At 66.3% G+C, this 89,096-nt stretch carries 81 protein-coding genes and 1 tRNA gene (1 of these 82 only partly in view); 57 read left to right on the plus strand and 25 right to left on the minus strand.

All coding sequences use genetic code 11. The features are described 5' to 3' along the window. The 6 genes from L8K25_RS09565 to L8K25_RS09590 form a co-directional block, all read left to right on the plus strand. Positions 1-1,632, plus strand: partial view of a ribonuclease E/G gene (locus tag L8K25_RS09565; protein WP_242138632.1) — the 3' portion only. It extends 1,263 nt beyond the left edge of the window; 1,632 of the gene's 2,895 nt are visible here — the last part of the coding sequence; its start codon lies beyond the left edge, outside the window; it ends in the stop codon at positions 1,630-1,632. 196 nt (positions 1,633-1,828) lie between these two features. Next, on the plus strand, positions 1,829-3,184 hold the full coding sequence (locus L8K25_RS09570) for a M48 family metalloprotease (RefSeq protein WP_242138633.1): 1,356 nt from the start codon (positions 1,829-1,831) through the stop codon (positions 3,182-3,184). After that, positions 3,184-3,909, plus strand: a complete 726-nt coding sequence (locus L8K25_RS09575) for a DsbA family protein (RefSeq protein ID WP_242138634.1) — start codon at positions 3,184-3,186, stop codon at positions 3,907-3,909. Before L8K25_RS09570 ends, L8K25_RS09575 begins: the two co-directional genes overlap by 1 nt. A 404-nt stretch (positions 3,910-4,313) precedes the next feature. Further along, entirely contained in the window at positions 4,314-5,018 is a 705-nt protein-coding gene (locus L8K25_RS09580) for a dihydrofolate reductase family protein (RefSeq protein WP_242138635.1), read from the plus strand. A 201-nt stretch (positions 5,019-5,219) separates the two neighbouring features. Further along, positions 5,220-6,152, plus strand: coding sequence for an ABC transporter ATP-binding protein (locus L8K25_RS09585; protein ID WP_242138636.1), 933 nt, complete (start codon positions 5,220-5,222; stop codon positions 6,150-6,152). After that, the gene (locus tag L8K25_RS09590) at positions 6,149-6,937 is read left to right on the plus strand and encodes an ABC transporter permease (RefSeq protein ID WP_242138637.1); all 789 of its coding nucleotides are present in this window, start codon (positions 6,149-6,151) and stop codon (positions 6,935-6,937) included. Before L8K25_RS09585 ends, L8K25_RS09590 begins: the two co-directional genes overlap by 4 nt. 263 nt (positions 6,938-7,200) lie before the next feature. On the opposite strand, the gene L8K25_RS09595 is transcribed toward L8K25_RS09590, so the two are convergent. Next, on the minus strand, positions 7,201-7,860 hold the full coding sequence (locus tag L8K25_RS09595) for an opacity protein (protein WP_242138638.1): 660 nt from the start codon (positions 7,858-7,860) through the stop codon (positions 7,201-7,203). A gap of 315 nt (positions 7,861-8,175) precedes the next feature. Then, entirely contained in the window at positions 8,176-8,805 is a 630-nt protein-coding gene (locus L8K25_RS09600) for a flavin reductase family protein (RefSeq protein WP_242138639.1), read from the minus strand. Positions 8,806-8,899: 94 nt separating this feature from the next. Here L8K25_RS09600 and L8K25_RS09605 point away from each other — a divergent pair, with 94 nt between their 5' ends. Genes L8K25_RS09605 through L8K25_RS09620 form a run of 4 tightly spaced genes read left to right on the plus strand, consistent with a single transcriptional unit; the run spans position 8,900 to position 12,938 of the window. Next, entirely contained in the window at positions 8,900-9,658 is a 759-nt protein-coding gene (locus L8K25_RS09605; protein WP_242138640.1) for a cytochrome b/b6 domain-containing protein, read from the plus strand. Next, the gene (locus L8K25_RS09610; protein WP_242138641.1) at positions 9,655-10,416 is read left to right on the plus strand and encodes a molybdopterin-dependent oxidoreductase; all 762 of its coding nucleotides are present in this window, start codon (positions 9,655-9,657) and stop codon (positions 10,414-10,416) included. Before L8K25_RS09605 ends, L8K25_RS09610 begins: the two co-directional genes overlap by 4 nt. A gap of 18 nt (positions 10,417-10,434) precedes the next feature. After that, positions 10,435-11,661 carry a cyclopropane-fatty-acyl-phospholipid synthase family protein gene (locus L8K25_RS09615; protein WP_242138642.1) on the plus strand — a complete coding sequence of 409 codons (1,227 nt, stop codon included), beginning with the start codon at positions 10,435-10,437 and terminating at the stop codon, positions 11,659-11,661. A gap of 59 nt (positions 11,662-11,720) precedes the next feature. Continuing rightward, positions 11,721-12,938 carry an argininosuccinate synthase gene (locus L8K25_RS09620; RefSeq protein ID WP_242138643.1) on the plus strand — a complete coding sequence of 406 codons (1,218 nt, stop codon included), beginning with the start codon at positions 11,721-11,723 and terminating at the stop codon, positions 12,936-12,938. A gap of 220 nt (positions 12,939-13,158) precedes the next feature. Here L8K25_RS09620 and L8K25_RS09625 read toward each other — a convergent pair whose 3' ends face one another. Further along, complete coding sequence (locus L8K25_RS09625) at positions 13,159-13,578, minus strand: glycine zipper 2TM domain-containing protein (RefSeq protein WP_242138644.1); 420 nt, start codon at positions 13,576-13,578, stop codon at positions 13,159-13,161. A gap of 69 nt (positions 13,579-13,647) precedes the next feature. On the opposite strand from L8K25_RS09625, the gene L8K25_RS09630 reads away from it, so the two are divergent. Then, positions 13,648-14,712: an esterase-like activity of phytase family protein gene (locus tag L8K25_RS09630; protein ID WP_242138645.1), complete on the plus strand. Its 1,065-nt coding sequence runs from the start codon at positions 13,648-13,650 to the stop codon at positions 14,710-14,712. Positions 14,713-14,715: 3 nt separating this feature from the next. Here the strand turns inward: L8K25_RS09630 and rpmB are convergent, their stop codons facing one another. After that, on the minus strand, positions 14,716-15,018 hold the full coding sequence (rpmB, locus tag L8K25_RS09635) for a 50S ribosomal protein L28 (protein WP_010215119.1): 303 nt from the start codon (positions 15,016-15,018) through the stop codon (positions 14,716-14,718). Positions 15,019-15,233: 215 nt separating this feature from the next. On the opposite strand from rpmB, the gene L8K25_RS09640 reads away from it, so the two are divergent. The 3 genes from L8K25_RS09640 to L8K25_RS09650 all read left to right on the plus strand — a co-directional run bounded on the left by L8K25_RS09640 (position 15,234) and on the right by L8K25_RS09650 (position 17,418). Continuing rightward, on the plus strand, positions 15,234-15,521 hold the full coding sequence (locus L8K25_RS09640) for a hypothetical protein (protein WP_242138646.1): 288 nt from the start codon (positions 15,234-15,236) through the stop codon (positions 15,519-15,521). 76 nt (positions 15,522-15,597) lie between these two features. Further along, complete coding sequence (locus L8K25_RS09645; RefSeq protein WP_242138763.1) at positions 15,598-16,026, plus strand: nucleoside deaminase; 429 nt, start codon at positions 15,598-15,600, stop codon at positions 16,024-16,026. 87 nt (positions 16,027-16,113) lie between these two features. Next, on the plus strand, positions 16,114-17,418 hold the full coding sequence (locus tag L8K25_RS09650) for a hemolysin family protein (protein WP_242138647.1): 1,305 nt from the start codon (positions 16,114-16,116) through the stop codon (positions 17,416-17,418). Positions 17,419-17,794: 376 nt separating this feature from the next. On the opposite strand, the gene L8K25_RS09655 is transcribed toward L8K25_RS09650, so the two are convergent. Together L8K25_RS09655 and purD are read right to left on the minus strand one after the other, a co-directional pair. Next, positions 17,795-18,475 carry a helix-hairpin-helix domain-containing protein gene (locus L8K25_RS09655; RefSeq protein ID WP_242138648.1) on the minus strand — a complete coding sequence of 227 codons (681 nt, stop codon included), beginning with the start codon at positions 18,473-18,475 and terminating at the stop codon, positions 17,795-17,797. A 62-nt stretch (positions 18,476-18,537) separates the two neighbouring features. Beyond that, on the minus strand, positions 18,538-19,809 hold the full coding sequence (gene purD / locus L8K25_RS09660; protein WP_242138649.1) for a phosphoribosylamine--glycine ligase: 1,272 nt from the start codon (positions 19,807-19,809) through the stop codon (positions 18,538-18,540). Here purD and xseA point away from each other — a divergent pair. From xseA to L8K25_RS09680, 4 genes are all read left to right on the plus strand, one after another. Next, positions 19,808-21,208 (plus strand): exodeoxyribonuclease VII large subunit, encoded by a 1,401-nt coding sequence (gene xseA, locus L8K25_RS09665; RefSeq protein ID WP_242138650.1) that lies wholly within the window; start codon positions 19,808-19,810, stop codon positions 21,206-21,208. The genes purD and xseA overlap by 2 nt on opposite strands. A 30-nt stretch (positions 21,209-21,238) precedes the next feature. Then, positions 21,239-21,448 (plus strand): DUF2093 domain-containing protein, encoded by a 210-nt coding sequence (locus tag L8K25_RS09670; protein ID WP_242138651.1) that lies wholly within the window; start codon positions 21,239-21,241, stop codon positions 21,446-21,448. Between the two features lie 49 nt (positions 21,449-21,497). Further along, complete coding sequence (locus L8K25_RS09675; RefSeq protein WP_242138652.1) at positions 21,498-22,358, plus strand: M23 family metallopeptidase; 861 nt, start codon at positions 21,498-21,500, stop codon at positions 22,356-22,358. A gap of 169 nt (positions 22,359-22,527) precedes the next feature. Continuing rightward, a complete protein-coding gene (locus tag L8K25_RS09680; protein WP_242138653.1) occupies positions 22,528-25,521 on the plus strand; it encodes a TonB-dependent receptor in 2,994 nt (997 codons plus the stop codon). A gap of 149 nt (positions 25,522-25,670) precedes the next feature. On the opposite strand, the gene L8K25_RS09685 is transcribed toward L8K25_RS09680, so the two are convergent. Next, entirely contained in the window at positions 25,671-26,198 is a 528-nt protein-coding gene (locus L8K25_RS09685) for a hypothetical protein (RefSeq protein WP_242138654.1), read from the minus strand. Positions 26,199-26,462: 264 nt separating this feature from the next. Here L8K25_RS09685 and L8K25_RS09690 point away from each other — a divergent pair, with 264 nt between their 5' ends. Together L8K25_RS09690 and L8K25_RS09695 are read left to right on the plus strand one after the other, a co-directional pair. Next, positions 26,463-29,615, plus strand: a complete 3,153-nt coding sequence (locus L8K25_RS09690; protein WP_242138655.1) for a TonB-dependent receptor — start codon at positions 26,463-26,465, stop codon at positions 29,613-29,615. Positions 29,616-30,097: 482 nt separating this feature from the next. Then, a complete protein-coding gene (locus L8K25_RS09695) occupies positions 30,098-33,037 on the plus strand; it encodes a TonB-dependent receptor (RefSeq protein ID WP_242138656.1) in 2,940 nt (979 codons plus the stop codon). Between the two features lie 78 nt (positions 33,038-33,115). Here L8K25_RS09695 and clpB read toward each other — a convergent pair whose 3' ends face one another. After that, on the minus strand, positions 33,116-35,695 hold the full coding sequence (gene clpB / locus L8K25_RS09700; protein ID WP_242138657.1) for an ATP-dependent chaperone ClpB: 2,580 nt from the start codon (positions 35,693-35,695) through the stop codon (positions 33,116-33,118). A 145-nt stretch (positions 35,696-35,840) separates the two neighbouring features. On the opposite strand from clpB, the gene L8K25_RS09705 reads away from it, so the two are divergent. Both L8K25_RS09705 and L8K25_RS09710 read left to right on the plus strand, forming a co-directional pair. Next, complete coding sequence (locus L8K25_RS09705) at positions 35,841-37,976, plus strand: penicillin acylase family protein (RefSeq protein ID WP_242138658.1); 2,136 nt, start codon at positions 35,841-35,843, stop codon at positions 37,974-37,976. 137 nt (positions 37,977-38,113) lie between these two features. Beyond that, a complete protein-coding gene (locus L8K25_RS09710; protein WP_242138659.1) occupies positions 38,114-38,281 on the plus strand; it encodes a hypothetical protein in 168 nt (55 codons plus the stop codon). A 28-nt stretch (positions 38,282-38,309) separates the two neighbouring features. Here the strand turns inward: L8K25_RS09710 and L8K25_RS09715 are convergent, their stop codons facing one another. Both L8K25_RS09715 and L8K25_RS09720 read right to left on the minus strand, forming a co-directional pair. Further along, positions 38,310-38,687, minus strand: coding sequence for a VOC family protein (locus L8K25_RS09715; RefSeq protein WP_242138660.1), 378 nt, complete (start codon positions 38,685-38,687; stop codon positions 38,310-38,312). A gap of 73 nt (positions 38,688-38,760) precedes the next feature. After that, complete coding sequence (locus L8K25_RS09720) at positions 38,761-39,294, minus strand: DedA family protein (protein WP_242138661.1); 534 nt, start codon at positions 39,292-39,294, stop codon at positions 38,761-38,763. Between the two features lie 322 nt (positions 39,295-39,616). Between L8K25_RS09720 and L8K25_RS09725 the strand changes: the two genes are divergently transcribed. Further along, on the plus strand, positions 39,617-39,808 hold the full coding sequence (locus tag L8K25_RS09725; RefSeq protein WP_242138662.1) for a DUF6771 family protein: 192 nt from the start codon (positions 39,617-39,619) through the stop codon (positions 39,806-39,808). A 389-nt stretch (positions 39,809-40,197) separates the two neighbouring features. Here L8K25_RS09725 and L8K25_RS09730 read toward each other — a convergent pair whose 3' ends face one another. Next, complete coding sequence (locus L8K25_RS09730; protein ID WP_242138663.1) at positions 40,198-40,689, minus strand: hypothetical protein; 492 nt, start codon at positions 40,687-40,689, stop codon at positions 40,198-40,200. Between the two features lie 169 nt (positions 40,690-40,858). Here L8K25_RS09730 and L8K25_RS09735 point away from each other — a divergent pair, with 169 nt between their 5' ends. From L8K25_RS09735 to L8K25_RS09750, 4 genes are all read left to right on the plus strand, one after another. Further along, positions 40,859-41,224 carry a hypothetical protein gene (locus tag L8K25_RS09735; protein ID WP_242138664.1) on the plus strand — a complete coding sequence of 122 codons (366 nt, stop codon included), beginning with the start codon at positions 40,859-40,861 and terminating at the stop codon, positions 41,222-41,224. A gap of 376 nt (positions 41,225-41,600) precedes the next feature. After that, on the plus strand, positions 41,601-44,426 hold the full coding sequence (locus tag L8K25_RS09740; protein ID WP_242138665.1) for a pitrilysin family protein: 2,826 nt from the start codon (positions 41,601-41,603) through the stop codon (positions 44,424-44,426). A gap of 20 nt (positions 44,427-44,446) precedes the next feature. Next, entirely contained in the window at positions 44,447-44,749 is a 303-nt protein-coding gene (locus L8K25_RS09745; protein WP_242138666.1) for a hypothetical protein, read from the plus strand. A gap of 178 nt (positions 44,750-44,927) precedes the next feature. Next, positions 44,928-46,820 (plus strand): CocE/NonD family hydrolase, encoded by a 1,893-nt coding sequence (locus L8K25_RS09750; protein WP_242138667.1) that lies wholly within the window; start codon positions 44,928-44,930, stop codon positions 46,818-46,820. Positions 46,821-46,965: 145 nt separating this feature from the next. Here L8K25_RS09750 and L8K25_RS09755 read toward each other — a convergent pair whose 3' ends face one another. Continuing rightward, on the minus strand, positions 46,966-47,583 hold the full coding sequence (locus tag L8K25_RS09755) for an HAD family phosphatase (protein WP_242138668.1): 618 nt from the start codon (positions 47,581-47,583) through the stop codon (positions 46,966-46,968). A gap of 7 nt (positions 47,584-47,590) precedes the next feature. Further along, positions 47,591-47,716, minus strand: coding sequence for a type B 50S ribosomal protein L36 (gene ykgO, locus L8K25_RS09760; protein WP_010160916.1), 126 nt, complete (start codon positions 47,714-47,716; stop codon positions 47,591-47,593). 151 nt (positions 47,717-47,867) lie between these two features. Here ykgO and L8K25_RS09765 point away from each other — a divergent pair, with 151 nt between their 5' ends. The 3 genes from L8K25_RS09765 to gpmA all read left to right on the plus strand — a co-directional run bounded on the left by L8K25_RS09765 (position 47,868) and on the right by gpmA (position 50,528). Then, positions 47,868-48,590, plus strand: a complete 723-nt coding sequence (locus L8K25_RS09765; RefSeq protein ID WP_242138669.1) for a DUF4136 domain-containing protein — start codon at positions 47,868-47,870, stop codon at positions 48,588-48,590. Continuing rightward, positions 48,587-49,735, plus strand: coding sequence for a M14-type cytosolic carboxypeptidase (locus tag L8K25_RS09770; protein ID WP_242138670.1), 1,149 nt, complete (start codon positions 48,587-48,589; stop codon positions 49,733-49,735). The genes L8K25_RS09765 and L8K25_RS09770 overlap by 4 nt, the downstream gene beginning before the upstream one ends. Positions 49,736-49,841: 106 nt before the next feature. Continuing rightward, positions 49,842-50,528, plus strand: a complete 687-nt coding sequence (gene gpmA / locus L8K25_RS09775; protein WP_242138671.1) for a 2,3-diphosphoglycerate-dependent phosphoglycerate mutase — start codon at positions 49,842-49,844, stop codon at positions 50,526-50,528. A 285-nt stretch (positions 50,529-50,813) separates the two neighbouring features. On the opposite strand, the gene L8K25_RS09780 is transcribed toward gpmA, so the two are convergent. Next, positions 50,814-51,467: a hypothetical protein gene (locus tag L8K25_RS09780; protein ID WP_242138672.1), complete on the minus strand. Its 654-nt coding sequence runs from the start codon at positions 51,465-51,467 to the stop codon at positions 50,814-50,816. 154 nt (positions 51,468-51,621) lie between these two features. Between L8K25_RS09780 and purE the strand changes: the two genes are divergently transcribed. After that, entirely contained in the window at positions 51,622-52,077 is a 456-nt protein-coding gene (purE, locus tag L8K25_RS09785) for a 5-(carboxyamino)imidazole ribonucleotide mutase (protein ID WP_242138673.1), read from the plus strand. Further along, positions 52,074-53,141: a 5-(carboxyamino)imidazole ribonucleotide synthase gene (locus tag L8K25_RS09790; RefSeq protein WP_242138674.1), complete on the plus strand. Its 1,068-nt coding sequence runs from the start codon at positions 52,074-52,076 to the stop codon at positions 53,139-53,141. Before purE ends, L8K25_RS09790 begins: the two co-directional genes overlap by 4 nt. A 144-nt stretch (positions 53,142-53,285) precedes the next feature. On the opposite strand, the gene pyk is transcribed toward L8K25_RS09790, so the two are convergent. Continuing rightward, positions 53,286-54,740 (minus strand): pyruvate kinase, encoded by a 1,455-nt coding sequence (gene pyk / locus L8K25_RS09795; RefSeq protein WP_242138675.1) that lies wholly within the window; start codon positions 54,738-54,740, stop codon positions 53,286-53,288. Between the two features lie 83 nt (positions 54,741-54,823). Between pyk and L8K25_RS09800 the strand changes: the two genes are divergently transcribed. The 7 genes from L8K25_RS09800 (at position 54,824) to L8K25_RS09830 (ending at position 58,462) form a co-directional block, all read left to right on the plus strand. Then, positions 54,824-55,120 (plus strand): DUF1244 domain-containing protein, encoded by a 297-nt coding sequence (locus L8K25_RS09800; protein WP_242138676.1) that lies wholly within the window; start codon positions 54,824-54,826, stop codon positions 55,118-55,120. A gap of 207 nt (positions 55,121-55,327) precedes the next feature. Continuing rightward, on the plus strand, positions 55,328-55,567 hold the full coding sequence (locus tag L8K25_RS09805) for a DUF2312 domain-containing protein (protein WP_010160912.1): 240 nt from the start codon (positions 55,328-55,330) through the stop codon (positions 55,565-55,567). A gap of 137 nt (positions 55,568-55,704) precedes the next feature. Next, positions 55,705-56,448 (plus strand): YebC/PmpR family DNA-binding transcriptional regulator, encoded by a 744-nt coding sequence (locus tag L8K25_RS09810; protein WP_242138677.1) that lies wholly within the window; start codon positions 55,705-55,707, stop codon positions 56,446-56,448. 323 nt (positions 56,449-56,771) lie between these two features. Next, complete coding sequence (gene ruvC / locus L8K25_RS09815) at positions 56,772-57,257, plus strand: crossover junction endodeoxyribonuclease RuvC (RefSeq protein WP_242138678.1); 486 nt, start codon at positions 56,772-56,774, stop codon at positions 57,255-57,257. Positions 57,258-57,369: 112 nt separating this feature from the next. Further along, positions 57,370-57,966, plus strand: a complete 597-nt coding sequence (gene ruvA / locus L8K25_RS09820) for a Holliday junction branch migration protein RuvA (RefSeq protein WP_242138679.1) — start codon at positions 57,370-57,372, stop codon at positions 57,964-57,966. 38 nt (positions 57,967-58,004) lie between these two features. Next, positions 58,005-58,184 carry a DUF5397 family protein gene (locus tag L8K25_RS09825; RefSeq protein ID WP_242138764.1) on the plus strand — a complete coding sequence of 60 codons (180 nt, stop codon included), beginning with the start codon at positions 58,005-58,007 and terminating at the stop codon, positions 58,182-58,184. Continuing rightward, on the plus strand, positions 58,184-58,462 hold the full coding sequence (locus L8K25_RS09830; RefSeq protein WP_242138680.1) for a virulence factor: 279 nt from the start codon (positions 58,184-58,186) through the stop codon (positions 58,460-58,462). The genes L8K25_RS09825 and L8K25_RS09830 overlap by 1 nt, the downstream gene beginning before the upstream one ends. A 3-nt stretch (positions 58,463-58,465) precedes the next feature. Here L8K25_RS09830 and L8K25_RS09835 read toward each other — a convergent pair whose 3' ends face one another. Continuing rightward, entirely contained in the window at positions 58,466-59,365 is a 900-nt protein-coding gene (locus tag L8K25_RS09835) for a 2-hydroxyacid dehydrogenase (protein ID WP_242138681.1), read from the minus strand. A 59-nt stretch (positions 59,366-59,424) separates the two neighbouring features. Here L8K25_RS09835 and ruvB point away from each other — a divergent pair, with 59 nt between their 5' ends. The 7 genes from ruvB (at position 59,425) to L8K25_RS09870 (ending at position 68,535) form a co-directional block, all read left to right on the plus strand. Beyond that, positions 59,425-60,447, plus strand: a complete 1,023-nt coding sequence (gene ruvB / locus L8K25_RS09840; protein ID WP_242138682.1) for a Holliday junction branch migration DNA helicase RuvB — start codon at positions 59,425-59,427, stop codon at positions 60,445-60,447. Positions 60,448-60,536: 89 nt separating this feature from the next. Next, a complete protein-coding gene (ptsP, locus tag L8K25_RS09845) occupies positions 60,537-62,807 on the plus strand; it encodes a phosphoenolpyruvate--protein phosphotransferase (protein WP_242138683.1) in 2,271 nt (756 codons plus the stop codon). Positions 62,808-62,916: 109 nt separating this feature from the next. Beyond that, positions 62,917-63,864 (plus strand): helix-turn-helix domain-containing protein, encoded by a 948-nt coding sequence (locus tag L8K25_RS09850; RefSeq protein WP_242138684.1) that lies wholly within the window; start codon positions 62,917-62,919, stop codon positions 63,862-63,864. A 52-nt stretch (positions 63,865-63,916) separates the two neighbouring features. Beyond that, on the plus strand, positions 63,917-64,930 hold the full coding sequence (locus L8K25_RS09855; protein ID WP_242138765.1) for a hypothetical protein: 1,014 nt from the start codon (positions 63,917-63,919) through the stop codon (positions 64,928-64,930). 1 nt (position 64,931) lies between these two features. Further along, positions 64,932-65,966: a tRNA lysidine(34) synthetase TilS gene (gene tilS, locus L8K25_RS09860; protein ID WP_242138685.1), complete on the plus strand. Its 1,035-nt coding sequence runs from the start codon at positions 64,932-64,934 to the stop codon at positions 65,964-65,966. A gap of 81 nt (positions 65,967-66,047) precedes the next feature. Continuing rightward, complete coding sequence (gene ftsH / locus L8K25_RS09865) at positions 66,048-68,000, plus strand: ATP-dependent zinc metalloprotease FtsH (RefSeq protein WP_242138686.1); 1,953 nt, start codon at positions 66,048-66,050, stop codon at positions 67,998-68,000. Between the two features lie 187 nt (positions 68,001-68,187). Next, positions 68,188-68,535: a hypothetical protein gene (locus L8K25_RS09870; RefSeq protein ID WP_242138687.1), complete on the plus strand. Its 348-nt coding sequence runs from the start codon at positions 68,188-68,190 to the stop codon at positions 68,533-68,535. Positions 68,536-68,539: 4 nt separating this feature from the next. Here L8K25_RS09870 and L8K25_RS09875 read toward each other — a convergent pair whose 3' ends face one another. After that, a complete protein-coding gene (locus L8K25_RS09875; protein ID WP_242138688.1) occupies positions 68,540-69,619 on the minus strand; it encodes a DUF3667 domain-containing protein in 1,080 nt (359 codons plus the stop codon). 70 nt (positions 69,620-69,689) lie between these two features. Between L8K25_RS09875 and L8K25_RS09880 the strand changes: the two genes are divergently transcribed. The 10 genes from L8K25_RS09880 (at position 69,690) to L8K25_RS09925 (ending at position 78,159) form a co-directional block, all read left to right on the plus strand. Next, on the plus strand, positions 69,690-70,958 hold the full coding sequence (locus L8K25_RS09880; RefSeq protein ID WP_242138689.1) for a glutamate-5-semialdehyde dehydrogenase: 1,269 nt from the start codon (positions 69,690-69,692) through the stop codon (positions 70,956-70,958). A gap of 82 nt (positions 70,959-71,040) precedes the next feature. Beyond that, positions 71,041-71,652 (plus strand): nicotinate-nucleotide adenylyltransferase, encoded by a 612-nt coding sequence (locus L8K25_RS09885; protein WP_242138766.1) that lies wholly within the window; start codon positions 71,041-71,043, stop codon positions 71,650-71,652. A gap of 26 nt (positions 71,653-71,678) precedes the next feature. After that, positions 71,679-72,071, plus strand: a complete 393-nt coding sequence (gene rsfS, locus L8K25_RS09890) for a ribosome silencing factor (protein WP_242138767.1) — start codon at positions 71,679-71,681, stop codon at positions 72,069-72,071. Between the two features lie 48 nt (positions 72,072-72,119). Further along, positions 72,120-72,542 carry a 23S rRNA (pseudouridine(1915)-N(3))-methyltransferase RlmH gene (locus L8K25_RS09895; RefSeq protein WP_242138690.1) on the plus strand — a complete coding sequence of 141 codons (423 nt, stop codon included), beginning with the start codon at positions 72,120-72,122 and terminating at the stop codon, positions 72,540-72,542. A 2-nt stretch (positions 72,543-72,544) separates the two neighbouring features. Then, positions 72,545-73,726, plus strand: a complete 1,182-nt coding sequence (locus tag L8K25_RS09900) for a peptidoglycan DD-metalloendopeptidase family protein (protein ID WP_242138691.1) — start codon at positions 72,545-72,547, stop codon at positions 73,724-73,726. Positions 73,727-73,832: 106 nt separating this feature from the next. Further along, positions 73,833-75,176, plus strand: a complete 1,344-nt coding sequence (locus tag L8K25_RS09905; RefSeq protein WP_242138692.1) for a S41 family peptidase — start codon at positions 73,833-73,835, stop codon at positions 75,174-75,176. Between the two features lies 1 nt (position 75,177). After that, positions 75,178-75,651, plus strand: coding sequence for a disulfide bond formation protein B (locus L8K25_RS09910; protein WP_242138693.1), 474 nt, complete (start codon positions 75,178-75,180; stop codon positions 75,649-75,651). Further along, a complete protein-coding gene (locus tag L8K25_RS09915) occupies positions 75,648-76,184 on the plus strand; it encodes a demethoxyubiquinone hydroxylase family protein (RefSeq protein WP_242138694.1) in 537 nt (178 codons plus the stop codon). The genes L8K25_RS09910 and L8K25_RS09915 overlap by 4 nt, the downstream gene beginning before the upstream one ends. 11 nt (positions 76,185-76,195) lie before the next feature. Then, a complete protein-coding gene (locus L8K25_RS09920; RefSeq protein WP_242138695.1) occupies positions 76,196-76,624 on the plus strand; it encodes a hypothetical protein in 429 nt (142 codons plus the stop codon). Positions 76,625-76,659: 35 nt separating this feature from the next. After that, a complete protein-coding gene (locus L8K25_RS09925; RefSeq protein ID WP_242138696.1) occupies positions 76,660-78,159 on the plus strand; it encodes a hypothetical protein in 1,500 nt (499 codons plus the stop codon). On the opposite strand, the gene L8K25_RS09930 is transcribed toward L8K25_RS09925, so the two are convergent. The 8 genes from L8K25_RS09930 to L8K25_RS09965 form a co-directional block, all read right to left on the minus strand. Further along, a complete protein-coding gene (locus L8K25_RS09930) occupies positions 78,151-78,522 on the minus strand; it encodes a tRNA-binding protein (RefSeq protein WP_347341144.1) in 372 nt (123 codons plus the stop codon). The genes L8K25_RS09925 and L8K25_RS09930 overlap by 9 nt on opposite strands. Further along, a complete protein-coding gene (locus tag L8K25_RS09935; protein WP_242138698.1) occupies positions 78,509-79,180 on the minus strand; it encodes a glutathione S-transferase family protein in 672 nt (223 codons plus the stop codon). Before L8K25_RS09935 ends, L8K25_RS09930 begins: the two co-directional genes overlap by 14 nt. A gap of 329 nt (positions 79,181-79,509) precedes the next feature. Then, positions 79,510-79,947, minus strand: a complete 438-nt coding sequence (locus L8K25_RS09940; protein ID WP_242138699.1) for a hypothetical protein — start codon at positions 79,945-79,947, stop codon at positions 79,510-79,512. Positions 79,948-80,241: 294 nt separating this feature from the next. After that, positions 80,242-84,762, minus strand: a complete 4,521-nt coding sequence (gltB, locus tag L8K25_RS09945; RefSeq protein ID WP_242138700.1) for a glutamate synthase large subunit — start codon at positions 84,760-84,762, stop codon at positions 80,242-80,244. Further along, positions 84,759-85,502: a hypothetical protein gene (locus tag L8K25_RS09950; protein WP_242138701.1), complete on the minus strand. Its 744-nt coding sequence runs from the start codon at positions 85,500-85,502 to the stop codon at positions 84,759-84,761. The genes gltB and L8K25_RS09950 overlap by 4 nt, the downstream gene beginning before the upstream one ends. Beyond that, on the minus strand, positions 85,499-86,941 hold the full coding sequence (locus tag L8K25_RS09955) for an NAD(P)-dependent oxidoreductase (protein ID WP_242138702.1): 1,443 nt from the start codon (positions 86,939-86,941) through the stop codon (positions 85,499-85,501). The genes L8K25_RS09950 and L8K25_RS09955 overlap by 4 nt, the downstream gene beginning before the upstream one ends. 159 nt (positions 86,942-87,100) lie before the next feature. Next, entirely contained in the window at positions 87,101-87,910 is an 810-nt protein-coding gene (locus tag L8K25_RS09960; RefSeq protein WP_242138703.1) for an undecaprenyl-diphosphate phosphatase, read from the minus strand. Positions 87,911-87,970: 60 nt separating this feature from the next. Then, the gene (locus L8K25_RS09965) at positions 87,971-88,906 is read right to left on the minus strand and encodes a complex I NDUFA9 subunit family protein (RefSeq protein ID WP_242138704.1); all 936 of its coding nucleotides are present in this window, start codon (positions 88,904-88,906) and stop codon (positions 87,971-87,973) included. Positions 88,907-89,003: 97 nt separating this feature from the next. Between L8K25_RS09965 and L8K25_RS09970 the strand changes: the two genes are divergently transcribed. Continuing rightward, positions 89,004-89,090: transfer RNA gene (locus L8K25_RS09970), tRNA-Leu, on the plus strand. The last annotated feature ends 6 nt before the right edge of the window (positions 89,091-89,096 follow it).

Below are 89,096 nucleotides of genomic sequence, written 5' to 3' on the forward strand. Positions count from 1 at the left end.
CTCGAGGCCGCTGCCGAGATCGCGCGCCAGTTGCGCCTGCGCGACATGGCGGGTCTCGTCGTGATCGACTTCATCGACATGGATAACGGCTCGAACGTCCGCAAGGTCGAGAAGGCGATGAAGGAAGCGCTCAAGAACGATCGCGCGCGGATCCAGATCGGGCGCATCTCGTCGTTCGGCCTGATGGAAATGAGCCGCCAGCGCTTGCGTACCGGCGTGCTCGAGGCATCGACCCGGCCGTGCCCGCATTGCGAAGGCTCGGGCTTCGTCCGTACCGCCTCGTCGTCGGGGCTGTCGGCGCTGCGTCTGCTCGAGGACGAAGCCGCCCAGGGTCGCGGATCGCAGTTGTTGCTGCGCGCGAGCCAGGAAGCGGCGTTCTACCTGCTCAACCGCAAGCGCGCCGAGCTCGCCGAGATCGAGGAACGCTACGGCGTGATGATCGAAGTCTCGCCCGACGGCGAGCAGGAAGGCGCGCGCATGTCGGTCGAGGTCTCCGGACCGCCGCCCGCCTACACGCCGCGCTTCGACGCGCCGATCGAGGAAATCGAGGAGGACATCCCCGAGGAGGAATTCGAAGAGGAGGTCGACGACTTCGTCGAGGAAGAGGAAGAGCCCAAGGCAGCCCGCGAACCGCGCGAGCGTCCCGAGCGGACCGAGCGTGCGGGCGACGACGAGGGTGGTTCGCGCCGCCGCCGTCGCCGTCGCGGACGGCGTGGTCGCAATCGTCCCGAGGGTGAGGGCGAGGGTTCGTCCGAGGGCGAGACCAACGACGAAGTGATCGCGGACATGGACGACGATCGCGGCGACGCGGTTTCGGAAGCATCCGATGTTGCCGAGTTGCTCGGTGCCGATGCCATGGTCGAATCCGATGGCGACGATATGGGTGCAAGCGCCGAAGGCGATGCGGCAGCGGGCGAGGGCGGCAAGCGCCGTCGCGGGCGTCGCGGTCGTCGTGGCGGTCGTCGTGCCGAGGGCGAGACGGCGGTGACCGACTCGTCGGCGGATGCGGCTTCGGACGACGCCCAGCCGGTCGAGGCCGCTGCGGAACTCCCCGCGGTCGACGTCGAGACGATGGTTGCGCTGACCGAGGCGGATGCTCCGGCCGAGGCTCCGGTCGAGGCCGTGGTCGAGGAAGAAGCGCCCAAGAAGGGCCGTCGTCGTCCCAAGGCACGCAAGCCCGAGACGGATGCCAAGCCTGCGGCAAAGGTGGCCACGGTCGAAGCGCCGGTCGCCGAGACCCCGGCGGTCGAGGCTCCGGCCCTCGACGCCGAGGCGGACGCCAAGCCCAAGCGCCGTCGCACCAAGAAGGCTGCGGTCGCCGAGGCTCCGGCCGATGCCGTCGTCGAAGCGCCGGTCGTGCCCGTCGCCGAGGAAGCGCCCGCCAAGCCCAAGCGCACGCGCCGGCCCAAGGCCAAGGCAGATGCCCCGGTTGCGGACGGCAGCCCGGCGCTCGACCCGGTCGTCGCGGTCGAATCGACCCCGACGATCACGCCTGCCCCGGAAGCGGCACCCGCGGTCGAGCCGACGAGCGAGCGCGAGGCGCCTGCGCCCGCACCGACCGCGATCGATCCCGATCCGGGCGAAGCCGGCACGCCGCGTCGCGGCTGGTGGCAGCGCACCTTCGGCGCATGATGCGCACCGCGTCCCACGGCTGCGTGCCGGGGGACGCGGGTTCGTTTCTGGCGCTCGTGCCCTCACGAACGGCAGGATGGGGATCGCCCACGGCATCCCCCTCTTCGCTAAACCCCCGGCTTCATCCGCCATTCAGCCCCCCGCGCCCATCGCCGCCACGGTTGCCCGCACGCGCAAACTCGGGGATAGAAGCACCATGAAGCGGTACATCGCGGGACTCGCGGCCTCCCTCCTGCTCTGCGCGCAACCCGCGGCGGCACAGTCGATTTTGCGTGATGCCGAGACCGAGGCGATGTTCAACGACATGTCGCTGCCGCTGATCAAGGCGGCGGGGCTGTCGCCAGCGGCGGTCAAGGTCGTCCTCATCAACGACGATTCGATCAACGCCTTCACCGCGGGCGGCCAGACGATCTATGTCCACTCGGGGCTGATCCAGGCCGCCGACAATGCCAACCAGGTCCAGGGCGTGATCGCGCACGAGCTCGGCCACGTCGCCGACGGGCATGTCGTGCTGATGGACGGCGGTGCGCGCCCCGCGATGGGAATCTCGATCCTCAGCATGGTGCTCGGCGTCGCGGCGATCGCGGCGGGGGCGCCCGAGGCGGGGGCGGGCATCCTGTCGGCGGGCACCAGCGCCGCGCAGGGCAAGTTCCTCGCCTATACCCGCGTCCAGGAATCGACCGCGGATGCGACGGGGGCCAAGTTCCTGCGCGAGTCCGGCGTGTCCGGGAAGGGCATGCTGACCTTCTTCAAGAAGCTGCAGAACGAGGAATATGCCTATGGGCTCAACAACATCGACCCGTTCGCGCAAAGCCATCCCTTGTCCGGCGAGCGCATCGCCAACCTGACCGCCGACGTCCAGGCCTCGCCTGCCTATAACACCAAACCCGACCCCGGCCTCGAGGAGCGGTTCAAGCGGGTCAAGGCCAAGCTGATGGGCTATGTCGCCGACCCCAAGGCGACGCTCAACACCTATCCCGAGCAGGATCAGAGCGTCTACGCGCATTATGCGCGCGCTTATGCATGGCACAAATCGGGCTATCCCGAAAAGGCGGACGCCGAGGCGACCGCGCTGATCAAGGCCGCCCCGCACGACCCGTATTTTCTCGAAATCCAGGGCCAGATCCTGCTCGAGGCGGGCAAGCCGCGGGAGGCACTGGCACCGCTCCGCGAGGCGACCGACCTGTCGCGCAACAGCCCGCTGATCGCGACCACCTTCGGCCACGCGCTGATCGCGACCGAGGACAAGGCGAATTACCCCGAGGCAATCAAGGTGCTGCGCCAGTCGGTGGCGCGCGATGACGACAATCCGTTCGCCTGGTATCAGCTCGGCACGGTCTATGAGGCGTCGGGCGACCAGACCCGCGCGTTGCTCGCCACCGCCGAGCAGGCGAGCCTCACCGGCGACCAGCGTACCGCCGCCTATAGCGCGCGCGGCGCGATGCAGGGCTTGCCGCCCAATTCGACCGACTGGATCCGCGCGCAGGACATCGCCTTGGCCGCCCAGAACGAAATGTCCGACAACCCCAAGAAATACAAGAAAAGACGCTGATGCGCCCTTATGCAGGTTCCTTCGCGGTGGCGTTCGTCGCCGCCATTCTCGGCGCGGCGCTGTTCTGGGCGGCCGAACGGCTGGTCCCCGCCAGCGCACCGGACGCAGCGCGGACCGAACAGGTCGTCCACGATTACCTGCTCGCGCACCCCGAGATCATCCCGCAGGCGATGGACGCGCTGCGCGACCGCGCGCATGCCGACGTGATTTCGGCGAACCGCGACGCGATCCTCAAGCCGTTCGGCAGCGCATGGCAAGGGAGTGCCAACCCCGACGTCACGCTGGTCGAATATTACGACTATAATTGCGGCTATTGCCGTGCCAGCCTGCCGACCATCGCGGCCCTGCTCAAGAGCGACCCGAAGCTCCGCGTGGTGTTCCGTGAATTCCCCGTGTTGAGCGATGCGAGCGTCGATGCCGCGCGGATGAGCCTCGCGGCGGCGCAGCAGGGCAAGTTCAAGGCGTTCCACGACGCGCTCTATGCGGCGGGCCCGGTGTCGGTCGCGACGATTGCGGCGTCGGCACGGACTGCGGGCGTCGACCTCGCCAAGGCTGCTGCATTCACCCCGCAGGCCGAAGCCGAGATCGCGTCCAACATGGGTGTCGCGCGGCAATTGGGGCTGACCGGCACGCCTAGCTGGGTGATCGGCAACACGGTGGTGTCTTCGGCGCTGACGCTTGACGCCCTGCAGAAGGCGGTCGCCGCGGCGCGCGCGGCGAAATAGGCCCTGCTTTATGAGGTTTTATGACAGGCGGTGAGGAACGTCGCGTCAAGCACCGTCACCCCGGCGAAGGCCGGGGCCCCAATGTCGGGGCAGGGTGACTTGGCGCCAGGAGCTGCCAGTTGGCGGGCGTTTGTCGAAGGGTCCCCGCGATAACCTGGCGGCCCCGGCCTCCGTAAGACCGCTGCGAAAGTCGGTTTACGGACCCTTCGTCTGGTGTTTTCCCGCGAAGGCGGGAATCCAGAGTTACGCAAAACAACGGCTTACAGTTATCGCAACTCCTGGACTCCCGCCTTCGCGGGAGAACACCTATGGTTTCGCAGAGGTCTCGCCTCCGCCGGGGTTACGGGTGAACCCGATCTGCAGCATGCGGCGTTAGGGCATCACCCTCCAGCACGAGACGCCTCATGCCCACCGACCGCCCAAAAATCATCTGCCACATGACGTCCTCGCTCGACGGTGGCCTCCACCCGAGCCGCTACACGACGAGCCCCGATGGGACCGCGAAGGACTGGACCGCGCTCTACGAGCAGCTCCACGACAGCATGGACGCCGACGGCTGGATCGTCGGCCGCGTGACGATGGCGGAAATGGCGAAGGGCGACCCCGCGACGCCGGACGCGGGCGCGAGGGTCGAACGCCCGGTCCACATCGCGAACACGGCCGCGGAAAGCTACGCGGTGACGGTCGATCGCTCGGCCAAGCTCCATTTCGGCAAGGGGGACGTCGGGGGCGATCATGTCGTGGTGCTGCTGGGCGGTGATGTCGCGGACGCGCATCTGGCCGAACTCGCGGCAAGCGGGGTTTCCTATGTCGTCTCCGACGGGGCCGGGATCGCTCTTCCCGCCGCGCTCGCTACGCTGAAGCACGATTTCGGGATCGAGACGCTGTTGCTCGAAGGTGGGGGCGGGATCAACGGGACGTTCCTTGCCGCGGGGCTGGTGGACGAACTGAGCGTCGTAATGACATCCGCGCTCGACGGCGGGACCGGGGCGGAGCGCATCGTCAAGTTCGATGACGGGCTGAAGGGCAAGGTGACGCTGTCGCTCACCGGCTGCGAGCAACTGGCGCATGGCGTCGTCCACCTTCGCTACGCGGTGGCGGCGGCCTGAACGGTCCCTATCCGTACACCTCCCCGGCGAAGGCCGGGGCCCAAGAGCGATGGCGGGGGTAACGGAGCGCAGCCGCCCGCACTCTTCTGTTCCGCTCCTGGGCCCCGGCCTTCGCCGGGGAAGCGGTTCAGCAGGCAAGCCCCCCAACCTTGTTGCGACGCAACAGCAACCCTATCTCCCGGTTCAGGAAACGGGGGCTTGATGGACAGCATACTTTCGGTCGCGGGGGTCTCGAAGACCTACGCATCAGGCCATCACGCGCTCCAGCCGATCGATCTGTCGATCAACCGTGGCGAGATCTTCGCGCTGCTTGGCCCCAATGGCGCGGGCAAGACCACGCTTATTTCGATCATCTGCGGGATCGTCACGCCGACCACCGGGAGCGTGACGGTGCTCGGCCACGATGCGCTCACCGATTTCCGCAGCGCACGCCGCGCGATCGGGCTGGTGCCGCAGGAACTGTCGGTCGACATGTTCGAGACCGTGATCGCCACCGTCCGCTTCAGTCGTCGCCTGTTCGGGCGCGGGGCGAACGAGGCGCATCTCGAACAGGTGCTCCGCGATCTTTCCTTGTGGGACAAGCGCGACGCCAAGATCATGACGCTGTCGGGCGGGATGAAGCGCCGCGTGCTGATCGCCAAGGCGCTTGCGCATGAACCCGACATCCTGTTCCTCGACGAACCGACCGCCGGCGTCGACGTCGCGCTGCGGCGCGACATGTGGAAGCTCGTCCACCGCCTGCGCGAGAAGGGGACGACGATCATCCTGACGACGCATTATATCGAGGAGGCCGAGGAGATGGCCGACCGGGTCGGCGTCATCAACAAGGGGCAGCTGATCCTGGTCGAGGGCAAGGCCGAGCTGATGAAAAAGCTCGGCAAGCGGCAGATGCTGATTTCGCTGCAGGAACCGCTGTCCACGCTTCCCGCCGACCTGTCCGACTGGGACGTCGCGCTCGAGAATGACGACCGGACGCTGCGCTATATCTTCGATGCGCAGGCCGAGCATACCGGCATCCCTTCGCTGCTGCGCAAGCTCGGCGAACTGGGGATCGGGTTCAAGGATCTCGAGACCTCGAAATCGAGCCTCGAGGATATTTTCGTCGACCTGGTCGAGAAGAAGGACGCGGCATGAGCGGCACGAACAAAGCCCCCGCGATCAACTTCAACGGGATCTGGGCGATCTATCGGTTCGAGATGGCGCGCGCTTTGCGCACCCTGTGGCAGAGCCTCGTCACGCCGGTGATCACGACGTCGCTCTATTTCGTCGTGTTCGGCGGCGCGATCGGGTCGCGGATCAGCACGGTCGGCGGGGTCGGGTACGGCAGCTTCATCGTGCCGGGCCTCATCATGCTGTCGCTGCTGACGCAGAGCATCGCCAATGCCTCGATCGGCATCTATTTCCCCAAATTCACCGGCACGATGTTCGAGCTGCTGTCCGCGCCCGTTTCGGCGATGGAGATGGTGGTCGGTTATGTGGGGGCGGCCGCGACCAAGTCGGTGGTGATCGGGCTGATCATCCTCGCGACCGCGGCGCTGTTCGTGCCGCTCCAGATCGTCCACCCGCTCGCGGTGATTGCGTTCCTGATCCTGACCAGCGTGACGTTCAGTCTGTTCGGCTTCATCATCGGGATCTGGGCGAAGGGGTTCGAACAGCTCAACTTCATCCCCGCCCTGCTGATTACCCCCCTGACCTTCCTGGGCGGCGCGTTCTATTCGATCGACATGCTGCCGCAGCCGTGGCGGACGGTCAGCCTGTTCAACCCGGTGGTGTATCTCGTCAGCGGGTTCCGCTGGGCGTTCTTCGACAAGGGCGACGTGTCCGTCGGGCTGAGCCTTGGCGTGACCGCGCTGTTCCTGGTCGCGTGCCTCGGCGTGGTGGGATGGATCTTCAAGTCCGGGTGGCGGCTCAAGAACTGAGACTTCGCCGGCCGCCGGGACATCCCGCGCCGGCCTGACCGACGGCCGGACGTTCGGGGCCAGCGACGTCTGCCCCACGTTGCCGCCGGAATCCCTCGAACCTTGCGCCTTGCCGGTTGAACGGATCGGCGATGCGGGCAGGCCGGCGGCGGTCCATGGCCGTCCGGCGCGAACGGTCGCGGCGCTGCCCCCGGGCCATCCACGCAAAAAGGGCGGGGAATGCTGCCATCCCCGCCCCTCAAGGACTTGCCGAGACCGAAGTCTTAGAAGTGCGTGATCACGCCCATCATCGGGCGGAAGCTGTGGAAATCGCCGAACGTGTTGACTTCTGCGCGGATGCGGAAGCCGGCGTTGCCGGTGATGCCCTTCAGGCCGATGTCCTTGGGGCCGAACTCGGTGCCGATCCCGTAGGTGATGCCGTCATGCTTCTTGTCGTTGCGGTTGCCGGTCGAGAACGTCGAATAGTGGTCGAAATCGATCCACTGGTAGCCGACCTTGCCGTAGAACATGCCGCTGTCGCCTGCGCGGACGCCGAAGCGGCCTGCTGCGCCATATTCCCAGTTGATGTTGCCCGAAACGCCCTTGGCAACGTTGCCTTCTGCGCCGACGAAGACCGGCCCGAGCGGAACGTTGACGCCGACGACGCCCTGAACCAGCGCGCCTGCGAGGCGGTAGTTGTTACGCAGCGTGCCGTTCGAGTTCAGCGCCTGCGGGATACCGTGGTTGCGCTCGTTGTCGAACTGCTCCCAGCCGCCCATGACGCCGACATACGGCTCGATGCCGAATGCCTTGCTGCCGTCGGGTGCCTTGGGACCGGTGTCGGTCTGCGCTGCTGGCGTGGTGTCCTGCGACATGTCCTGCGCGAGGGCAGGTGCTGCTGCGAAAACGGCCAGGGCGGCCGCGGCAAGGGTGATGTTACGCATATGATGTGACCTATCTTTTGGCGTTTTGGTTGGCGCCGGGTGTTCGTCCCGAGCTCCGTAGTCGTCTGAACTACGTTGGCCATCGCTTGTTGCAGTGCGGTCGAGAGATTTTTGAGGAAGGTTCCCGAATGTCACATTTGTGCAACGGTTTCTTGCGGCAGCATGAACGGAAATCGACCGTATTCCGGTGATTTGCCAAATCCGTCATATGCCGGACTGGCCTTGCGCAGCGCGCTACGACCGATTCTGGACGCGCCTTTCCCCGGACGGATTCAGCGTGCGCTGCAATAGAGGGGGCGTCCGGACGCCCGTTCATCAGCCCGGCCGCTGCATCTTGAACAGGGAATCCTCGCGGATCTCGAAATAGTCCCCCGGGCCGCCGCCGCGCAGGATCGGGTGCGCCGCGGTCGTCTTATAGGCCCCCTCCGCGATCAGCTCGGGCGCGATATGGATCCCGACCACTTCGCCGAGGATCATCCACTGGTCGAGCGCGCGGCCTTCCCTGGTTTCCAGTCGCAGCGTCTGGGTATGGCGGCATTCGAACGCGACCGGGCTCGCCGCGACCCGTGGCGGCTTGACCAGGCGGGAGGGGAGGGTGGCGATCCCCGCCAGGGCGAATTCGTCGACCTCGGGCCCGACCGTCGCGGCGCTGCGGTTCATAACGTCGGCGAGATCGCGCGTCACGAGGTTCCAGACGAACTCGCCGGTCGCGGCGATGTTGGCGGCGCTGTCCTTCCAGCCCATCGAGGCGAACCCGATGATCGGCGGGCGATAGTTGAACAGATTGAAGAAGCTGTAGGGCGCCAGATTGCGCGTGCCGTCTTCCGAGAGCGTGCTGATCCAGCCGATCGGGCGCGGCGCGACGATCGAATTGAGCGGATCGTGGTCCAGCCCCGGAATGCCCGCAGGACCATCCTTGGGCTCGTAGAAATGATGATTCGACATGGGGATGGTCCTCGCGGCGCGGTTTACGGTGGGCGAACGTCGGGAATGCGGTTAGGTGTAACCATCTCCGGCGACGGCTCGAATAGGCACCTGTATGACCGACGCAACCCGCTCCCCCGCAACGACCCCGCCGCCCGGTGCTGGCACGCCGATCTACCGGCACCGGCTGACAACGCGGATCTGGCACTGGGTGTCCGTGATCACGATTTTCATCATGATCGGCAGCGGGCTGACGATCCTCAATGCGCATCCGCATCTCTACTGGGGGCAGTTCGGCGCGAATTCCGACCATGCCTGGCTCGATACGCCGCGCGCGCCGCCCTGGCTGACGATTCCCGCAGGTTATAATCTCGCGGTCGCGCGGCGCTGGCATCTGCTGTTCGCGCTGGTGCTCGGCTTCGGGCTGCTGGCCTTCATGGCGGCGAGCTTGATCAACCGGCATTTCCAGCGCGACCTGGCGATCCGCGCGCGCGAGCTGGCGCCGGCGCACCTGTGGTATGATGCCAAGGAGCATATCGCGCTGCGCTTCCACGATCCGAAGCAGCCCAATGCGCGCAACATCTTCCAGAAGCTGGCCTATGTGCTGGCGATCTTCATCCTGCTGCCCGCGATGATCGTCACGGGGCTGGCCCTGTCGCCCGGAATGGATGCGGCATGGCCGTGGCTGCTCGACATCGTCGGCGGGCGTGCCTCGGCGCGCTCGGTGCATTTCATCGCGGCATCGGGCCTGGTGCTGTTCATCATCGTCCACCTCGTGCTCGTGATCCTGGCGGGCGCCTGGCCCGAGACGAAGTCGATGATCACCGGCTGGTGGCGCATTCCCGGCCACGACAAACGCGAGGATGCGGCATGAGCAGCCTGATCACACGACGCGCGCTGGTCACGACCGCGGCGCTGGGCACCGGCGCGTTGCTCGCCGGATGCGACCGGGTCGCGGACATTCCGGCGGCGCGGAAAATCCTGTTCTCGGGCGAGAAGCTCAACCTGGGGCTGCAACGCGCGCTGTCGAACCGGCACAGTCTCGCGCCCGAATATCGTGCCGACCAGATGTCGCCGTTCTTCCGCACCAACGGGACGAGCAATCCCGGCACGCCCGATTATGCCGCGATGGTCGCGGACAAGTTCGCGAGCTGGCGGCTCAAGGTCGGTGGCCTCGTCGCCCGGCCGCTGGCGATCTCGCACCAGCAGCTGATGGCGATGCCGGCGCGGACCCAGATCACCCGGCACGACTGCGTCGAGGGCTGGAGCGCGATCGGCAAATGGCACGGGCCGATGCTCGGCAGCGTGCTCAAGGCGGCAGGAGTGAAGGACAGCGCACGCTACATCGTCTTCACCTGCGCCGACCTTTATTCGGGCGCAAACTATTACGAATCGATCGACCTGATCGACGCCTTCCACCCGCAGACGATCCTTGCCTGGGGCATGAACGACCAGCTGCTCGACGTCGGCCACGGCGCGCCGGTGCGGCTGCGGCTCGAGCGGCAGCTCGGCTACAAGCACGCCAAATACGTCATGGCGATCGATGCGGTGCCCACGCTCGCGGGCATCGGGCGCGGCAAGGGCGGCTATTGGGAGGACAATGTCGATTACGATTGGTATGCGGGCATTTGAGGCGTTAATGGGCCGCACATGGCTCTTATCGATTTGTTTCTCGCCAAGCGCGTTCAGCGTGGCACCCTCACCGTACACCACGCCGATGGCAAGACCGTCCGCTTCGGAACGCCCGATGCGCGGTTTCCCGACGTAACCATCCGCTTTACCGACCCCGGCGCCGCCGCCGCGATCGTGCGCGACCCCGGGCTTGGCGCGGGCGAGGCCTATATGAACGGCCGGCTGCTCGTCGAGCAGGGCGACGTGCGCGATCTCGTCCGGTTGCTGACCGCGAACGACCCGTGGGAAGCGGGCGCGAACGGCCTCGCCGCCTCGCCGATGCGCCGCGCGATCCAGGCGGTGACGCATCGCTTCGGCCGCATCAACATGGCGCGCCGCTCGAAGCGCAACGTCGCGCATCACTACGACCTGTCCGATCGCCTCTACGACCTCTTCCTCGACATCGACCGCCAATATAGCTGCGCCTATTACACCACCCCCGGCAACACGCTGGAACAGGCGCAGAGTGACAAGAAGGCGCATATCGCCGCCAAGCTAGCGCTCGCGCCGGGAATGACCGTCCTCGACATCGGTTGCGGCTGGGGCGGGATGGCGCTGTACCTGCATCAGCATACCGGCGCGGACGTGCTCGGTGTCACGCTGTCGGAGGAACAGCTCAAGGTCGCGCGGCGGCGCGCGCAGGAGGCGGGGGTCGCGGACCGCGTCAAGTTCGAGCTGATCGATTATCGCCACCTGACCGGCACGTTCGACCGGATCGTCTCGGTCGGCATGTTCGAGCATGTCGGCCCGGCGCATTACAAGACCTTCTTCCGCCAGTGCCGCGACCTGCTGACCGAGGACGGCGTGATGCTGCTCCATACGATCGGGCGCGCCGGCGGGCCGGGCGTCACCGACAAGTGGACGACCAAGTACATCTTCCCGGGCGGCTACAACCCCGCGCTGTCGGAGATCATCGCGGCGAACGAGGGCCTGCGCTTCATGGTCACCGACGTCGAGGTGCTGCGGCTGCATTACGGCTATACGCTCGACGACTGGTACGACCGCACCGTCGCCGCGCGCGAGCAGATCATCGCCTTGTATGACGAGCGCTTCTACCGGATGTGGCAGTTCTACCTCGCGGGTGCGGGCGCGGCGTTCCACTTCGGCGGGATGGTCAATTACCAGATCCAGTTCGCGCGCAACCGGCACGTCCTGCCGATCACGCGCGACTACATGGTCGAGACCGAGCGCGCTTTTCGGGGCTAGCCCGTTGCACCCTGTCGCCCCCTCGCATAGGGGGCAGCCGAACACGAAGGATCCTGCCCGTGACCGATAAGATCAACCGCGTAGTCCTCGCCTATTCGGGCGGCCTCGATACCAGCGTCATCCTCAAGTGGCTCCAGCAGACCTATCAATGCGAGGTCGTCACCTTCACCGCCGATCTCGGGCAAGGCGAGGAGCTCGAGCCTGCGCGGCGCAAGGCGCAGCAGGCGGGCGTCAAGCCCGAGCATATCTTCATCGACGATCTGCGCGAGGAATTCGTGCGCGATTACGTCTTCCCGATGATGCGAGCGAACGCACTGTACGAGGGGCTGTACCTGCTCGGCACGTCGATCGCGCGGCCGCTGATCGCCAAGCGCCAGATCGAGATCGCGCGGATGGTTGGCGCGGATGCGGTCAGCCACGGCGCGACCGGCAAGGGCAATGATCAGGTCCGCTTCGAGCTCGGCTATTATGCGCTCGCGCCCGACATCAAGGTCATCGCGCCGTGGCGCGAGTGGGATCTCACCAGCCGCACCCGGCTGATCGAATGGGCCGAGCAGCACCAGATCGAGATCCCGCACAACAAGCGCGGCGAGGCACCGTTCTCGACCGACGCCAACATGCTCCACACCTCGTCGGAAGGGCTCGTGCTCGAGAACCCGTGGGACGAGGTTCCGGACTATGTCTATTCGCGCACCGTCAACCCCGAGGACGCGCCCGATCAGCCGGAGACGATCACGATCGATTTCGAGCGGGGCGACGGTGTCGCGCTCAACGGCGTCGGTATGTCGCCCGCGACGCTGCTGGAAGCGCTCAACGAGCTTGGCCGCAAGCATGGCATCGGGCGGCTCGACCTGGTCGAGAATCGCTTCGTCGGCATGAAGTCGCGCGGGATGTACGAGACGCCGGGCGGCACGATCTATCACCTCGCGCATCGCGGGATCGAGCAGATCACGCTGGATCGCGGTGCCGCGCATCTCAAGGACGAGCTGATGCCGCGCTATGCGGAGCTGCTCTACAACGGCTTCTGGTTCTCGCCCGAGCGCGAGATGCTCCAGGCCGCGATCGACCACAGCCAGGCGAAGGTCGAGGGGACCGTCCGGCTCAAGTTGTACAAGGGGTCGGTCAACGTCACCGGCCGCAAGTCGCCGCAGTCGCTCTATTCGGAGAAGGTCGTCACGTTCGAGGACGACCAGGGCGCATACGACCAGCGCGATGCCGCCGGGTTCATCAAGCTCAACGCGTTGCGCTTGCGGCTCTTGGGTCGGCGGGACCGGTAACGCACCGATGCCGCCACCCCGGCGAAGGCCGGGGCCCAGTAGTGACGGCCAATGTCAGCTAGGCGCAACGCCCGCTCACGACCGGCTCGCTACTGGGCCTCGGCCTTCGCCGGGGAAGTGCAGAAACTAAGAAGACGTAGAAAATGACGGGGCCAGCCCCTCTAGGGCAGAGCCGGCCCCGTTCCCCCGCTACGCAACCCGGGGGAAACCGAGAAACCCGTTAGCGGCAGTAGCCGGGACGCCCGTCGCGATCGATCGCGCGGCCGGCCAGCGCGCCGCCGCCCGCACCGAGCACGGTGCCCAGCGTGCGGTCGCCCCGCCCCGCCACGACGTTGCCGAGCAGACCGCCGGCAATCGCGCCGATGATCGTCCCGCTGTCGCCGCTGCGGCAGCCGTTGCGCGCATTATTATAGTAGCGCCGGTCGTTATACCCGCGGTCGTCGTAGCCGCGGCGGTCGTCGCGATAGCCGCCACGGTATCCGCCGCGATAGCCGTCGTCGCGATTGTAGCCGTCGCGATACGCCTGGTCATAGGCATAGCCATCGCCACGGTCGTAGCGCTGTGCGCTGGCGGGGGTTGCAGCCAGACCGGAGGCGGTAACGGCCATCGCAGTCGCGGCGAGCATGAGCGTCTTGAACATCGTCGTCTCCTCTCGGTGGGTGTGTCCCGATGCTCCGGTTATGACCGAGTCGTACTGAGACGAGCCTGAATGTGCTTGTTAGCGGGCGTTCATGCGCGAATGCCGGTTGCGCGGCGCGGCCGGCTCCCGCAGGGGCTGTCGGTGCGATTCCTGACCTGCGCCCTGTTGTTCGTGCTGTTCGTGCCCGATTGGAGCGGCCCGGCCCGCATCACCCTGCTCGGGCCGGACCCGGCCTTCACGGTCGAACCGGTCGCGCTCGATCCCGCGCATCCCGCGCGAAAACGCGTTGGCGACCTGGTCTATCTGGGCGGCGTCCAACTGCGCAGCGACGATCCGCAGTTCGGCGGCTTTTCCTCGCTGGCGATTGCCGGCGATCGGTTCACCCTGCTCAGCGACAGCGGCGATATCGTCCGCTTCGTGCTCGATCGCCGCTGGAAGGTGCATGACCGCACCTATGCGGAACTGCCCGATGGCCCCGGCACCGGTTGGGAGAAGCGCGACCGCGACAGCGAATCGATGAGCGTCGATCGCCACACCGGGGCGATCTGGGTCGGGTTCGAGAACAGCAATGCGCTTTGGCGCTACGATCCGACCTTCACCCGCGCGCAGGCGCATGTGGTGCCGCCGGTGATGAAGAACTGGCCCGAGAACAAGGGACCCGAGGCGATGACGTTGCTGCCCGGCGGCGGGATGGTCTCGATCGCCGAGCAGACCCCCTGGCCCGGCAGGAAGGGGCGGGCAGGCGTCGTCTTTTCCGGCGATCCGACGCGGCATCCGCGCGCGGGCTTCCGCTTCGACTATGTGCCGCCCAAGGGCTACAGCCCGAGCGACATGACCGTGCTGCCCGACGGGCGCTGGCTGATCCTCAACCGCGGTTTTGCCTGGTTCCGATTCTCGAACGTGCTGACGATCGTCGATCCGGCACAGGTCCGGCGTGGCGCGACCGTCCACGGAAGCGACATCGCGACGCTCGCGAGCCCGCTCACCCACGACAACTTCGAGGGAGTCACGGCAACGCAAGAAGGCCGCGCCACCATGCTCTGGCTCGTCTCGGACGATAACCAGTTGCCGGTGCAGCGCAGCCTGCTGCTGAAGTTCAGACTGGATCCGGTCGCACGCGGCGACCGGAACTGAGGCTTACGCCGCAGGCGCCTGTGCAGCGACGAGCTTCTTGGCGACGTCGCGCTTGAGGCGACGGCAGCGCAACGACAGCTTGTCGTTGGTCGTCTTGACCAGCCAGTTGTCGAGACCGCCGACATGCTCGACCGAGCGCAGGCCGTGCGCCGAGACGCGCAGCTTGATGCTGGTGCCCAGCGCGTCCGACATGAGCGTCACGTTCTGCAGGTTCGGCAGAAACGTCCGCTTGGTCTTGTTGTTCGCGTGGGAAACGTTGTTACCCACCATCCGGCCCTTGCCGGTCAGTTCGCAAATGCGCGACATCGTGAATTCCTGAATGTCCGGTGGGGCCCGTGACGAACCCCTAGAAGGGGGCGCGCTTACCCAAAGCATCCGGCCCCGTCAACCGATTCAGCCTTAAAGCTGTAATGATTGGGTGGCACGGCGGGCCTCGACAGGCGGTCAATGCAACCTTCCGCAACGACGCCGCGTTTGATTACGGTAACGAATTGAACGCAACGATAAAGGGATGACGGACGATGCGCTTTCTATTGGCTCTGGTGGGGATCGCAGCCCTGGTCGTGGTAGCGCTGGTGTCGCTGGGCATGCTCAAGCTCGACACGCGCGCCGGCGCGCTGCCGTCGGTCAGCGTCAACGGCGGCAAGGCGCCCGCGGTCGATGCCAAGATGGCGACGGTCGAATTCGGCACCGCGAACAAGTCGGTCGAAGTCCCGACGGTCGGCACCACGACCAAGACGATCTCGGTCCCGACGCTCCACGTCAACAAGCCGGTCGACGCCGACGGCAACACCGTCACCACGCAGTAACGTGCGCTGGCCCGGGGCCGCGGCTTCGGGCATGACGCCGGACATGTCGATCGCGTCGCTCCTGCTCCCGCCCGCAATGCGCGCCGCGCTCGCTGCGGCGGCGTCCGCCGCGGTCGCGGGTGAAGTGCCGGTCGGTGCGGTGGTGGTGCGGAACGGCGAAGTGATCGCCACCGCCGCCAATGCACCGCGCACGCTGCATGATCCCACCGCGCATGCCGAGATGCTGGCGATTCGCGCGGCAGCGGCAGCGCTCGGTGACGATCGACTCGGGGAGTGCGACCTGTGGGTCACGCTCGAACCGTGCGCCATGTGTGCGGGTGCGATCGCGCACGCGCGAATCGCGCGGCTCTATTATGGCGCGAGCGATCCCAAGGGAGGCGCGGTCGAGCACGGACCCCGGTTGTTCACGCAGCCGACCATCCATCATCGACCCGAGGTTTTCCCGGGAATCGGCGAAAGCGAGGCGGCGGCCTTGCTGCGCGCTTTCTTTGCCGAACGGCGCTGATCCCGATGGACCGATCCGTCGAATCCCGTCCGCCGACAGCAGGGCGGTTGTGAAATTCGCCGAATCGCGCAAAGGACGTGTGGCGCCATGCACCCAACCCCATCCTTTCCCTGGATCGACGTCGCGATCATCTTCGCGCTCATCCTGCTCAACGGCGTTTTCGCCATGTCGGAACTCGCAATCGTGTCCGCGCGCAAGGCGCGGCTGGAGGCGATGGCGCGCAGCGGCAAGCGCGGCGCGCGCGCCGCGATCGCGCTGGCGGCCGATCCCGGCAAGTTCCTGTCGACAACCCAGATCGGCATCACGCTGATCGGCATTCTGGCGGGTGCCTATTCGGGCGCGAGTCTCGGCGGGCCGGTCGCGGCGCGGTTGCAGTTTCTCGGGCTCAGCGCCGAGCTGACGCAATCGGTCGGCTTCGCGTTGGTCATCGGCATCACGACCTATGCCTCGCTGGTGATCGGCGAGCTGGTCCCCAAGCAGATTGCGCTCCGCGCGCCCGAGCCGATCGCGGCGACCATGGCGGGGCCGCTGATGGGGCTCGCCTGGGCGACCGCGCCGGTGGTGTGGCTGCTCGATTCGTCCTCGGGGCTGCTGTTCCGGCTGATGCGGCTGAAGCGCGAGACCGAGGAGCATGTCACCGCCGAGGAACTGCACCTGATCGTCGCCGAGGCTTCCAAGTCGGGTGTGATCGAGGAGCACGAACGATCGATCATCTCGGGCGTGGTGCGGCTGGCGGATCGTCCGGTGCGCGAGGTGATGACGCCACGCACGGACATCGAATGGATCGACGCGACGCTCGACGAGGCGGGCATTCGCGCCGCGCTGATGACCGCGTCGCACAGCCGGCTGCCGGTGACCGAGGGATCGGTCGATACGGTGATCGGCGTGGTGCAGGCGCGCGACATCGCGGTCGCGCTGTTCAAGGGGCAGCCGCTCGACGTGCGCGCACTGATGCGACAGGCGCCGGTGGTGCTCGATCAGATCGACGCGATGGACGCGCTCGACGCGCTCCGCCAGGCCGAGGTGCCGATGGCGCTGATCCATGACGAATACGGGCATTTCGAGGGAATCGTGACGCCGGCGGATTTGCTCGCGGCGATCGCGGGCGAGTTTGCGTCGGATACCGATCCCGAGGAAGCGCCTTCGGTGGTGACGCGCGACGACGGGTCGCTGCTGGTGGCGGGGCAGATGGCGGTCGACGCGCTTGCCGAGCGGCTCGGGATCGACCTGCCCGAGGACCGCGACTATGCGACCGTTGCAGGCCTGGCGCTTGCGGTGTTTCGGCATCTGCCGGGCGAGGGCGAAAGTTTCGTCGAGCAGGGCTGGAAGTTCGAGGTGGTCGATCTCGACGGGCGACGGATCGACAAGCTGCTGGTGAGCGAAGCGCGGTAGCTTGGTAGATTAGGGTAGCTTCGTAGCTTCAAAGGCATCTCGCTTCCCCGGCGAAGGCCGGGGTCCAGTCGCGACACGGTCCTGGCGAATGCCGTGCCGGATGCCACAGACCACTCCTACTTGGCCCGGGCCTTCGCGAGACCTCTGCAAAAAGTTGGTTTGCCGACCGGTCCTTTGCTGTTTTCCCGCGAAGGCGGGAATCCAGGGCCAAGCAAAACAACAGCTTACAGTTCTTGTGACTCCTGGACTCCCGCTTTCGCGGGAGAACAATTGTGGTTTCGCAGAGGTCTCGCCTTCGCCGGGGCAGGGTGCCAGCCACAAGACACCTGCAGCACGCCCGCGACGGAGGATACCGGGGCACGCTCGGAATAACGCCTTATCCGCCCAGCTTCCCGAACTGCGCCTCATAGCCTGCACGGTCGCCAGCGCTGAGCAATTTGGCCTGTTCGATCCAACGGTCGCGCGTCATCCGCCCGCGGAAAGCGCCGAGCTTCGCGTCGAGCGCTTCGGCGTCGGATGGGCTGAGGGCGGCGATCTGGTCGACCCGCGTGATTCCCTGTTCGGCGAGCGTCGCGGCGAGCTTGGGGCCGAGGCCCTTGATCTGCGTGAGGCCCCCGGTTGCGGCAAGCGGTGCGGCAGCGGAGGCCGCGGCAGGCGCGGGTGTGGGCGCGGCGATCGCGACCGGCGCCGGGGTAGGGCTCGGCGCAGGACTTGGGACCGCGCGCGGGGGCGGCGCATCTTCCGGGGTGCGCGCCGCGACTGGCGCTTGACGATCAGTATCTTGCGAAGAACGCTCGGGCACGTCCGAGGATAGCGTCGCGACTTCGGTCCCGTCCGCCGAGACCGTTGGCTCGTGCGTCGCACCGTGCGCCTCGGCGACCTCGAAATTCTCCTGGACCTGCTTGCGCGCATTCCTGCGGCGGCGGGCGAGCATGCTGCCCCACACGATCGTCGCCACCGCCAGCACGGCGAGCACCACCATCAACGCGACGTGGACGGTGGTGATCGGCACCATGAAGTCGATCGCCTGGTTCGGATTGTCGGGCGTGGCGGCCATCGGATACTCCTACATCGGTCGCGCGGTCCTAGCGCAGGCCGTCCATCGCCGTCGCGTGGAAATTAAGCGCGATCGTCCGCGCGCGCGATCTCGCGCCAGCCGATGTCGCGGCGCCAGAAGCCGGTCGGGAAATCGATCGCGTCGACACCACGATAGGCGGCGTCGCGCGCCGCGCCGATCGTCTCGCCGAGCGCGGTCACCGCCAGCACGCGGCCGCCCGACGCGACGATGCCGCTTTCGGTCTGGCGGGTCCCCGCCTGGAAGACGATCGTGCCGGTCAATTCGGCGTCGGCAATGCCGTGGATCGCACCGCCCGCCTCGGGCGTGCCGGGATAGCCGTTCGCGGCGAGCACCACCGTCAGCGCAACCGCATCGCGCCACTGCGCCCCGCCGTGTTCGGCAAGCGTGCCCTGCGCGACCGCGAGCAGGATCGGCACCAGATCGGACTCGAGCCGCATCATCAGCACCTGGCATTCGGGATCGCCGAAGCGCGCATTATATTCGATCAGCTTGGGGCCATCGGCGGTGAGCATCAGCCCGGCATAGAGCACGCCCGAAAACGGCGTCCCCGCCGCCGCCATCGCCGCCACCGTCGGCGCCACGATCTCGTCGAGCGCGCGGGCCTCCAGTTCGGGGGTCAGCACGCGTGCGGGGCTGTAGGCGCCCATGCCGCCGGTATTGGGGCCGCTGTCGCCCTCGCCGACGCGCTTGTGGTCCTGCGCGGAGCCGAACGGGAGGATCGCGGTGCCGTCGGTCAGGACGAACAGGCTGGCTTCCTCGCCGTCGAGGAATTCCTCGATCACCGCTTCGCCGCCGGGTTCGGCGAACAGGTCGCCCAGCGCCGCCTCGGCCTCGCCGAGCGTCGCTGCGACCGTCACACCCTTGCCCGCCGCGAGACCGTCCGCCTTGACCACCACCGGCAGCAGGAAGCCGCCGAGCGATGCCAGACCCTCGTCGAGCGTCTTTACATGGACATAGCGCGCGGTCGGGATATGCGCGGCGTCGCACAGCGCCTTGGTGAACGCCTTCGATCCCTCGAGTTGCGCGGCGGCCTTGTCCGGCCCGAACACCGCGAATCCCGCCGCCCGCAGCGAATCGCCGAGCCCGTCGACCAGCGGCGCTTCCGGCCCGATCACAACCAGTTCGATCGCGTTGGTCGTGCAAAACGCAGTGGTCGTTGCATGATCGCGGACGTCGAGCCCGACGAGCGTCGCATGTTCCGCAATCCCCGGGTTGCCCGGCGCGGCAAAGAGCGTATCGCACAGCGGCGACATCGCGAGCTTCCAGGCCAGCGCGTGTTCGCGACCACCCGATCCGATCAGTAGGATATTCATGTCGGACCCTCTTTTTGACGCCGCGGCCCGCCTCCTAGCCCTGGATGCCGCCGCCGACAACGCCACTCCGGCGGCTGCCTCCCCGGGCAATTCGGTGATGAGCGTTGGCGAGTTCGCGGGCAAGCTGAAGCGCACGGTCGAAAGCGAGTTCGGCAGCGTGCGGCTGCGTGGCGAAATCTCGGGCTATAAGCGCGTCGCGTCGGGCCATGCCTATCTGAGCCTCAAGGACGACAGCGCGGTGCTCGACGGCGTGATCTGGAAGGGCCAGGTCGCCGCCCTCGGGTTCCAGCCGCAGGACGGCGCGGAGGTGATCGTCAGCGGGCGGATCACGACCTATCCGGGCCGCTCGAAATACCAGATCATCATCGACCGGATGGAACTGGCGGGCGAGGGCGCGCTGATGGCGCTGCTCGAGAAGTTGAAGGCGAAGCTCGCCGCCGAGGGGCTGTTCTCCGCCGAGCGCAAGCAATTGCTGCCGTTCATGCCGCGGACGATCGGCGTCGTCACGTCACCGACCGGCGCGGTGATCCGTGACATCCTTCACCGGCTCGAGGATCGCTGCCCGACGCATGTGCTGGTGTGGCCGGTCAAGGTGCAGGGCGCGGGCGCGGCGGAGGAAGTCGCCAGGGCGATCCGCGGGTTCGACGCGATGCCGCCCGAGACGCGGCCCGACCTCGTCATCGTCGCGCGCGGCGGCGGGTCTATCGAGGATCTGTGGGCGTTCAACGAGGAAGTCGTCGTCCGTGCGCTCGCGGCGTGCAGCATCCCGACGATCTCCGCGATCGGGCATGAGACCGACACTACGCTCGCCGACTTCGCCGCCGACCGGCGCGCGCCAACGCCGACCGCCGCAGCCGAGATCGCGGTCCCGGTGCTCGAAGACCTGCGCCTGACGATCGCGGGCTATGGCCAGCGCACCGGCAAATGCGCGCGGCGCTATCACGACCGCGGACGCGAGCAACTGACAGCGCTGGTCCGCGTGCTGCCCAAGCGCGACGCGCTGCTCGGCCCGCAGCGCCAGCGCGCGGACGACGTCGGCGCGCGGCTCGACCGCGGGCTCGAACGCCGCGTGACGCTCGCGCGCGGGCAGCTCGACCGCTCGGCGGGGGCGCTGCGGCTCGCGACGCTCGAACGCCAGCTCGAGCGCGCGCGCGATCGCACCGCGGCGGCGTGGCGGCTGGTCCAGTCGCTCGGGCCGAACAGCATTCTCGACCGGGGGTATGCGTTCGTCTCGACCCGCGCGGCGGTGGGCGGGGAGGTCGTCGGATCGGCGGCGGCGGCGCGCGCGGCGGGGTCCGTGACGCTCCATTTCCGCGATGGCGAGGTCGATGCCAAGGTTGAGCGCGGCGGCGGCAAGGCGTATGCTGGTCCATCCGGCGACCAGCCGACGCTGCTCTAGCCTGTTCTCCTGTTCGAAAGCGCCGCTCCGATGCTCATGTCCAATACCGATCGCCCGGCGCGGCTCCATTTCATGGCGAACGGTTTTCGGGTGCTGAACCCGGGCGATCATGTCGTCTGCGCGGTGTCGGGGACGCGGATCGCGCTCGACGACCTGCGCTACTGGAACGTCGCGCGGCAGGAGGCCTATGCCACCGCGGCGCTGGCCACCCAGGCGATGGGTGACGGCGCTGCCGCATAAGCGGCGCGCGCGGGGGGCGTCGACCCGCCGTGCCGTGTACGCGGTCGCCATGATCCTGGCGGCCGCCCCGTTCGTTCCGGCCCGGGCGCAGGATCGTCGCGCGACGGCGCCTGTGCCGCGCGCGGACGGCGTCGCCGGCGCGGGGTTTCGCTATGCGGGGAGCATGATCCAGGGCGGGCTGGTGCGCGCGACCGCGCCCGAGCGGACGACGCAGGTCCTGTTCGACGGCGTGGCGGTTCCGGTCGCACCCGATGGCCGGTTCGTCATCGCGTTCGATCGCGACGCCGGGCCGAGCGCGTCGCTCGTCGCCATGCGTGACGACGGCAGCATCGTCCGCGACACGCTGACCGTCGCGCCACGCGCGTGGGATATCTCGCGGCTGGCAACACTCCCCAAGATCCCCGTGCCGCAACCCGAGTTCGACCGGTTGCGCCCCGCCGAACTCGCGCAGATCGCGGCCGCGCGCCGGATCCAGACCGATGCGCAGGGGTGGCGACAGGCGTTCGTCTGGCCGACGACCGGGCGGATCTCGACGCTGTTCGGGTCGCAGCGGATCTACCAGAATGGCGAGGCGGGGTCGTATCACTCCGGGCTCGACGTCGCCAAGCCGACCGGCTCGGTGATCGTCGCGCCGGCGGACGGGGTGGTGATCCTGGCGGCGGACCATCCCTTCACGCTCGAGGGCAACCTGCTGATGATCGACCACGGCATGGGGGTGAACACGGCCTTCCTGCATCTGTCGCGAATCGACGTGCGGGTCGGCGACCATGTCCGGCGTGGCCAGCCGGTCGCGCTGTCCGGCGCCACCGGCCGCGCGACCGGGCCGCACCTGCATTGGAGCCTGCGCTGGCGCGATGCGAAGATCGATCCGCTGCTGGTGGCGGGGCCGATGCCCAAGGTGGAAAAGTAGCGTTTTGTGTGCGTTGCAGCACAAGTGTTGCGCAATTGTAACAGCGCGACGCAATTAATATTGATCTGTTTACAATGTGACCGGTTCGGGACAATTTACCTCATCGCGTCAGGCCTATCGGCCTGGGGGCATACGCAGCGCCACAGCGCGCAAATGGGGAAACTATCAGATGCAATCGACGCATAGCCGATCCTTGTCTCGCCTTCGTCAGGGCGCCGCGCCGTTGGCGCTGTTCATTGCACTCTCGACCTCTTCGGCGTTCGCGCAAACCGCGCCGGCGACTGCGCCCGGACAGGATGCACCGGCCGCGGTACAGGCACCGCTGCCCACCGACACGTCGACGACCAGTTCGGCACCGGACCAGGATATCGTCGTCACCGGGTCGCTGTTCCGTCGCACCAATACCGAAACGCCGTCGCCGGTGACCGTGCTGACCGGAGAGACGCTGACGCGCGCCGGCATCACCAACATCAACGACGCCGTGCGATCGATCTCGGCCGATGGCGCCGGCTCGATTTCCACGGGCTTCACCAACGGGTTCTCGGCGGGCGGGGCTGCCGTATCGCTGCGCGGACTTGGCGTTTCCTCGACGCTGGTGCTGATCGACGGCCTGCGGAGCACGAACTTCCCGCTCAACGATGACGGCCACAACGCCTATGTCGATCTCAACTCGATCCCGTTCAGCGCGGTGGAGCGGATCGAGGTGCTGAAGGACGGCGCGTCGTCCAGCTACGGCGCGGATGCGATCGGTGGCGTCGTCAACATCATCATGAAAAAGCATTACACCGGTCTGGCCGGGACGGTCGAGGGTGGTGTCAGCGAGAAGGGCGACGGTGCCCGCTATCGCGCCAACCTGACCGCAGGCTACGGCGACTATGATGCCAAGGGATGGAACGTCTACGTCAACGCGGAATATCAGCGCGATCAGGCGATTTCGGCGACGTCGCGTGGCTTTCCGTTCAACACGCTCGACCTGAAGACGAACGGTCTGCCGGGCGGTCTGGACAATAATACCGCTGACAGTTCGCTGACGACGGCAACGACGGATGCGATCGTCCGACGCGCGCCGCAAACCAATCTCAACGATCCCTACGCAGGCGGTGTCGCCTTCGGCAATTCGCAGCTGCTCACCTCGGCAGCGAATTGCGTCAACGGAACCTTCACCGTCGCAGGAACCAGCAACAATGGGACGGCGTGCAAGCACGACATCGCGAAGGAATACGGATCCCGCTACAATGACATCCAGCCGCAGCAGGAGCGGTACAACTTCTCCGGTCGGCTCAGTTTCCGCGTCAGCGATGCGATCTCTGGCTACCTTACGGGGAGCTACTCGCACAGCCAGGTGACCATCGGCCGCGCGCCTGGCGCGATTCGCCAGACGCAGCCTTACGGCGCGTCGCCGGCGCTCGCGTCGAACAACCCGGGTATCGTCCTGCCGGTCTATGTCTGCGCCGCAGGCGTGAACTGCTCGATCGACGCCAATCGGCAACTCAACCCCAACAACCCGTTCGCGGCGGAAGGCAATGCCGCGCGGATCTACTATTTGTTCGGTGACATTCCGGTCGGTACCAACCGCAAGAACGAGGTCCTGCGGGCCGCGGGTGGCCTGACGGGCGATTTCGAGGGCGGCTATCATTGGAAGATCGACGCGGTTGCGGCCCGCGACAATTTCTCGATCACCTCCTACGGCGTGATCAACATCGCGGGCCTGAAGCAGGCGATCAACACCGGCGCCTATAATTTCGTCAATCCATCGGCCAATAGCCAGGCGGTCCGGGACCTGATCGCGCCGACGTATACGGTGCCGTCGCATACCTCGATGCTATCGCTCGATGCGTCGATCGCCAAGGACGTGTTCGAGCTCCCGGGTGGCATGCTGCAGTTTGCCGTGGGTGGGCAGGTCCGCCGCGAAACCCAGGAAAACAACAGCATCAACGCGAATCTGGATCGCTATGCCAACACGTCGGCGGCATTCGGCAAGCATACCGTTGCTGCAGGGTATTTCGAGGTCAACGCGCCGATCCTGACCACGCTGGAGGTCAACGGATCGGGTCGCTACGACCATTATTCGGAAGGCTTCAGCCACTTCTCGCCCAAGATCGGTGCCAAGTGGACGCCGATCAAGCAGCTTGCGATCCGCGGGACCTATTCGAACGGGTTCCGGGCGCCGACCTTCGCTGAAAACAACCCGCGGTCCAGCTATGCCGGCTTCGTCTCGATCACGCCGCCGACAAGCTTCCAGCTGGCGCACGGTGGGCTCATCACGGGTGCCAACCCGAACACCAACCCCTATGCGCAAGCGTACAACATCGGTTCCGGCTTTTCGGGCAACCCGAACCTGAAGCCCGAGAAGTCGCGCAGCTTCACGGCCGGCGCGGTATTCGAGCCGATCCATAACGTCAGCTTCACGGTCGATTACTATAACATCAAGAAGACTGATGTGATCGTTACGGGACCTGACGCACTGGTTGCGCGCAGCGCGTATTTCGCCGGAACGGCATTGCCGGCCGGCTATACGGTTGCGGCGGTCGACGCGCCCGATCCGTTGTTCCCGAACGCCCTGCCGCGCGTGCTGATCATCAACGCGCCCTACGTCAACGCGGGCTCCGCCAAGGTGTCCGGCGTCGACTTCGGGGCCAATGTCAGCGTTCCGGTCAAGGACGGCGTACGCTTCGTCAGCCGCCTCGATCTGACCTATCTGATCCAATATGATCTGAACCCGGGCAACGGGTCGCCGGTCCAGAAATATGCCGGTACGCTTGGACCATATGAACTGTCGTCCGGCGCCGGTACCCCGCGGGTTCGCGGTAACTGGCAGAACACGCTCGAGCTCGGCGATTTCTCGCTGTCGGCGACGACCTATTACGTGTCGCGGATCAAGGAAGTCGCTGCGGACGAAGGTGCGGACACGAGCTGCGCAGGCGGCAACCTGTACGGCACCGGTCAGAGCTTCTGCTACATCCGACGCTTTATCTACGCCGACGTGAGTGCCCAGCTGAAGGTCAACGACAGCTTCAATCTCAACCTGTTTGTCGGCAACATCACGGGCGAGCGTGCCCCGGTCGCTCCTGCATCCTACTCCGGCACCAACTATCTGCCGACCTGGCATATCGCTGGTGTCGTCGGGCGGACGTTCCGTGCGGGTGCGTCGTTCAAGTTCTGATCGGCCCGAACCCGCTTCGGCCAGGCTGAAGTCACCTCAGGAAACGGGGCGGAACGCAGGTTCCGCCCCGTTTTCCATGTCCGCCAGGTCGCGCCGGCATGCCGCCTTGATCCACGTGACCGGCGGTCCGTTCCGTCAAAGCTACGTCCTCAATTCACGCGACGCGCCTTCACCGCTGGCTGGCCGCCCACGCTCATCTGAAAGCTGCCGAGCGCCGCGCGTTTGATGTGGATCCTGTCGCCTATTCTGGGGCGACGTCCGATCACATTGTCGTCGGTCTGTGCCCAGCGCGCGCCGTCCGCCATCCGCAGCGTCCATCGGCCAGCCGAGTCGACCTGCGCGTCGGTCACGCTGGTGTCGATAAAGTCGATCTCCGGAGATCCGCTGAAGATCGAAAGGCCGGGAACGCCGATCCCGAACAGCGACCGCCGCGCCTGCCGAACCTGTTGCGAATCGACGATCACGACATCCCGGCGCGCTTCGGCCGTATCGAGGGTCGCAACGGAGGCATCGAAGCATGCCAGGCGCGCGGTCGCATCGTGAATCGGACGGCATCGCACGACATCGGCCAATGCCTTCGAACGGGGTTCCCCGGTTCGGTCAGCCGCGGCGATGCCAACCGGGGTGGCGCCCAGGGCAAGCGTCGTCGCGACCGCGACGGCGGTCGCCAGTGTCATTCTTGCGCGCACATCGTGTCCTCGGTTGGGGATTTGCACCGCGCGATACGACCCGGTGCGTTGGTCAGCAAGCGCCCCGCCGGTGGTGTGTCAGATTTGCTACATCAATGATGCAATATGATGCCACTGCGCAATGTTGGTACTTTTATACTTTTGTAACACGATCTCGGCAGTAAAGAACCGTCGCAAGCACAGTCGGCTACCGACCGTCGCTGTCATGCTACCGCTCGAGGCGGTACCATACCAATAGGAACCAATCCACCAATGCAAAACCGAGTTTTGCGCGACTCCTTGCTCGCGTCCACGATGATTGCCGGCGTGCTCGGCGCGCTTCCGGCCCTGGCACAGGTCGCTGCGGCACCTGCACCGGCGCCCGCTCCTGCTTCGACGCCCACCGTCGCAGCGCCCCAGCAGCAGGCCGAAACCACGACCACCCCTGGAGACGACAGCGTCGCCAGCACGACTCCCGCCGCGTCGAACACCCCGGGTGCGGATGCCGGCGATATCGTCGTCACCGGCTCGCGCATCTCCAATCCCAACCTGACGTCGGCCAGCCCGATCACGGTCGTCAACGCGGCAGAGATCAAGCTGCAGGGCGCGACGCGTATCGAGGACGTGCTCAACAGCCTCCCGCAGGCATTCGCGACGCAGAGCTCGTCGGTGTCGAACGGGTCGAACGGTACCGCGACCGCCAACCTGCGCAACCTCGGCGAATCGCGCACGCTCGTCCTCGTCAACGGCCGTCGCCTGATGCCGGGCAACCCCTCGTCGAGCAGCACCGCATCGGCGGCTGCCGATCTCAACGTCATCCCGCAGGCGTTGATCAAGCGCGTCGACGTGCTCACCGGTGGCGCCGGTTCGGTCTATGGGTCGGATGCGGTCGGCGGTGTCGTCAACTTCGTGCTCGATACCAATTACCAGGGCATCAGCATCGATTCGTCGGGCGGCATCTACGACCATAACAACGGCAACCAGCGCCTGCAGAACATCGCGACGGCCGCGGGCTATCCGACCCGCAGCGGGCAGTCGTTCGACGGCACGCAGTTTGACGTCAACCTGAAGATGGGCGTCGGCACCAGCGACGGTCGTGGTCATGTCGTCGGTTACATGGGCTATCGCAAGATCGGCGCGATCCTGCAGGGCGATCGCGATTATGCGGCGTGCGGCCTCGGCACGCGGTCGACCAGCGCGGACTATGTCTGCACGGGCTCGCCCACGGCATTTCCCGCCAACTTCACGCTGGGCGACGCGGTCGTCAACAATTTGCCAAGCGGCCTCCAGCAGCAATACACGCTCAACGGTGCAGGTCAGCTGACCCCCGGCCAGACGCTCTACAACGCGAACCCGCTCAATTATTACCAGCGTCCGGACACGCGCTACACGGCTGGCTTCCTTGCGCATTATGACGTGAGCGACAGCTTCAAGCCCTATGCCGAGTTCATGTTCATGGACGATCGCTCGGTCGCACAGATCGCGCCGTCGGGCGATTTCAGCAACACCACGGTGCTGAACAGCAACAACCCGTATCTGTCGGATGCGCAACGGGCGACGTTCTTCCGGCCGACCAACCTGGTGCGCGACGCGAACGGTAACGTCATCAACCTGACCAACCCGGACGGCTCGCAATATCAGCAGGCCAACGTCCAGATCGGGCGTCGCAACGTCGAGGGCGGCGGTCGCCAGGCCGATCTTCGCCACACGGCCTACCGCTTCGTCGCGGGTGCCCGCGGCGACATCGCGGATGGCGTTTCGTACGACGTCTACGGCCAGTACGGCACGACGATCTTCAGCCAGGTCTATCGCAACGAATTCTCGGTCTCGCGCACGCAGCGCGCGCTCGATGCGATCACCGACACGCGTCCGGGGTCTGCGACGCTCGGCCAGGCGGTCTGCCGCTCGGTCGTCGACGGTACCGATCCGAACTGCGTCCCGCTCAACATCTTCGGTGCGGGCAACATCTCGCAGGGCGCGCTGAACTACGTCCAGACCCCGGGCTTCCAGTCGGGCAGCACCGCGGAAAAGGTCGTCAGCGGCTCGGTCACCTTCGAGGGCGGCAAGTACGGCTTGCAGTCGCCGTTTTCGACCCAGGGCATCGGCATCAACGTCGGTGGCGAGTATCGTGAGGAATCGCTGACGCTCGAGGTCGACAACGGCTTCCTGAGCGGCGATCTCGCCGGCCAGGGCGGCGCGACGCTGCCGATCAACGGCTCGTTCAACGTCAAGGAAGTGTTCGGCGAAATCCAGGTTCCGCTGGTCACCGATCATCGCTTCTTCAAGGAACTGACGGTCAACGGTGGCTATCGCTACTCGGACTACAGCACGTCGGGCGGCGTCTCGTCGTACAAGGGCGAAATCGTCTGGGCACCGGTTTCGGACATCCGCTTCCGTGGGGGCTACAACCGGGCGGTTCGTGCACCGAACACGCAGGAACTGTTCGCACAGCAGTCGGTCCAGCTGGACGGTGCGACCGATCCGTGTGCGGGACCGGCCGTCAACGGTCTGGTCAACGGCAACACCGCCGCAGCCTGCGCGCGCGCCGGCGTTCCGGCCAACCGGTTCGGCCTGATCGCGGCCAACGCGTCGGAACAGTATAACGGCCTGCTCGGCGGCAACCCGAACCTGAAGCCCGAAAAGGCGGACACGTTCACGGTTGGCGTCCTGCTCCAGCCGAGCTTCCTGCGCGGCTTCAACCTCTCGGTCGACGCCTTCTCGATCAAGCTGCAGGACCGGATCGGCGTCATCGGCGCCGATACGATCATCTCGCAGTGCATCGCGACCGGGGATCCGGCACTGTGTGGCGCGATCAAGCGCGATGCCAACGGTACGCTGTTCCAGGGCAACACGGGCTACATCGTCGACACCAACGTCAACGCGGGCTCGCTCAAGACGCGCGGGATCGACGTGTCGGCCGGCTACACGCTGCGCACCGCATCGATCGGCACGTTCGGCCTGTCGTTCAGCGGGACCTATGTTGACGAGTTCAGCTACGACAAGGTCGGCGCGCAGTTCAATTGCGCCGGTCTCTATGGCGCACAGTGCGGTTACCCGCAGTCGAAGTGGCGGCATTCGGCCCGCGTGACCTACACCACGCCGCAGGGCGTTGGTCTGTCGGCTCGCTGGCGGTATCTGTCGGGAACCAAATATGAGCGCGCCAGCAGCGATGTGGATCTTGCGGGTTCGTACTCGTCGCTCGACGCCCGTATCCCGGCGCAGAACTATTTCGATCTGGCCGCGACCGTGCGGGCAGCCGACAAGTTCACCTTCCGCCTGGGTGCGAACAACCTGTTCGACAAGCAGCCGCCGGTCTTGAGCCAGGCTGCATCGCCGATCGGTTCCTATGGTAACGGAAATACTTACCCGGGGATCTTCGAAGCGAACGGTCGTTACTTGTTCATCGGTGTGACCGTCGACATGTAAATCGTTCTCCTTGAACGACAGCTATAGGGCGGCGGATCGATATGATCCGCCGCCCTTTTTTATTCTATACTGTAGATATCTTCGTACCACTTCGATGGAAGTCATGTTGTTCTTAGAACAACTCTGTAAGAACCAAATACGATCGTAACAAAGCGGCCGGTATGGCCGTAAAAAACCGTAGCATACTGTAATAGATAGCAACAAAGGCGATACTCTATAGGTCCGCAGCGGCCATTACGCTTGCTACCGATACCTGCCGCACGCCATGTTGTTGCATTTATGCTACGCTATGACGGGAATCTGGTCGAACGTTGCTTGGGCTGCTTTACACATGCCATCGTCGCGTGATCTTTAGCGCCATCGAGCGGAGGCAATCCGCTTAGACACCCTCTCCATGGTTTCGCGGCGCATCGTGATGCGCGCGGTCGTTTAAGGAACAAGAAGTGATGCGGTCCTCCTCGTTCGTCTCAAAGCCCTGGCTGATGACTACATCGGCTGCGCTGTCGCTGCTCGCCGTCCCCGCGTTCGCGCAGGACCAGGCCGCACCGGCCGCGACCACGGCACCCGCCGCCGCCGCGCAAGACCAGACCCCCGCCGATCAGGGTGGGAAGGACATCGTGGTCACCGGTTCGCTGTTCCGCCAGGCGGTTACGCCGTCGCCCGTGACGACGCTGTCGGTGGAAAACCTCGACCAGCGCGGTATCCAGACGGTTCAGGACGGTATCCAGCGTCTGTCGTCGAACAACGGTCCGGCGCTGACCAACTCGTTCACCGCGAACGGCGCCTTCGCCGGCGGCGCTTCGGCCGTGTCGCTGCGCGGCCTGTCGAGCAGCTCGACGCTTGTCCTGATCGACGGCCTGCGCGCCGCTTATTATCCGCTGGCGGATGACGCGACGCGCAACTTCGTCGATCTCAACACCATTCCGGACGACATCGTCGACCGGATCGAAGTGCTCAAGGACGGCGCATCGTCGAGCTACGGCGCCGACGCGATCGCGGGCGTGGTCAACATCATCACCAAGCGCAGCATCGAAGGCGTTTCGGGTCGCGCCGAAGCCGGCATCTCGCAGGACGGCACCGCACCGAGCCAGCGTATCTCGCTGACCGCGGGCCACGGCAATCTCGACCGGGACGGCTATAACGCCTATATCAGCGGCTTCTACTATCGCAGCGGCGCGGTGCGGAACAGCGACCTGCGCGCGCCGTTCAACTCGGACAACCAGACCGGCGTCGGTGGCCCGAACAACATCATCAGCGCGAGCAATTTCGGCGCGACCACGGCTGGCGCGAACACCTACGTCCGTCCCACCGGCGGCACGCAATATGCGTTGCTGAACAATGGTTGTGCGAACGGGAGCCCGGTCGCGGGGTCGACCGATCCGACGAGCATCATCCCCTCGACGATCTGTTCGCAGGATCAGACCAACCAGTACGGCATCGTCGCGCCGAACATCGAACGCTTCGGCGGCTCGGCGAAGTTCACCGCCAAGATCGGTGGCTCCTCGGAAGCCTATGCCGAGTTCAACTTCCTGCAGACCAACACCAACTATACCGGCAGCCCGTCGGTGATCTACGCCAACGCACCGGCCGGTATCTACAACCAGCCGTTCTCGACGCGCGGAAACTCCGCTGCCTATGCGGCCGGGTCGGGCGCGCTCACGCTTCCGGTGTACGTCTGCGCCGCACGCGTGAACTGCACCGCCGCGAATGGCACGCTCAACCCGAACAATCCCTATGCCGGCGCGAACCAGACGGCGCAGATCATCGGCGGCCTGCCGAATTCGGTCACGAGCGACGCCACGCGCTATCGTGTGTTCCGCGCGGCGGCCGGCATGCATGGCACGGTGTTCGGCGATTGGGACTATCGCGTCGACTTCACGGGCATGCACACCGACCTGCGCCGGACGCAGAACGGCTATGTGTACATCCAGCATCTGCTCGATGTGATCGCCGACGGTACCTACAATTTCGTCAATCCGTCTGCGAACAGCCAGGCCGTGATGAACTATCTCGAGCCGACCAACACGACCGACTCAACCTCGGATCTGTATCAGGCGCAGGCGAGCATCAGCCATGAGTTCTTCCAGCTGCCCGGCGGTCCGCTGCAGGTCGCGGCCGGCGGATCGGTCTATTACGAAGCGGTCGACTCGCCGACTGCCAATTCGGACATCAATGGCCCGACCCAGCGCTACTTCACGATCAATGCGTTCGGTACCAATGGGCATCGTACCGTCAGCTCGGCCTTCGGCGAAATCAACGCACCGATCTTCGATCAGCTGCTGTTGAACGCATCGGGTCGTTACGATCATTACTCGACCGGGCAGGGCGCCTTCTCGCCCAAGCTCGGCTTCAAGCTGACGCCGATCAAGCAGGTGACGATCCGCGGCACGTGGTCGCGCGGTTTCCGCATCCCGAGCTTTGCGGAGGCCAACGCGCTGCCGACCACCGGCTATGTCAACAACAACGCGGCCATCTTCAACGATGCCTACCTTGCCTCCTATGGCTGCAACACCGCGAACTTCAGCACCGCTTGCCCGACCTATCTGCGCTCGGGCAGCTATGGCGCGACGACGCTCGCATCGCCGAACCTGAAGCCTGAGCGGTCGCGCAGCTTCACCGGCGGCATCGTGTTCGAGCCGATCCGCAACGTGTCGTTCACGGTCGATTACTTCAACATCAAGAAGACCAACGCGATCACCTCGCTGACGGCCGGCGATGCCCTGTCGGCCTATTATTCGGGTCAGGCGGTCCCGGCGGGCTTCACGATCACGACCGATGCGGCCGATCCCGCGCACCCCAATGCCCTGCCGCGCGTGCTGTATGTCACGTCGGCGCTGGTCAATGCCAACACGGTCCAGTCGTCGGGCATCGACTTCGGCATCAACAGCCGAGTCAACATCCGTGGCGTCACCTGGACGAGCAACCTCGATGCGACGATGCAGATCGAGCTGAGCACGACCTTCCCGGATGGGCACAAGGAAAACTACGTCGACACGATCGGCAACTACAACCTGACTGCCGGGTCGGGCACGTTCCGCTGGCATGGCAACTGGCAGAACACCTTCCAGAAGGGCCCGATCTCGCTGACCGGCACCGTCAACTACTCGTCGGGGTACAATTTCTCGGCGCAGGATCAGGAAGGTTCGACCAAGGTCGTCAACGGTCAGACGGTCAGCACGTACGGCGATTGCGGCCTCGCAAGCTACAGCGGTTGCCGCCTCAAGAGCTACATCACGTTCGACATGAACACGAGCATCGACGTCAACCGGAAGCTCACCTTCTACGTCAACGTGCAGAACCTGTTCGACCGCCTGCCCGCGATCGATCCGGTCACGTACGGCGCGTATCTGTACAATCCGGTCCAGGCTGGCGAGGGCATCTACGGTCGCCGGTTCCTGGCGGGCGCGAAGTTCAAGCTGTAAGAGCGCGCTCGGCGACAACGGAAAAGGGGCGGCCTCGCGGTCGCCCCTTTTTTGCTGGGATCAGTCCGGGCGGGAGGCTTACTCCACCACCAGCTCCAGCTTGCCGTCGCCCTCGTCGACCCGAACCGTCGCGCCATCCTTGACGCTCCCGCGCAGGATCAGGTCGGCGAGCGGATCCTGCAGATAGCGCTGTACCGCACGTTTCAACGGCCGCGCGCCATAGACCGGATCATAACCGACCCGCCCGAGCCACAGCCGCGCCGCGTCGGTCAGGTCGAGCGTCACCTTGCGTTCGGCCAGCAACGTCGCGATCCGCTTGACCTGGATGTCGACGATCGGTGCCATTTCCGCCTGGCCGAGCCGGTGGAACAGCACGATCTCGTCGAGCCGGTTGAGGAATTCCGGCCGGAAATGCGCGCGGACGATCTCCATCACCTGCGGCTCGACCGAAGCAACGTCCTCGCCTTCGCCCAGCGTCGTCAGCACCTGGCTGCCGAGGTTCGAGGTCAGCACGATGATCGTGTTGGTGAAGTCGACCGTGCGGCCCTGGCCGTCGGTCAGCCGCCCGTCGTCGAGCACCTGCAACAGGATGTTGAACACGTCGCCGTGCGCCTTTTCGACCTCGTCGAACAACACGACCTGATACGGACGTCGCCGCACCGCCTCGGTCAGCACGCCGCCTTCCTCATAGCCGACATAGCCCGGAGGCGCGCCGATCAGCCGCGCGACCGCGTGCTTTTCCATGAACTCGCTCATGTCGATGCGGACCATCGCGGTCGGGTCATCGAACAGGAATTCGGCGAGCGCCTTGGTCAGCTCGGTCTTGCCGACGCCGGTTGGCCCCAGGAACAGGAACGAGCCTAGCGGCCGGTTGGGATCCTGCAGCCCCGCGCGCGCACGCCGCACCGCAGTCGACACCGCACGGATCGCATTCTGCTGGCCGATCACGCGTTTGCCGATCGTCGCTTCCATCTGGAGCAGCTTGTCGCGCTCGCCCTCGAGCATCCGCTCGACCGGAATCCCGGTCCAGCGCGCGACCACGCCCGCGATATCCTCGCCGGTCACTTCCTCGCGCAGCATCGCGCCCTTGGTCGCGCCCGCCGCGGCATCCAACTGCCGTTGCAGCTCGGGGATGCGCCCGTAGGACAGCTCGCCCGCCTTGCCGAGATCCCCCGCACGCTGCGCCTGCTCGAGTTCGAGCCGCGCGGCGTCGATCTGCTCCTTGAGCTTCGCCTCGGCCGAGATCTTGTCCTTCTCGCCCTGCCAGCGCGTGGTCAGCTCCGCCGACTGCTGCTCGAGATTGGCGAGTTCGCCCTCCAGCGTGCCGAGCCGGTCGCGCGATGCCGCGTCGGTCTCGCGCTTCAGCGCCTCGCGCTCGATCTTGAGCTGGATGATCCGGCGGTCGAGGATCTCGATCTCCTCGGGTTTGCTCTCGACCTCCATGCGGATGCGCGACGCCGCCTCGTCCATCAAATCGATCGCCTTGTCGGGCAGGAAGCGGTCGGTGATGTAGCGGTTCGACAGCGTCGCCGCCGCGACGATCGCCGCATCGGTGATCCGCACGCCGTGGTGGAGCTCGTACTTTTCCTTGAGCCCGCGCAGGATCGAGATCGTGTCGGGCACGGTCGGCTCGCCGACGAACACCGGCTGGAAACGGCGCTGGAGTGCCGCGTCCTTCTCGACATATTTGCGATATTCATCGAGCGTGGTCGCGCCGACACAGTGCAGTTCACCGCGCGCCAGCGCCGGCTTCAGCAGGTTTCCCGCATCCATCGCGCCTTCGGATTTCCCCGCGCCGATCAGCTGGTGCATCTCGTCGATGAACAGGACGATGTCGCCCTCGGCGGCCTTCACCTCGTCGAGCACACCCTTCAACCGCTCCTCGAACTCGCCGCGATATTTCGCGCCCGCGATCAGCGAGCCCATGTCGAGCGACATCAGCTTGCGGTCCTTGAGCGTGTCGGGAACGTCGCCATTCGCGATCCGCAACGCGAGCCCCTCGGCGATCGCGGTCTTGCCGACGCCGGGTTCGCCGATCAGCACCGGGTTGTTCTTGGTTCGGCGCGCGAGAATCTGGATCGTGCGGCGGATTTCCTCGTCGCGGCCGATCACGGGGTCGAGCTTGCCGTCGCGCGCCGCCTGCGTCAGGTCGCGCGCGAACTTCTTGAGCGCATCGAACTTGTCCTCGGCGCCCGCGCTGTCGGCGACGCGACCGTTGCGCACCTTCTCAATCGCCGCGTTGAGCGCCTCGGGCGCGACGCCCGCGGTCTTGAGCGCCTTGGCCGCCGCGGTGTTGAGCGACAGCGCGAGCGCGACCAGCAGCCGCTCGACCGTGACGAAACTGTCGCCCGACTTGGTCGCGATTTGCTCCGCCTGATCGAGCACGCGCACCGCGTCATTGTCGAGCCCCGGCGTCGCTTGCGCGCCGCTCCCCGATACCGCCGGAATTTTCGCCAGCAGCAAGTCGGTCTCGCTCGCCGCGCGCTTCGCATCGCCGCCCGCCGCGCTGATCAGCCCGGACGCCATGCCCTGCTCGTCCTCGAGCAGCGCTTTCAGGATATGCTCGGGCGCGATCCGCTGATGGCTCATGCGGATCGCGACGGTCTGGGCCGATTGCAAGAAGCCTTTGGCACGATCGGTAAATTTCTCGATGTTCATCCACCACCCTCACAGTTGCTTTTGCGCCGATATGGTGTTGTAAATATACAACACAAGGCGTGAGACTACGGATTGCGTGACAAATCCGCCTTGTTCGCCAAGATAGCGCGAGAGCTGGCCGAGACCAGAGCGACAGGGGGAATGGATGCTGCGAACACTCGGGATCGGCTTGGCCGGCGTATTGATCGTCACTGCCGCCGGTCTGGCAATCTGGGAGCCGATCGCGGCGACCAGCGCGACCCCGCCGCCTGCGCGCCGCTACGACAGCGTGATCGCGCGCGACCGCTTCGGCGTGCCGCACATCTTCGGCAAGACCGACCCCGACGTCGCGTATGGCGTCGCCTATGCCCATGCCGAGGACGATTTCGCGACGCTGCAGGAAGCGGTGGCGATGGCGCGCGGGCGGCTCGGCGCGATGACCGGGGCGGACGGCGCGAAGGTCGATTACACGCTCGCGCTGCTCGGCGCGCGCGAGACCGCGCACCGCGATTATCTCAAGCAACCCGCCGATGTCCGTGCGTTGCTCGATGCCTATGCGACCGGGCTCAACGCCTATGCGCGGCGGCACCCGGGGGAGGTGCGGCTCGCCAAGCTGTTCCCCGCGAATGGTGAGGACATCGCGACTGGCTTCGTCCTGCGCACGCCGTTCTTCTTCGGGCTCGACCAGGTGCTCGGCGCGCTGTCGGGCGACACGCCGCTGCCGCGCGAAAGCGCAGGCGCTTCGCCCGATGCGCCCGATCCCGCCGCACTTCCGCCGACGGGGGAGGGCAATCAGAACGGCTCCAACGCCTTCGTCGTCGCGCCGAAGCGATCGGCGGACGGCTTCACCCGCGTCCTCTCCAATTCGCACCAGCCGTGGAAGGCGCCGGTCGCCTGGTACGAACTGTCGGTGCAATCGGGGACCGGCTGGCACTTCTCGGGCGCGACCTTCCCCGGCGTGCCGTTCCCGGTGATGGGGCATAACGAGCATCTCGGCTGGACCAACACCGTCAACCGGCCAGACCTGACCGACGTCTACACACTCGACACCGATGCCGCGCATACGCGCTATCGCTTCGATGGTGCGTGGCGGTCGTTGCAGGCGCGGCGCGTGTGGTTGGGGGTGCGGGTCGGGCCGTTCGTGCTGCCGATCCCCAAGATGGTTTACCGCGCGGTGCAGGGGCCGGTGATCGTCAACAAGAGCGGCGCCTATGCGATCCGCTATGCCGGCGCGGACCAGTTGCGCATGGTCGAGGAATATTACCGCCTGACGCGTGCGCGCAATTTCGGCGAATGGCAGCAGGCGCTCGCGCTCCAGGGCGTTCCCGCGACCAACTTCCTCTACGGCGATGCGCGCGGCAACATCGCCTATGTCTATAACGCGAGCTTCCCCAACCGGCGGCCGGGCTATGATTACCAGCATCTGCTCCCCGGCGACACGTCGCGCGACCTGATGCCGGGGACGGTGCCGTTCGCGGCCGTGCCGCGCAACGTGAACCCCGCGTCGGGCTTCCTGATCAACGCCAACAACACGCCCTATCAGGCGGCAGGGCAGGGGTCGGAGCTGCGCCCGCAGGATTACAGCCCGCTGCTCGGGATCGAGACCGACACCACCAACCGCGGCACCCGTGCGGTCGAGCTGATGGGCCAGACCCCGCGGATCAGCGAGGCGGACCTGCTGAGGATCAAGTTCGACACCGGAGTCAGCCGCTACAGCTGGGCGGCGAAATGGTATCGCGACATTGCCGCGATCGACCCGCGCGGCGATTCGCAGCTCCGCGCCGCGCTCGGCGTGCTGCAACGCTGGAACCGCAATTTCGACGGGCAGCACAGCGGGCAGGCGCTCGCTGCGATCCTGCTGCGGACCGGGCAGAAATGGCATTACCAGCGCCGCCCCGAACTCGACCCGCGCGATGCGCTGGCGAAGGCGGCGGCGTATCTCCAGACGCATTTCGGCACGCTCGATCCGCCGCTCGGCACCGTGCTGCGGCTACGGCAGGGCAAGGTCGACCTCCCGCTCGACGGCGCGCCCGACGTGCTGCGCGCAGCGTCGACATGGGACGAAGCCCCCGACGGTCGGCTGGTGGTCAAGCATGGCGACAGCTTCATCATGCTGATGGCGTGGGACAAGGCGGGGCGCGTGGAGTCGCGCTCGATCCAGCCGTTCGGCGCCGCGACGACCCGGCCGGATTCCCCGCATTATGCCGACCAGGCCCCCTTGTTCGCCGCGCATCGCTTCAAGCCGGTGCTGTTCTGGCGCGAGGACCTGCGGCGCAACGTGGAGCGGGTGTATCGGCCGTAAGAGGGCTCGGGCGGGGAACTATCCGGAGCCGCCGGTGAGCGGAGGGGCGGCTGCCAGATTGGGCCATCAATGCAGGAGACGTAGACTCCGGCAACGGGTCGGCTTAGGTTCGAGACCTAACGACGAGGAACCGATCGATGTTTCCGACTTGGATGTATGTCGCCGTCGCTTTTTCGATCGCGTTGGTCGCCTTCGGCATTGGACAGATCGTCCCCGGGCTCGGCGTTGCGTTCGTCGCCTTGGCGTCGACCCTGTGGACCGCTTACGCGGTCAGCCGACGACAGCAGCCGAAGCAGAACCGCTGATCGGCGGCGGTTTGCGGTTCGCGGACGGTCACTTCATCAAGGCAGACGGCCATCCGATGCGAACGAGAAGGCCGTCTGGGCCTGCGATGCCGACCTCGTAGAGCCCCCATGCGCGGTGCCGGAGAATGCCACCTGGCCGAATGACGAGATCGTCCACCCGCGCGGCGATTGCCGCAACGTCCGGCGTGCGAATGAAGACGCCGAACGGGTTATGGGCTTCTGGAACCCGCCATTCGCCCTGACCCGCTTGGGTCAGGTGCAATTCGCAACCCCATCCTTGCATGATGAGATAGTCTTCGCTGCCGCCAGCACGCTCGAACCCCAGCCGCTGCCAGAATGGCACTGCGGCCGCCAGGTCGTTACTCGGAACGATCGCGAAGGCTCCGACCGCAGGTTCTTGTGTCATCCGACGCCTCTTGCGTTGCGCAGCGAGGATGCCTCTGATGGGCGATGTCCGCAACTATGCGCGATCCGCCAGGTCATCCCCCCCGCCCGCGACGGAGCGCCAGGACCAGCACGAGCACCGATACGACGACCGTGGCGACCGCGATGCCGGAGCCATAGCGCGCCTCCGCCGCTTCGAATTGTGGCCCGATCCAATAGCCCAGCGCCGTGAACAGGCTGCCCCACACGATCGCGGCGACGACGTTCAGCGGAACGAACAGGCGGCTCGACAGGCGCGAGGCGCCGATCGCGACCGGCGCCACCGCGCGCAGGCCATAGGCGAAGCGGAACAGCAGGACGAACCACACCGGATGACGCTCGATCAGGACGAGCGAGCGCGCGAACGCAGGCCGCTGCGCCACGCGCTGGACGAGCCGGCTCTGCCGATAATGCCGAGCGAGATGGAACCACAGCTGGTCGACGAAACACGATCCGCCGATCGACGCCACCGTCGCGGCAAGCGGCGAAAGCCAGTGCCGGTGCGCGAGCACGCCGCCGGCCAGCGCGAACGGTTCGCCTTCGATACCCGCCCCCAGGAAGATGGCGATCACACCATAGCGCAAAATCACGTGTTCCAGGGCAATGGTCCCCGCAGGCGGCTTGGGAAGGGCGAAACCCGAAGGCTCCAGTCCCCGCGCTACCGAGCCTTGGCGTCCAGGTCGAGCGGCTTGAGCGCGCGGCTGGAAGCGCTTGGGGGTGGAGCAAACGGGAGAGCACGCCAAACGAACGTCCGCTCCCGGTCCCTCGGTCTGCACACCTGGACGTCCGCAACGGGCGAAAGCGGGCGCGCGGCCCCCACCGTAAAAATCCGACTGCTTTACAAGTCACAGCCGGACGCTCCGGACAAAAATCGCGCTGGACGAATCGGAACAGATGTAGAACATAAGAGTCATGACCCAGCCCGATTCTGACCTGATCGCCCATGCCCTCCTCACCAGCAGCGGCTTTGCCCGCGTCGGACTGACCGCGCCGAGCGAACGCATACGGGAAGCCGCCGCCGCCGAATTGGCGCGAACGATCGTCTGTGCGCTGGAGGGATTCCCCAGCGATCGCGACCCGCGCCAGATGGCGCTTCCGCTTTGATGTGGGCACCGTAAAATTCCGAACGCTGTTCGATTTCACCCGTCATCAGGTCAACGTGGGCTGCGTCTGCGGCTCCTGCGCGCACAGGGGAGTGGTACACCGCGACCGGCTCGCGCGCTGGTGTTTCCTCAAACGGGTGAATGGGGCGGTCGACAACCTGCCGGGCGTTCTGCGCTGCTCGCAGTGCGGCGCGCGACCCGTTGATATCCGACCCACACCCCTGCCACCGACCTTTCCCGAATGGGGCGCGGACGAGCGCGCGTGGAAGCGCCTGCAACGCCGCTTGCGGGGGTGATCCGCAGGAAGGAGGGTGGGCGCCGTCCGGCACGGGCGCGCGACGTTCGACGTCGGCCATGTCCAGCGAGCCGTCCGTCGCCACCGCGGCGCCATTATCGCTCGCTTGCTGACGGGCGGCTTCCGGGTCGGGACCTTTCCCGGGCTGCCAGCGGATCATTCTTGCAGGTCGCAAACCCCGCCGGAACCTGCCTGGCGGTCCACGCGCCGCGCGGCGACTTGGAGACGAGGAGCGCCGAGGTCGCGTTGTAGCTGGGTGTGGCCGCTTCACCCGTTCGGGCCAGGCCGCGATCATGAAAGCAAAGGCGCAGGGAATGCGGTCCCGCTGACAGGATACGGAAGCGCATCACCCAGCTCTTGTCCTGTTGAAAAAGACTCGCCCCTGCGCCGTGCTCGACGACAGTGACGAAGCCATAGTCGGCGAACGTCGTCTTGCCGGACAGACGTCGCGGGCCAACCGAGTTTGGGAAGCGCGTCAGGTCCAAGTTTTTGACGACTTCCCTTATCGTTACCGAATGTCGCGGCGTGGCATGGGATGCGCCGCTCACGACGAGCGCGGTGAAGGCAAGCAGAATACAGCGTTTCATGCGTTCCGCCATGGTTTCGATTTGCGACGCTGACGACAATGGGTGCAGATCGCCCGCTTTCTAGCGTATCAAAGTGCCGCATCAACGTCCGCAATCCGGCTGTCTGGTCCGTCCGCTCTTCCGCGAAGGAAGACTTGTGACGCGCGCTTCGGCGTGAGACGTAGACCAAATGCTCTTTCGCTCGGCCTTTCTGATAGCAATTTCCGCCTTCGCGTTGCTCTACTGGCAAATGGTCTGCGACGTGACCGGTGCCAACGAGCCTTGGGATGCTGCGGACTTCTTGACCAAATGGTATCCTGTCGCGTTAGCGGCTTCCGCCGCAAGCGGCTTCTGGCTGCGGTTGTGGGGATGGTCCGCCGGTGTAATCATCATATTCGCACAGCTTCCGGTGATGCTGCTGAATTCGGGGGCCGGCCCGCTCTTGGTCGTCGGTCTGTTCTTTCTCGTCGGACTCGCCTTTCCCGCTGCACTACTTTCGGCCGCTGCCGGTCAGATAGCCACGTTGGTTGCGCCGACCAATAAGGAAGCGTCGTAGGGTCCGCTGTCGGGAGGAAGCCGATCTGCAGACGAGCGTTGATTAGCCCTGTACCCGCCACAGAGCTGTCACGACTACGCCTGCCATCGCCAACATGATTACGCCGCCGACCCCGGCCTGTCCTACAGCGATGGCCTCTGCTATACTCGCCGAACGCTTTCCGAACCTCCCCCCAACGCTCCTTGCACTCGCTGGCCCCGCTTCCCCACGCCGCGCGAAACGCGAGGCGCTCGCAAACGCATTCCGCCTGATTTTCGCCTAACCTTCCGCCCGCGCGCCGCGCTGCGGCGGCCCGATTGCCACGCCGGATCGCCCCGCTATACCTGTGCCATACAGGGTCTCGTCAACGACCTGACATCCGGGGGAACCATCCGTCATGACCGTCAAGCTCCTTGCGCTGACCGGTGTCGCGCTCGCCGCGATCGCCGCGCCCGTCCTTGCACAGGGCACTGCCCCCGCCGCGACCCCCAAGCCCGCTCCGGTCGCGGATCTCGTCCGTCAGGTCGACATCCCCTATAGCGAATTCCGCCTGCCCAACGGTCTGCGCGTCATCGTCAACACCGATCGCAAGGCGCCCGTCGTCGCGGTCAGCGTCTGGTACAACGTCGGGTCCAAGTTCGAGCCCAAGGGCAAGACCGGCTTTGCGCATCTGTTCGAGCATCTGATGTTCAACGGCAGCGAGAATGCTCCGGGCGAGTATTTCGACTATACCAAGGCGATCGGCGCGACCGATCTCAACGGCACGACCTATTTCGACCGTACCAATTATTTCGAGACCGTTCCTGCCGCCGCACTGGAACGCACCCTGTTCCTCGAGAGCGACCGGATGGGCTATCTGCTCGGCGCGCTGACGCCGGCGGTGGTCGACGAGCAGCGCGGGGTCGTCCAGAACGAGAAGCGGCAGGGCGACAACCAGCCGTATGGCCTGGTCGAATACAAGCAGGTCGAGAACCTCTTCCCGGCGACGCACCCCTATGGCCACACCACGATCGGCTCGATGGCGGATCTCGATTCCGCCAGCGTCGAGGACGTCAAGAGCTGGTTCCGCGGGCATTATGCGCCGAACAATGCGGTGCTGGTGCTGTCGGGCGATATCGACGCGGCCCGGGCGAAGACGCTGGTCGCCAAATATTTCGGGGCGATCCCGCGGGGGCCCGACAGCGTCGTGCCGGCCGCATCGGTGCCGACGCTGCCCGCCGCCCGATATGAGGTGATGAAGGACCGCGTCGCCAACACCCGCATCTACCGCATGTGGGCGGTGCCCGGGCTCAACGACACGGACTCGGTCGCGCTCGACGTGGCGGCCGGCGCGCTCGGCGGGCTGTCGAGCAGCCGGCTGGACAATGCGCTGGTCCGCAAGGAAAAGCTCGCGGTCAGCGTATCGGCGGACAATGAGACGTTCGCGCAGGTCGGCATGTTCTCGATCAGCGCGGATGTCCGCCCCGGGGTCGATCCGGCGCTGGTCGCCGGGCGGCTGGACGCGATCGTCACCGAGTTCCTCGCGAACGGGCCGAGCGCGGACGAGGTCCAGCGCGTGGCCACGCGCGACGCCGCGCGGACGATCGCAGGGCTGGAATCGACCGGCGGGTTCGGCGGCAAGGCGGTCGCGCTGGCGCAGGGCGCGCTCTTTTCGAACGATCCGGGCTTCTACAAGAAACAGCTCGCCACGCTGGCTGGCGAGACGCCGGCGCAGGTCAAGGCGGCGACCGCCAAATGGCTGTCGCGCCCGGTGTACGGCCTTACCGTCGTGCCCGGTCCGCGCGACGCCTATGTCGAGGCGACCCCGCCCGCCAAGGTCGTCACCGCCCCCGAACCCGCGGTTAAGGGCACGCGCGGCGCGCTGCCGCCGGTCGGCACGCTGACCGACCTGGTCTATCCCCGGATCGAGCGCGCCCGGCTCCGCAACGGGATCGAGATCGTCTATGCGCACCGCGATGCCGTGCCGATCACCCAGGCGGTGATCAGCTTCGACGCGGGCGTCGCGGCGGACGTGCCGGGGAAGCTCGGTACGCAGCAGCTGACGCTCGCGATGCTGAGCGAGGGCACGCTGACCCGCGATTCGATCACGCTCGCCGAAGCCAAGGAACGCCTCGGCGCGAGCGTATCGGCCGGGTCGAGCGCGGACCGCACGACGTTGACCCTGTTCACGCCGAGCGCCAATCTCGCGGCATCGACCGAGCTGTTCGCGGACATCGTGCGCAACCCGAAGTTCGATCCCGCCGAGGTCGCGCGGCTCAAGAACCAGCAATTGTCGCGCATCGCCGCGGAGCTCACCAGTCCGCAGGGGCTCGCGACGCGGGTGTATCCCAAGCTGATCTACGGTGCGGCCTCGCCTTATGCCAAGGGGACGGGCAGCGGGGATGCCAAGGCGGTCGCCACGCTCGGCCGCGACGACCTGATCGCGTTCCAGCACGGCTGGATCCGGCCGGATACCGCCACGATCTTCGTCGTCAGCGATCGCCCGCTGTCCGAGGTCCGGGCGACGCTCGACGCCCGCTTCGGCGACTGGACCCCGACGGGCGCGCGCGGCACCAAGGACTTCACCGTCGCCACGACCCCGGCGACGCCGCGCATCGTGCTGGTCGATCGGCCGGATTCGCCGCAGTCGCTGATCCTCGGTGGCGCGCCCACCGCGTTGGTGGGGACCGATGACCTGCTCGCGGTCAGCACCGCCAACGATTCACTCGGCGGCAGCTTCGTGTCGCGGGTCAATCTCGATCTGCGCGAGGGGCGCCACTGGTCGTACGGCGTGTCGGGATCGTTCCGCCGTGCGCAATTCCAGACGCCGTATCTGCTCTATGCCCCGGTCCAGGCGGACAAGACCGGGGAATCGATCATCGCGCTGCAGGGCGACGTAAAGGACTTCCTCACCACCAAGGGGATCAGCCAGCCCGAATTCGACCGGACGATCACCGATGCGATTCGCTCGCTGCCAGGGAATTTCGAGACGTCCGGCGCAGTGCTCAGCGCGATGCAGTCAAACGCACTGTATCGCCGCCCGGACGATTACTACGCGACGCTCCCGCAAAAATATCGCGCGATGACCGCAGCCGAGCTTGACGCTGCGGCACGCAAGGCGCTCGACCCGGCGAAGTTCATCTGGGTCGTGGTGGGCGATGCGAGCAAGGTCCGCGGCCAGCTTGACAGCATCGGGCTACCGGTCGAGGTGATCCCGGCGGCGTCCGTAGCGGACGCGCGCTGAGCTGATTCAGGAGAGATACGATGGCTGCTGTCGATGGAAGCTGGGATACGATCGTCAAGTCGCCGCTGGGCGACCAGAAGGCAGTGCTGACCGTCAAGACCGACGGCGACAGCTGGACCGGAAGCCAGGTCGGCGCGATGGGCGCGGTCGACATCACCGATGGCAAGGTCGAGGGTGACACGATCAAGTGGACGATGTCGATCACCGTGCCGATGCCGATGAGCCTCGATTGCAGCGCGACCGCCGAGGGCGACACGCTGACGGGCACCGTTGGTGCGGGCGCGTTCGGCAGCTTCCCGATGACGGGCACGCGCCAGGCGTAACGTCTGCGCAACCGCGCTGAAAGACGGCCTGCTCTCGATATCGGGAGCGGGCCGTTTTTTTGTGTGCTTCGCCATCGCCGCGGGCTTGTCGCATGGTCCGCCGTGGCACACACTCGCTTCATCGGGACAACGGGCCCGGTGGCGTCGGCATCGGGCCGGGGTGACATGGGGGATTGGCATGATGGTCAAATGGCTCGTCGGCGCTGCATTGTGCGCGCTTCTTCCGATCCCCACGCAGGCGCAGACATACGACGAGCGCCCCGCTACGCTCGTGCCCCCGACCGAGGGGTTCAACTATGAGCGCCGCACGGTCGAGATCCCGATGCGCGACGGGGTCAAGCTCCACACCATCATCCTGATTCCAAAGGGCGCGCACGACGCGGGCATCGTGATGACCCGCACGCCGTACAGCGCCGACGGGATGACGGGCAAGGGCGGCAACAACGCCGATCTCGCCTCGAGCATCACCGGCTATGACAATGCCACCGACGTGATCGTCGATGGCGGCTACATCCGCGTCGTGCAGGACGTCCGCGGCAAATACGGGTCGCAGGGCATCGCGATGATGAACCCGCCGCTCCACGACACCGCGCTCAACCCGACCCACACCGACGACTCGACCGACACCTACGACACGATCGACTGGCTGGTGAAGCACCTGCCCGAATCGAACGGGAAGGTCGGGATCCTCGGCATTTCCTACGATGGCTTCCTGTCGCTGATGCCGCTGATCGACCCGCACCCCGCGCTCGTGGTGGCGGTGCCGGAGAATCCGATGGTCGACGGCTGGCGCGGGGACGACTGGTTCCACAACGGCGCGTTCCGGCTCGGGATCGATTACATCTGGGAGCAGATCGCGACCCGCGACAATTCGTCGCCTTATGCCCGCACGACCTACGATGAATATGATTCCGCGATGCGCGCCGGGTCGGCGGGCGCGCTTGCGAAGGCGCATGGGCTCGACCAGATCGGTTTCTGGAGAAAGCTCTCTGCGCATCCGGCCTATGACGCCTTCTGGCAGGCGCAGGCGATGGACCAGGTGCTCGCGCGCTATCCGCTCAAGGTGCCGGTGATGCTCGTCCACGGCTTGTGGGACCAGGAAGACATTTACGGCGCGACTGCGGTGTACCGTGCGCTCAAGCCCAAGGATAGCGCCGGGAACATGGTCTATCTGACGATGGGCCCATGGTATCACGGCCAGCAGATCGACGATGGCAAGGCGCTCGGCGACATTCAGTGGGACCAGGACACCGCCAAATGGTGGCGTCGCACTGTGCTTGGCCCGTTCCTCGCGCATTACCTCAAGGGCACGCCGATGGACGTCGCGCCCGTCACCGCGTTCCAGAGCGGCACCAACCAGTGGCAGCGCCTCCCCGGCTGGCCCGCGCAGCCCGAAATGACCAAGCTGTTCCTCCAGCCGGGCGACGCGGTCGGCTTCGCGCCCGCGACCGGGCGAGTGCAGACCGCCGACTATGTCTCCGATCCCGCGCATCCGGTGACCAACGTTGCGCGCCCGGTGCGGCCGGTGAGCTATGAGGACAATCACTGGAAGGCGTGGCTGGTCGGCGACCAGCGGATCGTGTCGAGCCGCCCCGACGTGCTGACCTTCACCGGCCCGGCGCTGACGCAGGCGGTGACGATCGCGGGGCAACCGGTCGTCCATCTCACCGCCGCGACGAGCGGGACGGACAGCGACTGGGTGGTCAAGCTGATCGACGTCTATCCCGACCAGGTCCCGAGCGACCCCAAGATGGGGGGCTATCAGCTCGCGGTCGGGATGGACATCTTCCGCGGGCGCTACCGCGAGGGGCTCGACCATGCGGTGGCGCTCAAGCCCGGCGTGCCGCTGGCGTATAGCTGGGCGTTGCCGCAGGCGAACCACGTGTTCCTGCCCGGGCACCGCATCATGGTGCAGGTCCAGTCAAGCTGGTTCCCGCTCTACGACCGTAACCCGCAGCGCTTCGTCCCCAACATCTTCTTCGCCAAGCCCGCGGATTACGTGAAGGCGACGCAGAAGGTGGTGGTTAGCGGCCCGGACCAGAGCTACATCGCGTTGCCGGTCGTGCGCTGACACGGCGGAGACCGGGCGGGCGCGCCCGTCACCCCGGCGCAGGCCGGGGCCGTCAGGTTGAACGCAGGACGCCTGTTGCGCGCCACCACCCAACGGCCCCGGCCTTCGCCGGGGTGACGGCACGGCGCTTGGCGGTCGATCGTCGTCAGGGCAGGAAGTCGTGCTCGACCAGGTCTGCGCGCAGCGTTTGCGCATCGGTGAACAGCACGGCGTTCATCCCGACGGCCTGCGCCCCGGCGACATTGTCCGCGCGGTCGTCGATGAACAGCGTGTCCTGCGCCTCCACACCGAATCGGTCGAGCGCGAGGCGGTAGATGGCGGCATCGGGCTTGGTCAGCCGTTCGTCCCCCGACACGACGATATCGCGGAATCGTTCGAACAGATCGGCTTCGCGCGCGCGGAAGGGCGGCCAGAATTCGCCGGAGAAGTTCGTGATCGCGTACAGGGGCACGCCGGCCGCCTCCAGGTCGAGAACGAGCGCGTGCATTCCCGGAAGCATGCCCCCGAGCTGCTCGACGAACCGCGGCCCCCAGGCGGCGATCAGCGCGGCATGTTCCGGATACGCGGATGCGAGTTCCGCCGAGGTCTCGGCGAAAGGACGGCCAGCGTCATGCTGGAAGTGCCAGTCCTTGGTCGCGACGTCCCGCAGAAACGCATCGAGCGCCCGATCATCATCGATCAGGCGCTCATAGAGGAACCGCGGGTTCCAGTCGTACAGGACGTTGCCGATGTCGAAGACGACGGCACGCGTCCCGGGACGCATCGGGGAATTAACCCTGGCGCGCCTTGAAGCGACGGTTGGTCTTGTTGATGATGTACGTCCGCCCACGACGACGAATCACGCGGTTATCGCGATGACGGCCCTTGAGCGACTTCAGGGAATTGCGGATCTTCATGATCGATTCGCTTTGCAAATTCTGGAATGTGGAAAAGAGGCGCTCGCATATGGGGCCATTGCAGCTTAGTCAAGATCGGGTTGCCGCGGAACCCCAACCGGGCGTCGATGCGTTATCCCATCGCAACAAGCTCACGTAAAGGCGCAAGCGCATGAAGATCGGTTTCGGATTGGCATTGGTCGCGGCGACCGCACTCACCGGTTGTACGACGACGATGCGCAGCAGCCCGGTGGAAGTCACGCGCTTCCACCTCGGCGCACCGCTCGAAACGGGCACGCTCGCGGTCGAGCCGATGCAGCGCGGCGCGGTCGGGCGGTACGGCACCTATGGCAGCGGCGACGTCCGCCGCGACATGGGCAGCGACAGGGGCGGCGACAGGGGCGGCGCTGGCAGCAGCGGTGTCCGTGAACCGATCGATTCGGGCCTGGAATTCCGCAATTATGCCAATGCGGTGCAGGACGAGGCGTTGCGCCACGGCTTTACCCCCGCCGCGACCGGAGCGGCCTCGCAATATATCGCGGTCGTCGGCTTCAACCAGCAATTGCGCGAAGGCGCACCGCGTAGCAGCGGACTGCAGATCGGCCTGGGCGGCGCGACGGGCGGCGGTGGCTATCGCGGCGGCGGCGGGGTCGGGCTCGGCGGCGGCGTGTCCTTCCCGATCGGGCGGCCGAAGTATCGCACGATCGCGCTGACCGACATGCAGGTACAGATTCGCCGCCGCAGCGACCAGACGATCATCTGGGAAGGCCGCGCGCAGACCAGCGCGGACGGGGCCGCACGCGATGCGCAGCCCGATGCGGTCGCGCGGAAATTGGCTGCAGCGCTGTTCCAGGGCTTCCCCGGGGATTCGGGCCGCACTATCACGGTCAAATGAGCCTCATCCAGAACACCATCGCCGTTACCGCCGCCTTTGACAGCGGCAACATCCAGCTGGTCGGGATCGATTCGGGGGGCAGCCATGCCGCCCGGATCGATCTCAACATCGCGCATGATCGCCAGTCGGATTTCTACCAGTGGTTCCACTTCCGCGTCTCGGGCGTGCAGGGGACGAGCTGCACCTTCCGGATCCTCAATGCGGGCGGATCGGCCTATCCGTTCGGCTGGCCGGGCTACAAGGTCCGCGTCAGCACCGACCGGATTCACTGGCGGATGATCCCGACGCGCTATGTCGACGGGGTGCTCGAGTTCGAATGGACCGGGACGGGCGACCTCGCCTGGTTCGCCTATTTCCAGCCGTATACGATGGAACGGCATGACGATCTCGTCGCACGGATCGCGCTCGCGCCGGGCGTGACGCACCACGAGCTCGGCCAGACGCTCGACGGGCGGTCGATCGATTGCCTCGAACTCGGCACTGGCCCCAAGCCGATATGGTTCTACGCGCGGCAACATCCGGGCGAAAGCATGGCCGAATGGTTCATGGAGGGCCTGCTCGAGCGGCTGACCGACACCGCCAATCCCGCAACCGCCGCGCTGCTGGAGCAGGCGACGTTTTATTGCGTGCCCAACATGAACCCCGATGGATCCTTCCGCGGACATCTGCGCACCAATGCGGCGGGGGTGAACCTCAACCGCGAATGGCTTACCCCGACGCCCGAGAAGAGCCCGGAAGTGCTGTGCGTGCTGGCTGCGATGGACCGGACCGGCGTGGATTTCGCGATGGACGTCCATGGCGACGAGGCGATCCCCGCCAACTTCTTCGCAGGGTTCGAGGGGATTCCGTCATGGACCGAGGCGCAGGGCGCGAAATATACCGAGTTCGGACGACGGCTGGAGGCAGTAACGCCCGATTTCCAGACCGCCAAGGGTTATGACAAGGCGGCTCCTGGCCGCGCGAACCTGTCGATGTCGACCAATCAGGTGGCGGAGCGGTTCGGCGCTGTATCGATGACGCTGGAAATGCCGTTCAAGGATCACGATCCGAACCCCGATGCCGAATTCGGCTGGTCGGGCGAACGCTCGAAGACACTCGCGCACGCCTGCCTCGACGTACTGGCGGAGATGATCGACGGGATCTAGCTGTCGTCCCGGCGAAGTCTGGGGCCGTTGCTTTCCCGTCCCACCCTTGCCCGAAATACCTGACGGCCCCGCCTATGCCGGGGTGCCGTGAAATTGGAGAACCCTGATGCCAACGCTCGTCCTGATCCGCCACGGCCAGTCCAGCTGGAACCTCGAGAACCGCTTCACCGGCTGGTGGGACGTCGACGTCACCGAAAAGGGTGCCGAGGAAGCGCGCGCGGCGGGGCGGTTGATGGCGGAGAAGGGCCTCGACTTCGACCAGTGCTTCACCTCGCTGCAGACCCGCGCGATCAAGACGCTCAACCTCGCGCTCGAGGAAATGCACCGGCTGTGGCTGCCGGTCGAGAAGGACTGGCGGCTCAACGAGCGACATTACGGCGGGCTGACCGGGCTCAACAAGGCCGAGACCGCGGAGAAGCATGGCGAGGCGCAGGTGCATATCTGGCGCCGCAGCTTCGACGTACCGCCGCCGCCGATGGAAGCGGGCAGCGCCTATGACCTGTCGGAGGACCGGCGCTATGCGGGAATCGCGATCCCCTCGACCGAGAGCCTCAAGGACACGATCGCGCGTGTGCTGCCCTATTGGGAGGCGCGGATCGTGCCGGCGCTGAAGGACGGGCAGCGCGTGCTGATCTCGGCGCACGGCAATTCGCTGCGGGCATTGGTCAAGCACCTGTCGGGGATCCCGGACGACGAGATCACCACGCTGGAGATCCCGACCGGGCAGCCGATCGTCTATGAACTGGATGACTCGCTGGCGGCGACGGATCGCTATTATCTGAGCGAGCGGTAGCGGCGGGCGGCATAATGAAAGGCGTCACCCCGGCGCAGGCCGGGGCCGTTCGGGTAGGGCGCGGAACAGATGTTGCGCATCCTGCCTGGCGGTCCCGGCCTGCGCCGGGGCGACGGTACGCTTTACGCTATGCCGTACAAACACATCAGTTGACGCGGTACAAACTCATCCGCGTCGCCCCGGCCCTGTGCCGGGGTCCACCGACCCACAATACGCGTTTACGCTACAGACAGGTGGGTCGATGAATGCCGGGATGCGCCCGGCACGACGGAATTTCTGAAAGGGTCAGTTGGCCTCGGTCTTCACCGTGGTCGTGGTCTTCTCGACCGTGCGCGGTGCGGGGCGCGCGGCGGTGTGACGCACGGTCCGCTTGACGACGCGGCGCGCCGCCGGGCGCGCGGCGGGCGTGGCGACCTTCTCGGTCTCGGTCGTCACCGTGGTCGTCGGCGCGGGCGGGGCAGCCGGCGCTGCGACCACGACCGGCGTCGAACGCGCGGCGGCGGCATCGGCCGCGGCGGAGGCCGCCGCCTGCTCGGCGGCCGCTGCGCGCTGATTGGCGGCGGCAGCGTCGGCCTGGGCGTTTGCGGCGGCATCGCGCGCCTCGCCATTGGCGGCACGCGCTGCCTGGGTCCGCGCGCGCTGCGCTTCACCGATGGCGGTGTCGGCGAGCTCGGAGGCATGGTTCGCTGCAGCGATCGCCTGCTCCTTGTCGCCGCGGGCGAGATCTTCCTGCGCGGTGCGCAGCGCGGCCTGGGCGGCAGCCTGCATCCGGGGGACCTCGCCGGTCGCGCCGACCTTGTTGGCGGCATCGATCTTGGCCTGTGCCGCAGCGATCGCGACGCGCGCACGGTCGGCCTTGCCTTCGGCGAACGCGGGCGTTGCGAAGACGAGCACGGCCGACATCGCGGCGCAGGAAATGGCGGAGATCTTGCGGTTCATTGGAGCAGCACCCTGTACTGTGAGACTGATCCGCTTAACTCGTGCTGGCCCAACTTGGTTCCGCAACCGTTATGGTTAAGCGGGCCACGCAGATGTTGCTCTTGGCGCGGGTGCCCGCTAACCCCAGCCGATGGAACCCTCTGTCGGCATCATCATGGGCAGCACCTCCGATTGGGAGACGATGCGGCACGCTGCGGATCTCCTCGGCGAGCTCGGCATTGCGCACGAGGCGAACGTCGTGTCCGCGCATCGCACCCCGCAGCGGCTGTACGATTACGCGGGCAGCGCGGCGGCACGCGGCCTGAAGGTCATCATCGCGGGCGCGGGGGGTGCCGCGCACCTGCCGGGCATGGCAGCGGCGCTGACGCATCTGCCGGTGCTCGGCGTGCCGGTCGAGAGCAAGGCGCTCAAGGGCGTCGACAGCCTGTATTCGATCGTCCAGATGCCCGCGGGCATTCCGGTGGGCACGCTCGCGATCGGCAAGGCGGGCGCGAAGAATGCGGCGTTGCTCGCCGCCGCTATCCTTGCCCTCGCGGATCCCGACCTGTCCGCGCGGCTGCAGGCATGGCGTGCGGCGCAGACCGACGGCGTCGCCAACGATCCGGCATGACGATGCTTCCTCCGGGTTCGACGATCGGCATTCTGGGTGGCGGGCAACTCGGGCGGATGCTCGCGGTGGCTGCTGCGCAACTCGGCTATCACACGCGCATCCTGGCGCCCGACGAAGAAGCGGTCGCGGCGCAGACCGCCTCCAGCTTTACGCGTGCGGATTATCACAGTCGGATCGTGCTCGACGCGTTCGCGGCCGAGGCGGATGTCGTGACGTACGAGTTCGAGAATATCGCGCTGGACCCGGTCCAGTATCTCGCGGCCAAGGTGCCGGTCTACCCGTCGCCCGCGGCGCTCGGCATTGCGCAGGATCGCGCGGCGGAAAAGGCCTTCGTCGGGGAGATCGGCGGGCGCACCGCGCCATGGGCCAAGGTCGAGAGCCTTGCCGAGCTGGAAGCGGCGGTCGCGCGGATCGGGACGCCCGCGATCCTCAAGACGCTTCGCATGGGCTATGACGGCAAGGGTCAGGTGCGGATCATGGCGCCCGGCGAGGTCGCCGCTGCATGGGAGGCGATCGGCCAGCGCCCCGCGATCCTCGAGGGGTTCGTGACGTTCAGCCATGAATTCTCGATCCTGCTGGTCCGCCGCAAGGACGGCCAGATGGTGAGCTACCCACCGCCGTGGAACGAGCATGAAGACGGTATCCTCGCCCGCTCGACGCTACCGGCACCCGCCGAGATCGCGTCGCAATGGGGCGAGGCTGCTGCGCTCGCCGGGCGGATCGCGGACCGGCTCGACTATGTCGGGGTGCTCGCGTGCGAGTTCTTCGCCGGCGCGCACGGCCCTGTGTTCAACGAAATGGCGCCGCGCGTGCACAATTCGGGGCATTGGACGATCGAGGGCGCGGCCTGCTCGCAATTCGAGAACCACATTCGCGCGATTTGCGGCCTGCCGCTCGGCGACACCGCGCTGACCGCGCCGAGCGTGGCCATGGAAAATCTGATCGGGCATGACGCCGATCGCTGGGCGGACATCCTCGCCGAACCGGGCGCGCACCTGCACCTCTACGGCAAGGAAACGCGTCCCGGGCGGAAGATGGGGCACGTTACCCGGCTGGGATGCTAGCGCTCCCCGCCGCGTGACACCCCTGTCGCCTGACCGCATATCCCTGCTGCCGGAGCCGCCATCGCGGCGGTCATCGGCAACGCTGTTCCAAGCGGGAGGGCTCGAGGGCAGGGCAATGCGTCGCCATACCCTCGAGACAGTGGTTCAGGCGTAGTCCTTCAATTCGTCCCCGATGATCCGCACCACGTGGAGCACGTTGGTCGACCCGGGCGTCTTGAACGGCACGCCCGCGATGATGATCACGCGGTCGCCCGCCTTCGCCAGCGTGTGCCGCAGCGCCATGCGCTTGGCCTTCGCGACCATCGCCTCGAACGAATCGACGTCCTTGGTGTAAACCGCATAGGCGCCCCACAGCAGTCCCGCGCGCCGCGCGGTCTCGATGTTCGGGGTCAGCACCATCAGCGGCACGCCCGGCCGCTCGCGCGCGACGCGACGCGCGGTCGAGCCCGAGGCGGTGAAGCAGATGATCGCCGCCGCATCCACCGTGTGCGCAATGTTCTTGGCCGCTTCCGCCAAAGCGTCGGCGGTGGTCGGGTCGGAATGGATCTGGGTGAAGTGGATCCGCTCGCCATAGGTCGAATCCTTTTCGACCGCCTCGCCGATCGCGTTCATCATCGCGACCGATTCCTTCGGCCATGCGCCGGCAGCACTTTCCGCCGACAGCATGATCGCATCCGCGCCGTCATAGATCGCGGTCGCCACGTCGGAGACTTCGGCGCGGGTCGGCGAGGGCGAGGAGATCATCGATTCGAGCATCTGCGTCGCGACCACGACCGGACGGCCCAGCCGGCGCGAGACTTCGATGATCCGCTTCTGCAACGGCGGCACGCTCTCCGGCGGCAATTCGACGCCGAGATCGCCGCGCGCGACCATCACGCCGTCGCACGCCTCGACGATTTCCTCGAGCCGCTCGATTGCCGAAGGCTTCTCGATCTTGGCGAGCAATGCGGTCTTGCCGCCGATCAGCTTGCGCGCCTCCGCGAGATCCTCGGGCCGCTGGACGAAGGAGAGCGCGATCCAGTCGACCCCCTGGTCGACCGCGAAGGCGAGATCGCTCCGGTCCTTCTCGGTCAGCGCCGCCATCGGCAGCACGACGTCGGGGACGTTGAGCCCCTTGTTGTTCGACAGCGCGCCGCCGACGACGATCTCGGTGACGATCGTCGTCTCGGTGTGGCTGGTCACGCGCAGCACGAGCTTGCCGTCGTCGAGCAGCAGCCGCGCGCCGGGCTCGATCGCCTCGAAGATCTCGCGGTGCGGCAGCTCGACCCGAGTCGCATCGCCCGGGGTCGAATCGCGGTCGAGCGTGAAGGTCTGGCCGGTGACGAGCTCGACCCGCCCGCCTTCGAACTTGCCGACGCGCAGCTTCGGCCCCTGCAGATCGGCAAGGATGGTCGAGGGACGATTGTAGGTCTTCTCGAGCGCGCGGATCGCCTGGATCACCGCGACCTTCGACTGCTGGTCGCCGTGGCTCATGTTGACGCGGAACGCATCGGCCCCCGCCTCGAACAGCGTGGCGATCATTTCCGGGGAATTGCTTGCGGGTCCGAGCGTCGCGAGAATGCGGACTTTACGCGCGCGGGGGCTGATAGCCTTCGTCATGGAGTGTCCTTGCCCTGGGGAGTGGCGTTGCGCGTGCCGCTCTAACCCCTATCTCCGCACGATCAACCTTTGGAGCGTGTGCGATGAGCGATTTGAACCAACTCGACGATTCGGTGGCGGCGGCGGCCTTCCGGCGGCTGGTGGAGCATCTGCGCCACCGCGACGACGCGCAGAATGTCGATCTGATGGGGCTGGCGGGGTTCTGCCGCAACTGCCTGTCGGATTGGGTGCAGGAAGCATCGCATGGCAGCCTCGACAAGGATGCGGCGCGCGAGACGATCTACGGCATGCCGTACAGCGAGTGGAAGGCGCATCACCAGGCCGATGCGACGCCTGAGCAATTGCAGCGGATGAAGGACAGCGTCGCCAAGAATGCATGAGCCGTGGCGGGGAGGGGGGTGACGCGGGGGCCGCGGATGGGTAAGGCCCGCGTCCACCGCCGTTCGCGCTGAACCGCCACCGAGCGTGTCGACCCGGCGTATCGCCAAGCGCCCCGCCCGATCCGTGCGGGGCCACCGATACGCCCCGACGCTGCCCGGCCCCTGTTCCGCGCGGAGGGTCCACGATCTGTTTTCAGGGGACTTATCATGAGCGAGACCATCGCCGCCGACCAGCTACGCCTTCTCATCGAGCGCATCGAGCGGCTCGAGGAAGAGAAAAAGGGCATCGCGGACGACATCAAGGACGTCTACGGCGAAGCCAAGTCGACCGGGTTCGACGTCAAGACGATCCGCACCATCGTGCGCCTGCGCAAGATGGAAAAGCACCACCGCGACGAGGCGGAAATGCTGCTAGAGACGTACAAGCAGGCGCTCGGCCTGGCGTAAGCGCCGACCGACCTACACTCTTGCCGTCATGCCGGACTTGTTCCAGCATCCACTTCGCCCCGGACGATATGCGACGGGGCACAGGATGGATCCCGGCCCCGGCGCCGGGATGACGCGCAGGCAAAGCAGAGAGACCCATGGCAGGCCATTCCAAATACAAGAACATCATGTACCGCAAGGGCGCGCAGGATAAGAAGCGCTCGGGCATGTTCTCCAAGCTCAGCCGCGAAATCACCGTGGCTGCAAAGATGGGCCTGCCCGATCCGGACATGAACCCGCGCCTGCGCATGGCGATCAACGCCGCCAAGGCGCAGTCGATGCCCAAGGACAACATTCAACGCGCGGTCGACAAGGCCTCGAAGGGCGATACCGAGAATTACGAGGAAATCCGCTACGAGGGCTTCGGTCCCGGCGGTGTCTCGCTGATCATCGAGGCGCTCACCGACAACCGCAACCGCACCGCAACCAACGTCCGCACCGGCATGGCCAAGAACGGCGGCAATTTGGGCGCGTCGGGCTCGGTCAGCCATGCGTTCGACCGGATGGGGCTGATTTCCTATCCAGCGTCGGTGGGCGATGCCGAGAAGGTGTTCGAGGCGGCGCTGGAAGCCGGTGCCGAGGACGTGCAGTCGAGCGACGAGGGTCATGAGATCTGGACCTCGAACGAATCGCTCCACGAAGTCGTGACGGCACTGACCCCGGTGCTCGGCGAGCCCGAGGGTGCCAAGCTCGCGTGGCGTCCGCAGACGATGGTCGAAGTCGGCGAGGACGATGCCGCGACGCTGTTCAAGCTGATCGACGTGCTCGACGACGATGACGACGTGCAAACGGTCTGGGGCAATTACGAAGTGTCCGACGCGATCCTAGAGAAGCTCGGCTGACGTTTACTAAAAGCCCCTCCCCTTCAGGGGAGGGGTTGGGGTGGGGCAGTGTCTCACCGAGAGCAGCGTCCGGCCTCAGCGGGCCCAAGTAAGGATTTATCACGCAAAGCCGCAAAGCCGCAAAGCCACGAAGAGAAGAAGTTTATGTCTCCCGGCACGCCGGGCAAATCGTTTCCCTGCCTTCAATCTTCGTGCCTTTGTGGCTTTGTGCGAGACCCCTTCCTTGACCCGGCCAAATCCATGACGCTTCACAAGCCATTCCCTTCCCCCTTCGCGGCTTTGCGCCTTTGCGTGAAATCCCCTTCTTTCAACCCCAACCCAAAATGCTGATCCTAGGCCTGGACCCGGGCCTCGGCACCACCGGCTGGGGCCTGATCCGCGCCGAGGGCAACCGCCTGAGCCACGTCGCCAACGGCCGCCTCAAGACGGATACCGCCGCCCCGCTCCCGCGCCGGCTAGCGCATCTCGACGCCATGCTCGCCGCACTCATCATCGATCACCAGCCCGACGCCTGTGCGGTCGAGGAAGTGTTCGTCAATTCCAACCCGCAAAGCACGCTCAAGCTCGGCCAGGCGCGCGGCGTCGTGCTGTGCGCGGGCGCGCGAGTCGGGCTGGAAGTGGGAGAATATGCCGCAACCCTGGTCAAAAAGGCGGTCGTCGGTGTCGGAAGCGCGGACAAAGCGCAGGTTCATGCGATGGTTTTGCGGCTCCTTCCGGGCGTGAAGATCCACGGCGCGGATGCGGCGGATGCGCTCGCGGTCGCGATCTGCCATGCGCACCACATGGCCAGTGCGCGGCGTATTCCCTGATTTAGCTTTCCCGCGCCGCGCCCTTCCGGGTAGCTGTTGGCACCCAAGCAATACAGAATGGATCGCCCGTGACGTCTGCGCCTGATGCAACCCCGCCCAGCGTGGCCTCGCGATGATCGCGCACCTGCGCGGCGTCCTCAGTGCGACCGACCTCGACCATGCGGTGATCGACGTCGGCGGGGTCGGCTATCTGGTCGGCGCGTCGTCGCGGACATTGTCGGCGATCGGCCCGGTTGGCGAGCCGGTGATGCTCCACACCGAGATGCTGGTGGCGGAGGACTTCATCCGCCTCGTCGGCTTCGCAAGCGCCTCTGAACGCGACTGGTTCCGCTTGCTCACCGGCGTGCAGGGCGTCGGCGCGCGTGTCGCGCTCGCGATCCTGTCGGCGCTCGAACCGACCGATCTCGTCCGCGCGATCGCCGCGCAGGACAAGGCGATGGTCGCGCGCGCCAACGGCGTCGGCCCCAAGCTCGCCGAACGGATCGTGCGCGAACTCAAGGACAAGACCGGCGGCATCGCGCTCGGCAGCGGCGGCAGCGGCATGGTCGCCCCGGTCGGCGCGGGCGCGGATGCGGTGTCGGCGCTGCTCAACCTCGGCTTCCGCCCAGCCGAAGCGAGCAGCGCGGTCGCGGCGGCGGAGGAAGAATTGGGCACGGGTGCCACGCTGGATGCACTGGTGCGGCTGGCGCTACGCAAGGCGGCGCGGTAAAACAGGGGCCATAGAGAACGGAGGTCGCCGTGGTTGATATGGGTTCGCTCATCGGGTCTGTCCGCCGCTTCGGCCTCGACGGCCCTCCGTACGAGGTCACCGGAATCGCTGACGCTGGTCCAGCAGGGGAGGCGCGGATGCGGATCCATTTGCTCGAAAGCAACGAGGATGCCGACTATCCGGTGGAGGATATCCTGACCGACCCGACGGACGGCTGATGTTTGCGATCGGCTTCGATCTGTTGCTCAACCAAACGCGCGAGACCCATCCGAAAGGGGTGAGTCAGGCCTATGCTGACATCGGCGCTGTCCTGAACCGCTACGGGTTCATCCGCGTACAGGGCAGCGTTTACGTGTCGCAGGGGGATAGTCTGGTCAACGTCACACTGGCCATGAACGCCCTAAAGGCTCTCGCCTGGTTTCCTGTCTGCGTGCGCGACATCCGCGCATTCAAGGTCGAGCATTGGAGCGACTTCACCGATTTCATGAAAACGTGAACGTCAAACCACCGCGCTCGGCAGCGGCGCTCCCGCCAGCTGCGCGTCGAGGTTGGCGAGCACCAACGCCGCCATCGCCCTGCGCGTTTCGACCGTGGCACTCCCTTGGTGCGGTGACAGCACCACGTTCGGCATCGTCCTGAGCGCGTCCGGTACGTCCGGCTCGTCCGCGAAGACGTCAATCCCGGCCCCCGCGATCCCGCGCGTTTCCAGCGCCGCGACTAACGCCGCCTGATCGACCAGGCTGCCGCGCGCTACATTGACCAGCACGCCCTCGCTGCCGAGCTTCGCCAGCACCGCCGCATCGACGATGCGCTGCGTCCCTGCTCCACCCGGCGCGGCGAGGATCAGCACGTCGCACGCTGCGGCCAGCGCGGTAATGTCGGGCACGAAACGCCACGCCACCGGTTTCTCGCTGCGCGCGGTGTACAGGATCTCGCCGCCGAACGGCTCGGCGCGTCGCGCGATGGCGTGCCCGATCCGCCCGAGCCCGAAAATGCCGATCCGCCGCCCGCTCGCGCGCCGCGCCAGCGGGACGTTCCAGCCCCCGTCGCGCACCGCTGCGTCATTGGCCGCGATCCGCCGTTCGACCGCGAGCCACAAGCCGATCGCCAGGTCGGCGACGTCATCGGTCAGTACGTCGGGAGTGTTGGTCACGCGAACCCCGCGCGCCTTCGCGGCAGCTAGGTCGATCCCGTCGTAGCCCACGCCGTTGATCGCGATGATCTCCAGCGCGGGGAGCCGGTCGATCAGCGCGGCGTCGACCACGCTGCTCCCGCCGCCGCAGATCGCGCGGGTCGTCGCGGGCGGGTCGGTGCGGTGCACCGTGAAGCGCTGCTCCAGCGCGTCCACGAGATCGGGAGCCATGTCGGCGATGAGATACAGATCGGGAAGGTCAGCCATTGTCACGCCTTACCCGCTGCGCCTTGCCCCGCCCAGCCACCGCGCGCTATCGCGTGGCGATGACCGAAGACCGCATCCTCACCGCTGCCCGCACGCCCGAGGACGTCGATGCTGCGCTGCGCCCCAAGTCGCTCGACGATTTCGTCGGGCAGAAGGCCGCGCGCGAGAATCTGCGCGTCTTCATCGCGGCGGCGCGCGCGCGGGGCGATGCGCTCGATCACGTGCTGTTCTTCGGGCCGCCGGGGCTCGGCAAGACCACGCTCGCGCAGATCATCGCGCGCGAAATGGGGGTCGGGTTCCGCGCGACCTCGGGGCCGGTGATTGCCAAGTCGGGCGATCTCGCGGCGCTGCTGACCAATCTCGAGGATGGCGACGTGCTGTTCATCGATGAGATCCACCGGCTGCAACCCGCGGTCGAGGAAGTGCTCTATCCCGCGATGGAAGACCGCGCGCTCGACCTGATGATCGGCGAGGGGCCGAGCGCGCGCAGCGTGCGGATTGACCTGCCGCGATTCACCCTGGTCGGTGCCACGACCCGGCAAGGGCTGCTCACTACGCCGCTGCGCGATCGCTTCGGCATCCCGGTGCGGCTGTCCTTCTACACGGTCGAGGAACTCACCCGGGTCGTAACGCGCGCGGCCGGGCTGCTCGGCCTTGCGATCACCCCCGAAGGCGCGACCGAAGTCGCGCGGCGTTCGCGCGGGACGCCGCGGATCGCGGGGCGGCTGCTTCGCCGCGTTCGCGATTTCGCCCATGCCGCCGGGCAGGACAGCGTCGATGCGACCGCCGCCGACCGCGCGCTCAACCGGCTCGAGGTCGACAAGCTCGGGCTCGACGCGATGGATCGGCGCTATCTGATGATGATCGCGGACATCTATCGCGGCGGTCCGGTTGGCGTCGAGACGCTCGCAGCGGGCCTCAGCGAACCGCGCGACACGGTCGAGGAAGTGATCGAGCCGTACCTCATCCAGCTCGGCCTGATCGCACGGACCGCGCGCGGGCGGTGCCTCAATGCCGGCGGATGGAAGCATCTCGGGCTCAACCCTCCGGCCGGAAGCCAGGAAAGCCTGTTCGAGAGCTGATGGCCGCAAAGCGGAACGCGCAATTGCAGCAACATTATGTTGTGCGGCGCAAGATGGAACGCATCGAAGCAATCTGTTAGCGCCTCGCTATGCCAACTGCTGCCGCCTCCGCCCGAGAAATTCTCGTCCGCCTCCACGACGTGATGGCGTCGCGCACGCCTGCACAAGCGAAGCTCAATTCGGTCGTCGGGATCGTCGGCGAAGCGATGGCGAGCGAGGTCTGCTCGATCTATCTGCTTCGGGAAGGCGTGCTCGAACTGTTCGCGACCCGCGGCCTCGCGCAGGAGGCGGTCCATGTCACCAAGATGGCGCTGGGCGAGGGGCTCGTCGGCACGATCGCCGAACAGGTCGAGACGCTCAACCTGGACGAGGCCGCGTCGCATCCCGATTTCGCCTATCGCCCCGAAACCGGCGAGGATCGCTTCCACAGTTTCGCCGGCGTCCCGATTATCCGCCGCGAACGTGCGGTGGGGGTGCTGTGCGTCCAGCACGTCGAGTCGCGCCGCTATGACGATGTGGAGATCGAGGCGTTGCAGACCGTTGCGATGGTGCTTAGCGAACTCATCGCCAATGCCGAACTGGTCGATGCGAGCGGTGCTGCGACGATGCGCCCGCAGTCGACCGCGCCAATGCGGATCGCGGGGTTGCGCCTCGTCGACGGCATGGCGAGCGGCTATGCCGTGTTCCACCAGCCGCGCGTCCATGTCGAACATACCGTCGCCGAAGATGCCGAGGCCGAGCGCCACCGCGTCTATGCCGCGTTCGACAAGATGCGCGACCAGATCGAGCGGCTCGCCAGCCAGGCCGAATTCGGCGGCGGCGGTGAACATGAGGAAGTGCTCGAGACCTACAAGATGTTCGCCTATGACGAGGGCTGGAGCCGGCGCATCAACGAGGCGATCGACAGCGGCCTTACCGCCGAGGCGGCGATCGAGCGCGTCCAGCAGCGCACCCGGATGCGGATGCGGCAGATCGACGATCCGTTGCTCGCGGACCGGATGCACGATCTCGAGGATCTGTCGAACCGGTTGCTCAGGATCGTATCGGGGCAGATGGGGACCGCGGCACAGATGGGGCTGCGGCAGGATACGATCCTGATCGCGCGCAACCTCGGGCCCGCCGAGCTGCTCGAATATGACCGGCGTCGCCTCAAGGGCGTGATCCTCGAGGAAGGCTCGCTCACCGCGCACGTCACGATCGTCGCGCGCGCGATGGGGGTGCCGGTGCTCGGCCGCGTACGCGACGTGCGGCGGCTGGTCGGCGAGGGCGATCTGCTGCTGCTCGACGTCACCGCGGGCAATGTGTTCGCGCGACCATCGTCGGCAATGGAGGAGGCGTTCGATACCGCGCTGCAGCTGCGCCAGAAGCGTCGCGCGGTATTCGCCGCGCTCAAGACCGAGGCGCCGATCACCAAGGACGGGCACCGCCTGACGGTAATGGTCAACGCGGGCCTGCGCGACGACGTCGCCGCGCTCGACATGACCGGGGCGGACGGGATCGGGCTGTTCCGTACCGAATTCCAGTTCCTCGTCTCCGCAACGCTGCCGTCGCGCGAGCGCCAGCAGCGGTTGTACCGCGACGTGCTCGATGCCGCCGGCGATCGCCCGGTCGTGTTCCGCACGGTCGACATCGGCGGCGACAAGGCGCTGCCGTATCTCAACAAGGCAGACGCCGATGAAGAGAATCCGGCGATGGGCTGGCGCGCGCTGCGGCTGGCGCTCGAGCGCGGCGGACTGATGAAGGTGCAGGCGCGCGCGCTGCTGGAGGCGGCGGCGGGGCGCACGCTCAACGTTATGTTCCCGATGGTCAGCGAACCGTGGGAATTCGATGAAGCGCGCGCGTTGTTCGAAGCGCAGCGCGACTGGCTGTCGACGCGCAACAAGAAGCTGCCCACCGACATCCGCTACGGCGCCATGCTGGAAGTCCCCGCGCTGGCGGAACAGCTCGACCTGCTCTTGCCCAACGTCGCGTTCCTCTCGGTCGGTACCAACGACCTGACCCAGTTCCTCTTCGCGGCGGACCGGGCCAACCCGAAGCTGGCCGAGCGCTATGACTGGCTGAGCGCGGCGATCCTGCGCTTCCTCGCCAGGCTGGTCGAGCCGACTCGTGCGGCCGGGGTCCAGCTCACCGTCTGTGGGGAGATGGGGGGGCGCCCGCTGGAAGCGATGGCGCTGATCGGGCTCGGCATCGAACGCCTGTCGATCACTCCGGCGGCGGTCGGGCCGATCAAGGCGATGGTGCGCACGCTCGATCGTGCAGCGCTGTCCGCGCATATGGCGACGTTGCTCAAGGCGCCCCCGCGCGACATGCGTGGCGCGTTGACCGACTGGGCGCGGCAACACGGCGTCGAACTCGCATGAACCGTGGCAGCATGGACTTGCAAGGCGTTGACTTGTTCGGCGCGCTTTGTGAGACACATTGGCTAGGGCCGGGCGCATCCGGGGCGCAACCGTCCGGCCGGAGGACTGCATGACCGATCCGTTACCGCCTGAAGAGGCGACGCTGTTCCCCAAGACGGCAGGCGAACGGCTGCGCGAGGCGCGCGAAGCGTTGGGATTGTCGTTGGCCGAAGTGGCCGCGCGTACCCGTATTCCGGTCCGACAGCTGGAAGCGATCGAGGAGTCGAACTTCGCGGCGCTGCCGTCAATCACCTATTCGGTTGGCTTTGCGAAGGCGTATGCCCGCGCCGTCGGCGTCGACGAGGTGGCGATCGGTCGCGACATTCGTGGCACGGTCGACAAGCCCAGCACACCCCGCCGGACCGAATATCAGACCTACGAGATCGTCGAGCCCTCCCGGGGGCCGACGCGAGGCTTGGCTTTCGGTGCGTTGATCGCCGCGGTAATCCTGCTGATCGGCGCCGGGCTGTGGTACGGCACGGCACTGTTCCGCTCCGAGGAAAGCGCGCCTGCCGTATCCACGCCGGTCGCGAATACCGTTCCCGTCGCCGCGCCCCCGACCGCGCCGATCCCGACGTCGCGGAACGGTCCGGTCGTGCTGACCGCGACCGATGAGGTTTGGCTGAAGGTCTATGATGCTGCGGGCAAGACGCTCTACATCGGCACGTTGAAATCCGGCGAAGCCTATACCGTGCCAGGCGATGCGGTAGGCCCGATGATCAACGTCGGCCGGCCGGACAAGCTGCGCGTGACGGTGGGCGGCCAGCCGATCGCGCCGCTCGGAGACGGCAAGCGGGCGATCAAAGACGTGAAGGTTGACCCCGCCGCGTTGATCGCGCGCGGCGTGGCGACACCGGGGAGTACCGCTCCGGCCATCGGCAATGCCGCGGATTCGCCCCAACGGAGCGCTTCGCAACACGCCGTATCGTCGACGGGCGCGGCGCTGAATATTGCCGCTCCCGCCGCCGTGGCGCCTGAACCCTCGACGCCGTCGACCGGCGCTACCCCTGCTCCGTGACATCGACGGTTTGCGCGATGTCTTGTCCTTTTCTCGCACCGGGGGGTGTATGATGCGCCGTTTTCCAGTTGTTTCGTTCATGGTCGTTGCATCCGCACTGAGCGGTACCCCGGCGGTTGCGCAGTCCAACGTCGAAGGACGGGTCGGACGTCTCGAGAGTGAAATGCGCGCGGTGCAGCGCAAGGTCTTTCCGGGCGGAGCGGGTGCTTATGTCCAGCCCGACAACACGCCCGCGCAGGCGCAGACCGTCATTCCCGGGACGCCGGCGGCAAGTCCGGTGGCCGATCTTACCGCACGCGTCGATTCCCTGGAATCGCAGCTTCGCCAGATGACGGGTCAGGTCGAGACCAATCAGCACCGGATCGATGTGCTCGAGGGACGGCTCAAGACGATCGAAGCCGATGCGGCCGCCGCGCGCGCCGCCGCGCCGCCAGCCGCCGCGAGCCCGGGCGGCTTTGGCGATACGTCCGCAGCGCCTTCGACGATGGAGCAGTCTGCCGCCAGTCGCCCCGCGTCGGGGCGATCGCAGTCCGGTTCGGGCGCGTCGTCCCGTCCGGCGCCCGGCGATGCGAGCGCGCCGACGATGGGAAATCCGACGCGAGGGACGACGGCGGCAACCGCCGATCGTAGCGGGCAGGTGGCAGCGATCGAGCGGCCGGAAACCGGCGACACGGTCGAGGACACCTATCTCTACGGCTATCGCCTGTGGGCGGCCAAGCTCTACCCGGAGGCCGAGGCGCAGTTCAAAACGGTGGTCAACAAATACCCCAAGCACAAGCGCGCCAGCTACGCCCAGAACCTGCTCGGCCGTTCGTATCTGGAGGACGGGAAGCCGTCGCTCGCCAGCCTGGCCTTCTATGATAGCTACAAGACCTGGCCCGATGGCGATCGCGCTCCGGAAAGCCTCTATTATCTCGCGCAGTCGCTGGTGAAGCTCGACAAACCCGCCGCGCAGGTTTGCAAGGTCTATACCGAGCTGCAGCGCACCTATGGTGCCAAGGTCGATGCCGACCCCAAGATGAAGGCAGGAGTGGCCAAGGGGCGCGCGGCATCGAACTGTTCGTGAGATGACCGGCCCCGCGGGGCTCGATCCGACGCAGGTCGCGCGGTTCGCCGCGGATCTGATGCGAACCCTCGGCGCGCCGCTCGCGGACCGTGCAACCATCGGCCTGGCGGTGTCGGGCGGCGCCGACAGCATGGCGATGCTGGCGCTGGCGAATAGGGCCTTTCCCGGTCGCATCTCAGCCGCCACCGTGGATCACGGGTTACGCCAGGCTGCCGTGGAGGAGGCGGCGATGGTGGCGCACTGGTGCGCCACGGCCGCGGTGCCGCATCGCACGCTCATTCTGCGGGATGCGATCGGGTCCACCGCGATCCAGGCCACGGCGCGGGCGCTCCGTTATCAGCTGCTGGGGCGTTGGGTGGGGGAAACCGGGGCACGCGCCCTCGCGACGGCGCACCATATCGATGATCAGGCCGAGACGTTCCTGATGCGCGCGGTGCGGGGGAGTGGGCCGGCCGGACTTGCCGGCGTCCGACCGGACCGCCCGCACACGCTGGTCGACGGACCCGCGGGGGCGCCCGATCCGAGTTTTCTGGTCATCCGCCCGTTGCTTGGATGGCGGCGGGCGGAGTTGCGCGCGATCGTGATGGAGGCGGGAATTCCGTTCGCGGATGATCCGAGCAATGATGACGACCACTTCGAACGGGTGCGCGTGCGCCGCCTGATCGCAGATACGCCGTGGCTCGACCCCGTCGGAATGGCGCGCGCGGCGAGCCATGCGCGGGAGGCGCAAGACGCGCTGGACGAGACCGCGCAGTGGCTCTGGGGCGATCGCCGCGTTGCGGAGGGGGGCGACGGTGTGGCTCTGCGGATTGGCGACGTGCCGCGCGCCCTCCAGCGCCTGCTGGTTCGCCGCGCGATCCTGCACGTCCGCCGATCATGCCGAATCACCCGCCCGGAGTTCGGTCTGTCCACTAATATAGAGCCGTTGCTCGAGTCGCTGGCGGCGGGCGTTTCGGCGACCCAAGGCGGGGTGATGGGATCAACACGCGGAGGTATCTGGCGATTTCGTCCTGAACCGCCGCGTCGATCGCCCTGATCGACGATTCCACCCGGGCGTTCCATTGCCATTAATCCTTCTGTGCTTATCTTCTGAGTTCGAGAAAGGTACGATCAACCCATGAACGATAACGAAAAGCCGCCCGAAGGGCCGAACCCCTGGATGAAGTCGCTGCTCATCTGGGTCGGCATCCTCGTGGCGTTGGCGCTGTTCGTGACGCTGATCGACACCCGTACCGCGACGACGGGCTCGAACCAGATCGCCTATTCGACGTTCCTCGACAAGGTCGAGAGCGGCTCGGTGCATGACGTCAACATCGCGGGCGAGGTCGTCACCGGCACCTATTCCGACAACACCAAGTTCCGCACCTTCGCCCCGCAGGACCCGCGCCTGACCGACCGCCTGCGCGAGAAGGGCGTCGTGATCAGTGCCAAGCCCGAAGAGGGCGCACCGATCTGGCAGATCCTGCTGATGCAGTCGCTGCCGTTCTTCCTGTTCCTTGGCCTCGGCTATTTCGTGCTGCGCCAGATGCAGAAGAACTCGGGCTCGGGCGCGATGGGCTTCGGCAAGAGCCGCGCGAAGATGCTGACGCAGAAGGAAGGTCGCGTGACCTTCGACGACGTCGCCGGCATCGACGAGGCGCGCGAGGAGCTTCAGGAAATCGTCGAGTTCCTCAAGGACCCGACCAAGTTCGCCCGCCTCGGCGGCAAGATCCCCAAGGGTGCGCTGCTGGTCGGTTCGCCGGGTACCGGCAAGACCTTGCTCGCGCGCGCGATCGCGGGTGAGGCGGGCGTCCCCTTCTTCACCATCTCGGGTTCGGATTTCGTCGAGATGTTCGTCGGCGTCGGCGCCAGCCGTGTCCGCGACATGTTCGAGCAAGCCAAGAAGTCCGCGCCGTGCATCGTCTTCATCGACGAAATCGATGCGGTCGGTCGTCATCGCGGGGCCGGGCTCGGCAACGGCAATGACGAGCGCGAGCAGACGCTCAACCAGCTGCTGGTCGAGATGGACGGGTTCGAGGCGAACGAAGGCATCATCATCATCGCGGCGACCAACCGTCCCGACGTGCTCGACCCTGCGCTGCTGCGTCCGGGCCGCTTCGATCGCCAGGTCGTCGTGCCGCGGCCGGATATCGAGGGCCGGATCAAGATCCTCGAAGTCCACATGAAGAAGGTGCCGTTGGCACCCGACGTCGACGCCCGCGTCATCGCGCGCGGTACGCCAGGCTTCTCGGGCGCGGATCTCGCCAACCTCGTCAACGAGGCGGCGCTGACCGCAGCGCGCAAGGGCAAGCGGCTTGTCGCGATGGCCGAATTCGAGGAAGCCAAGGACAAGGTCATGATGGGCGCCGAGCGCCGCTCGATGGTCATGACCGAGGACGAGAAGCGGATGACCGCCTATCACGAAGCCGGTCACGCGATCGTGTCGATCCACGAGGCCGCATCCGATCCGATCCACAAGGCGACGATCATCCCGCGCGGTCGTGCGCTGGGCATGGTGATGCGCCTGCCGGAGCGCGACTCGTACAGCTATCACCGCGACAAGATGTACGCGAACCTCGCGGTCGCGATGGGCGGTCGTGTCGCCGAGGAAGTGATCTTCGGCTATGACAAGGTCTCGTCGGGGGCGTCGTCGGACATCCAATATGCGACGGGTCTTGCCCGCGACATGGTCACCAAATGGGGCATGTCGGACAAGGTCGGTCCGGTCGAATATTCGCAGCCTGAGGGCGAGTCGTTCCTCGGCTATTCGAGCTCTCAGCCGGTCCGTATGTCGAACCAGACGGCACAGTTGATCGACGACGAGATCAAGTCGATCGTCCAGGGTGGTCTCGATCGCGCCAAGCATCTGCTGACGCATCATATCGACCAGCTTCATCTGCTCGCCGGCGCGCTGCTCGAATATGAGACGCTGTCGGGTGACGAGATCAAGGCGCTGATCGCCGACGGCAGCATGTCGCGCGATGATGGGCCGAAGAGCCCGTCGGTTCCGGGTGCTGGCACCTCGATCCCGAAGACCCGCCGTCCCAAGGGTGGGGGCCCCTTCGGCAGCCCGGCGCCCGCTGGCGCCTGACCATCCGTGAGCCATTAGGGGCGTCATTCCGGCATCGGGATGGCGCCCCTTTTTTACGTCTGGCGAAGGCTGAAGGCGCTTGGACGCAAAGCACCGGCGCGCGGTATTTCGTTCGGTCCCGGCGCATGCCACCAGGTTGCGGATGGGCAATCGGTTTTTCGGACGAAGCGTTCTTTACGGGGCGATTTTGGCAACGACCGCCTGCGTGCCGGTCGCCGCCATGGCGATGACGGTCGAGGCGTTTCTCGCCGAGGCGAAGGCCCTGCCAGCCAAAGGCGCGCGAGCGACCCGCGCGCCCAATTTCTCGACGATCCGGGCCGAGATCAAGGCGGCCGCGCAATCGTACCGCGACCAGGTCGAGGCGGATCGCGTTGCCGGACGTCCTCCGCGCAGCTGTCCGCCGCCGCTGGGCAAGGCTAGGATCGACGCGCGGGCGTTGGTGGCGGATCTCGAAGCGATCCCGCTTGCACGTCGGTCACAGGACGTCGCAACGGCCTTTGCAGCGATCATGCAACGCCGGTATCCGTGCGGATGATCGGTTATTCCGCGATCAGCCCGAGGATCGCGACGAAAAACAGCAGGCCAGCCAAATAGGCAGAGAGGACGAGCGCAACCGTCCGCCACAGGGCCCCCAGCCGCCCAAGCCCGTACGCGCCCTTGAGCTGGCGATACATGTGGAAAGGCGGCCCGAACACGAAAACCGTGCCGATCAGGCCCCCGGGAACCCCGATCGCGCTCAGGATCGTCAGGACGACCGTGCCCATCGTCATCGCCGACAGCGAATAGATCGCGAAGATGGCGTGATCATAAGGGCCGACATCGCGCCGGAACGCAAAGAGCAGCCAGATGAAGGGTAGCGAGATGGGGATCAGCGCCCAGCTGAACTTATAGGCGGTGGACTGCAGCTTGTAGAGGAACAGCTTTGGTTCCTTCAGCGCATGCGTCACGCGTTCGTCGAGCACGGCGTTTCCGCTGTGCACGCTTGTATTCAGGAGGGGTTGTGAAAAATCGCCTTGGGTCAGCGCCTTGGCCGATTGCAGGCCGCGCTGTGTATCGCGGAGCGCGTTCAGCTTGATGTCGAGCTTTGCCGTGCTCTGGCCGGTGGCTGCCAGCACCGCCCGCTCGGTCTCGAGCGCCGTGATCTTGCTCGTGGTATCGGCGATATCCCGTTCCAGCCTGGCCGGGGTCAGCGACGCAGCCTTGCGCTCGGCGCTGCTGTTGCCGCCGATCGGGCCGCCGACGGTCTCGAACGTCGCCACCATCAGGAACACCGAAAACAGGAACAACGCGAGCGGCGACACGAAGCGCGCGCGCTCGCCCGCGATATAGCGTCGCGTCAGCGCGCCGGGACGCGTGAAGAGCATGGGCAACGTCCGCCAGATCTTCCCTTCGAAATGGAAGACGCCGTGGAGCAGATCGTGGCCGATCGAAGCAAGGGTGCGGTGGATATGCTGGGTCTGCCTGCACCGATGGCAGAATTCGCCGGCAAGGCGGGTTCCGCAATTGAGGCACAACGGCTGGACCGCCGCAGCGGGAACGGCACTCGTTTTGGGGTCGATCGCGTGGGCGACCAGCATTCCTGTCGCCACGTCGCCTGCCGCCGCAAGGTCTCCCGTCATGCTTCGTCCCCGTCTGCGCGGCGCAAATTGGCTTTGCCGCGGTCCCCGATCCCATGATAGCGAGACCGTAATGACCGATGCAACCGCTCTCGTCGCAGACCTCGCCCAGCGTGCGCGCGCGGCCGCCCGGATCCTCGCCAGCCTGCCGACCGCCATCAAGGCCGCGGCGCTGCGGCAGGCAGCCCAAGCGCTGCGGGATGCCGAGGCGAGTATCCTGGCGGCCAATGCCCATGACATGGCGACCGCCGCGGCCACGGGCCTGTCGGCAGCGATGCTCGATCGTTTGCGCCTCGATTCCGCCCGGGTTCGCGCCATGGCCGACGGGGTCGCCGCGGTCGCTGGGCTGACAGACCCGGTCGGTACGGCAATCGACGAGACGACGCGCCCGAACGGGCTGGTTCTGCGCCGGGTCCGCGTGCCGATCGGCGTCATCGGGATCATTTTCGAAAGTCGACCGAACGTGACCGCCGATGCGGCGGCGCTGGCGGTAATGGCGGGTAACGCGGTGATCCTGCGCGGGGGATCCGAAGCGATCGGGAGCAACCGTGCGATCCACGCGGCGATCGTTGCCGGCCTTGAAGGCCAGGGCGTACCTGCGGATGCGGTCCAGCTCGTGCAGACGACCGATCGGGCGGCCGTCGGCGCGCTGTTGCAGGCCGACGGATCCGCAGGCGGGGCGGCAATCGATCTGATCGTTCCGCGTGGTGGCAAGGGGCTCGTCGCGCGGGTTCGGGCCGAGGCGCGGGTGCCGGTGCTCGCGCATCTCGACGGGATCAACCACGTCTATGTCGATGCCTCGGCGGACCCGCTGATGGCCGAGGCGATCGTCCGGGATGCCAAGCTTCGGCGCACCGGCGTGTGTGGCGCAATGGAGACGTTGCTGATCGACCGGGCGTACGGCGATGCCGCCGGGCTGGTTGCCGCACTGTCCGGTGCGGGGTGCGAAGTGCGGCTTGACGACGGCCTGGCACGGCTACACCCGGACTTTCCGCGGGCGACCGACGCGGATTGGGACACGGAATATCTCGAAGCGATCGCGTCGGCTGGCCTGGTCGATGGAGTGGACGGTGCGATCGCCCATATCCAGCGCCACGGATCGAATCATACGGATGCGATCGTCGCTTCCGATGCGTCCATTGCCGAGCGCTTTCTCGCGGAAGTGGACAGCGCGATCGTGCTGTGGAACGCCTCGACCCAATTCGCCGACGGTGCCGAATTCGGTCTGGGAGCCGAAATCGGCATCTCGACCGGACGGCTGCATGCCCGGGGCCCCGTCGCACTGGAAGGCCTGACGACCTACAAATGGGTCGGCTATGGCACCGGGCAGGTGCGCGGTTGATTGCGAGCAGCGGGTATTGCCCTGCACGACTGGAGATCAGCGCGGCGGGTTCGACGCGCCGTTCGTCGGCAGTGGGCGTACGGTGACCCGCGTCGGTATTCTCGGTGGATCGTTCAATCCCGCGCATGCAGGACATCGCGCGATCAGTCTTGCCGCGCTTGCCGCATTGGGACTGGACGAAGTGTGGTGGCTGGTGTCGCCCGGCAATCCGCTCAAGGAAGCGCGCGGGGACATGGCGCCCTTTGCGGCCCGCTTCGCCTCGGCGACACGGATGGCACGGCATGCGCCGATCCGGGTGAGCGCGATCGAGCAACGGATCGGCACGCGCTACACCGTGGATACGGTCGCGAAACTGCGGCGGCTGTACCCGAAGACTCGGTTCATCTGGCTGATGGGTTCGGACAATCTGGCGCAGTTCGATCAATGGAAAGGATGGCGCGACATCGCCCGTCAGGTTCCGATTGCGGTCATCGCGCGTCCGGGGTATGACAGGGATGCTCTCGCGGCCCCCGCGATGGGTTGGTTGCGGCGCGCTCGTCGGCCCGCACACCAGGCGAAGAACTGGACGCAGTGGAGATTGCCGGCCCTCGTGCTGTTGCGCTTCCGCCCCGACCCGCGCTCCGCGACGCAGCTTCGTGCTGCCGACCCCGCCTGGCAGCGGCATTTCCTGCCAGATGCTGTCTCTGCTGAATAGGAACCGACTTGGCCTCATCTTCTCCTGTGTATCGCGCGTCCGAACCCGATGAGGTCGAGGCGCTGCATCGGCTCGTGCTCGCGTCGCTCGACGACGACCAGGCGGTCGACACCATTTCCATCCCGCTGGCGGGCAAATCGACCATTGCCGACTATATGGTGATCGCCAGCGGTCGTTCGACCCGTCAGGTCGCGTCGATGGCGCAGAAGCTGTCCGAGAAGATCAAGGGCGAACTCCGCCGCTCGACCCGGATCGAAGGCCTGCCGACCGCCGACTGGGTGCTGATCGATGCGGGCGACGTGATCGTCCATCTGTTCCGCCCGGAAGTCCGCAGCTTCTATAATCTGGAGCGGATGTGGGCGTTTGGCGACGCGCCTACGCCGCCCGTCGCGCCCGATCCGTTCGGCGCCGAAGCGTAAAGCGCGCCGTTCGCGTCGCGGCGCGAACGGTCGGACAGGTGGGGGCCGATGCTGCTGCATATCGTTGCGCGCGGGCGGATCGGGCGAGGGCCCGAGGCCGAACTGGTCGAGCGCTATGTCAAACGTTTGTCCTGGCCGTACCGGCTGACCGAGCTTCCCGATGTCGGGGGCAAGATGCCCGCGGTCGACCCTGGGACGCGTATCGTGATGCTGGACGAGACGGGGGTCGTGCTGCCATCGCGAGACATCGCGACAACGCTGGAAAAGTGGCGCGATTCCGGTGTTCGCGAAACTCGCTTCCTGATCGGCGCAGCGGACGGCTTTGACGACGTGGCGCGCGCCAGCGCCGACCTCCTGCTCAGCTTTGGTCGCGCGACGTGGCCGCATCTGCTGGCACGCGCGATGTTGGCGGAGCAATTGTGGCGCGCGACCAGCATTCTTGCCAACCATCCGTATCACCGCGAGGGATGAGCATGCGGGCACGCGCGCGCATGGTTGCGGTCGCGCTCAGCGGGATCGCTGTCGGCAGCGGCGCGCCCGCGCAACAGTCGATCGATCACCGCGCATTGCTGGCCCGCGCCAAGATCGAATCCGCCGCGGCGGCGGCGCGCTCCATGGCGCTGGAACGCCGGGCATCATCGGAGCAGGATCTGGCGCGGCAAGCGCAGGCGCGCGAGGCTGCGGTCGTGGCCCGGATCCAGCAGGCCGAGGCGGATATCGTCGCCGGGCAGGCACGGGTGGCGATCGTGGATCGCCTGCTCGAGGATCAGCGCGGACGGCTTGCGGAGCAGCAGCAGCCGCTCGCCCGGCTGTTGGCGGCGTTGCAATCCCTAGCGCGGCGACCGGCCATCATCAGCGTGGTGCAGCCTGGATCGATCGAAGATCTCGTTCACGTTCGTGCCGTGCTGGCCAGCACGCTGCCGGTAATCCGCGAGAAGACGCAGGGTATCCGTGACGAGGTGGCGCAGACGCGGACGTTGCAGGCGCAGGCCACGCTCGCGGGCCAGGCTCTCTCCAGAAGCCGGTTCCAACTCGAGGAGCAGCGGCTCGCGCTTACCCGGCTAGAGGCGACGCATCGCGCGCGCGCGCAGGCGCTCGGGCGGGACGCCTTGTTTGAATCGGATCGCGCGATTGCCCTGGGGGAGACGGCGCGCGACATCGTCGATTCGATGGACCAGGCCGATACCCAGACGGCGACATTGCAACAGCTCGCTGCGCTTCCCGGACCCGTTCCACGCCCCTTGCGACCGGGCGCGACCCTGTCGATGGGTCGGGGCGGGTGGGGCGGCGGCGCACCCTATCGCCTGCCGGTCCGGGGTCGGGTCGTCATCGGGTTCGGCGAACTGTCCGATGCCGGCGTACGATCGCGCGGGCTGACTCTCTCGACGGGGGAAGGGGCGGACATCGTCGCACCTGCGGCGGGCCGCGTTGCCTTTGCCGGGCCGTTTCGGGGCTATGGGGTCGTCATCATCCTGGATCATGGCGGTGGATGGACGTCGCTCCTGGCGGGACTGGGGCAAGCCACGGTCGCGGTCGGCGCGCGCGTCGACCAGGGGGCACGCATCGGCACGGCCGCCTCGGGGCCAGCTGCCCGCATTACCGTCGAACTGCGGCGGCGCGACCGGCCGGTCGACATGACCCCGCTGCTCGGCTGATCGCGGTAAGGCTCGTTCCGCTGCGGTTCATGCGTCCTGTGCTTTGACCATGACGTAAACCCGGCTACGGTGCCTCGATACCCTCTTGCCGTTCGAGTATTCGCCGATGTCGCGCTTTTCCACGTCCCTGCTGCAAGCCTCCGTCATTGCGGCGGTGCTGGCGATCGTGCCGGTCGGCACCAGCGCGATGGCCGCGGTCGATACGGGGACCTATCGCGAGATGTCGGTATTCCTCGACGTCTATAATCGCGTGAAGGCGGAATATGTCGACAAGGTCGACGACAAGACGCTGGTCAAGGGTGCGATCGACGGCATGCTGGCGGCACTCGACCCGCACAGTGCGTATGAGACCGGGCTCGACTACGACAATCTGCGGATCCAGACGCTCGGCAGTTATGGCGGGCTTGGCCTGACCGTGACGATGCAGGACGGCGCGATCAAGGTCATCGCGCCGCAGGAGGATTCGCCGGGCTGGCGTGCCGGGATCAAGTCCGGGGATTACATCACGCATATCAACGGCAAGCTGATCTTCGGCCAGACGCTCGACGAGGCGATCACGCAGATGCGCGGTGCGCCCGGCTCTAAGGTGAGCCTCACCCTGTTGCGCCCGGGTCGCGACAAACCGATCGAGGTCGCGCTGGTCCGCGAGAAGATCGTGCAGAAGCCCGTCAAGTGGAGCGTCAAGGACGGTGTCGGCATCATCAACATCAATGCCTTCTCGGAACATACCGGCGATGCGGTGACCGCCGCGATCAAGGGCATCCAGAAGCAGATCGGGCATGATCCGCTGGGGTATGTCGTCGATCTGCGCGACAATGGCGGGGGGCTGCGGGATGAATCGATCGCGGTCGCCGACAATTTCCTCAGCAGCGGTGAGATCGTCTCGCAGCGCGGGCGGGACAAGTCCGATATCGAGCCGTTCTACGCCGAAAGCTACGTCAAGGGTGACCTTGCGCATGGCCTGCCGATCATCGTGTTGACCAATGCGGGGACGGCTTCGGCCTCGGAGATCGTCGCGGGCGCGCTGCAGGACCATCACCGCGCGCTGGTCATGGGCGAGCGGTCGTTCGGCAAGGGCTCGGTCCAGACCGTGATCGACCTGGGTGCCAACGCGGCGCTGCGGCTGACCACGTCGCGCTACTACACGCCGTCGGGCCGTTCGGTCCAGGAAGGCGGGATCGAACCCGATATCGCGGTGCCGCAGATTTCCGATCCGGATTACAAGTCGCGGCCGGTGTTCCGCGAAGACGATCTGCGCCGCCATCTGATCAACGAAGTCAAGGCGGACAACGCTGCGATCGAGGAAGATACCAAGACGGATCCGCGCTTTGGCGCCACCCCGGACCAGCTCAAGGCCAAGGGGATCGACGATTTCCAGTTGAGTTATGCGTTGCAGACGATCGGGCGGCTGAGCAGCGCGGCACCGCGTTCGGCAACGGCGGCGAAGTAGGATGACGCGAGATCGCTTCCCAACCGCACGCCTGCTGGCATTGCTCGTGCCGGTCGCCCTGCTCGGCGGGGCCCTGGTGTCGCAATATGTCGGCAAACTGTATCCCTGCGAACTGTGCTGGTTCCAGCGCTATCCGCATGCCGCGGCGATCGTCCTGGCGGCGCTCGCCTTCGTGGCCCCGGGGCGGACGGCGCAACGGCTGCTGGTGGCGCTTGCAGGCGTTGCGATCCTGGTCAGCGGGCTGATCGGCGTGTTTCATGCCGGGGTCGAATATCACTGGTGGCAGGGGTTTACCGAATGCACCTCGACGATGACCGGGCCCGTCACGCTCGACTCGATCATGAAGGCGCCGATCGTGCGGTGCGACGTGGCCCAATGGCGGCTCGGCGGTATTTCGCTCGCGGGGTTCAACGCGGTCTTTTCGATCGCAGGGGCAATCGCCATCTTCTGGACGATGCGAGGAAAACGATCATGAGCGGCTGGAAGCCAGGCGATGCGCGGCGTGCGAGCCGGTCGATGATCCGGGTCGATCAGGCCGGCGAATTCGGGGCGACACGGATCTATGCGGGACAGCTGGCCGTCCTGGGCGATCGCAGCCCGGCGGCGCGGGCGATTGCCGGCATGGCCAACCAGGAGGAGCGCCACCGCGCGTTCTTCGATGCGATGATGGCACGCCGCAGCGTGCGTCCCACCTTGCTGGAACCCGTCTGGAACGTCGCGGGGTTTGCGTTGGGAGCGATCACCGCGGCGATCAGTCCGGAGGCCGCGATGGCGTGTACCGCGGCGGTCGAGACCGAGATCGACAAGCATTATGAGGACCAGCTGGTAGCGCTGGGCGACAGCGACCCGGAATTGTCGGACGCGATCCGCGATTTCCAGGCGGAGGAAGTCGAACATCGCGAAACCGCGCTGGCTGCCGGCGCGGAAAACGCAGTGGGCTACCCCGTATTGAGCGGTCTGATCCGGCTCGGCTGCAAGGTGGCCATCGCCACAGCCAAACGTATTTGACGGAGAGAGTGATGACCCGCCCCCTGTTTACCCGGCTGACGCTCGCCGCGACCGCCCTCACGGTTTCGGTCCCCGGCCTGCTGGTACCGACGCCGGTCGCCGCGCAGAACGTGCCCGCACCGACCCTGACCATCTACGGCAGCCAGAAGTGCCCGACCGATGCGAATGGCAACGAGATCGTCGTGTGTGTTCGCCGTCCGCCAGGTGAGCAGTTCCGCATTCCGAAGGAGTTGCGGGAACTCGAGGTGACGCCGCAGAACGAGAGCTGGGCCGCCAAGGCGCAGGCCAACGACAAGGTCGGGGTGGAAGGGATCGGCAGCTGCTCCAACGTCGGCGCCGGCGGCGCGACGGGGTGCCTGGCGCAACGCGGGCAGCAGTATAAGCGCGAGAAACAGGCCGCCAAGGCTGACCAGCGCGCGGTCGACAGGGCCCTTGAATAGTCTGGCCGCGCCGGGCGGTTCGAGGCTGATCGTCGTTGGCTGATTCGGGGGTCGCTGCCCGCCCGCGCGGCGCGGGCGCCGGTGCGCGTGGCCCGCACGGGGTCGCGCTGATGCTGTTCGTGCTCGTGTGGCTGTCGTGCGTGTGGTTCGGCTCCTATGCGTTCAATCCGAACAACGCGACCCGCCTGTTCGCCGCGATATCGCTGGTCGAACGTGGGGATGCGAAGATCGACCGGTACCAGTCGCTGACGATCGACAAGGCGCAGTTCGGCAAGGGCGCGATGCGCCATTATTACATGGACAAGGCGCCGGGCATGACGCTGATCGCGGTGCCGGCGGTCTGGGCGGCCAATGCGGCGACCGGCAAACAGTCGCTGGACGAGGTGATCGATATCGCCAACCCGCGGCTTCGCACGTTTCTGGGCGTGCGGCTGTCGCTCGCGGTTGCCTACAGTTCCGCCGTCCTGACCGCCTTTGCCGCTGTGCTGCTGCTCGACCTCGGTACGGGACTGACCGGCAGCCCGGCGGCCGGAGTGTTTGCCGCGCTGGGGTATGCGTTGGGATCGGTCGTCTGGGGCTGGTCGACGACGTTGTTCGGCCATGCCCCCGTCGCCGCGCTTTTCCTGATCGCGACCTGGGCGATCTGGCGTGGGACGGCGGGCGCGCGCGAGCTGCGGCGCTGGCGATATCCGGTGATGGCGGGACTCGCGCTCGGGTTCGCGGTGGCGATCGAATTTCAGGCGGCGCTGGCGGGGGTCGCGATCGGGGTCTGGGCCTTGTGGCGGACACGCGGGGTGACCCGCCCGATCCGGCTTCGGATGTATGCGGTTGCGGCGGTCATGGCGGGTGTCGCGGTGCTGCCGGTGCTTGCCTATGATCAGGTGGCGTTCGGTACGCCATTCGTCCTCGGCTACCAGGGTGTCGTCGGCTTCAAGGGAATGAACGAGGGGCTGTTCGGGCTGACCTACCCCAAGCCGTTTGTCTTCTGGGAGATCCTGTTCGGGCTTCGGCGCGGTTTGTTGTGGGTCGCGCCGGTCCTGGTACTGGGTGCGGTCGGCCTCGGACTGATGGTCCGCGACAGAACCACCCGCGATCTCGGTTGCCTGGCGATCGCGGTGATCGCCATCGTGCTGTCGATCAACGCATCCTATTATTATTGGGACGGCGGCGCTTCGGTCGGTCCGCGCCACTCGGTGCCGGCAATCCCGTTCCTGGCGATCGGGCTTGCGCCTTCATGGGCCGCGCTCCGGCGGCAAGCGCTCCGCTGGGCGGCCGTTGCCCTGCTGGGGGTTTCGATCGTGATCAACCTGATCATCACCAGCACGGACATGTTCGCGTCCGAGGCGCTGGCCAGCCCGGTGTGGACGAGCAATTTCGAGGCGATGTTCCTGCGCGGTACGCTTGCCACGGTGCTCAACCGCTATGGCGGGTGGGGTGCGTGGTTCAGCTTTGCGCTTTATCTCGATATCGCGCTGCCGCTGCTGGCGTTGATCGTGTGGCAGACACGCCGGGCGGAACGGATCGCGCTAGAATAAGCGTCCGCCATCGGGAACGCCGTGCCCCGGCTGGAGCAGCACGACCTCCCCCGCCGCATCCGGAAACCCGAGCGTAAGGACATCCGACATCACCGGGCCAATCTGCCGGGGCGGGAAGTTCACGACCGCGGCGACTTGCCGCCCGACGAGGGTTTCCAGGGTATAATGGACGGTAATCTGGGCCGAAGATCGCTTGAGGCCGATCTCCGGCCCGAAGTCGATCACCAGTCGGAACGCGGGCTTGCGCGCCTGGGGGAAGGGCAGCGCCTCGACGATCGTGCCGACACGGATATCGACCTTGCGGAAGTCCTCGAAGCTGATCTGGCCAGGGACTTCGGGGGGCGCGGGTTCAGAAGTCGACATCGTCATAATGTTTCGGCGCCATGATTCCCTCCATCCGCTCGGACAGCAGCGGCCGGAAGCTCGGGCGGCTCTTGAACCCGCGATACCATTTCGCGGTCTGTTCGTGGTTCTTCCAGTCGATCCCGCCGAGATAGTCCGCGACCGAAATCTGCGCCGCGGCGGCAAGATCGGCGAGGCTCATCGTCGCGCCCGCCATCCAGTTGTGATGGTCGAGCAGATAATCGGTATAATCGAGATGCCGCACCGCCGCCTTCATCGCATCGCGCAGCCGCTTCGAATCGGGCGGCTCCTTGGTGACGAGCCGCTTCTCCATGCGCTCATGGAGCAACGGCGCGACGATGTCGGCGAAGAATTGCGAATCGAACCAGGCGACGAGGCGGCGGATTTCGGCGCGGCTGGTCGCGGTGCCGTTGATCATGGCGGACTTCTCGACCGTCTCCTCGAGATATTCGCAGATCGCCATGGAATCCATCAGCAAAATCCCGCGTGACTGGTCGGCGAGCACCGGCACCTGCCCGGTCGGGTTCATGTCGAGAAATTCGTCGCGGCGCTCCCACGGGCTCTCGCGGACGAGTTCATAGCCGATGCCCTTTTCGCCCAGCAGGAGCCGGACCTTGCGCGAGAACGGGCAGAGCGGGAATTGGTAAAGTTGCCACATGCCCGCCGTGGTAGAAGCTGCACGCCGCAGGGGGAAGATGGCGCGGGGGATTTATCGGTCGGGCGCATGGGCATTTGCGACGATGGGCGCGGGGGGCGGGGAACTGTTGTCACGCATTAACGCGGCGCCGGATCGCTCCCAGAATCACTATCCGAACCACTCTTCTGACCTTCCCCGGCGAAGGCCGGGGCCCAGGAGCGCACCGGAGGAAAGGGGCGGCTGCGCTACGTTACCTCGGCCATCTCCACTGGGCCCCGGCCTTCGCCGGGGAAGCGTGAAGCGAAGCAGCACGAAATCTCTGAACTGCCGATACCAGTAGCAAGCGCTATTTACCGCGCCGAATCCAGACTCAAACCGCTGTTGCCCAGGACCGCGCGAAGCCGGTCGGCGGTGCGCTGAAGCTCGGCGGACATGCTGGCGACATCCTTCGCCGCCTGTCCGGTCGCGGCGATCGCACCCTTGGCACCGCGATGGAGATGATCCGCATAATGCGGATCCTGCCGCCCGATTACGTCACCGAGCGTATCCTCCTGCCGGACGCCCGCGTCCGGACCCGCCAGTTTCGCCACCGGCCCGACGCGGGTCTGAAGCAAGGCGTTCGCATATTGGTCGACGACCGCGGCGAGCCCTTCCTGGACCAGCGGATTCGACAGGAGCGCGCCGACCTGCGCCGCGTCGATCTGCGGCGCGGGACGAGGGGCAGGCTCCCGCGCGAACGCCGGGGCGGCGGCGGTGAGGGCGAACAAACCTAGGAGATACAGGCGCATGGCGTACCTTTTGGAGTGCGGTCAGGGCTTGCCTGTAGCAGATTTGCGGGCGGGCGTCGATCGGCAAGGCCGGGTAGGGTTAGCAGCAGGCAACACCTCGCTGCAATCACCCCCCCCCCCCGGCGAAGGCCGGGGCCCAATTGCGCCGGCCGACGTTCCTTCGCGCAACGCTAAAGAACGACCGCGCCACTCTTGGACCCCGGCCTTCGCCGGGGAGGTAACTTTAACTCAATGAAGAACGCTCTTGCGCGGCCAGTCCGGTGCGCTTTGCTGCCAAGGCGCAGCGTTCCCTCGCTACTCCGCTGCCACCTGCTCCACCCGGTCGTCGAGCGGATGGCTCAGCCGGGTCAGCATTTCCTTCGGCACCACCTGCCAGAAGCGATCCACCACGCGGCCCCAGTCGTCGAGCAGCGCGCCCGACCATTTGCTGTCGGTCGCGGCATGATGCGCGCGGACCATGCCGAGCAGGACCGCTTCCCAATGCAGCGACGACAGCCGGTTCCACGTGATGCTGTCAGGGTTGGCACGCCGCGCGAAGCTGCCGTCGGCATCGTAGATGAACGCCATCCCGCCGGTCATGCCAGCGCCGAAGTTCGCGCCGACCGGTCCCAGCACGACCGCGGTCCCGCCGGTCATATATTCGCACCCGTTCGCCCCACAGCCCTCGACCACGACGTTCGCGCCCGAGTTGCGGACGGCGAAGCGTTCGCCAGCCTGACCAGCCGCATAAAGGCTGCCCGACGTGGCGCCGTAGAGCACCGTGTTGCCGATAATCGTATTGTCCTGCGACGCGAGCGGCGAGCTCACCACCGGGCGCACCGCGATGATGCCACCCGACAGGCCCTTGCCGACATAGTCATTGGCGTCGCCGAACACCTCGAGCGTGATCCCCTTGCACAGGAACGCGCCGAGGCTTTGCCCCGCCGACCCGCGCAGCCGGACGTGGACATGCCCGTCCGCGAGCGCCGACATGCCGAAGGTCCGCGTGATCTCGCTCGACAGCCGCGTGCCGACCGCGCGGTGCGTGTTGCGGACCGAATAGGTCAGCTGCATCTTCTCGCGCCGGCTGAACACCGCGCCCGCATCCTTGATGATCTGCGCATCGAGGCTGTCGGGGACTTCGTTGCGCCGCGTCGTCAGGCTGAAGCGGCGCTGGTCGTCGGGCGCATCGACCTTGGCGAGGATCGGGTTGAGGTCGAGATCGTCGAGATGTTCCGCACCGCGGCTGACCTGCCGGAGCAATTCGGTCCGGCCGATCACTTCGTCGAGGCTGCGGAAGCCCAGCCGGGCGAGGATGTCGCGGACTTCCTCGGCGATGAAGGTCATGAGATTGATGACCTTTTCCGGCGTACCGGTGAACTTCTCGCGCAGTTTCGGGTCCTGCGTGCAGACGCCGACCGGGCAGGTGTTCGAATGGCACTGGCGCACCATGATGCAGCCCATCGCGACGAGCGACAGCGTGCCGATCCCGAACTCCTCCGCGCCGAGGATCGCCGCGATGACGATGTCGCGCCCGGTCTTGAGCCCGCCGTCGGTTCTCAGCTTGATCCGCCCGCGCAGGCCGTTGAGCGTAAGAGTCTGATTAACCTCGGAAAGACCCATCTCCCACGGCGTCCCGGCATATTTGATGCTGGTCTGCGGGGAGGCACCGGTGCCGCCGACATGGCCTGCGATCAGGATGACGTCGGCATGCGCCTTCGCCACGCCCGCCGCGACCGTGCCGATCCCGGCGGAGGAGACGAGCTTGACGCACACCCGCGCGGTCGGGTTGATCTGCTTGCAGTCGTAGATGAGCTGCGCAAGATCCTCGATCGAATAGATGTCGTGATGCGGCGGCGGCGAGATGAGCGTCACCCCCGGGGTCGCATGGCGCAGCTTGGCGATGAACTCGGTCACCTTGAAACCGGGCAGCTGCCCGCCTTCGCCGGGCTTCGCCCCCTGCGCGACCTTGATCTCGATCTCTTCGCAGGCGTTGAGATATTCCGCGGTCACGCCGAAGCGCCCGCTGGCGATCTGCTTGACGCCCGAATTGGCGTTGTCGCCATTGGCACGCGGGGAAAAGCGTTCGGTATCCTCGCCGCCTTCACCCGACACGGCCTTGGCGCCGATCCGGTTCATCGCGATCGCGAGCGTCTCATGCGCCTCCGGGCTGAGCGCGCCGAGCGACATGCCCGGCGTCACGAAGCGCTTGCGGATCTCGGTGATCGCCTCGACCTGGTCGACCGGGATGCCCTCGTCGGGATATTTGAACTGGAGCAAGTCGCGCAGATAGACCGGGGGCAGCGCCTCAACCCCGCGCGCGAATTGCAGATAGGTCGAATAGCTGTCGGTCGCGACCGAGTTCTGCAGCAGGTGCATCAGCTGCGCCGAGTAGGCGTGCGTCTCGCCGGTGTGGCGCTGGCGATAGAAGCCGCCGATCGGGAGCGTGGCGACGCCCTCGTCGAACGCCTTGTCGTGGCGAAGCTGCGCGTTGAGGTGGAGCGAGGCATAGCCTTCGCCCGAGATCTTCGCGGGCATGCCGGGGAACAGGTCGTTGACGAGAGCGCGGCTGAGGCCGACCGCCTCGAAGTTATAGCCGCCGCGATAGCTGGAGATCACCGCGATCCCCATCTTCGACATGATCTTGAGCAACCCTTCGTCCACCGCGGTGCGATGCCGGGCCAGACATTCGGCGAGGGTCAGCGCGCCGAACAGCCCGCGCGCCTGGCGATCCGCGATCGACGCCTCGGCCAGATAGGCGTGGACGGTGGTCGCGCCGACGCCGATCAGCACCGCATAATAATGCGTGTCGAGGCATTCCGCAGTCTGGATGTTGATGCTGGCGTAGGAGCGCAGCCCCATGCGGACGAGGTGCGTATGCACCGCCGCCGCCGCGAGGACGCCCGCGATGCCGATCCGGTCGACGCCGATCGCCATGTCGGTCAGGAACAGTTCGCTCTTGCCCTGGCGCACCGCCGTCACTGCTTCGGCACGGATGCGGGCAATGGCTGCACGGAGCGTTTCGGGCCCGCCGCCTGCCTCGAAGGTGCAGTCGATCTCTGCCGCCTGCGCGCCGAAATGCGCCTTGAGCTGCGCCCAAGCGGTGCCGTCGAGCACGGGTGATTGCAGGACGAGCACGCCGTCGCGCCGATCCTCGGTATCGAGGATGTTGGCGAGATTGCCGAAGCGCGTCTTGAGCGACATCACATGGCGTTCGCGCAACGGGTCGATCGGCGGGTTGGTGACCTGGCTGAAATTCTGCCGGAAGAACTGGCTGATCAGGCGTGGCTTGTCCGAGATGACCGCGAGCGGCGTATCGTCGCCCATCGAGCCGATCGCTTCCTTCGCGCCCTCGACCATCGGCGACAGGATCAGCTCCATGTCCTCGAGCGTCTGCCCCGCCGCGACCTGACGGCGCGTGAGGTCGGCGCGATCGAAACGCATGATCGCGTCCTCGGCGGGCTGCGGCAGCGCCTCGATCCGCTTGAACGCGCCGATCATCGCGGCGTAATCCGCCTCGCCCGCGATCTGATCCTTGATCGCGCGGTCATGGTACAGCACGCCCTCGTCGAGATCGATCGCGAGCATCTGGCCCGGCCCGAGCCGACCCTTCTCGACGATCGTCGATTCGGGGACGACGACCATCCCGCTTTCCGACCCGACGATGACGATCCCGTCGACCGTGCGGACATAGCGCAGCGGGCGCAGCGCGTTGCGGTCCATCCCCGCGACCGCCCAGCGGCCATCGGTCATCGCGAGCGCGGCGGGGCCGTCCCACGGTTCCATCACCGACGCGAGATACTGGTACATGGAGAGATGATCGGCGGGCATGTCGACCGAATCCGCCATTGCCTCGGGCACCAGCATCAGCTTGGCGGTGGGGGCGTCGCGACCCGAGCGGCAGATCGCCTCGAACACCGCATCGAGCGCTGCGGTATCGGATGCGCCTGCGGGGATCACCGGCTTGATGTCCTCGGACTGATCGCCGAATGACAGGCTCGCCATCTTGATCTCGTGGCTGAGCATCCAGTTCTTGTTGCCGCGGATCGTGTTGATCTCGCCATTGTGCGCGAGGCAGCGGAACGGCTGCGCCAGCCACCATTGCGGGAAGGTGTTGGTCGAATAGCGCTGATGGAAGATCGCGACACGGCTCTCGAACCGCGGGTCGCGCAGATCGGGGTAGAAGACCGACAAGGATTCCGCGAGGAACAGGCCCTTGTAGATGATCGACCGGCACGACAGCGAGCAGACGTAGAAGCCCTGGATCTGTGCCGCGATCACGCGCTTCTCGATCCGGCGGCGGACGAGGTAGAGGTTCTTCTCGAACTCGGCGGCGGTCTGGTCGCCGGGCAGGGGGCCCGCGATCATGATCTGCTCGATCTCGGGGCGAGTCGCCTGCGCCTTCTGGCCGATCACCGACACGTCGACCGGGACCTGGCGCCAGCCATAGATGGTATAGCCTTCCTCGATTATCGCGCTTTCGACGATCGTGCGGCACGCCTCCTGCGCGCCGAGATCGGTGCGCGGCAGGAAGATCATGCCGACCGCGAGCCGGTTGGGCATCTGGCGATGGCCCGAGGCGGCGACCGCATCGTCGAAGAACTTGAGCGGCAAGTCGATGTGCAGGCCCGCGCCATCGCCGGTCTTGCCATCCGCATCGACTGCGCCGCGGTGCCACACCGCCTTCAGCGCATCGATCGCGGATTGCACGACCCGGCGCGACGGCGTGCCATCGGCCGCGGCGACGAGCCCGACGCCGCACGCATCGCCCTCGAATTCGGGGCGATACATGCCGTGCTCGGCGAGGCGGAGGCGTTCGGAGTCCATGTTGGTCATGATGTGCCCTTGGGGTCTTGCAGCTTGTTCTCTTCGGTACCCATCGCCTTCGCGAGGCGCGCTTTCTCAGCCGGGGTCAGGTCTTCCATCCGTCGCGGCGGCGGCAGCGATGCGGTCGCCTGCTTGGCCACCTCCATGAAATGCGGCATTTGCTGCATCATTTTGGGCATCATGTCCTTCATCGAATTCATGACTGCGGGGTCGGTCATGATCGTGGTGACCGTGGCTGCATATTTGGCCCCGGTGGGCGTTCCGAAATAGCGATCCAGATCGGTCAACTCGGCCAGCGAAAAGCGATTGGCATAGGCCCGCGCCATGCCGTCGCGCAGCTCGGGCTCCATCGTCGTGAAGAACTCGCCCATCGCGCCGAACATCGCGTGCATCATGCGTTGCTGACGCTCCTCCCAATGCGGGTCGTAGATGGCCATGATCTGCGTCAGATCGATCTTGTCGAGTTTCTGCGCATCCTCGACCTTCATCCCGCCCATCTGAGCGATCTGCCCAAGCGGCATGGCCTTCATGGCACCGCCCACGCTTCCGACGATGGCATCCATCGATCCCGACATGATCTGCTTGTAGATGCCGGGGGGCAGGAGCCGTGCCGCGATTCGCTGCGCCACCGCCAGCCGAGCGGGATCGAGGGGAGCAGCGGTTTTAGGGGCAGCAACCGGCACGCCCTGCGCAAAGGCCGAAGGCGCGCCGAAAGCCAGAGCAACCGCGGCGATACAGGCGTATTTCATGCCGCTTTCCTCGCCGCACTCGCTTTCGCCTTCAGGAACGCATGCATGCTCGCCGCAACGTCGCGTCCGTCGCGGATCGCCCACACCACCAGCGACGCGCCGCGCACGATGTCGCCAGCCGCGAACACGCCGTCGAGCGAGGTCATCAGCGTCTTGTTGTCGACCAGCACCGTGCCCCAGCGTGTCACGCCAAGCTCGGGCGCATCGAACAGCCGCGGCAGATCCTCGGCGTCGAAGCCGAGCGCCTTGATGACGAGATCGGCCTGCAGGTCGAACCCGCCCTCGGGATCGATCTCGGGCGCGCGTCGCCCGCTCGCATCGGGGGCGCCGAGCCGCATCGCGCTCGCCTTGACGCCCGACACGCTGCCTTCGCCGACGAAGCTTTCGGGCGCGGAGAGCCAGACGAACTCGACGCCTTCCTCCTCGGCGTTGTTCACTTCGCGTTGCGAGCCCGGCATGTTGGCGCGGTCGCGGCGGTAGAGGCACTTCACCGACGCCGCATCCTGGCGGATCGCGGTGCGCACGCAGTCCATCGCGGTATCGCCGCCGCCGATCACGACGACATGCTTGCCCGCCGCGTTGAGGCTACCATCGTCATACGCGGGGACGGCATCGCCGAAATTCTTGCGGTTGGAGGCGGTGAGGAAGTCGAGTGCATCGACCACGCCGTCACGCTCGACGCCGGGGGCCTTGATCGCGCGCGCCTTGTACACGCCGGTCGCGATCAGCAGCGCGTCATGGCGCTGGCGTAATTCGTCGAGCGTCGCATCGCGACCGACCTCGAAGCTCTCGTGGAACACGATCCCGCCCGCCTTGAGCCGTTCGACGCGGCGCGTGACCACTGGCTTCTCCAGCTTGAACCCGGGGATGCCATAGGTCAGCAATCCGCCCGCGCGATCATAGCGGTCATAGACGTGGACGTCATAGCCGTTGCCGCGGAGATATTCCGCCGCCGACAGGCCAGCGGGGCCAGCACCGATCACGCCGACCGACTGGCCGCGTGCGGGGCCGACGACGAGCGGTTCGACCCAACCTTCTTCCCACGCGGTATCGGTGATGAACTTCTCGACCGCGCCGATCGTCACCGCGCCGTGGCCGGAGAATTCGATCACGCAATTGCCCTCGCACAGCCGGTCCTGCGGGCAGATCCGGCCGCAGATCTCGGGCATGGTCGAGGTGGCGTTGCTCAGTTCATAGGCTTCGCGCAGACGCCCCTCTGCGGTCAGGCGGAGCCAGTCGGGGATGTGATTGTGGAGCGGGCAATGCACCGAGCAATACGGCACGCCGCACTGCGAACAGCGCCCGGCTTGTTCCTCGGCATCGGGGACCGCATAGCGATCCGCGATTTCCTCAAAATCCTCCGCCCGCAGCTCGGGCTCGCGCTTGGCCGGATAGGCCTGGTCGCGATCTACAAACTTGAGCAGCAAAGAGTCCGCCATGCACCCATCCTTTCGAGAAGGCGGCGCATATCGTACTTTTATGTCGTTGTCACCGTGAAACCGACATTATGGTCAGCATATATGACCTATTAAACCGGCCAGTGCGGTCGTGGATAGGTAGGCCGCAAAGATCGGAGTATTATTAGGACCGAGTCGGCCTTAAAGTGTCGAGAGCCAGGCGAGGGCAACGGCACCCGCGATGATCCGGTACACCGCAAACGGGACGAAGCCGTAGCGCGTGACCACGCCGATGAACCACTTCACAACCAGCAAGGCGACGACGAACGCCACCGCAAACCCCAGCGCGATCGCGCCCAGGCCGACGCCCTGGCCGCTCATCAGCTCGTGCCGGTTCTTGACCAGTTCGAGCGTCGTCGCGCCGAGCATCGTCGGGATCGCGAGGAAGAAGCTGAACTCCGCCGCGGTCCGCCGTTCCACGCCGAGCGCAAGCGCACCGAGGATCGTCGCGCCGGACCGGCTGACCCCGGGAACCATTGCGAGGCATTGCAGGAAGCCGATCCCGATCACCTTGGGCAGTGGAATGTCCGCGACCCCGACGATGTCGCTCTTGGGGGCAAGCCGCTCGACCGCGATGATCGCAAGCCCGCCGACGATCAGCGCGATCGCCACCACCTCGGCATTGCCGAGCAACGCCTCGATCTGCTTGTGGATCGCAAGACCGATCACCGCTGCGGGCACGAACGCGACGAGCACGTTGCGGACGAACAGCAACGACTTGGGCTCGCGCTTGAGCACGCCCATGCCGACCGCCCAGAACGTCCGCCAGTACAGCACCACGATGGCGAGGATCGCGCCGAGCTGGATGATCACGTTGAACGCACCCCAGCGGGTCGCGTCATAGCCCAGCAGCTTGGTCGCGAGGATCAGATGGCCGGTCGAGGAGACGGGCAGGAACTCGGTGACCCCCTCGACGATGCCGAGGAGGATGATGCTGATGATCTCGTTCACGAAAGTCCCCTTTTACGGCCCCCCGAGGCCGGTGATCGGTGGTCGGTCCCGCCGCGCGCGTCAGGCGGCGGCAGGTGCCGAGAAACGACCGCCCTTGCGGTACCGCACCAGCCAGACCGGTGCGACAGCGTCGAGCGGCGTCGGCGTGATCCCTAGCGTATCGAGCCCGTTCGCTCCAGCCGCGACGACATTGTCGTTGGCCAACATCTTCCACTGGTCCTTGGTGATCGGCGCGCCCGGCAGGAAGCCGAGCCCTGCGATCGCGGCACCGATCGTATCGGGCAACTCGACGATCGGGCGCTTGTGGCCGGTCGTCTTGGCGATCCAGCGGATCAAGGCGCCCATCGTGATCGTGTCGGGGCCGCCGAGCTCGAACGTCTTGCCCGCGGCGAGCGCGGGTTCGTCGAGCGCCTTGACGACGGCTTGCGCCACGTCGCCGACATAGACCGGCTGGAACCTGGTACCGGTGCGGAGCACCGGCACGACCGGCGCGCTGCTGATCATTCCAGCGAAGCGGTTGAGGAACTGGTCCTCGCGGCCGAACACGATCGACGGGCGCAGGATCGTTGCAGTAGGGAAGGCGGCACGGACCGCAGCCTCGCCTTCGCCCTTCGAGCGGCCATAGGCCGATTCGGACGCGCTATCCGCGCCGATCGCCGACATGTGGACAAGCGTGGCCACGCCGGCGCGGGCGGCCGCTTCCGCCACGATGCGCGCGCCATCGACCTGGATCTTCTGGAAGTCGCCACTGAGGATGCCGACCAGGTTCACCACCGCATCCGCTCCGGCGACCGCATGAGCGATCGATTCGGGCTTGGTGATATCGACCGCGACGAATTGCGTCTGGCCGAGGCCGCCCTGAGTCTTGAGGAAGAACGCCCGGCGCGGATCGCGCTGCGCAATCCGCACGCGCGCACCGCGCTCCAGCAGCGCCTGCGCCACATAGCGGCCGAGGAAACCCCCGCCGCCGATCAAAGTCACCAGCTTGTTGTTCATCGAAAGCGCCTTCTCGAATGTCGATCTGTCCTCTGCCTAGCATCGTGCGTGTTGACAAGACCAACGAGCCTCCCCTAAGGCCCGCCACCTACCCAGTGCCCGGATGGCGGAATTGGTAGACGCACCAGCTTCAGGTGCTGGCGCTCGCAAGGGCGTGGAGGTTCGAGTCCTCTTCCGGGCACCACTTTCG

It is taken from the genome of Sphingomonas sp. TREG-RG-20F-R18-01, assembly GCF_022662475.1.
Classification (GTDB): Bacteria; Pseudomonadota; Alphaproteobacteria; order Sphingomonadales; family Sphingomonadaceae; genus Sphingomonas.

Excerpts from the sequence above, each read along its gene's own strand:
- L8K25_RS09735 (WP_242138664.1), top strand. The coding sequence starts at position 40,859 with ATGCTCTTTCGCTCGGCCTTTCTGATAGCAATTTCCGCCTTCGCGTTG.
- L8K25_RS09685 (WP_242138654.1), bottom strand. The coding sequence starts at position 26,198 with ATGACACTGGCGACCGCCGTCGCGGTCGCGACGACGCTTGCCCTGGGC.
- L8K25_RS09905 (WP_242138692.1), top strand. The coding sequence starts at position 73,833 with ATGTCGCGCTTTTCCACGTCCCTGCTGCAAGCCTCCGTCATTGCGGCG.
- L8K25_RS09655 (WP_242138648.1), bottom strand. The coding sequence starts at position 18,475 with ATGGCCGCCACGCCCGACAATCCGAACCAGGCGATCGACTTCATGGTG.
- L8K25_RS09920 (WP_242138695.1), top strand. The coding sequence starts at position 76,196 with ATGACCCGCCCCCTGTTTACCCGGCTGACGCTCGCCGCGACCGCCCTC.
- L8K25_RS09950 (WP_242138701.1), bottom strand. The coding sequence starts at position 85,502 with ATGAAATACGCCTGTATCGCCGCGGTTGCTCTGGCTTTCGGCGCGCCT.
- L8K25_RS09875 (WP_242138688.1), bottom strand. The coding sequence starts at position 69,619 with ATGACGGGAGACCTTGCGGCGGCAGGCGACGTGGCGACAGGAATGCTG.
- purE (WP_242138673.1), top strand. The coding sequence starts at position 51,622 with ATGGGCAGCACCTCCGATTGGGAGACGATGCGGCACGCTGCGGATCTC.
- L8K25_RS09955 (WP_242138702.1), bottom strand. The coding sequence starts at position 86,941 with ATGGCGGACTCTTTGCTGCTCAAGTTTGTAGATCGCGACCAGGCCTAT.
- purD (WP_242138649.1), bottom strand. The coding sequence starts at position 19,809 with ATGAATATCCTACTGATCGGATCGGGTGGTCGCGAACACGCGCTGGCC.
- L8K25_RS09940 (WP_242138699.1), bottom strand. The coding sequence starts at position 79,947 with ATGCGCCTGTATCTCCTAGGTTTGTTCGCCCTCACCGCCGCCGCCCCG.
- L8K25_RS09810 (WP_242138677.1), top strand. The coding sequence starts at position 55,705 with ATGGCAGGCCATTCCAAATACAAGAACATCATGTACCGCAAGGGCGCG.
- ruvB (WP_242138682.1), top strand. The coding sequence starts at position 59,425 with ATGACCGAAGACCGCATCCTCACCGCTGCCCGCACGCCCGAGGACGTC.
- L8K25_RS09790 (WP_242138674.1), top strand. The coding sequence starts at position 52,074 with ATGACGATGCTTCCTCCGGGTTCGACGATCGGCATTCTGGGTGGCGGG.
- L8K25_RS09625 (WP_242138644.1), bottom strand. The coding sequence starts at position 13,578 with ATGTTCAAGACGCTCATGCTCGCCGCGACTGCGATGGCCGTTACCGCC.
- L8K25_RS09755 (WP_242138668.1), bottom strand. The coding sequence starts at position 47,583 with ATGCGTCCCGGGACGCGTGCCGTCGTCTTCGACATCGGCAACGTCCTG.
- L8K25_RS09915 (WP_242138694.1), top strand. The coding sequence starts at position 75,648 with ATGAGCGGCTGGAAGCCAGGCGATGCGCGGCGTGCGAGCCGGTCGATG.
- L8K25_RS09825 (WP_242138764.1), top strand. The coding sequence starts at position 58,005 with ATGGGTTCGCTCATCGGGTCTGTCCGCCGCTTCGGCCTCGACGGCCCT.
- gpmA (WP_242138671.1), top strand. The coding sequence starts at position 49,842 with ATGCCAACGCTCGTCCTGATCCGCCACGGCCAGTCCAGCTGGAACCTC.
- L8K25_RS09715 (WP_242138660.1), bottom strand. The coding sequence starts at position 38,687 with ATGACACAAGAACCTGCGGTCGGAGCCTTCGCGATCGTTCCGAGTAAC.
- L8K25_RS09740 (WP_242138665.1), top strand. The coding sequence starts at position 41,601 with ATGACCGTCAAGCTCCTTGCGCTGACCGGTGTCGCGCTCGCCGCGATC.
- L8K25_RS09640 (WP_242138646.1), top strand. The coding sequence starts at position 15,234 with ATGCGCTTTCTATTGGCTCTGGTGGGGATCGCAGCCCTGGTCGTGGTA.
- L8K25_RS09935 (WP_242138698.1), bottom strand. The coding sequence starts at position 79,180 with ATGTGGCAACTTTACCAATTCCCGCTCTGCCCGTTCTCGCGCAAGGTC.
- ruvC (WP_242138678.1), top strand. The coding sequence starts at position 56,772 with ATGCTGATCCTAGGCCTGGACCCGGGCCTCGGCACCACCGGCTGGGGC.
- L8K25_RS09600 (WP_242138639.1), bottom strand. The coding sequence starts at position 8,805 with ATGTCGAATCATCATTTCTACGAGCCCAAGGATGGTCCTGCGGGCATT.
- L8K25_RS09900 (WP_242138691.1), top strand. The coding sequence starts at position 72,545 with ATGCGGGCACGCGCGCGCATGGTTGCGGTCGCGCTCAGCGGGATCGCT.
- L8K25_RS09835 (WP_242138681.1), bottom strand. The coding sequence starts at position 59,365 with ATGGCTGACCTTCCCGATCTGTATCTCATCGCCGACATGGCTCCCGAT.
- L8K25_RS09650 (WP_242138647.1), top strand. The coding sequence starts at position 16,114 with ATGCACCCAACCCCATCCTTTCCCTGGATCGACGTCGCGATCATCTTC.
- L8K25_RS09695 (WP_242138656.1), top strand. The coding sequence starts at position 30,098 with ATGACTACATCGGCTGCGCTGTCGCTGCTCGCCGTCCCCGCGTTCGCG.
- L8K25_RS09630 (WP_242138645.1), top strand. The coding sequence starts at position 13,648 with ATGTGCTTGTTAGCGGGCGTTCATGCGCGAATGCCGGTTGCGCGGCGC.
- L8K25_RS09805 (WP_010160912.1), top strand. The coding sequence starts at position 55,328 with ATGAGCGAGACCATCGCCGCCGACCAGCTACGCCTTCTCATCGAGCGC.
- L8K25_RS09570 (WP_242138633.1), top strand. The coding sequence starts at position 1,829 with ATGAAGCGGTACATCGCGGGACTCGCGGCCTCCCTCCTGCTCTGCGCG.
- L8K25_RS09590 (WP_242138637.1), top strand. The coding sequence starts at position 6,149 with ATGAGCGGCACGAACAAAGCCCCCGCGATCAACTTCAACGGGATCTGG.
- L8K25_RS09930 (WP_347341144.1), bottom strand. The coding sequence starts at position 78,522 with ATGTCGACTTCTGAACCCGCGCCCCCCGAAGTCCCTGGCCAGATCAGC.
- L8K25_RS09675 (WP_242138652.1), top strand. The coding sequence starts at position 21,498 with ATGATCCTGGCGGCCGCCCCGTTCGTTCCGGCCCGGGCGCAGGATCGT.
- L8K25_RS09725 (WP_242138662.1), top strand. The coding sequence starts at position 39,617 with ATGACCCAGCCCGATTCTGACCTGATCGCCCATGCCCTCCTCACCAGC.
- L8K25_RS09585 (WP_242138636.1), top strand. The coding sequence starts at position 5,220 with ATGGACAGCATACTTTCGGTCGCGGGGGTCTCGAAGACCTACGCATCA.
- L8K25_RS09765 (WP_242138669.1), top strand. The coding sequence starts at position 47,868 with ATGAAGATCGGTTTCGGATTGGCATTGGTCGCGGCGACCGCACTCACC.
- L8K25_RS09605 (WP_242138640.1), top strand. The coding sequence starts at position 8,900 with ATGACCGACGCAACCCGCTCCCCCGCAACGACCCCGCCGCCCGGTGCT.
- L8K25_RS09710 (WP_242138659.1), top strand. The coding sequence starts at position 38,114 with ATGTTTCCGACTTGGATGTATGTCGCCGTCGCTTTTTCGATCGCGTTG.
- L8K25_RS09595 (WP_242138638.1), bottom strand. The coding sequence starts at position 7,860 with ATGCGTAACATCACCCTTGCCGCGGCCGCCCTGGCCGTTTTCGCAGCA.
- ftsH (WP_242138686.1), top strand. The coding sequence starts at position 66,048 with ATGAACGATAACGAAAAGCCGCCCGAAGGGCCGAACCCCTGGATGAAG.
- L8K25_RS09780 (WP_242138672.1), bottom strand. The coding sequence starts at position 51,467 with ATGAACCGCAAGATCTCCGCCATTTCCTGCGCCGCGATGTCGGCCGTG.
- L8K25_RS09670 (WP_242138651.1), top strand. The coding sequence starts at position 21,239 with ATGCTCATGTCCAATACCGATCGCCCGGCGCGGCTCCATTTCATGGCG.
- ykgO (WP_010160916.1), bottom strand. The coding sequence starts at position 47,716 with ATGAAGATCCGCAATTCCCTGAAGTCGCTCAAGGGCCGTCATCGCGAT.
- L8K25_RS09730 (WP_242138663.1), bottom strand. The coding sequence starts at position 40,689 with ATGAAACGCTGTATTCTGCTTGCCTTCACCGCGCTCGTCGTGAGCGGC.
- L8K25_RS09855 (WP_242138765.1), top strand. The coding sequence starts at position 63,917 with ATGCGCCGTTTTCCAGTTGTTTCGTTCATGGTCGTTGCATCCGCACTG.
- L8K25_RS09690 (WP_242138655.1), top strand. The coding sequence starts at position 26,463 with ATGCAAAACCGAGTTTTGCGCGACTCCTTGCTCGCGTCCACGATGATT.
- L8K25_RS09800 (WP_242138676.1), top strand. The coding sequence starts at position 54,824 with ATGAGCGATTTGAACCAACTCGACGATTCGGTGGCGGCGGCGGCCTTC.
- tilS (WP_242138685.1), top strand. The coding sequence starts at position 64,932 with ATGACCGGCCCCGCGGGGCTCGATCCGACGCAGGTCGCGCGGTTCGCC.
- L8K25_RS09615 (WP_242138642.1), top strand. The coding sequence starts at position 10,435 with ATGGCTCTTATCGATTTGTTTCTCGCCAAGCGCGTTCAGCGTGGCACC.
- L8K25_RS09645 (WP_242138763.1), top strand. The coding sequence starts at position 15,598 with ATGCGCGCCGCGCTCGCTGCGGCGGCGTCCGCCGCGGTCGCGGGTGAA.
- pyk (WP_242138675.1), bottom strand. The coding sequence starts at position 54,740 with ATGACGAAGGCTATCAGCCCCCGCGCGCGTAAAGTCCGCATTCTCGCG.
- ptsP (WP_242138683.1), top strand. The coding sequence starts at position 60,537 with ATGCCAACTGCTGCCGCCTCCGCCCGAGAAATTCTCGTCCGCCTCCAC.
- L8K25_RS09895 (WP_242138690.1), top strand. The coding sequence starts at position 72,120 with ATGCTGCTGCATATCGTTGCGCGCGGGCGGATCGGGCGAGGGCCCGAG.
- L8K25_RS09750 (WP_242138667.1), top strand. The coding sequence starts at position 44,928 with ATGATGGTCAAATGGCTCGTCGGCGCTGCATTGTGCGCGCTTCTTCCG.
- L8K25_RS09965 (WP_242138704.1), bottom strand. The coding sequence starts at position 88,906 with ATGAACAACAAGCTGGTGACTTTGATCGGCGGCGGGGGTTTCCTCGGC.
- gltB (WP_242138700.1), bottom strand. The coding sequence starts at position 84,762 with ATGACCAACATGGACTCCGAACGCCTCCGCCTCGCCGAGCACGGCATG.
- xseA (WP_242138650.1), top strand. The coding sequence starts at position 19,808 with ATGTCGGACCCTCTTTTTGACGCCGCGGCCCGCCTCCTAGCCCTGGAT.
- L8K25_RS09880 (WP_242138689.1), top strand. The coding sequence starts at position 69,690 with ATGACCGATGCAACCGCTCTCGTCGCAGACCTCGCCCAGCGTGCGCGC.
- ruvA (WP_242138679.1), top strand. The coding sequence starts at position 57,370 with ATGATCGCGCACCTGCGCGGCGTCCTCAGTGCGACCGACCTCGACCAT.
- L8K25_RS09830 (WP_242138680.1), top strand. The coding sequence starts at position 58,184 with ATGTTTGCGATCGGCTTCGATCTGTTGCTCAACCAAACGCGCGAGACC.
- L8K25_RS09680 (WP_242138653.1), top strand. The coding sequence starts at position 22,528 with ATGCAATCGACGCATAGCCGATCCTTGTCTCGCCTTCGTCAGGGCGCC.
- L8K25_RS09610 (WP_242138641.1), top strand. The coding sequence starts at position 9,655 with ATGAGCAGCCTGATCACACGACGCGCGCTGGTCACGACCGCGGCGCTG.
- L8K25_RS09575 (WP_242138634.1), top strand. The coding sequence starts at position 3,184 with ATGCGCCCTTATGCAGGTTCCTTCGCGGTGGCGTTCGTCGCCGCCATT.
- L8K25_RS09580 (WP_242138635.1), top strand. The coding sequence starts at position 4,314 with ATGCCCACCGACCGCCCAAAAATCATCTGCCACATGACGTCCTCGCTC.
- L8K25_RS09910 (WP_242138693.1), top strand. The coding sequence starts at position 75,178 with ATGACGCGAGATCGCTTCCCAACCGCACGCCTGCTGGCATTGCTCGTG.
- rpmB (WP_010215119.1), bottom strand. The coding sequence starts at position 15,018 with ATGTCGCGCATTTGCGAACTGACCGGCAAGGGCCGGATGGTGGGTAAC.
- L8K25_RS09850 (WP_242138684.1), top strand. The coding sequence starts at position 62,917 with ATGACCGATCCGTTACCGCCTGAAGAGGCGACGCTGTTCCCCAAGACG.
- L8K25_RS09745 (WP_242138666.1), top strand. The coding sequence starts at position 44,447 with ATGGCTGCTGTCGATGGAAGCTGGGATACGATCGTCAAGTCGCCGCTG.
- clpB (WP_242138657.1), bottom strand. The coding sequence starts at position 35,695 with ATGAACATCGAGAAATTTACCGATCGTGCCAAAGGCTTCTTGCAATCG.
- L8K25_RS09770 (WP_242138670.1), top strand. The coding sequence starts at position 48,587 with ATGAGCCTCATCCAGAACACCATCGCCGTTACCGCCGCCTTTGACAGC.
- L8K25_RS09705 (WP_242138658.1), top strand. The coding sequence starts at position 35,841 with ATGCTGCGAACACTCGGGATCGGCTTGGCCGGCGTATTGATCGTCACT.